The sequence below is a fragment of the Rhizobium sp. 268 genome (assembly GCF_036571585.1).
GTDB classification, from domain to species: domain Bacteria; phylum Pseudomonadota; class Alphaproteobacteria; order Rhizobiales; family Rhizobiaceae; genus Rhizobium; species Rhizobium redzepovicii.
In genome coordinates this window covers 1-113868 of the sequence record NZ_JAPPSO010000016.1, presented here as the reverse complement: position 1 = coordinate 113868, position 113868 = coordinate 1, and the positions used below count along the sequence as shown (strand labels likewise).

The window sequence follows — 113868 nt, the reverse complement described above, 5'->3', positions numbered from 1 at the left end:
AAAGCGCGTCGCGATCGTTCAGATTCGCCCCCGGCACTTTGGCTCTTGTCTTTATGCATGTCGTTTTACGCGACAGGCTTTAAAAACAATGCGGGGAATGTCGGATTGGCGCACGCCGACCCGTCCTTGGCTATGAACACACCGACCATGGGAGTCGTGAGATGAGAAAGCTTGTGACCGCTGCCTTTGTCAGCCTGGACGGCGTAATGCAGGCGCCCGGCGCGCCTGAGGAGGATCCGACCGGCGGCTTCACCCTTGGCGGCTGGACCGTCAATTATTGGGACGAGGCGATGGGCCAGTTCATGGATGGGATCTTCACCGACCCCTTCGCACTGCTGCTCGGCCGCAAGACCTACGAGATCTTCGCCGCCCACTGGCCTTATGTCGGTGAAGACGATCCCATCGGTAAGGCCTTTAACGCCGCGACCAAATATGTCGCGACCACCTCGGCGGAGCCGCTCAGCTGGGAAAATTCCATTGCGTTGCGCAGCGATGCTGCCGCCGAAATCGCCCGGTTGAAACGGGAGGATGGCCCCGACATTCTCACCCAGGGCAGCAGCAGCCTTCTGCAAACACTGCTGGCGCACGACCTGATCGACGAACTCCGGCTTCTGACCTTCCCGGTGATCCTCGGCCCCGGCAAGCGCCTTTTCGGCCATGGCGCCAGACCGGAAGCACTGAAACTCACCGCCAACTCGGTATCGACCACGGGCGTCATCATGAGCGTCTACGAACGCGCCGGCGAGGTCGAACCCGGCAGCTTCGCCATGTCGGAGCCCTCGCAGGCCGAAATCGCGCGCCGGGAGCGGATGAAGCGGGAGGGCTGAGGAAGAGACTGCAGTCCAGTGTCTTACTTCATGACATAGGCATCGTAGGTCTCGTCGCTCCCGGCATCTGGGCCGAAGCGTTTGACGAGTTCTGTCGCACTCTGGAAAGCAGAGATATCCTCCGGCGTCAGGGACAACCGCCAAACATAGCTTTCACGCAAGGAGACGGGGGCCGTAATCTGGTCGAGCCGCCGCGAAAGAAGAATGACGACAGGCACCTGCTCACTCTGCTGCAATCGACGTGCCGTTTGCAGCATATCGGCAAGGCTGAGCGAAAGCCGCGCGTTGCGGGTATATCGCACGATGGCGCCGAACCGCTCCTCGCGCGGAAGATAGGTGCGATTGGAAAGATAATAGGGCAGCGCTTCCACGAGATAGTCGGGATCTGCCATGATGATCGCATCCTTGAGATCGGGGCGCGATTGAATGAACGCCCCGAAATCCCTGCTCCGGCTAAAGGGTATTTCGGCCACGAAGGCGCGATTGACCTTTTCGATACCGGACACGACCTGCAGCGCCAGTAATATCAGGAAGCACAGACGCCCGAACTTTACGCCGCTGCCGGTTGCCTTCATGCCGGCAACGTCCACTCCTTCACGCTGGAAGTTCGTGCTCAAGGCGGTCATCGCGATCATGAAAACCAGCCAGAGCGCCTGATGTCTGTATCCGCCGGGATAGACAAGCGTAAAAAGCAGCGAAAGCCCCAACAGAACAAGACCCGCTGCGATCATCGCCGGCCGCCTGTTCGCCAGCGACAACAGGCTGGCATAGACGAGCACGGACATCAGCGCTGTGAAAATGCGTGACGCCAGCGGATATGCCACGACCAATTCAAGGATGCAGTTGGGATAGAATTCCATAAAATGCGAACTGGGCGCAGCAAGAGCGCCAAGGGCAAGCAAAACGAAGTTCTTGCCACTGAGATCGTTCTGCCCCGTATCATTGAAGGTCGGATAGACCGTTACGAAACACAGGACAATTCCAACCGCGGCAATGGCGGCAGCTGTTGCAAAGGCCCGGTATTCCGTCAGAGGAGACCGCGGTCGCACCAGAATTAAATCGAAAAACCAATAGGCGAGGAAGCCGCCGACAAGGACGACCGAATGGACGTTGGAATTTGCCAGCAAGGCAAACAGCAGGCCGAGCAAGATCCCGTTGCGGGCTCCTTTCTCCCAGATCAGAACGATTAGGAAAATCACCAGCATGCTGATGCCGTAGTTTCGCGACATCGCGGCGTATTCGAAAATCGAAAAGCTGCCAAACAGCGACAGCAGCATGATGGGAAGCGGCAGTTTCAGCCTGAAAACAAGAAGATAGGCCGCGGCCGCCGCAATCGTCAGCGCGACAACCTTCAGAACGACGGGGGAGCCGACAACGACATAGGCGGCGCGCAGCAGGATATACCAGAGAGCTGGATGACCCTCGCCATGCAACTGGCGAAGCATATCGGCGAAATTGTCCCCCTGAAGGGCCAGCGACAATGCGCGAACCTCGTCACGCCAAACGGTTTCGGACCAGCAAAGAGCAGACGCCAGCGCAAGCCAAACCAAAAAGATCAACGGTTTGCCGAGCTTGGCGAAACGCGGTTCATCAACAACAGAGACAATCGAGGCCAAATGACACGCAAACCCGGTGAATGACAGCGTGACGACCATATCGGCCGTGACATAATTTGGCGTTAAATGTAGGCCGCCATTTGATTATCAGGCGCCAGAGGTTTTGCTCTCCCTCTCGAGAAGATGGATGTCCTCGGCTAGATCCTCCATTCTCTTCAACAAGGCAGCCTGGGCGTCTCTCAGCCCTCGATTGTAGAAGTACGGACCGGTCTCCTCGGCGAAGAAGTCGAGCAGGAATTCAGCCGGCAAGGCGCCAATAGGATCGAGCTCCCGGTCGAAATAAGCGCGAATGCGCGAAACGATCTCAGCCTTTTCGTCCTTGGAAAATTCGATCTTCTTCATGGTTTCCTCTTTGAATGCGACCGGGGCTGCGATGGTTCAGCGAAATCGATCGGTCAATCAATGAAATTCAATTGCCGCTGCAATCCATAGACCATAAGGGAAAGCTTGGATTCCAACAGGATAAGATGATCGCATGAATCGCGCCGACTTTGTTGAAGGTTTGCGGGGCGGCTCCGCCGTTGCGCTGGCGTCGGCGCCCTTCGGCGCTCTGTTCGGGGCGCTCGCGGTCGAAAACGGCCTGTCGCTTTCCGAGGTCGCCTTTATGAGCGCCACCGTCTATGCCGGCGCCAGCCAGATGGTCGGCATCGAGCTCTTCGGTCACAATGTCCATGCCTGGCTGATCGTGCTGTCGATCCTCGCCGTCAATTTCCGCCACGTGCTCTATTCGGCGGCCTTGGCGCGCTATATCGGCCATTTCACGCCGGTGCAGAAATTCCTCACCTTCTTCCTGCTCGTCGATCCGCAATTTGCCGAAGCGGTGAAGCGCAGCGAGGCCGGCAAACCGCTGACCTTCGCCTGGTATTTCGGCTTCGGCATCATCATCTATATCCCCTGGGTACTGATCAGCGTCATTGGCGGCATGCTCGGCGGCTTCATCGGTGATCCCAAGGCCATCGGCCTCGATATCCTGCTGCCGGCCTATTTCCTCGGCATCGTTCTCGGCTTCCGCAAGCGCGACAATTTCCTGCCCGTGGCGCTCGTCAGCGCGGTGGCTTCCGTGCTCGCCTATCGCTATGTCGGCTCGCCCTGGCATGTCAGCCTCGGCGCCGCTGCCGGCATCGTCCTTGCCGCCCTGCTGCCATTGCCGCCGCAGGAGCCCGATCTCGAAGCCGACGCCCTGCAATCCGAAGTGCATGAGGTCTGAGCCATGGAATTCGATCTTCACATGGCGCTCGTCATCCTCGCCGCCGCGGTCGCCACTTTCGCCACACGCATCGGCGGCTACATCCTCATCACCCGGATGAAGAGCATCCCGCCGCGCATGGAGGCGGCGCTGAATGCGGTGCCGGCCGCCGTGCTGACGACGCTGGTCGCACCTGCCTTTTTCATCGGCGGCTGGGACTCGAAGCTGGCGCTGATCGTCGCCCTCTTCGTCGGCCTGCGTTTCACCCATACGTGGATGCTGGTCGCCGCCTGGATCGCAGTGATGATCTGGCGTCATACCGCCGGCGTCTAAGGCCGGCATTCAGACGACATTGCCTTAATATTCCACCGGCAACGTCGCGTTTTCGAGCCACGCCCGGACATCGTGATCATGGATCAGCGGCATCAGCGCCTCGCGCGTGCGGCGGTGATAGTCGTTGAACCAGTGCAGCTCGTCATGGGTCAGAAGCTCAGGAATGACGAGACTGCGGTCGATCGGGCAGAAAGTCAGTGTCTCGAAGCCGAGCATGGCCGCGTCGCCGCCGTCGATCTCCTCGGCCGCGCGCACATAGATCAGGTTTTCGATGCGGATGCCGAAGCTGCCGGGCCGGTAATAGCCCGGCTCGTTGGACAGGATCATGCCGGGCAGCAGTTCCTGCGTCGAAAGCCTGGAGATGCGCTGCGGCCCCTCATGCACCGAGAGATAGGAGCCGACACCATGGCCCGTGCCGTGCGCGAAATCGGCCCCTGCCCGCCACAGCGCGATGCGCGCCAGCGGGTCGAGGTCACAGCCGCGCGTGCCTTTCGGGAAACGCGCGGTGCTGATCTGGATCATCCCCTTCAGCACCAGTGTGAAGAAACGGCGATGTTCTTCTGAAACCGCCCCGATGCCGACGGTACGGGTGATGTCGGTCGTGCCGTTGATATATTGCGCGCCGGAATCGATCAGGAAGAGCTCGCCAGCCTCGATCATCCGGTTGGTCTCGGTCGTCACGCGGTAATGCATGATCGCCGAATGTTCGCCAGCGCCGGAAATCGTGTCGAAGGAAATATCCTTCAACGGGTTCTGCATATTTTGGCCGACCCGGGCCCGCGCCGCTTCGAGGTGCTCGGCGGCAACAATTTCGCTCACTGTGCCGGGTTTTGTCTGCGACAGCCAATAGAGGAATTCCACCATTGCCGCCCCATCCTGCAGATGCGCGGCGGCCGAGCCATTGATCTCGACGTCGTTCTTGACCGCGCGCGGCAGCTTGGCGGGATCGGCGCCCTCCACCCCTTCGCCGCCCGCCTTGCGGATAATCTCGGCCAGCGCATAGGAGGCGATATCGGGGTCGATCAGCACACGGCCGCCATCCCTGGAGACGGCGCCCAGCCTCTCCTCCAGCGCCGAGGGCGGCAGCTGCGTGCAGATCTGCGCGAGATAGGCCTCCAACTCGATGCCGGTCTTGCGTTTGTCGAGGAAGAGCTCGGCCCGCCCGTCGGCATGGACGATGGCACGCGCCAGCGGATGCGGCGTGTGCGGCACGTCGGCGCCGCGGATGTTGAAGGTCCAGGCAACCGAGGAGGGATCGGCGATTAACACTGCCGCCAAGTTCTTCTTCGAAAGGTCGGCGGCGATCGTGGCGATTTTATCCCTGGCAAGCACGCCGGCCTGCGCAACATTCTGAATGCTGACCGCGCCGAGCGGCTCGGCCGGCCGGTCGCTCCAGAGCCTGTCGAGCGGATTGTGCGGCAGGAAGGTGAGCGTGCCGCCGATCTGCGAAAGCGATCGTTCCAGACGGCGCACCTCGGCACCCGCATGCAGCCAGGGATCGATGCCCAGCCGAAGCCCCTTGGCTCCGTTTGCGGCAAGCCAGAGATGCGGCGGCTCGTTGACGAGATCGCCGCTCGAGAAGACCGAACCGTCGACCTGTTCGGCAAGCTGCGTCACATAACGCCCGTCGACGAAGACGATCGCCTGCGTGCGCAGAACCATTGCAATGCCTGCCGAGCCGGTGAAGCCCGTCAGCCAGGCCAGGCGCTCCGAACATGCGGGAACATATTCGCCGTTGAACTCGTCGGCGCGCGGCACAAGAAAGGCGTCGATCTCGAGGGAATCGAAAGCAGCGCGCAGCGCCGATACCCGATCCCTGCCGAATTGGGGCGTGGAGGTGACTTCGAAGGACTGGAACATGCTGGAAACCCGAATGGTTGAGACGAATCCGGTAAAGGGGATGCCGGCCATGTTAGCGAAATTTCAATCGATGGGGAGAAAAAGCGACGAAACGAGTCGAAACCGTAGGGGCGGCCTAGTATTTTGACAGAACTGTGACGCCAAAAGTTAATTTGGCACGCTTTATGCATTAGCCGCATGGCTCCCATGAGCCAAACCCTCTGCCTCCGCCTTTCAGAATAGCTATATAGACGGCATCGAACGGTTCGCGATGAACCTGCAACAAAGGAATTCTTGAAATGGCCGCCTCTCTCTCGCGCTTCGCATACAGCAGCCCGGTGCAGGCTGGCGAACGCCAGACCGTACGTCACGTCATCGGCGCCCGCCGGCCGCAGAACGACGACAGCCTCAAGCTGCTCGGCGCGGGCCAGCGCGCCACGCGCCACAACGGCGCTCCCAGCTACGCGTTCTGAGTCTGAAAGCCCGTCCGTCTCCTCCCTCCCGGACCGGCCTATTGGAATGCAGTAGAGCCCGCTCGAGCGCTCCTCCCCTTTGAGCTCGCGGGCATTGACCGGATAGACCGGTCCAAGGCGGTGCCATCGGCACCGCCTTTTTTGTTGTCGTCGGTAGGGTTTAGCTGGTGGACAGGTTCCTGATATAGGCGCCGGTACGGTGAATGGCTCCTTCCGTCGACCCCACGCTCCGTCATGCGGCCTTGAGCCGAGCATCCATGCGGCAATGAGGTGATGTTCTCGCCAAACTCGCCGCCGGCGCAGTGAAACACCGCGTCGGATGCGCCATCAGACAGGCACTCGCCTCCTCATCGCCCCAAAAACTCAAGGCCGATCGAAATGGATCGTCACCCAGCCGTTCCGCCAGATCGTCCTGACATGCCGAAGCCTCGCGCCGCTATAGGCGGCGATCACCTTCCAGCGCTGCGCGGCGAGAATGCCCGAAAGGATCACCGAGCCGCCGGGTGCGAGATGCGTCGCAAGCTTCGGCGCCATGCGGATCAGCGGCCGGGCGAGAATGTTGGCGATGATCAGATCGAAGGGACCATGCTCGGAAAAGGCCGTCGAATGAAAGCCCGGCGCAGTCCGGGTGACGATGCCCGAGGCGATGCCGTTGCGGCGCACGTTTTCTGCCGCCACCCGCGTCGCGATCGGGTCGATGTCGGTTGCGAGCACCGGTATGTTCTTGAGCTTGCGCACCGCAATCGCCAGCACGCCGCTACCGGTGCCGAGATCGAGCGCGTTGCAGACCGGGCGCGACCGCACCACGGCGTCGATCGCCTCGAGGCAGCCGGCGGTCGTGCCGTGATGGCCGGTTCCGAAGGCCTGGCCGGCATCGATCTCGATGGCGATATCGCCGGGGCGGACCTTGTCGCGGTCATGCGAGCCGTGCACCAGGAAGCGCCCCGCCCTGACAGGCTTCAGCCCCTCCAGCGATTTCACGACCCAGTCGACATCGGGGATGACTTCCCGCTCCAGCCGGGCATCGGGGAAAGAGGCCTTCAATGCGGCCTCGACGCGGGAATGCACTTCGGCCTCGTCTTCGGCCATCATATAGATCGAGGCTTCCCAGATATCTTTCTTCTCGTCGATCTCGGTGGTGCCGATGGCAAAGTCTTCTTCGCCGAAGACCGCACTCAGAAGATCGAGGATCTCTTCGGCCTTGCTCTCGGTCGTCGTCACGTAAAGGCGGATTTCACTCACGATAGGCGGTCTTTCCCGTTTCCGTTGCTCGCCACCGGTCGAGGCAACGCCCCATCACGCTGAAACCATCACCCCTTATTGACGAGATTCTCCAGCTTCTTTACCGCCGTGTCCGGGTTTTCGCCATAGGCGATCGTTCCGGCAAACCGCCCGGCCGAATCGAGTAAGAAGACCGAGGCGGTGTGATCCATCGTGTAATCGCCGTTCGGATCCTTCTCGTCGACCGGCACCTTCTTGGCATAGACGCGGAAACCCTTGATGACTTCGGCAATCTTGTCCGGCGGACCCGAAATGCCGGTGATGCGCCTGGAAACGTTGGAGACGTATTCGTTCATAATCTCGGGCGTGTCGCGCTCTGGATCGACAGTCACGAAATAGGCTTGCAGCTTGTCACCCTTGGGGTCGACCTTCTCCATCCAGCCGTTTAGCTCGAAGAGCGTCGTCGGGCAAACCTCTGGGCAGTGGGTAAAGCCGAAAAACAGCGCCGTCGGCTTGCCGCGCAACGCTTCTTCGGTGATCGGCTGCCCGCTCTGCGAGACCAGGGTAAATGGAACACCGAAGGGCGCCTCCGCCGCCACATCCCCCGATTTCAAAGGATACCATCTGACGAAGCCGAGAACCCCGGCAAGTATCAGGACACCGACCCAGACGGCGATGCGGAATGTCTTCATTGGCGAGATCCTCGATCCAGGCGGATGCGCCGCCCGCCTCTTCCGGCGTGATTATAGTCTCGACCGAAGGGGCGCAACTCAACAATATGTTTTCTGACCCGTGATTAATTGTCTCATCGGCCGCAGCCGTTCCCCGACCGGAAATCGCCCCCCAGAAATCAGCACGATAAAAAAATCGATGTTTGTGAATAGCTTGCCTTCAGAGCGACGGACAATCCCAAAATACATATCGTTAGGAAAGACTTAAGCCGTCACATCTATATTTAACGGCAGTTCTGCATCGCTACTCCGCCGGGGATAACTGGGAAGAATTCTGACCATGAACAACAACAACGCCATCAAGCAGTCGGGCGCTTATCTCGAAATCGTCTCGTTCCACCTGGGCGACCAGGAGTTCTGCATCGACATCATGGCCATCCGCGAAATCCGCGGCTGGGCGCCGGTGACGCCGATGCCGCACACCCCGCCCTACGTGCTCGGCCTCATCAATCTGCGCGGCGCGGTGATCCCCGTCATCGACATGGCCTGCCGCCTCGGCATGAAGATGACTGAGCCCTCCGAGCGCTCGGCGATCATCGTCACCGACATCGCCGGCAAGCTGGTCGGCCTGCTGGTCGAGCAGGTTTCCGACATGATGACTATCAAGAGCGAAGACCTGCAGCCGCCGCCGGAAATCATCCCGGAAGCCCAGCGCGCCTTCTGCCGCGGCATCGTCGCACTGGAAAAGACCATGGTCTGCTTCCTGAACCTCGATACGGTTATCGCCGACGAGCTGACTCAGGCCGCTTGATACTTTTCCATTCTGGCATTGGAAGGCCCGGCTCGTCCGGGCTTTTTTATTAGGTGTCGAGAGTGCGGCAGGCATGATTTCCGTGTGCAAAACCCCTCCCCCAAGGGGGAGGGACTAACCGGGGCTACGCCTCATTCCCCCGAAACGTCGAGAATCTGGAAAGCGGGTGCGCCAAATTAAGCCCCTCCCTCTTGTGGGGCGGGGTCTTCATCACCGAGGACAGTAGTCCCTGAGCTTTACGGCTTCCCATTCTTCCACGTGACAGTCTGCCCATAGAGCGGAATCGTCGAGATCGACATCTTCGCAGAGCCATCCGTCAGTTCCCTGGAATGGGCGAGATAGATCAGCGTGTCGTTGGCCTTGTCGTAGATGCGATTGACGACCAGCGTCTTCCAGATCAGCGACATGCCCTGCCGGAACACTTCGCTGCCATCCTTGGACAGGTCGATATTGCCGATCTCGATCGGCCCCGTCTGCCGGCAGGCGATGGAATTGTTGGAGGGATCTTCGAACCAGTTGCCGTTCTTGAACCGGTCGATCAGGCTGCGGTCGAAATAGGTGACGTGGCAGGTGACGCCCTTGACCTCCGGATCGGAGAGCGCCTCGACGATGATGTCGTTGCCGATCCAGTCGACCCCGACCTTGCCGACGACCTCGGCCGAGGCGGCGCCTGCGGAAAGGGTGGCGAAGGAGAAGGCGGCGAAAAGAAGATTGCGCAGGTTGGACATGGCGGCTCCTTAGAGCGCCGCGCGTCCGACCGGACGCGCTAAGGACGCTCTATCACTTTGAATCTGCGCATAATCCTTTACGAAAATCGATTCCGATTACTGGGGTTATGCGCTGAATAATCCGCCTTCTAGATAAGTGCGTCCACATGCTTTGCAAGAAAGGCCGACTGCGGGAAAGGATCAGCCTTTCCGGCAGGTGCAGGGCTCATAGGCCCGCGCCGTCAGCCGGCCAGGCTTCATGCCGATCAGCGCCGGTATGGCGTGAACGGCATTGGCCTTGACCGCCTTCGCCATCTCGATGGCCGCAGCCGCGCAAACGATGGCGTCCTCGGCCGCATTGTGGTGCACAAAACGCAAGCCGAGATGCTCGGCGATCAGGTTCAGCCGATGCGAAAGGAAGTGCGGCCAGATCCGCTGCGCCATCTTCAGGCTGCAGAGATAGGTCAGCTCCGGATAGGATTGCCGGTAGAGATCGAGGCACGCCCGCCAGACGCTGAAATCGAAGGCGGCATTATGCGCGATCATCGTTGCGCCGCTGATATCCTCGTGGAACTCGTCCATCACCTGGGGAAATTCGGGCGCATCCTCGACGTGCTCCGGCCGGATGCCGTGAATCGCGATGTTCATCCCGGAAAAACGCATGTCGCGCGGCCGGATCAGCCGCTCCTCGACACGCGTGACCCTGCCCTCCTCGATCCAGGCAAGGCCGACGGAACAGGCGCTGCCGCGCTGTTCGTTCGCCGTCTCGAAGTCAATCGCAATGGTCTTCAAATCAGTACCCGAATCATTTCCTCGGGAACAGAAATACCGCCCCGCTCCCGGCCGCGCAAATTCGGCACGACGTACGGTTGACTTTTCACCCGGCATATCCAAACTTGCCGCCATGATCGGCTCCGTGACCGTGGCAGCGCTTATTCATCACACCACGACCCTTGAAGGGTACGCGGGAGCGATGGCGCGTTAGCAGCGATCCGATCACCCCCGAAAACCCTGCCGAGGCGAGCAGGGTTTTCCAAAACCCGGGCTCTCCTCCTGAAACGAACGGAGAGCAGCCAATGTCTGAAAACGAAGAGACTGAGCCTGGCCGCCGGCCGCGCCTGCCGGAAGGCGTCCTCGTGCGCGCCGTCCGCCTCGCCGATGCGGAGGAGATCACCGATCTCATAAATCTGCCAGGCTATCGGGCCGGCACCCTGCGGCCGCCGTACCAAAGGGTCGAAGAGGTCCGCAAATACATGGAAAACCCATCGCCGGGCGCGCTCAACCTCGTTGTTACCTTGGATGGCAAGATCGTCGGCAATTGCGGCCTCCACCGTCTCTCCGGCCGCAGGCAGCACGTCGCCAGCCTCGGCATGGGGATACATGACGATTTCACCGGCCGCGGTTTCGGCCGCATCCTGCTCGGCGCCATGGTCGAGGCCGCCGACGATTGGCTGGATGTCAAACGGCTGGAACTGACCGTCTACACCGACAACGACGCCGCCATCGGCCTCTATAAGACGTTCGGCTTCGAGCGGGAGGGCCTGCTGAAAGCCTTCGGCTTTCGAGCGGGAAAGTATGTCGACGCCTATACGATGGCCCGGCTCAGGCTGTGAGTGGACGAGGCTGGCGGCTTGCCGTCATCAGCCTCTCACCCGCTGATCAGCGCCAGCCACTCGTCCTCGTCCATCGTCTGCACGCCGAGTTCGCGCGCCTTGTCGAGCTTCGAGCCGGCGCCGGGTCCGGCGACGACGATGTCGGTCTTCTTGGAGACCGATCCCGCCACCTTGGCGCCGAGGCTTTCCGCCCTCGCCTTCGCCTCGTCGCGAGTGAACTTTTCCAGCGAGCCGGTAAAAACCACGGTCTTGCCGGCGACTGGACTGCCGGTCGTTACCGGCTGTTCGGCCTGCTGGGGCGTCACTTCCTCGAGCAGCCGGGTAATCACCTCGACATTACGCGGTTCCTTGTAGAATTCGACCATGGCGCGCGCCACCACCTCGCCGATGCCCTCGATGGCGTTGAGATCGTTCCAGGCGTCGCCGGAAAGCGGTGCCGCCTCCTTCATCGCAGTCGCAAAGGCTTCGTAAGTTCCGTAGGAGCGCGCCAGCAGCTTTGCCGTGGTCTCGCCGACATGACGGATTCCGAGCGCATAGATGAAGCGGTGGAGTGCAATGCTGCGCCGTTCGTTGATCGCCGTATAAAGCTTGCCGACGCTGACCTTGCCGAAGCCGTCGATATTCTCCAGCTTGGTCAGCGATTGCTGCTGGCGCTTCTCCAGCGTGAAGATTTCGGGCGCGGTGCGGATCTGCAGCGACGCATCCTCGTGTTCGAAGAAGAAGTCGATCTGCTTCGAACCGAGCCCCTCGATGTCGAAGGCGTTGCGCGAGACGAAGTGCTTCAGATGCTCGGTCGCCTGCGCCCGGCAGATGAAACCGCCGGTGCAGCGACGCACCGAATCCATCTTGCCGGTCTTCTCGTTGACCTCGCGCACCGCATGCGAGCCGCAGACCGGGCAGGTTTTCGGAAATTCGTACGACCGGGCGTCGGCCAGGCGCTTTTCCATCACCACGTCGAGGATCTGCGGAATGACGTCACCAGCGCGCTGGACGATGACGGTATCTCCTTCGCGGATATCGTGATCTTCAGGCCGAATGCGCTCGCCGCTATTGCCGATACCCTTGATATAGTCCTCGTTGTGCAGCGTCGCATTGGTGACGACCACGCCGCCGACGGTGATCGGCTTCAGCCGCGCCACCGGCGTCAGCGCGCCGGTGCGGCCGACCTGGATCTCGATTTTCTCGACCTCGGTGAAGGCCTGTTCGGCCGGAAATTTATGCGCCGTCGCCCAGCGCGGTGAACGCGAACGAAAGCCGAGACGGGCCTGCAGTTCGAGACTGTCGACTTTATAGACGACGCCGTCGATGTCGTAGTCGAGATCCGGGCGCTCGAGGCCGATCTCGTCGTAATGCGCGAGGATGTCGGCGACCGAATTCAGCCGCTTCATCAGCGGGTTCACAGGAAAACCCCAGTCCTTGAAGGTCTGCACCATGCCGAATTGCGTGTCGGCTGGCATTTCCGAAATCTCGCCCCAGGCATAGGCGAAGAATTTCAGCTTGCGGCTCGCCGTCACCTTGGCGTCGAGCTGGCGCAGCGACCCGGCGGCTGTATTGCGCGGATTGACATAGGTCTGCTTGCCCTCTGCTTCCATCTGCCGGTTCAGGGCCAGGAAGTCGCTCTTGGCCATATAGACCTCGCCACGAATCTCCACCACCGCGGGTACCCCCTTTGGCAGCTCGTTGGGGATTTCGGCAATGGTGCGAATATTGGCGGTGACGTTCTCGCCCGTCGTGCCGTCACCACGTGTGGCAGCCGTCACCAGCCTACCGTTCTCGTAACGGATCGACATCGACAGACCGTCGATCTTCGGCTCGGCGGTAAAGGCGATCGACTGGTCCGGCAGACGGCCGAGGAAGCGATAAACGCTGGCGACGAAATCCTGCACGTCCTCCTGCGAAAACGTGTTGTCGAGCGACAGCATCGGCCGCGCATGGACGACGGGCGAGAAGGTGACGGAGGGCGCAGCACCCACCCGCCGCGACGGGCTATCCTCGCGGATCAGCTCGGGAAACCGTACCTCCAGCGCATCGTTGCGGCGCTTCAACGCGTCGTAATCCGCATCCGAAATCTCTGGCCGGTCCCTGCCATGGTAGAGCGCGTCGTGATGCGCGATCTCCTTTGCCAGCCGCTCAAGCTCGGCGGCAGCCTCTTCGATCGTCAACGTGTCGACGGCGGAACCTTCGGTGGACATGGAATATCACTCCAGAGAATCTGGCCAGAAATCTGCATTGTTTTTAGAGCAAAATTGCCGGATGAAAAGAGAGGCAATATCTGTCGCGTTGCGAAGATAGCTCTACCCCAGTCCGCAGCAGTACGCAGCCGGACACCGCTGACGTACAGACGGACCGCTGACCTTTCCACCCTCATTCCTGTGCCTGTCACAGGAATCCAGCCACCGCGCGTCTGCGCGGAGATTGACTCTCTTGCACCGAAGAAGAGTCTTCTGCGCCCAAGGACTTGGGCGCACTGGATTCCTGTGACGGGCACAGGAATGAGGGAGGTTGGGGCCGGCTTTCTCGCCAAAATTCGACACGCGGAGCATCGCACAGACGGATAGCATTTGAATACCCTCCCCGCCCTATTCCCAATCCCTCGCATTGCGCAACCGGATACCGCTGACATGCAGGCTGGTGGTCCAGAGGCCCTTCAGCGGCCGCAGACTGTCGAGCACTCGAAGCTCCACCCGGCGCGGCGCAAACTCCCGATCGAGCCGCGATATGGCAACCCGTTCCGTGGGAATGACGCGTCTGCGCGATACCCACATGCCCGCATCGTCAAGATCTTCGAACTCCTCCGCCGGCATCTCGTAACGATGGATCGTCTCTGCCTCGAGCCTTTCCAGCCAATGACGCTCGACAAAGGCGACGGCGCGCCAATCGCCGAGCCAGCGCCGCCGTTCGGCCTCCGGCGTATCCGACGTTGCCCATGCCAGAATGCGCGGGCAGTCGCGCGGAAAGAGATACATGAAGTCATGATCGCCATCGATCGCCCAGACGAGCGGACCATTCAGCCATTCCCGGCCGAGCGGGCGAATGGAGGGAATGCGGACGGGGCGCGGTTCGAATATGGCAATATCGGGATCGTCGCTGAAATGGAAAAGCCGCATGGCGAGGGATCACCGCTGAACGAGCGATTGGCATAATGTGAATCGAACGCATGTCACAGCGGCCGTCTGGCGATCAGCCGTTGCCGGCCAGCAGCCGCTTCGCCGCCGCCCTCGCCTCTTCGGTCACCGAAGCTCCGGCCAGCATCCGGGCGATCTCTTCGGTGCGGTCCTTCTGCTCCATCGTTGCCACGCGCGTGGCGATCTTTTCCGACCCTTCGGCGACCGGCCCTTTGGAGATCAGAAGATGCGTCGCCGCTCTCGCGGCGACCTGCGGCGCATGCGTGACAGACAGCACCTGCACCCGCTCCGACAGCCGCTTCAGCCGCAGGCCGATCGCATCGGCCACCGCACCGCCGACGCCGGTATCGATTTCGTCGAAGACGAGCGTCGGAGCCGATCCGCGATCGGCAAGCGCCACCTTCAGCGCCAGCAGGAAACGCGACAGCTCGCCACCGGAGGCGACCTTCATGATCGAGCCCGGCCGCGTGCCCGGATTGGTCTGGACATGGAACTCGACGACGTCGATGCCTTCGGCAAGCGCCTCCTGCGCATCCGTGGTGATCTCGACCATGAAACGGGCGCGTTCGAGCTTCAGCGCCGGCAGCTCCGTCATGACGGCCGTAGCCAGTGCGGTGCCGGCATGATGGCGCTTGTCGGAGAGCGAGCGCGCCGCCGTATCGTAATTCTCGTGCGCCAGGCCGACTTCGGCTTCGAGCCTGGCAAGCCTTTCCTCGCCCGCATCGAGGTCGGCAAGATCGGCGATCATGCGGACGGCAAGAGCCGGCAGCTCGGTGACGGGCACCGAGTATTTTCGCGAAGCAGCCCTGAGCGCGAAAAGCCGCTCCTCCACCCGCTCCAGCTCTCTCGGATCGTATTCTGTCTTGCGCAATGCCGCCTCGACTTCCATCTGGGCGTTGGAAAGCTGGTCGAGCGCGGCATCGAGCAGCGTCACGGTGTCTTCAAGCAGGCCCGGCGCCTCATGGCTCTTGCGCTCCAGCCGTCGCACCAGCGAAGCGATATGAGGCACGGGCGAGGCATTGCCGTTCAGGAACTCGGAGGCCTCGGCGATATCGCCGGCGATTCGCTCCGCCTTCATCATCTTCTGCCGGCGGTCGGCGAGTTCGTCCTCCTCGCCATCTTGCGGCGAGAGCTTCTCAAGCTCTTCGACGGAAGATCGGAGATAGTCGGCTTCGCGCGCCGCACCTTCCACCTTCTCGCGGTGCTTCTTTAGCATCCGCTCGCTGTCGCGCCACAGACGATAAAGCCGGGAAACCTCCGAAACCTCATCGGTGAGACCGGCGAAGGCATCGAGCAGAGTGCGGTGGGCATTGGTGTCGACAAGGGCGCGATCGTCGTGCTGGCCGTGGATTTCGACCAGCATCTGGCCGGCCTGACGCATCAGCTGCACGCTGACCGGCTGATCGTTGACATAGGCCTTGGTGCGCCCGTCCGCCGATTGCTGGCGACGGAAGATCAGGTCGCCCTCGTCGTCGATGCCGTTTTCACGCAGCAACTTGCGGGCGCCGTGGTCCATGCCGACATCGAACACCGCCGTCACCTGGCCCCTGTCCTCGCCGTGGCGCACCAGATCGCCATCGCCGCGTCCACCGAGCGCCAGCGACAGGCTATCGAGCAGGATGGATTTGCCTGCTCCGGTCTCGCCCGTCAGTACGGAGAGGCCGGTCTCGAAGGCAAGATCCAGCCGCTCGATCAGGACGATATCGCGGATCGAAAGCTGGATCAGCATTGGCCTCAGGAACCGAGCAGGAGTTTCTTGCCTGCCGCAGCGATCCACGAGCCCTTGTTTTCACGCGGCTCGGCACCGCCGGTCTGCAGCAGCTTGTAGGAATCGGCGTACCACTGGCTGTCGGGATAATTGTGGCCGAGGACGGCAGCCGCCGTCTGCGCCTCGTCGACAATGCCCATGGCGTAATAAGCCTCGACGAGACGCGCCAAGGCCTCTTCGATCTGGTTCGTATTCGGATATTTCTCGACGACGATGCGGAAGCGCGAGATCGCGGCGAGATATTCCTTCCGCTCCATGTAGTAGCGGCCGATCTGCATTTCCTTGCCGGCGAGCTGGTCCCGCGCAAAGCGGATCTTGGCCTGGGCGTCGTCGACATATTCGGAGTTCGGATAATTGTCGATGACGGCCTGCATCGCTTCGATCGTCTTGGCCGAGGCGCGCTGATCCTGGGTCACGTCGACGATCTGCTTGGAATAGGTGAGACCGATGAGATACTGCACATAGGCCGCATCCTGTGATTTCGGATATTGCGACATGTAGCGGTTGCCGGATGTAAGCGCATCGTCCAGGCGGCCCTGGCGGTATTTGACGAAAGTGCTCATGACAAGCGCCTTGCGCGCCCATTCGGAGAACGGGTTCTCGCGGTCGATGGCGTCGAACTTGCGCGCCGCTTCCGCCATGTTGCCGGCCTTCATGTTGGCAAGGCCCTGTGTGTAGAGCACATCCGGCGGATCGGTTTCGAGGCCGAGCTTGGTGATGTCGATATCGGGATCCGACTGGCAGCCGGATATCGAGGCGCCCGCGCTGAGCACCAGAAGCGATGCGAACAAAGCACGCGCTGTCTTCATCATACCGTCAGATCCTGCATAACCCATTCGAAAGAACCCCACTGCCGCCGCTCGCTCCACGGCAGCCACGCCTCGCTGCCGTTTCTAGCCATAAATGTGCATCAAGAGCAACGCAATGATAAGGCATTAACGCATTTTTGTGGCAGCAGCCGGGGAATGCCCGGCTTTTCCTCTTCTTCCCCGACCTGTGGCAGTAAAGCATCTGACCCGGCGGACATAAAAAAACCGCCTCCGGGAAAGAGGCGGCCTGGTCTTGAGAATATGCTGGAGGTCATGCCGACCAGGGAGCGAATCCGGAAGCGCTGACCGCGATCAGTTCGCGGGCGGCGACACGCTGGCGCGGCGTCGACGTCTCCACAACCTCATAGGCGGAGGGATCGGCGAGCAGCGCCTTCAGCGCATTGGCATTCATCTTATGGCCACCGCGGTAGGACCGGTAGCAGCCGATGAACGGCGCGCCGGCAAGCGATAGATCACCGACGGCATCAAGCGTCTTGTGGCGGACGAATTCGTCCTTGGCGTAACGCAGCCCTTCGACGTTGATGACGGTATTGTCGTCCGAGATGACGACGGAATTTTCGAGCGAGGAGCCGAGCGCGTGGCCCGAAGCCCAGAGACGCTCGACATCGCGCATGAAGCCGAAGGTGCGGGCGCGGGAAAGCTCGGCCTTGAAGACGGCCGCGGTCATGTCGCCGGCCCACTTCTGCCGGCCGATCAGCGGGCAGTCGAAATCGATCTCGACCTCGAAGCGCGTGCCGTCATAGGGACGGAATTCGCTCCAGGAGCCGCCATGCTCGATTCGCACCGGCTTGGTAATGCGGATATAGCGGCGCTTGACGCCAAGCGAGACCAGGCCGACCTGCTCGATCGCCTCGACGAAGGGCAGCGAACTGCCGTCCATGATCGGCATTTCGGAGCCCTGCACCTCGATCACCACATTGTCGAGGCCGAGCGCATAGATCGCCGCCATCACATGCTCGATCGTCGCGACCGAATGGGCGGGCGAGAAGCCGAGTACGGTGCAGAGGTCGGTATTGCCGACCTGCGAGGAGACGGCCTTGAGTTCGGTGATATCGCCATTGGCATGCATGCGCTGGAAAATGACGCCGGTATCCGATTCGGCCGGGTTCAGCGTGATCGAGACATTAGCACCCGAATGGACCCCGATGCCCGAAAGCGTCACGGGACGCGATACCGTCGTTTGAAAACCCAGCAAGCCAATTGCCATAAATTCTGCCTTTATTCTTCCGCACCGGCAGTCTGCCCAATCGGCGCGGTCATCGTTCATTCTGTACAACGAGCCTGTCAAAAGGACTCGTGGGGCAGTTTCCTTGCACCATACTTACGTGCCCCGGCGCTCCAATCCAAATCACTGTTTCTTTCGCTTTGTAACGAAGTCACACGATTGAAATCGCTAGCGAATCACGGACTGAAAAACAGCAATGCCCGGGACCTTGATCCCGGGCATGAACGGTGCAGAGTTAGCCGCTCAATTCGACTGGCGACGCAGGAATGCCGGGATTTCCAGCTGGTCGTCTTCCTGCATCATCCGCGCCTGCGGAACCGCCCTGCCCTGATCATCGAGATTGCCGCGACGCGGTGCGTAGAGGCTTGCTTCAGGCGACAGCGGACGGCGCTGCTGCGAAGCGGCCGGCGGTGCGGCGGTCATGTCGGCGGCCACGGCTTCGTCGTCGCGACGGCCGAGCGAATTGGTGATTCGCTTGAGCAGGCCCATCGGACCGCGCTCTTCCGCTGCATGCGCGGAAGCCGGCTGCGTGCGGTGGTCGAGTTCGGCCTGGACGACCGGCGGGAAATCCTCGACCTTCGGCATGCGCATCGGTTCGGGCGCCTGGCGGATGATCGGCTCCTGCCGGACCGGCTGCTGCTGGACGGGCTGGCTCACGATCGGCTGGCTCATGACGGGCGCTGGAGCCTGCTGCTGCACCTGGGGACGCGTGACGGGAGCTTCCGGAGCAGGCGCGAAAATCTTGCTCTGCGGACGGAAGGTTTCCTGCTGTACCACTGGCTGCTGTACCGGGGCGCTGGCACGCGGGGCCGGGAATTCGAGTTCGCGTTCCATCTCGGCTTCGCGGATGGTCTGCGCGATCGGATCCACCACCTTCGGTGCCTGCATCACGGGGGCAGGCTGAACTGCGGCCGCTGCCGGAGCAACAGCCGCGGAGGGACGGATAGCAGGCCTTGCGACCGGCTGAACGTTGCGCTCGGCGGCTTCGCTGATCGCCCGATCGATGCCGGTTGCGACGACCGAGACGCGGATGATGCCCTCAAGCGATTCGTCGAAGGTGGCGCCGAGAATGATGTTGGCGTCGGGATCGACTTCCTCGCGGATGCGGGTCGCGGCTTCGTCGACTTCGAAGAGGGTGAGGTCGCGACCGCCGGTAATGGAGATCAGCAGGCCCTGGGCGCCCTTCATCGAGGTTTCGTCGAGCAGCGGGTTGGCGATCGCGGCCTCGGCGGCCTGCAGCGCGCGGCCGGAGCCGGAAGCTTCGCCGGTACCCATCATCGCGCGGCCCATTTCGCGCATGACCGAGCGGACGTCGGCGAAGTCGAGGTTGATGAGACCTTCCTTCACCATCAGGTCGGTGATGCAGGCAACGCCCGAATAGAGAACCTGGTCGGCCATCGCGAAAGCGTCGGCGAAGGTGGTCTTGTCGTTGGCAATGCGGAAGAGGTTCTGGTTCGGAATGACGATCAGCGTGTCGACAGACTTCTGCAGTTCCTGGATGCCCATCTCCGCCAGGCGCATGCGGCGCCCGCCTTCGAAATGGAACGGCTTGGTGACGACGCCGACCGTCAGGATGCCCTTGTTGCGGGCGGCCTGGGCGACGACGGGCGCTGCGCCCGTGCCGGTGCCGCCGCCCATGCCGGCGGTGACGAAGCACATATGCGTGCCGTTCAGGTGATCGATGATCTCGTCGATGCACTCTTCGGCGGCCGCGCGGCCGACTTCCGGCTGCGAACCGGCGCCGAGGCCTTCAGTGACGTTGGCGCCGAGCTGGATGACCCGCTCCGCCTTCGTCATCGTCAGCGCCTGGGCATCCGTGTTGGCGACGACGAAGTCGACGCCCTGGAGACCGGCGGTGATCATGTTGTTGACGGCGTTGCCGCCACCGCCGCCAACGCCGAATACGGTGATGCGCGGCTTCAGCTCTGTGATGTCAGGCTTTTGCAGCTTGATGGTCATGGTACCTGTTCCTTCTCTCTCTGGCCGCATCGCCACGCCGGCCAATCACTCAATTTCAGAAGCTTTCCTTCAGCCACTGGCCCATCCGGGCTATGCGGCTGTTATTTCCACCAAGCGACATGAGCAGACCGCTCTGTGACGCATGTGTCTCCATGTCCGCGACCTGCGGATAGATCATCAGGCCGACGGCCGTCGAAAAAGCCGGGCCCTTTGCCGCCGTCGGCAGTCCCGAGACGCCCATCGGGCGGCCGATGCGGACGTTGCGGGCAAGAATGCGCCGCGCCACATCGGCAAGGCCGGTCAGCTGGCTCGCGCCGCCGGTCAGGACGACGCGCTTGCCGACGATCGGGCTGAAGCCGGAGCGCTGGATGCGGTCGCGGATCAGTTCCATCGTTTCTTCGATTCGGGCCGAAACGATGCGCGAAACCAGCGCCCGCGGCACCTGCGACGGCTGGTCGCGATCATCCTCGCCGATCGGCGGAATCGAGATCAGCTCGCGCTCGTCGGAGGAATTCGAAAGGGCCGTGGCATGCACGACCTTCAGCCGCTCCGCATCCTCGATACGGGTCGAAAGGCCTCGCGCGAGATCGGTGGTCACGTGATGGCCGCCGAGGCCGACGGCATCCGTATGAACGAGCTTGCCTTCGGCAAAGACCGAGATCGTCGTCGTGCCGCCACCCATGTCGATCGCAGCGCAGCCGAGCTCGACTTCGTCATCGACGAGAGCCGCCAGGCCGGATGCATAGGGCGTCGCGACGATGCCCTCGACCGACAGATGCGCGCGGTTGACGCTGAGCTCGAGGTTCTTCAGCGCCGAGCGCTCTGCGGTGACCACATGCATATCGACGCCAAGCGCATCGCCATACATTGCCAGCGGATCGCGAATACCGCGCTCGCCGTCGAGCGAAAAGCCGGTTGCTAGCGAATGCAGCACCGAACGATCCTGGCGCAGCGACTGCTGGCAGGCGGCCGACAGTACCTTCTTCAGATCGTTGAGTTCGACTTCCTGGCCGCCGAGATCGATCGTGGCCGTGTAAATGTCACTGCCGAGGCGGCCGGCCGTCAAATTGACGATCAGGCTCTCGACAGTCAGCCCGGCCATGCGCTCCGCCGCGTCGACGGCGAGGCGAATGACGCCTTCCAGCGCGTCGAGATCAGCGATGACGCCGGTCTTGATGCCGCGGGAACGCTGGTGCCCGATGCCGATGATCTCGATATTGTGCGTGCGGCCCGGCAGGATCTGGCTTTCCTCGCGCGGCGTCAGCCGGCCGATCATGCAGACGACCTTGGTCGAGCCGATGTCGAGCACCGAAACGACATGCGACCGCTTCGACGAAAGCGGCTTCAGGCGCGGCAATCCGAAATGGGATGAACCGAACAAGCTCATATATTCTGCCCCGCCTTCTTCAATTCCTTGGTGCGCTCTGTCACAGCCGTCTGACGGCGGACTGCCGCCTCCGGCGTCAGCTGGATTGCGGTTCTATCGGACAGCCTGAGATCGACCGCGGCAATGTCCCGCTCCAGGAGCTGATGCTCCTTGTCGAACTTCGAAAGCGTCGCCAGCGCCTGGTCGATACCGTCTTCCGGCAGCTTGACGACGACGCCGTTATCCATGTGCAGATCCCAGCGACGGCCTGATATCCAGACATAGGCCTTCACGCGGGCCTTGACGTCGGGCCACTTCGAGAAGGCGTCGTCGAGCGACGCCGCCGCCGTCTCCGCATCGCGGCCGACGACGAGCGGCAGCGACGAAAACTTGTTGTCGCGCAGCGGCGCAATGACGCTGCCGTTCTTTTCGATCAGCGAAAGCTCCTGCCCGTGCTGCCAGATCGCATAGGCCTGACGCTCCTTGAGCTTCACCTCGATCGTCTTCGGATAGATCTTGCGAACCTCGACACTTTCGACCCACGGAAGATGCGCGATCTTCCGGCGGGCGGCATCGACGTCGAGGGCGACCAGCGAGGTCGTGCCGTCGAGGCCGATCAGTTGCAGGATCTCGATTTCGGACGTCTCCGAATTGCCGGAAACCTTCACGTCCTCGATCGCAAAACCCGCCGCCGTCGTCGTCGCCTGCGCAACGGCTTCGGTGTGGCCGCCGAGCGACATGCCGTAAAGCCCGGTCGCAGCCAGGAAAGCCAGCGCCGAGATCGTGCCGGTATGGGCCGGGATGTAGATGCGGCCGCTGCCGAGGCTGATCAGGAAACGGGTAACGCGGCGCAGCGGACGCGGCAGGACGAATCGCTCTTCGGCTTCCATGACCGGAAGCACGGCATGATGGCTGGGGCGCCCTATCCTCTTTACTGTCAACGCAAACAAGACGCGTCCTCCACCATCCACCGGAGAAACTCACCAAAGGAATAACCGGCATGACCGGCCATTTCGGGCACAAGCGAGGTTGGAGTCATGCCTGGCTGGGTATTGACTTCCAGCCAGATGATTTCGCCGTCTTCGGAGAAACGATCGTCGTAACGAAAGTCGGACCGACTGACGCCGCGACAACCGATTGCCTGATGCGCCCTTAGGGCCAATCTTTGTATTTTTTGGTAAATATTCGGTGAAATTTTTGCCGGGATGACGTGTTTTGAACCGCCGGCTGCGTACTTGGAATCGTAATCATAGAAATTGTGTCCCTGCGGCACCACCTCGGTGACGCCGAGCGCAGTCTCGCCCATGACGCCGCAGGTGAGTTCGCGGCCATAGACATAGCGCTCGACAAGCACATCCTCGCCGTAGCGCCACTCGGTGGAGCTGACGACTTGCGGCGGATGCGCCTGATCTTCCGTGACGATGACGACGCCGAAGCTCGACCCTTCCCGCACCGGCTTCACCACATAGGGCGGCTTCATCGGATGCGTCGAGGGAAAGGCGAAACGGTTGATCACCTGCGATTCGGCGACCGGAATGCCGGCAGCGGCGGCAACAAGCTTCGCCTTGTCCTTGTCCATTGCCAGCGCCGAGGCAAGCACGCCCGAATGCGTATAGGGGATCTCGAGATATTCGAGGATGCCCTGAATGGTGCCGTCCTCGCCGAAGGGGCCATGCAGCGCATTGAAGACCACATCGGGTTTCAACGCGGCAAGCTTTTCGGAAACGTCGCGCGCCACATCGATGCGTGTCACTTCGAAGCCTTCCGATTCGAGGGCTTCTGCGCAAGCCTTTCCCGAGGAAAGGCTGACAGGCCGTTCCGAGGAAAATCCGCCCATCAGGACAGCGACATGCTTGCGACTCATCAACACCCCCAAAAAATAACTTTCATTCTCGAAATCGACGCTTGCGCGAAGCTGTCTGCGCCGTTTCGGGCCTTTGTCCGACCTGCATGCATTAGAGCATCATTATGGTTAATGAAGTGTTTACTTTCGTTAACTTCTTCTTCCCAGGCGCAGCATTTGTCCGTGCCGCGCACTTCATTTTTCGAAGCTTCACGTCTTCGAAGTTTCAGGGTGGACATCTCAGCCGATCTGTCAAAACGGAAAAGCCCGCATGGAAAAACCACGCGGGCTCAACGGGATAGCCTCCTGCCTTGTGGTCAGTCGGCGTCGTCGAGAAACTTCCACACGAGCCCCCCGAGCACCCCGCCCGCAAGCGGTGCAATCCAGAACAGCCAGAGCTGCTGCAATGCCCAGCCGCCGACGAAAAGCGCCTGGCCGGTGGAACGCGCCGGGTTGACCGAGGTATTTGTCACCGGGATAGACACGAGATGGATCAGCGTTAGCGCGAGGCCGATCGCAAGTGGCGCGAAGCCTGCAGGCACGCGGCTGCTGGTCGATCCCAGGATGATGATCAGGAAGAACATGGTCAGCAGCACTTCGATCAGCAGTGCCGAAAGCAGCGAATAACCGCCCGGCGAATGATCGCCATAGCCGTTGGCGGCAAAGCCGCCAAGTTCGAAACCCGCCTTGCCGCTGGCAATGAGATAAAGCAGTGCGGCCGCAGCAACAGCGCCAACAACCTGGACGACGATATAGGGAAGCAGGCGTGCCGCGGGAAACCGCCCGGCGACCGTCAGGCCGAGGGAGACGGCGGGGTTGAAATGACCGCCCGAAATACCGCCCACGGCATAGGCCATGGTGAGCACGGTCAGGCCGAATGCAAAGGCCACCCCGACAAAACCGATGCCCAATTCGGGATAGGCCGCGGCAAGGACGGCGCTGCCGCATCCACCAAAGACAAGCCAGAACGTGCCGAGAAACTCCGCAACAAGACTCTTTCGCATGCGCACCTCCTAAATCTCAACCAGAGAGTTTATAGGGAATCTGCTACAATTCGAGTCCGGTCAAGCTGGTGAGAAATGCTGCGGCAAGCTTCGCGCAAGGATCGAGAAACTGTGCATCCGAGGAAAACAGCCAGCGCGGCTTTTTTATTGATGCCGTCGGCACTTCCGGCTAACCCGAGCACTCAAGGTCAAGCGGGGAACAGATCATGCGATGCCTCATCACCGGCGCGGCCGGCTTTGTCGGCGGGCCTCTCGTCGAAAGACTGCATGGCGAGCGGCTGTGGGAGCTTCAGGTGACGACGCGCTCCGCAGCCGCCGGCTTTCCGGCAGAGGTGCGGCATTTCCCCATCGAAATATCCAGCGAAACAGACTGGACGGCCGCTCTCGACGGTGTTGACGTCGTCGTCCATCTCGCCGCCCGGGTGCACATCATGAATGACCGCGCGGCCGATCCTCTGACGGAATTCCGCCGGATCAACACCGCCGCCACGCTCAATCTCGCCGAGCAGGCCGCACACGCCGGGGTAAAAAGGTTCGTTTTCATCAGCAGCATCAAAGTCAATGGTGAAGAAAACGACCGGCCCTTCCGCCACGACGATACGCCGATGCCGCTTGATCCCTATGGCGTTTCGAAGTTGGAAAGCGAAATCGGCCTGCATGAAATCTCAGCCCGAACAGACATGGAAGTCGTCGTCATTCGCCCGCCCCTCGTCTATGGGCCTGGCGCCAGGGGCAACTTCGCCCTGCTCGTCGGACTTGTCCGGAAGAAGATACCGCTCCCCTTCGCATCGCTGAAGAACCACCGGACACTGGTTGCGCTTCCAAATCTCGTCGACCTGATCGTCACGGCCATGACGCATCGGGATGCGACCGGCCAGACCTTTCTCGCCGGTGATGGAGAAGATCTCTCCACACCCGGGCTCATCGAAGGCATTGCCGCGGGCTTGGGCGTCAAACCGATGCTGCTTCCCTTCCCTCCCGCCTTGCTGCAGTTGGGTGCGAAATTGACGGGAAAAGACGCGGTCTACCAGCGTCTTTGCGGTTCCCTGCAGGTCGACATATCCCACGCCCGCGACGTGCTCGGCTGGTCGCCCATCGTCACGCCGCGCGAAGGTTTGAAGCTCGCCGTGCAGTAAAAAGCTATTCGCTGGTGACACCGTGGAACGGGCGCACTTCGCGGCCGGGCATGAAGACGCCGAGGCGCTTGATTTCCCATTCGAGCTTGATGCCCTCTTTCTCGAAGACCTCGCGGCGCACCTGTTCGCCGAGATATTCGAGATCGTAGCCGGTCGCCTGCCCCATGTTGATCATGAAGTTGCAGTGAAGCGACGACATCTGCGCTCCGCCGATGACGAGACCGCGGCAGCCTGCCTCGTCGATCAGTTTCCAGGCCGAATGGCCGGCAGGGTTCTTGAAGGTCGAGCCGCCGGTCTTTTCGCGCACCGGCTGCACCGTCTCGCGATGATTGCGCACGGCGTCCATCTCGGCGCGGATCTGGGCGCGCTCCTCCGGATAGCCCTCGAACAGCACGGAGGTGAAGATCAGCTCGCTGGATGCGGTCGAATGACGATAGGAATAGCCCATCTCGGCATTGGACAGCACGTGCCTGTTGCCCTTGCGGTCGACCGCGTTGACCTCGATTAGCCGCTCGCGGGTCTCCACGCCATTGGCCCCGGCATTCATGCGCGCTGCGCCGCCGATGCTGCCCGGAATACCGTAGAAGAAATGAAAGCCGCCGATGCCGTTATCCATCGCCATCGCCGCCACATGCTTATCGGGGCAGATGCTGCCGGCCAGAATGCGGTTTTCGCCGGCAAGCTCGACAAAGCCGAAGCCCTTGGCGGACAGGCGCAGCACGACGCCGGGAATGCCGCCGTCGCGCACCAGGATGTTGGAGCCGACGCCGATCACGGTCAGCGGCACCTCTTCCGGCAAGATTTTCAGGAAGGCGACGAGATCGTCGATATCATGCGGCTGGAACATCAGCTCGGCGAGGCCGCCTGCCCTGAACCAAGTGACGCGGTCCATGCGGGCATCCGGCGTGATGCGACCGCGGATATCCTTTACACCGTCTCCGAGAGACGCGAGAAGCTTTTCCCCATTCACCTGTTTCATACGGACTTTCCCGATAGGCCTTCCAGTTGCTTGGGCAGCGCCGCCGCCCAGGATGTGATGCTCCCAGCCCCCAACAGAACCACGAAATCGCCAGGCTTTGCAACCTCCGCAACCATCTGCGGCAGAAGCTCTGCCGAAGTGAGAAAGCGAGCGTCGCGATGGCCGCCGGATTTTATCCGCGAGACCAGCGACACGGAATCGATCCCCGCGATCGGATCTTCGCCTGCCGCATAGACCGGCGCCAGGAAAATGCTGTCGGCATCGTTAAAGCAGGCGGCGAATTCCTCGAACAGGCTTGCCAGGCGGCTGTAGCGGTGCGGCTGATGGACCGCGATGATGCGCCCCTTGCAGGCTTCGCGGGCAGCGCGCAGCACCGCCTTGATCTCGACCGGATGGTGACCGTAATCGTCGAAGATCTGCACCCCGTTCCATTCGCCGGTCAGCGTGAAACGGCGCTTGACGCCGCCGAAGGAGGCAAGCCCCTTGGCGATATCGGCGCTCGATATGCCGAGCCGGTTGGCTACGGCGATAGCCGCCGTGGCGTTGGAAATATTATGCCGCCCGGGCATCGGCATGACCAGCCCCTTGAGCTCGATCACCTGGCCGGTGCGGCGGCGGCGGATTTCGACGTCGAAGATCGAGCGTGTGCCGTCGATGCGCACATTCTTGAAGCGTACGTCGGCCTGCGGGTTCTCGCCATAGGTGATGATCTTGCGATCCTCGATGCGGCCGACCAGCGACTGCACCTCGGGATGGTCGAGGCACATAACGCCGAAGCCGTAAAACGGCACGTTCTCGACGAACTGCCGGAAGGCGGCGCGCACGGCGTCGAAATTGCCGTAATGGTCGAGATGCTCCGGGTCGATATTGGTGATGACGGCGACATCCGCAGGAAGTTTCAGAAACGTGCCGTCGGATTCGTCGGCCTCGACCACCATCCACTCGCCCTCGCCCATGCGGGCATTGGTGCCGTAGGCATTGATGATGCCGCCGTTGATGACGGTCGGATCGAGCCCGCCGGCTTCGAGCAGGGTGGCGACCAGCGAAGTGGTCGTCGTCTTGCCATGCGTGCCGCCGATGGCGATCGCATTGCGGAAGCGCATCAGCTCGGCAAGCATTTCGGCGCGGCGCACCACCGGCAGCAGCTTTTCGCGGGCGGCGATCAATTCCGGATTGCTCTTTTTTATCGCCGTCGAGACGACGACGACTTCGGCATCACCCAGGTTCTCAGCCCGATGGCCGACGAACACCTCGATGCCCTTGTCGCGCAGGCGCTGGACATTGGCGCTATCGGCCTGGTCGGATCCCTGCACCTTGTGGCCGAGATTGTGCAGCACCTCGGCAATGCCGCTCATGCCGATGCCGCCGATGCCGATGAAATGAACGAGACCGATCGCCTTCGGCAGTTTCATGCGCGTGTCCTCTTCAATTCCGCAATTGTCCGTCCGGCGGCAATAGCCTCAACCATGTCGGCAAGCAAGTTCGCGGCATCGGGTTTTCCGGCGAGTTTCGCCGCCGCTGCCATGTGCGAAAGCTTTTCCGGATCGTTCATCACAGCCGTCAGGATCGCCGCGATCTTCTCCGGCGAAAGCTCGGATTGGGCGATCACCTTCGCTCCGCCGGTCGCAGCCAGCGCTGCCGCATTCGCCGCCTGGTCATGATCGAGAGCGTGCGGGTAAGGCACCAGCACCGCCGGCCGACCAATGACGGAGATCTCCGAAACCGTCGAGGCGCCCGAGCGGCAGATGACAAGATGGGCCTTCGCCAGCCTCTCCGCCATGTCGGTGAAGAAAGGCGCGATATCGGCCCCCATCTCCAGCTTGGCGACGCAGCCGCCGACCATCTCCATATCCTCGGGACGCACCTGCTGGGTGATGCGCAGTCGCAGACGCAGCGCGTCGTCAAGCAGGCTAATCGCCGTCGGCAGCGCCTTGGAGAAAAATTGCGCGCCCTGGCTGCCGCCGAAGACGACAAGATTGAAGGCTTCGCCGGGATGCGAGCGCGTATAAGGCACCTCGGCGGCAGCGATGATTGCCGGGCGGACCGGATTGCCTGTCGTTACGGTCTTGTCCGGGAAGGCGCCGCCCCCCTCAGGCAGGAAACCGCCGGCAATCCCCTGTACGCGGGTCGCCAAGGCCTTGTTGGCACGGCCCATCACGGCATTCTGCTCGTGGATCATCGCCGGCACGCCAAGCCTTGTCGCGGCAAGCAGCGGCGGCACTGTCGGATAGCCGCCGAAACCGACGACGATGACGGGCTTCAGCCGCTGGATCAGCTTCTTTGCGGCCCGCATGCCGCTCCAGAGCGTCCACAGCGAACGGGCGACGGCGACCGGGTTCTTCGAGCCGATCGTCGCCGACGGCACGACATGGATCTCTTCGGCCGGGAACTTGCCGGCATACCGCTCGGCCCGGCTGTCGGTGACGAGATGCACCGAGTAGCCGCGCTCCTTCAGCTTGAAGGCCAGCGCCTCCGCCGGGAACACATGGCCGCCGGTTCCCCCGGCGGCAAGCAGCACGATGCCTTTGCTCATGGCCTTTTACTCCGCCGGCATGCCGTGCGGGACGCGGAAAAGGCTCCGGTCCTGCGCACGTTTTTCCGGTCGATGACGCGTCAGCGCCAGAATGAAGCCGGCGGTGACGCAGATCGCCACCATCGACGAGCCGCCGTAGGAAATCAGCGGCAGCGTCATGCCCTTTGCCGGCAGCAACTCGAGGTTGACGCCGATATTGATGATCGACTGGATGCCCATCTGCAGCACCAGGCCGGCAACGGCGAAGCGGTTGAAGTCGTTGCGCTCGCGATAGGCATGCGATAGGCCGCGCAACACCAGCACGGTAAAGAGCGCCACCAGCGCCATGCAGAAGACGATGCCGAACTCCTCGGCCGCGACCGAGAAGATGAAGTCGGTATGTGCATCCGGGATGATGCGCTTGACGATACCCTCACCCGGCCCCTGGCCGAACCAGCTGCCGCGGATGATCGCCTCGCGCGCCGTGTCGATCTGGAACGTGTCGCCCTCGCCGGTCATGAACTTGTCTATTCGCAACGCGACGTGCGGGAAGACGTAATAGGCGCTGAGCAGGCCGCCGGCGCCGCCGATGCCGAGCAGCATGATCCAGATCCATGGCATGCCGGCCATGAAGAACATCCCGCCCCAGACGGCCGTAGTCAGGATGGTCTGTCCGAGGTCAGGCTGCGCGACGAGCAGGGCGGCGACGATGGCAAACAGAATGATGGCGAAGAGATTACCGGGAATCTCCGGCTGGCGCGCATGTTCGGCAAACAGCCAGGCGCAAACCACGACGAAGGCGGGCTTCATGAATTCCGACGGCTGGATCGAAAGGCCGGCGATCCAGATCCAGCGCCTGCCGCCCTTAACCTCCTGTCCGACGAACAGCACCAGCACCATCATGGCGAGCGAGATGATCAGCAGCAGGATCGCCGTTCGCCGCACTTGCCGGGGCGTCAGGAACGACAGTCCGAGCATGACGGAAATCGAAGGGATCATGAAGGCCGCATGGCGCTTGACGAAGTGGAAGGGCTCGAGCCCGATGCGCTCGGCAACCGCGGGAGACGCTGCAAACGACAGCATGAAACCGATGCCCATCAGGAAGATGAACATCGCCAGGAAGAAGCGGTCGATGGTCCAGAACCAATCGGCCAAAGGCCCACGTTCCGCGCGGCTTACCATGTCATTTCTCTCCTGTTGCCGAACTGATCAGCATCGCAATCCCGTCAAGCGCTGCCACGTGTCCGACGAAGGCTTCACCCCTGACTTCGAAATTCTTATACTGATCGAAGCTTGCGCAAGCCGGGGATAACATGACGGCCGAAGCGGCGGCCTCGTCGCGCTCGGCATCGGCTGCCGCATGCACGACCGCGCGCTCCAGCGTGCCTGAAATCTCGTAAGGCACGGCCTCGCCGAGTGTCGCTGCGAATTCCGCCGCCGCTTCGCCGATCAGATATGCCTTGGCGATGCGCGGAAAATAGGGAGCGAGCGTGGTGATGCCGCCTGATTTCGGCAGGCCGCCGGCGATCCAGTAGATGCGATCATAGCTCGAAAGCGCCGGTGCCGCAGCATCGGCATTGGTCGCCTTGGAATCATTGACGAAGACGACGCGGCCACGCTGCCCCACCGGCTGCATGCGATGCTTGAGGCCAGGGAACGAGGCAAGGCCGGCACGGATGTCGTCGGCGGAAATACCGACGGCAAGGCAGGCGGCCACAGCTGCGGCGGCGTTCTGCGCATTATGGCTGCCGCGCAGCGTCTGGATACCGTCGAGATCGGCGAAGGGCAGCATGGCGCCGCCGGCGGCCTGAATGAGCCTGGTGCCCTCGGCATAAATGCCTGATGCCACCACGCTGCGGCGCGAAATGCGCACCACCTTGACACCCGCCCGCTCGACGCGGTCGGCAATCAGCGCCGAATGGCTGTCGTCGACGCCGACGACCGCCACATCGCTGCCGGCGACCAGCCGTTCCTTGACATCGGCGTAATGCTGCATCGTGCCGTGACGGTCGAGATGATCGGGCGTCAGGTTGAGCAGGATGCCGGCTGACGGGTTGAGCATCGGTGCCAGGTCGATCTGGTAGGAGGAGCATTCGACGACGTAATAGCGTCCGGCCTTCGGCGGATCGAGCGTCAGAACCGCCGTACCGATATTGCCGCCGAGCTGCGTATCATAGCCGGCGCTTTTCAGAATATGGGCGATCAGCGCCGTCGTCGTCGACTTGCCGTTGGTGCCTGTGATGGCGATGAACGGGCAATCCGGCGCATGGGCGCGGCGCTCGCGCACGAAGAGTTCGACATCGCCGACGATATCGACGCCGGCGGCGCGCGCAAGATCGACGGTCCAGTGCGGCTTCGGATGGGTGAGCGGCACGCCTGGTGATAGCACGAACAGCGCCTGCTGGCTCCAGTCGATGGTATGCAGATCCTCAGTCCGGATGCCCTCGGCGGAAGCCTTGGCGACGCTGTCGGGATTGTCGTCCCAGGCGGTCACCTCGGCGCCGCCCGAAACCAGCGCCCGGGCGGTGGCAAGGCCCGAGCCGCCGAGCCCGAAGAGCGCGACCTTCCTGTCCTTGAGCGTCGTGACCGGGATCATGGCCGCCTCACCGCAACTTCAGCGTCGAGAGGCCGAGCATGGCAAGGCCGACGGCGATGATCCAGAAGCGGATCACCACCTGGCTTTCGGTCCAGCCCTTCTTCTCGAAGTGATGATGGATCGGCGCCATCAGGAAGACGCGCCGGCCGGTCATCTTGAAGAAGCCCACCTGGATGATGACCGAAAGCGTCTCCATGACGAAGAGGCCGCCGATGATCGCCATGACGATCTCGTGTTTGGTGGCGACGGCAACAGTGCCGATCGTGCCGCCGAGCGCCAGCGACCCGGTATCGCCCATGAAGATGGCGGCCGGCGGCGCGTTGAACCACAGAAAGCCCAGCCCGGCGCCGATGACGGCGCCGAGAACGACGGCAAGCTCGCCGGTGCCGGGCACGAAATTGATCTGCAGGTAGTTCGCAAACACCACATTGCCGGCGAGATAGGCGATGACGCCGAAGGAGGCGGCGGCGATCATGACGGGCACGATAGCTAGCCCGTCAAGGCCGTCGGTCAGATTGACGGCATTGCCGGCGCCGACGATGACGAAGCCGCCGAAGACGACGAACATGATGCCGATATTGATCATGAAGTCCTTGAAGAAAGGAAAGGCGATCGACGAACCGAAGGTCGAGCCGGCAACGCCCGAGGCAAGGGCGGTGCGCATCATGAAATAGACGGCGATGCCGGCGATGACAAATTCGATGCCCAGGCGCGCCTTGCCGGAAAAGCCCATATGGCTCTGCTTCGTCACCTTGAGATAATCGTCATAGAAGCCGATCGCGCCGAAACCGAGCGTCACCAGCAAGGTGGCGACGACATAGACGTTGGAAAGATCGGCCCAGAGCAGCGAGGCGCCGACGATGCCGGCAAGGATCATAAGCCCGCCCATGGTCGGTGTGCCGGCCTTTTTGAAATGGGTCTGCGGCCCGTCGGCGCGGATCGGCTGGCCCTTACCCTGCCGGATGCGCAGCGAATTGATGATGGTCGGCCCGAACAGGAAGACGATCAGGGCTGAGGTGAACAGAGCAGCGCCTGTACGGAAGGTAATATATCTGAACAGGTTCAGAAACTTGAAATATTCCGACAGTTCGACAAGCCAGATCAGCATTCAGGGCCCCTTGTTTACCCGATCAAAGTTCGCGTTGCGTGTCGGAAAATGGCGGGAACTTGTCAAGGAGCGCGGCGACGATCTTGCCGAAACCGATGCTCAGAGACGATTTCACCATCAACACGTCGCCTGGCGCGACCGAGTTCAACACATAATCCGTCAATTCGGCGGTGTTCTCGCGATATTCGACATGGACGCTTTCCGGCAGCGATTCCTTGAGCGCGGCCATCTCTGCGCCGGCGAGCCAGACATGTTCGATACCGGCTGCAAGCAGCGGCACGGCCAGATCGGTATGGACCTTCTGCGCATACTCGCCCATTTCAAGCATGTCGCCCAGCACGGCGATACGGCGTCCGCGGCTGGTCGGCTCGGAGGCCGCCAGCAGTGCGATCGCCGCGCGCATCGAAGCCGGATTGGCATTGTAGCTTTCGTCGATCAGCGTGAAGCTGCCGCTGCCGATCGAAAGCCGGTGGCGCTTGCCCCTGCCCTTTTCCGGCTTCAGCGTCGCAATCGCTGCGATCGCCCTTTCCATGTCGGCACCGACGATCCTGACGACCCCGAGCGCGGCGAGCGCGTTCTCGGCGATATGGCGGCCGGGCGCGCCGATCGCGACCTCCAGCGTCTCGCCGCCGATCGTCAGCCACAGCGTCGAATTCTCATCCGCGCCGTTGAATTCCGCCAACCGGAATTCGGCCTTGGCATGCTGGCCGAAGGAATGGATATGCTCGATACCGAGCGACTGAGCCGTGCGGTCGAGGAAATTGAACTGGTCGTTGTCGCGGTTGAGCACCACATGGCCGCCTGGCTCGACCCCCTCGAAGATCTCCGCTTTGGCGGCAGCGATCTCTTTGATGTTCTTGAAATTGCCGAGATGGGCCGGTGCGATCGTCGTGATGATGGCGACATCGGGACGGATCATCTCGACCAGCGGCCGGATCTCGCCGGGATGGTTCATCCCGACTTCGAAGACACCGTAATCCGTATCGTCAGGCATGCGCGCCAGCGTCAGCGGTACGCCCCAATGATTGTTGAAGGAGGCGACGGAGGCATGCACCTTGCCGGAGGGCGACAGCACATGCCGCAGCATTTCCTTGGTGGTCGTCTTTCCCACGGAGCCCGTCACCGCGATGATCCGGGCCTTGGAGCGCTCGCGCGAGGCAAGGCCGAGCCGGCCGAGTGCCGCAAGCACATCCTCCACGACGATCATTGGCACCGTCAGGCGGCCCATGGCCGGAAGCCTCGCCTCACTGACGACGAGAAGGGAGGCGCCGTTCGCCACCGCCATCGACGCGTAGTCGTGACCGTCGACACGGTCGCCCTTGATCGCGAAGAAGGCTTCGCCCGGGCTGATCGAGCGGCTGTCGATGGAAATGCCGGTGATGCCTTCGGGCAGAGTGCCGAAGGGCCGCCCCGCCATTGCTGCGATCATGTCTTCGGTCGTCCAGAGCCAGCTCAAGATTGCAGTTCCTCCAAGGCCTTGCGCACCTCCGCATGATCGGAGAACGGCAGGGTGACGCTACCGATCGTCTGCCCTTCCTCATGCCCCTTGCCGGCGACGATCAGTGTATCGCCGGATCGCAACATACCAACAGCCTCGCGGATTGCCGTGGCGCGATCGGCAATTTCCGAGGCGCCGGATGCTGCCGCCATGATCTCCGCCCGGATCGCGGCCGGCTCCTCCGAGCGCGGATTGTCGTCGGTGACGATGACGACGTCGGCAAGTCGGCAGGCGATTTCACCCATGATCGGCCGTTTGCCGCGATCGCGGTCGCCGCCGCAGCCCAAGACGACGACGACGCGGCCGGTGGTGAAGGGCCGGACCGAGCCCAGCACGTTTTCCAGCGCATCCGGCTTATGGGCATAGTCGACATAGGCGAGCGCGCCGTCTTTCGTATGGCCGACGAGTTCGAGACGGCCGGACGCGCCGACGAGCTTCTCGAGCGCGGCCATCGCAACTTTCGGCTCGACGCCGGTCGACATGGCAAGACCTGCCGCGACCAGCGCGTTGGCCACCTGGAAATCGCCGGCCAGCGGAATATCCACCTCGAAGATCTCGCCGCCGATATGGATCTCGGCGGTCTGCTTGTGGCGGAAGTGCTCGACACGTTTCAAGGTGAGGTAGACGCCCTTGCGCCCGACGGTGCGCACATCGTGACCGGCAGCGGCAGCGGCCTTGATCGCCTGCGCCGACCATGGATCGTCGGCGAAGATCACCGCCGGCGCGCCCTTCGGCAGCAGCGTATCGAAAAGCCGCATCTTGGCGGCCATATAGGCCTCGACCGTGGGATGATAATCCATGTGGTCGCGGCCGAGATTGGTGAAGGCAGCGGCGGCAAGCTTGACGCCGTCGAGCCGGCTCTGGTCGAGGCCGTGGCTGGAAGCCTCCATCGCCGCATGCGTGACACCTTCGCCGGCAAGTTCGGCCAGTAGTTTGTGCAGCGACACCGGATCGGGCGTCGTCAGCGAACCATATTCGTTGCGCGTCGGCGAGACGACGCCTGTTGTGCCGATCATCGCCGCCGCATGCCCCGCATGCGCCCAGATCTGCCGGGTAAAAGAAGCCACAGAGGTCTTGCCCGCCGTGCCGGTGACGGCGACCATGGTCTCCGGCTGCCTGCCGAAGAAGCGCGAGGCGGCGATCGAAAGGAAACGGCGCGGCTCCTTGACCGCAAGCACCGGGATGGAAGCCTCGACGGCCTGGGAAGCAATCGCGACGGCGGCACCCCGGCCGGCGGCATCGGCGATGAAGCCCGCGCCGTCCGCCTTGCTGCCGGCGACAGCGACAAAAGCATTGCCCGGCGCCACATGGCGGCTATCCGAAGACAGGCCCGAAATATCAAGCAAGCCTGCCGGGCCTTCGAGCTGTGCTTCAATTTCCGGAAACTGATCTCCGGCCAGGTCTCGCAATTTCATCGAATGCACTTTTCTCTCTTGAAGCCGGTCCACCCCTCGCGAATCGGCGTCGATATTCATTCACACTCAATAAGACACCAGCAAGGCCGATCCGCCCTCCCCGAATTTCGGCTCGATGCCGAGAATGGGGGCCGCGCGGCTGATGATCTCGCGGGCGATCGGGCCAGCGGTACCGGCAGAGATCGTTCCGCCGTATTGCTTTTCGCCGGTTTTCGGCTCGTCGCAGAAGGTGATCACCGCATATTTGGGATCGTTGATCGGGAATGCGGCAATGAAGGAGTTGAAGTTCAAGGTCGCGGAATAGCGGCCGTTCACCACTTTATCGGCCGTGCCGGTCTTGCTGCCGACGGCAAAACCTGGCACGCGGGCGACGCGGCCCGATCCCTTGTATCCGTTGAAATCGAGAAGATAGCGGATCTCGTCGCTGGTCGTCTTCTTGATCACCTGCGTGGCGATTTCATCGGCCTGTTCGCGGCTGCGCGGCAGGAATGTCGGCTCGATCAGCTTGCCGCCATTGACGAGAGCGGCCGCCGCCACCCCTGTCTGCAGCGCCGTCGTCGAGACGCCGTGGCCGAAGGAAATCGTGATCGAATTGATCTTCTTCCAGACCCGCGGCTGGCTCGGCATCTTCACCTCAGGCAGCTCGGTCTGCATCTTGGTCAAGAGGCCGAACTTGGTCAGATAGTCCTTCTGCGCGTCGATGCCGACGATGTCGATGACGCGCGCCGTGCCGATATTCGACGAATACTGGAAAATCTCGGGCACGGTCAGCCAGCGGCGCTGCCCATGGAAATCGTGGATCGTGAAGCCGCCGATATAGATCGACTTGCTGGCATCGAACGTGTCGGTCATCTTCACCTTGCCGGTGTCGAGCGCCATCGCCAGCGAAAAGGTCTTGAAGGTCGATCCCATTTCGAAGGTGCCGTTGGTCATCCTGTTGAGCCAACCCTCCTTGGCTCCTTCCTGCGGATCGTTCGGATCGAAATCCGGCGCCGAGGCCATGGCCAGCACTTCCCCGGTATGCACGTCGATGACGGCAGCACCCGCCCCCTTGGACTGGAAGTTGTTGACGGCGTTGACGACCGCGTCCCGAACGATGTTCTGCACGCGCAGGTCGATCGACAGCCGCACCGGCTCGAGCGGCTGGTCGCTGGTCATGCCGACCGAGGCGAGGTCGGCGAGCCCCTGGTCGTCGATATATTTCTCCATCCCGGCGACACCGCGGTTGTCGATGTTGACGTAACCGAGGATATGCGCGGCGGTCGAGCCGCCCGGATAGAAGCGGCGCTTTTCCGGCCGGAAGCCGATACCGGGAATGCCGAGCGCCAGGATCTGGCTCTGCTGCTTCGGCGTCAGCTGCCGGCGCAGCCAGGCGAAATGCGACGTTTTGACCGAGAGCTTCTTATAGGTATCCCGGACGTCGAGCTCCGGCAGAACAGTCGCAAGCTTCTCGACCGCCTCGTCGGCATCGACGATCTTGTTGGGTTCGGCAAACAGCGAGACGGTGCGGATGTCGGTCGCCAGCACTTCGCCGTTGCGGTCGAGAATGTCGGGGCGCGAAGCCATCAGCCGATCGGGCGGCAGGATGCTGGAGACGACCTCCTGATCCTTCATCGCATATTCGACGAGACGGCCGCCGATGACGACATAGACACCCATGAAGCCGAGGATCAGCAGACCGACGCGGCTTTTTGCCTGCCCTGACTTCTTCTTGCGGGATCCCTCGATCGCCAGGCCGGCAGGAGAAGGACCGCCGAAACGATTGTAGACTCCAGCGGAGAAATGCGCCTGGCTCTTCAAGACCATGATGCGAGAAAGAAACGACATTATTCCACCGACCCCGTTTCGATCTCGTCTGCTTCATCCTCCTCCGCGGCGCGCGGCGCGGGTTTTGGAACGGGCTGCGCCTTCGTCGTGACCGTCGCGCCTTTGGCGCCGGCCAGGGCTGCACCTTTCGCGCCGGCCTCGGTCGCGCTCTTGGCGCCAGCCTTGGCCTCGGTCACGTCGGGCACGGGAACCTCGGATTTCAGCATCGGCAATTCCTTAGCATGCACCAGCGCCGTCGATTGCGTCGGCTGCAACTGCAACTCGTCATCATAGGCCTTGACCAGCCGCTCCAGCCGGTTCGGCTGCGATTGCAGCGCCCAGTCAGCCTTGAGAAGGTCGATCGTGTCCTCCTCGAGCTTGATCTCGGCTTCGAGGCGATGAACCTCCTCGAACTTCAATTCAGCGCGATGCTTGATCGTATAGGTGACGGCGGCGGTGGCCGTCATAACGCCGATGAGCACGAGATCGAACGTTTTCAGCATATCAACCTCCAAGCTTTCCGAGACTGGCGAGATTGGGAAACCCGAAGAGCGACATATCCGCAGCTTCAGCGGCGGCCTCCGTCCTCAGGCCGGCGCGCAGCTTGGCGGAGCGGGCGCGCGGATTGATCTCCGCCTCCACCTCGCTTGCCGAAACCATCGGCTTGCCGATCGCCGCGAAAGTTGCCGCCCGCTCATGCGCGACCGGCAGATGCCGCGACCCCGACGCCTTGCCGGCGCGGTCGGAGAAGAATTTCTTGACGATCCGGTCTTCGAGCGAATGAAAGGTGACGACGACGAGCCGGCCGCCCGGCTTCAGCGCTGCTTCCGCCGCAAACAGCGCCTGCGCGAGTTCGCCGAGCTCGTCATTGACGAAGATGCGCAAGGCCTGGAAGACACGCGTTGCCGGATGGATTTTGTCCTTCATCTTGCGGGGCGTGACCAGCTCGATGAGACCGGCAAGATCGCGTGTCGTCTCGAACGGCTTTTCCTCGCGGCGCTTCTCGATCGCATGCGCGATGCGCGGCGCCTGGCTTTCCTCGCCGAGGAAATGGAAGATGCGGATCAGATCGGCGACCTTGGCGCGGTTGACGACATCGGCCGCCGAAACGCCCGCGGCCGACATACGCATGTCGAGCGGCCCGTTCTTCTGGAAGGAGAAACCACGCTCGGCCTCATCGATCTGCATGGAGGAAACGCCGATATCGAGGACGACGCCATCGAGCCCGCCTTGCGGCGCATGATCGGCAAGATGCGAGAATTGCGAATGAACGAGCTTGAGACGGCCGCCATGGGCAGCAACCATTGCCTGGCCGGATGCAATCGCCGTCGGATCGCGGTCGAGCGCGATCACCTCGGCGCCGGCCGCAAGAATGGCGGCGCTGTAGCCGCCCGCACCGAATGTACCGTCGAGGATGAGCTTGCCGGGCGCGGGCGCCAACGCCGAAAGCACCTCATCAAGAAGAACAGGAATGTGACGAACCGGTCCGCCACCGGCATCAGTTGAACCTCCGCCAGGATTCGCCACCATTCCGTTCCCTCGTTCTTTCAGGAACGCTTGCCCGCCAGCTTGCGCTCCCCTCGTGCCTGCGCCTGCGCAGCCACAAAAGCCTGCGGCTGCCAAAGCTGAAAATGATCCGCCCGACCGACGAAGGTCACCTCGTCCGAGATGCCGGTAAAGCCGCGAATGAAATCCGTGACCATCAGCCGCCCCTCGGCGTCGAGCTTCATGAAGACCCCGCCTCCATGAATGAGAAGCGACATCTCGTTGGCATCCGGCGAAAACGGATCCTCCGCAGCAATCTGCCGTTCGAATCTTTCGAGAAGATCCGGACCGCCGACGCTGATCGCCGGAAACACAAAGTCCTGGAAGCAATAGAGCTCCTGAACATTGCGCTGCGCCAGCACGGACCGGAACGCCGAGGGCACGGAAACCCTGCCCTTGGCATCGATCCTGTTGGTCGCATTCGAAAGGAAGCGGCTCATCACACGAAACATCCGTTCCCGCAGGGATCCGGACCAAAAGACGCCCGAAACTCCCGATATCAGGCACAGCTTCGCAAGCCGGATGAGCAAAAACCCCTCCGACGCTTCCGGAGAGGAAGACGTCTTTGCTTTGCGATGAATGGGCAGGTGATTGCCCTGGTGCAGTGCGCATTTGGGATAGCATGGGACCATATGGGCGTCAATGGGATACGCCCATTTTGCAACAGACGCATGATCAAAAATTTATAAGCTGTTAAGTTTAACAAAGAGTTAGGATCGCCCTGTCGCGATGGTCGCGCAGCGGTGCTTTTGCAAAAAGAATTTTCAACAGGCGGACTGCATGAGCTTCCACTTGAAAACTTTCGATTTCAGCGGCTTACCGGGAAGTGATTCCTGAAATCAGGGCTTGATCGCGCCACAAAAGTTAATCGCCAGTTGGCCTGTAAGCCGGGTTCTGTATGGCTCCGGCGTGAACCGGAACGTGGCAGCCATTCCTCTGGGACAGCGTTCGCACGCTGCCTCGCGCAACCCACCCGGATGACTGGCCTGGAAACCGGCCGGAAGGCCTTTCGGCCTGCCGCGTCATCCCTATTCGGTCTTGCTCCCGGTGGGGTTTACCGTGCCATTTCCGTTGCCGGAGATGCGGTGGGCTCTTACCCCACCCTTTCACCCTTACCTGTCATGACAGGCGGTTTGCTTTCTGTGGCACTTTCCCTGAGGTCGCCCTCGCCGGACGTTATCCGGCACCGTGTTTCCGTGGAGCCCGGACTTTCCTCACCCTACCGCCTTTCGGCATTGATAGAGCGCGGCTGCCCAGCCAACTGGCAGGGGTCCCATAAACGAGAGAGATGGCAATTGCCACCGAAATCAAAATTTATTTAGCGAAATTCCGGTGTGAAATCCGTGGAGTAGCCATGTTCGCTGATTCTGCCTGACAAAAGCAGGTCAGCCCCAAGCCGGCCGATTTCGTCCGAACTCTTGGCCGAGGTGCCGGCGCAGCCCGTCAGCACCGCGATTTCAGGCGATGAGGTGTAGCCGATCATCGGGTAGCCGCTCTCCGTCTGCGAGACGACGCAGGCCGCCGTCGAAATCGAGAGCGGCGCCAAGTCGGGCACGAGACCTTCGACGATGCGTTCGTGATAGGCGCGCACGGTCTCGCGCCCCTCGGTTTTGAACCAGGCGCGCATCGCGACCTCGTCACCGAGCGCCAGATCGTCGGGATCGCCGCCGATCTTCAGGTAGAATTTGCCGTCGGGATAACGGATCGGCGGCAGCAGATAGATATGCGTGCCGGGCACATCGAGAATGAGCGACGGCATGGCCGCAAGGCGCACCGCATCGGTCTCGCTCACCTCGAAAAGCGTTACCGTCCGACCATAAACCGTCATGGCAACCGGCTTCGGCAACAGATTCTCTGCAATGGAAAATCCGCCCGCCGCCAGCAATACCTTCTCACCGCAATAGCTCCGGCCGCCGGCAGTCTCGACGACAGCCGATCCGCCCACGCTGCGGATCGAGACGACATGGTCGCGAATGACGGCAGCACCTGCCTTTTCCGCCAGCAGCGACTGTGCCTTGACCAGGCGGCGCGGGCTGATGTGGCCGGCCCCCCTTGCCTCGAAGACGCCGGCAGCGGCACTGGGAAAGGCGAAAAACGGAAAGGCGGCCCTCAGCCCAGCCTCATCGAGAAAGCGGGTCTCGACGCCGAGCGAAACGGCCGCCTGCCGGGTCCTCTCGAGATAATCGCTTCCATCAGGCGCGACGACCACGCAGCCGACCTCGCGATAGAAGTCGATGCCGCTGTCGCGGGAAATCTCGCGGTAACGGCCGATCGCGCGGTTGGCGAGCAGCGCCCAGTTGCGATCGGGATCGATGGTGCGGGTGATGCGCCCCTCGTCGTAATGGCTGGCGAAGACGCCCTGATGCGCCTTGCGATCATCAGGCTCGTCCGGGCCGATCACTCCCACGCCATCCACCTGGCGCGCCAGATGCCGCGCCGCCGCAGATCCCATCAGCCCGCGGCCGACGACGATATATTTGAAATCGACTGCCATGATGCTCCCTTTCAGGCAAAGACCGGCGTCAGCTCGCCGCCGAAATCACTGTCGCGGAGCGCACCTTCGGTCAGAAGCACGGCGCCCAGCCGTCCGAGTTCGTCGGAGGATTTGGCTGCGACGAAATTGCCGCCGGTGAGCACCGCGATGCGTGGCGACTGCGTAAATCCAGCATAAGGATAACCGGTCGGCGTGAAATTCGCCACGCAAGGCCCCGAGGTGACCGGGCAGCCGGCAAGCGCCGGCATCAACGTGAGGGCGATGCTTGCGAGATGCTCGCGTTCAGCTACGCTGCCATCCGAACGGAACCACGCGCCGACATTCTCCAGCTCTCTGAAAGACAGCATCTCGGTGTCGCCACCGAGTTTCAGGTAGGTCTTGCCGTCGGGATAACGCACCGGCGGCAGGATATAGATGTGGTCCTCCTCCCGGTCACCGAGCACGATCGTCGACGGCATGTCGCCGAAGATCGCCATCTCGTTCTCACTGATCTCGTAGAAGGCGACCGTGCGCGCCATGACCCTGGTATCGACGGGACGCGGCAGCAAGGCATTGAAATTGCTGAAACCGCCGGCAGCGACCAGCACGCGCTCGGCACTGTAGGTTCTGCCACCGGCCATCACCTCGACATGGGAACCGGCGTCGCGCACGGATGTCGCGGTTGCTTCGATCAGCGAGACACCGCCCTGTTCGGCAAGCCTCGCCTGCGCCCGCACCAACGCCCGCGGGTTGATGTGCCCGGCGCGCTTGCGCTCGAAATATCCGGTGAAATCAGGATCGACGGCAAGATAGGAAAAACGTTGGCGAAGGTCCGACGGCGCGAGGGTCTCGATATCGCTGCCGAGTGTCCGGCTGACGGTGAGCGCCCGGTTGATATAGTCCTGCTCGTCCTTTGGCGGCGGACCGGCAAAGAGGCAACCGACTTCGGAATAGAAGGAAATGCCGCTCCTTGCCTCGATCTCGCGGTAGCGGTCGAGCGCACGGGCGGCGAAACTTCCCCAGGTCAGATTGCCGTCGAACGTGCGGGTGATGCGCGCTTCGTCGTAATGGCTGGCGAATATCCCGTGATGGGCCTTGCGTTGCTCCGGCTCGCGCGGGCCGATCAGCGCAATGCCGTCGGCCATCGAGGCGAGATGCCGTGCGGCAGCCGCCCCCATCATGCCGCGCCCGATGATGATAAACCTGAAATCGACTGCCATATCTAACCTCGTGTCGAGGTGGCCTAACCTCATCGCGAGGTGGCCTAATCTCATCTCGAGGTAGCCCACCTCGTTTCAGGTGGGGATATCACGGCAAGCATCCTGATTCATATCGCAAATGCCGGAAAAATTCTCGGGCGACGCGTCCGGCGAAGCTCAGTCGAGCATCGCCAGGACCTTGCCGCAATAGGTCTTAGACACCGGGTTCATGCGCGTGGCGGCATGGCCGGCATTGTATTTCAGGATCGTGTTGCAGGTCTGCCCGCCGCCGAGCTGATGGGCGGCCGCCAGGTATTTCATCCCGTATTTGATGTTGGTCTCCGGATCGAACAGGCCCTTCTTCGTGCCGGAATAGCCCATCATCCGCGCCGTCGCCGGCTTGATCTGCATCAGGCCGATTTCGCCGGCGCTGCCGCGTGCCTTCGGATTGAAGTTGCTCTCGACACGCACGACGGCCTGGGCAAGCGCGACCGGCACGTCGTACTCAGCAGCATATTTATTGATCAGCGCGGCATAGGGAACGCTGGCGGAAAAATCGGGCATGGCATAGCCGCTCTGGCGATCGACGGTTTTCAGCGGGATGGTTTCAGCCCTGGCACCCCAGTCATCACCAGCCAAGGCAAAACTATATCCCGCCAGCAGCATGCCAACGCATGCCGCAGCACCAACAATCATATTCTTCATGTAGTCTATTCACTCCGACCCATAGAATTGCAGGACTGCGCGCCTCGCCGTCATCCGGTCATACGCGATCAAGGACTGATCGTGTTCCGCAGCAATTCTTATCGTTTCATTTGGCGCTCGTGGTTACACTTGAAAAAGCCGTGAGCGCTGTTCAGCGGGCGTTCTTAGACCATCGCAATGAGGAGATAATAGGGAAATGATGTGGCGAGGCGGTTTTCTCGCCAGCCGCAGAAATATCGGCCGGAAATCGGCCTCTTCCGCTCAGGAAAAACGCGGCAGCGCCGACAGCAGCCGGTGCAGCGTGTCGATCGTCGAGAAATCGGCGATGCCGTCCACCCGTTCAGGCCGGAAATGGCGCTGGAAAGCTTCCACGTCTCCCGCCGTCTTCTCGGAAAATTGTCCTGTGATTTCAGTGCCATAGCCATATAGAGACAGCATCGACTGCAGCGCTTCGACAGGCTGGCCGGCATCACCCTGCTGGAAGAAGCGCCCGCCGGTGATCGTTGCCGGCTCGACCCAGTGACCGACGCCCGCCCTGTGGAGCTCGCCCCATGGGAATTTCTCACCCGGATCGACCTTGCGGATCGGGGCGACATCGGAGTGCCCAAGGACCCGCTCCGGCGCGATTGACCAACGTTCGACACAGTCACGACACAATTCGATCACCGCGGCGATCTGCTCTTTCGGGTAATCGGGAAGTCCGCCGGGGTGGCCGGCATTGGCGATCTCGATGCCGATCGACAGCGAATTGATATCCGTCTCGCCGTGCCAGCTGCTCTTTCCCGCGTGCCAGGCCCGCCGCACCTCCGGCACTAGCTGCACCACCTCGCCGTTCTCATGCACGAAATAATGGCTGGAGACCTGGCTCTCGGCGCGACAGAGCCAGTCGAGCGCGCCATCCGCCGTCGGCATGCCGGTATAGTGCAGCAGGATCATGTCCGGACGGCGCCCGTCCGCGCGCTCGCCGTGGTTCGGCGAAGGCTGCACGCGGGCGCTCCCGCAGTCGGCCTCGAAAGAGGTCATGCGGCGCGGCGTTCCTTCTCGATCGCCGCATAGGCCGCATTCAGCGCCGCCATGCGCTCATTGGCGATGACATGGAACTCCTTCGGCACGCCGCGCGAGATCAGCCGGTCGGGATGATGTTCGCTGACGAGACCGTGATAGCGGCGGCGGATGGTCGGGAAATCGTCCGAGGGCAACACACCGAGCACCTTGTAGGGATCGCCGCCTGTGGAGACGTGGCGGGCGGCGATCTGCTCGAAGCGCATCTCGCTCATCTGAAAGATCTCGCCGATATGGCTGAGGAAATTCAGTTCCTTCTCATGGATCAGCCCATCGGCCTTGGCGATATGGAAGAGACCGTCGAGCACGTCTTCCAGCACGGTGCAATTGGCCGCGCAGGTAACGCAAAGCGTCGAGAGCCGTTCGGCATAGGCTTCGTAGCCGGCCACGTCCTGGCGTGCGAGGTTGTAAAGCCTGGCGACGTTCTTTGCCTGGTCCTGCGGGAATTCGAAGATTTCGCGGAAGGCTTCGACCTCCTTCTCGCTGACGATGCCGTCGGCCTTGGCCATCTTGGCCGACAGCGCGATGATCGCCACGGAGAAAGCCACCTTGCGCCGGGTCTCGGGATCACCTTCAAAAACCGTTCGGATAGCCTCGACCACCGCCGACAGCGCATTGCCCGCGGTATTGCCAATGGCATTCAACAGTTTTTCCCAGAAGGACATCGAAATCTCTCGCACGCTTGTCAACTTATATGCAGATAGCTTGACCAAAGAATCGTAGCCTTTGCAAGGCGACTATTGGTCGTAGGGCCGAACACAGTTTTCACGATTTGGTAATTGTCGCACCGCAGCAAAGGTTCCTCCTGCGCTCGGCACCTCCGCTTCGCGGCGCGCCGCGCCGGCAATTTCCACAAGAGTTCTCCGCAGTCAGAACCGGCTTGAAACGATTATATCAACTCTTCCGGCCGCAACGCGGCAGAAAGGCGCTTTTTCGTAAATTCTTTACTTTACAGGCTCCCTTCCCTGCCGCATCCATGCGCTCATGCATGTCGCCCGGAGGTGTGCAGCGGATCCGGGATAACGACATCCATGAAAACAATGCGCTAAGGCGCGTCGCTTGAATCGAATTCGAGGCGACGCCTGTAGCTGAAGCCGCCGCACCGAAACGCCATAGGAGGGATCATGGCCAAGCAGAAAGTTGCAATGCTGACCGCCGGAGGCCTGGCGCCCTGTCTTTCCTCCGCCGTCGGCGGACTGATCGAACGCTACAGCGACATCGCCCCCGACCTCGATCTCGTCGCCTACAAGTCCGGCTACCAGGGCGTATTGCTCGGCGACAGCATCGAGATCACCCGCGAGATGCGCGAAAAGGCGCCGCTGCTACATCGTTATGGCGGCTCGCCGATCGGCAACAGCCGCGTCAAGCTCACCAATGCCGCCGACTGTGTCAAGCGCGGTCTGGTCAAGGAAGGGGACAACCCGCTGCGGGTTGCCGCCGAACGCCTCGCCAATGACGGCATCACCATCCTCCACACGATCGGCGGCGACGACACCAACACCACCGCCGCCGACCTTGCCGCCTATCTCGCCGCCAACGGTTACAACCTCACCGTCGTCGGCCTGCCGAAGACCGTCGACAACGACGTCGTGCCGATCCGCCAGTCGCTCGGCGCCTGGACGGCCGCCGAAGTCGGCGCACATTTCTTCGACAATGTCGGCAACGAACAGACGGCCGCCCCCCGCACCCTCGTCATCCACGAGGTCATGGGCCGCCATTGCGGCTGGCTGACCGCCGCGACCGCCCGCGCCTATCTCCAGCGCACCAGCCGCAACCAATATGTCGACGGCCTGATGATGGACGCGCATCTGAAGAGTATCGACGCCGTCTACCTGCCTGAAATGGCCTTCGACCTCGACGCTGAGGCCGCCCGCCTGAAGGAGAGCATGGACCGCAACGGCCACGCCACGGTCTTCGTCTCCGAAGGCGCCTGCCTCGACGCCATCGTCGCGGAGCGCGAAGCCGCCGGCGAGACGGTCAAGCGCGACGCCTTCGGCCATGTGAAAATCGATACGATCAATGTCGGCGCTTGGTTCCAGAAGCAGTTCGCCAGCCTTTTGAACGCCGAACGTTCGCTCGTGCAGAAATCGGGCTACTTCGCCCGCTCGGCGCCGGCCAACAGCGACGACCTCCGGCTGATCCAGAGCATGGTCGATCTTGCAGTCGAGAGTGCGCTCAACAGAGTCTCCGGCGTCACCGGCCACGATGAAGCGCAAAACGGTAAATTGCGCACTATAGAATTCCCGCGCATCAAGGGCGGCAAGGCTTTTGACCTGTCGACGGCATGGTTTGCCGAAGTCATGGACAATATAGGCCAGAAATACAAAGAAGCGTGATTGACGGATGGTTAATATGATGTCTTTGCTTGTTCCTGAGGAATAGGAGGAGACACCATGTCACTTGAAGCTTGGCTCGCTTTTGCGGCCGCATCCGCCATCATGCTGGCCATACCGGGACCGACGATACTGCTCGTCGTTTCCTATGCGCTCGGTCATGGACGCAGGACGGCGTTTGCGACGGTGAGCGGTGTGGCGCTTGGTGACTTCACCGCGATGACGGCGTCTCTCTTCGGTCTCGGCGCCGTCCTCGCCACCTCCGCCACCCTCTTCACCGTCCTGAAGTGGATCGGCGGCGCCTACCTGATCTGGCTGGGAATCAAGCTCTGGCGGGCCCCGGTCATCGGCGAACCGGTTGCCGACAACGACAATCTGCCGGAAGAGAAATCGCTCAAGATCTTCCTCCACGCCTATGTCGTCACCGCCCTCAATCCGAAGAGCATTATCTTCTTCGTCGCCTTCGTGCCGCAGTTCCTCAATCCGGCCCTGCCCTTCGTCGGCCAGATGGCGATCATGGAAGCAACCTTCCTCGTGCTGGCGATCCTCAACGCTTCCGCTTATGCGTTTCTCGCCCATACCGCGCGCGGACTGATTCGCAAGGCGAGCGTCCAGCGCGCCGTAAACCGCACAGGCGGCACTCTGCTGATCGCTGCAGGCGCCGTAACCGCCGGGTATCGCCGTATTGCAGCTTAGAAATAATCCGTGGTTGCCGGAATGCCACGAATAGGTTAATGGGGTCGTCGGATTTAAGCTTTTTAGTAACTTTTATAACGCTGCCGGGGCGGCGCGATTTCACGAAAGTGACGGAATGGTAGCGATCGGATTGTCCGGGCTGAAACGCAGTCTTGTCGTTTCTACGGTGCTCTGCTGTGGCGTGATGACCGGCTGCGCGAGTGTCGAATACACCTCCCAGGCCGAACTGACAGCTGCGCAGACCGTGGTGCCGATGCCGAAGCCCGGTGAAGACGCCACGCTTGCCGCAATCCCGACGGCCGAAGGCACGGCCGCTCAGGCGGTCGCCGGTGCCACCCTTTCCCCGGCATCCCCTGCCCTGACCGCAACGGCGATGCCGACCGTGACCGCCTCCCAGCGTGCCGATCTCACCATGGAGCCGGCAGCCTACGCGCAGATCCCGCTGACACCCGAGATGACGGCGATCCAGTCCGTGGTACCGACGCCGCGTCCGGGAGCGCCGGCACAGCCGGCAACGCAGCTTGCTTTTGCCGCGACACCGCAGAACGGCGCGCTTGCGGCACTTGCCGCAGTCGACACGACGCCGCGCGCCAGCATGGACTACGGTTTCGATGAATCCGGGCCGATCGATCCGCCGACGGCGCCGCCGATGTTCAGCGACGACGACAAGGACGATGCGCCGACCGTCGAAAAGAGCTTCGTCACCAAGCTCATTCAGAAATATTCGAAACTCTACGAAATTCCCGAGACGCTGCTCCACCGCATAGTCCATCGCGAGAGCCGCTACAATCCGAAGGCCTACAACAAGCGCGGCTATTTCGGCCTCATGCAGATCAAGTACAACACTGCCAAATCAATGGGTTATGACGGCGCCCCGGGCGGTCTCTTCGATGCCGAGACCAACATCAAATATGCCGCGAAATATCTGCGCGGCGCCTGGCTCGTCTCCGACAGCAAGGAAGACGATGCCGTGCGTCTCTATGCGCGCGGTTATTATTACGATGCCAAGCGCAAGGGCATGAACGACGTCGCGCAGGGCAATTACTGACAACTACCCCAGAAAGACGGCTCGGCCTATGGCCGCGGCTGGACCTGCCGCTCTGATCCGGCCTGCAGTTGCGGCATGCCCAATTGCGGCGACGCCGCCAGGACTGCCTTGAGAAGCGTTTGCGGCTGATAACCGAGCCAGCCCGGAGTCAGGCCAAGCCGGACGACGACCAGATTGGCGGACGGCACGATCGCCATGCTTTGCCCGTCATGCCCCGTCAGCCAGAACGTGTCCTCCGGCAGCCCGAATACAGCACTCGAGCCGCCGGGCGCGAGCCACGCCTGGCCTTGCGTATACCGGCCGTTCGATGCTGCCGTCGGCGTGCGCATGGCGCCGACGAACCCCTCCGGCAACAGCCGCCGGCCATTCCAGACGCCATCCTGCAGCAGGAACTGTCCGAAACGCGCCCAGTCATGCGCAGTCGCATAGAGATAGGAGCTTCCGGCAAAGGTGCCGCGCGCGTCGAGCTCGAAGACGGCGCTGGTCATGCCGAGCGGGGAGAAGAGCGCATCATGCGGATAGGAAAAGGCTGCCTGCGCATTGCCGACCCTGTCCATCCAGATGCGTGACAAGAGCGCCGCCGTGCCGCTCGAATAGCGGAACCGCTGCCCGGGTGCTGCCTCCATCGGCGCATTGGCCGGCAGCGAGACCATGTCTGGATCGAGATAGAGCATGCGCGTCACATCGGCAACGCTGCCGTAATCCTCATTGAAGGCAAGCCCGCTCTCCATGCCGAGCAGGTCGGAAACCTTGATCCTCGCACGCTGATCGTCCTTCCACTGTGCCATCAAGTGATCGTCGTCGAACGAGACCTTGCCGTCGAGCATCAGCCGGCCGAGGATGGCCGCGTTCACCGTCTTCGTCATCGACCAGCCGATCAGTGGCGTCTTCGACGAAAATCCGGGACCATAGGCTTCGGCGACGATACGGCCGCCGCGCACCACCACGATCGCCCGCATGGCCGGACCGGCAAATCGGGCATCGGCCAGCACCGCGGCGATCTTCGCGTCCGGCTGATTGCCAGTGCCCTCGCCTTGCGGCCACACCGCGTCATTCGCCTGCATCTTGGCCGGCGGATCGAACGGCACCGCGTTAATCGCCGCCTCGAAATTGCCGTCCGGCACGCTGGTGCATCCGAGAGCGCCGCGATAGAGCGCATAACTCGATGCGAACAGCCCCATGAAGCGCGCCGTCACCCGGCCGCTGTCACGCTCGACACCGACGCGAACCAGCCTCAGCAGCGGATTTCCCGGCGCCTGGACGTCGTCATGCAACACATCGTCGGCATCCCGGCTGGCGACGAAGACATTGGAGCAGACGATCTTGGCGGCGTAGCCGTCCCCGACGCGCAAGAGCTCCGGCGGCCAGGCGAAGAGCCAGCCGGTTCCGGCAGCGATGATGAGAGCCACAAGGAGAGCAAGCGCCTTCAGGACACGCAGCACAAATCGCATGGCATTCCTCCATGCCGGGAGAGAAGCAGGAATCGCGCCTGTCGGAAAGGGGCCGGTGCGAAGTAGGCGCACCATTCCGATCACTCTTCATTGATGCCGGAGCCTTCCGAGAACGGTGCCCCACAGCCCACGTCATCAAACTGTAGCAGTGGCGCGCTACACGCCCTGAACGCTAAAAAGGTGACAGACTCATGTCAGAATTTGCACCGGATGCCGGCTTCCGCAAGAACCGGAAACTCAAGGACGCCCTTCTCCGCCACAAGGCTTTTTCGAAGGAAGGTTTTTCCGAGCGTCTCTTCGGCCTCCTCTTCTCCGGCCTCGTTTATCCGCAGATCTGGGAGGATCCGGATCTCGACATGCAGGCGATGGAGCTGAAGCCCAACCATCGCATCGTCACCATCGGCTCCGGCGGCTGCAACATGCTCGCCTATCTCTCCAAAGCGCCGGCATCGATCGACGTCGTCGACCTCAACCCGCACCATATCGCGCTGAACCGCCTGAAGCTCGCCGCCTTCAAGCATCTGCCGGATCATGCCGATCTCGTCCGTTTCCTGGCCATGCCGAACGAGAAGTCGAACAGCCGCGCCTACGACCGGCATCTTGCCGTCAAGCTTGACGAGGCGACCCGCAGCTATTGGAACGGCCGCAAGTTCGGCCGCCGCCGCGTCACCGTCTTCGACCGCAACATCTACGAAACCGGTCTGCTCGGCCGCTTCATCGGCGCGGCCCATCTTCTTGCCCGCCTGCATGGCGTCAAGCTGCGCGAGATGACCAAGACCCGCTCGATCCGCGAGCAGCGCCAGTTCTTCGAAGAGCAGATCGCGCCGCTGTTCGAAAAGCCGGTGGTGCGCTGGATCACCGGCCGCAAGAGCTCGCTCTTCGGCCTTGGCATCCCGCCGCAGCAATATGACGAGCTCGCAAGCCTGGCCGCCGACCATTCGATCGCACCGGTGCTGAAGCACCGCCTGGAAAAGCTCGCCTGTCATTTCCCGATGCGCGACAATTATTTCGCCTGGCAGGCCTTCGGCCGCCGCTACGGCACTGAAGAGGAAGGCCCGCTGCCGACCTATCTGAAGCCGGAGCACTATGAAGTGATCCGCGCCAATGTCGACCGCGTCAACGTCCACCATGCAAGCTTCACCGAGCTTCTGGCCCGCGAGCCGGCCGCCTCGCGCGACCGCTACATCCTGCTCGACGCGCAGGATTGGATGACGGACGAGCAGTTGAACGACGTCTGGCGGGAAATCACCCGCACGGCGCGTGAAGGCGCCCGCGTGATCTTCCGCACCGCCGCCGAAAAGAGCATCATCGAAGGCCGCCTGTCTCCTTCGATCCGCGACCAGTGGGACTACTTCGAGGAGAAGTCGCGCGAGCTGACGGCCCTTGATCGTTCGGCGATCTACGGCGGCTTCCACATTTACGGGAAGAAGGCGTGAGCAAGGTCGGCACCGAGACGGCAGGAAAGAGCGGCGAACATGCCAGCCTGATGGATGGCATGTACCGCTACCAGCGCCATATCTACGATCTGACGCGCAAATATTACCTTCTCGGCCGCGACAGCACGATCCGCAATCTCGATGTACCCGAGGGCGGCACCCTACTCGAAGTCGGTTGCGGCACCGGCCGCAACATGGCCTTCGCCCACAGGCATTTCCCGACAGCCAAGCTGTTCGGCCTCGACATTTCCCAGGAAATGCTGATTTCGGCGCGCAAGACCTTCGCCACCAAGGCGACGATCCCGGAATTCCGCGTTGCCGATGCCACGGCCTTCACCCCGCGCGAATTCGGCGTCAGCGGCTTCGACCGCATCCTGATCTCCTATGCCCTGTCGATGATCCCGGACTGGGAGCGCGCCGTCGATGCGTCGATTGCCGCACTCAACCCCGGCGGTCAGTTGCACATCGTCGATTTCGGCCAGCAGGAAGGCCTGCCCGGCTGGTTCCGCCGCATGCTGCAGTCATGGCTCGCAAAATTCCACGTCACCCCGCGCTCCGATCTGCGGGAGCTCCTGGAAGCGCAAGCCCATGAAAACAACGCGAGATTGTTGTTCGACACCGTCGGCGGCGGTTACGCCTGGCGGGCGGCCATTATCAGCAACCGCTCATAATTCGCTTGAAACTAACCGATTTTTTACGTTGATATGGTGAAAAGAGGGTTATCCTCTGCCGACTCGTCTTTTTCGAAGGTCAGGCTGTGGGGCAAAGAGATCATTCGGTTCACGACGGGATGCCCATGCGCCGGCTTTTGTTTTGCGTTCTGCCTCTGGCCATTCTCCTGGCAGGCTGCTCCTCTTCTGGCCACGACTATCTCGAAACAGCATCGATCAAGCCGAAGACGCGATTCAAGGACACCGATCCGCAGGATTTCGGCCCGAAACATCCGCAGCAGAACCAGGTCCACGGCATCGATATCTCCAAATGGCAGGGCGATATCGACTGGGCGACGGTCAAAAATTCCGGTGTCGCCTTCGCTTTCATCAAGGCGACGGAAGGCAAGGACAGGGTCGATCCGCGCTTCGACGAATACTGGCGCGAGGCGCGCGCCGCCGGCATCCCGCACGCGCCCTACCATTTCTATTATTTCTGCTCCTCGGCCGATCAGCAGGCCGACTGGTTCATCCGCAACGTGCCGAAGGAGGCGATGCGCCTGCCGCCGGTGCTCGACGTCGAATGGAACGCCGAATCGAAGACCTGCCGCTACCGTCCCGACCCGGAAACGGTGCGCGCCGAAATGCAGCGTTTCATGGACCGGCTGGAGGCCTATTACGGCAAACGCCCGATCATCTACACCTCGGTCGATTTCCACCGCGACAATCTCGCCGGTTACTTCCAGGATTATCATTTCTGGGTGCGTTCGGTGGCAAAACACCCCGAAGTGACCTATTCCGACCGCCGCTGGGCCTTCTGGCAATATACCTCGACCGGCGTCATTCCGGGCATCAGCGGTCCCACGGATATCAATGTCTTTGCCGGCAGTGCAAAGAACTGGAACAATTGGGTCGCTGCCGTTTCCAAGGATAGAAATTCTTAGTAACGTCTTTCAATGTTTCTTGCTTCCGTCACATTCCTCTGGGAAAGCGACGGACATCCATTTGATATAAGGACCGCATCCATGCACCGCTCGCTCGCAAGCCGCTCTGCACTCGCCCTCCTGTTTGCCCTCGCCCTTGCGGGCGGCGCAGCCGCCCAGCAGGCACCTGCGGCGGATCCAGCCGCTCCGGCAGCACCCTGCGGCGGCGATCTGTCCGCCTTCCTTGAAGGCGTCAAGAAGGATGCAGTTGCCGCCGGCGCAAGCGCGGCAGCCGCCGACTCCGCTCTTGCCGACGCCGAGATCGACCCCAAGGTTCTGAGCCGGGATCGGGCCCAGGGCGTCTTCAAGCAGACCTTCCTTGAATTCTCCCAGCGCACCGTCAGCCAGGCTCGCCTCGACATCGGCCGCCAGAAGATGAAGCAATATGCCGACGTCTTTGCCCGCGCCGAACAGGAATTCGGCGTTCCCGCTGGCGTCATCACCGCTTTCTGGGCGATGGAAACCGATTTCGGCGCCGTCCAGGGTGATTTCAACACCCGCAACGCCCTGGTGACGCTGTCGCATGACTGCCGCCGCCCGGAACTCTTCCGCCCACAGCTGATCGCCCTCATCGAGATGGTCCAGCACGGCGATCTCGACCCCGCCACCAATACCGGCGCCTGGGCCGGCGAGATCGGCCAGGTGCAGATGCTGCCGCGCGACATCATCGCCTACGGCATGGACGGCGACGGCGACGGTCATGTCCGCCTGAAGCAGAGCGGCCCGGACGCCATCCTGACGGCGGCTAAGTTCATCCAGCATCTCGGCTTCGAGCGCGGCCAGCCCTGGCTGCAGGAAGTCACCCTGCCCGATAACCTGCCCTGGGAGAAATCCGGCCTCGGCGGCACGATGACGGCAGGCGAATGGTTCGCGCTCGGCGTCAAGCCGCGCGACGGCAACACCGCCTTCGGCAACCTCGAAGGCGATCTGGTGCTGCCGCAGGGCCGCATGGGACCGGCCTTCATCGCCTACCCGAATTTCAAGATCTATCTCGAATGGAACAAGTCGTTCATCTACACGACCTCGGCCGCGTATTTCGGGACCCGGCTTTCCGGCGCCCCGACCTATCTCAAGGGCGTGCCGGAACAGGGCCTCGCCAACGACCAGATGAAGACGCTGCAGACCAAATTGCAGTCGCTCGGGCATGATGTCGGCGAGATCGACGGCATCCTCGGCTCCGGCACGCGTGTCGCGATCCAGAAAGAGCAGCAGCGCCTCGGCATGCCGGCCGACGGCTGGGCAACGCCTGCCCTCCTCAACGCTCTCTGATCGCCGCCTGCACCTCACCGCCACCCGCGTCGCAAGAAACGGGTGGCGCGGTCCGCCGTCTGCGCTAAGCATGAGCCCTGACAGCCGGTGCCGGTTTTTGGCAACCGAGCGGCTTACGGTGGAGGAACCGGTATGGACAGCAGAATGAATGCCTGGACCTGGGGCCTGCTGCTCCTGCTCGGCCTGATCTGGGGAGGCTCCTTCTTCTTTGCCCGCATTGCCGTTCAGCATGTGCCGCCGCTGACCCTTGTCTTCCTTCGGCTGCTGCTCGCCGCGCTGGCGCTTCACGTCTATATCGCCGGCCGCTTCGACGTCTATTCGATCCTCAAGGCGCGCTGGCGCGAATTCCTGATCCTTGGGCTCATCAACAATGCTCTGCCGCATGCGTTGATCTTTTTCGGCCAGACCCGCATCGGCGCCGGTCTTGCCGCGATCCTGAACGCGACGACGCCGATCTGGACCGTGCTGATTGCCAACTACTTCACCTCGGACGAGAAGCTGTCCTCGGCAAAGATCGCCGGCTGCCTCGTCGGCCTCGCCGGAACGATCGTGCTGATCGGCCCCGGCCTGGCGGCCGGCGGCGAAGCGCCGCTCTGGGCTCTGCTGCTTCCCGTGCTCGCCGCCGTCTCCTATGGCTTTGCCGCCACCTACGGCAAGCGGTTCAAGGATGTTCCCGCACCGGTCACCGCGGCCGGCCAGTTGACGGCATCCTCGCTGATAACTCTGCCGCTGTCGCTGCTGGCCGATCGTCCCTGGACGCTCCCGATGCCGCCGGTCGATATTCTCGTCGCGGTGCTGGCGCTGGCGCTGGTATCGACCGCCTTCGCCTATATCCTCTATTTCCGGATCATGGCGGCGGCAGGTGCCACCAACGCCTCGCTCGTCACCTTGCTGGTGCCGCCGAGCGCCATCCTTCTCGGTGTGCTTTTCCTCGGCGAAAGGCTCACACCCGGCGAATTCGCCGGCATGGCGCTGATCGGTTTCGGCCTCGTCATTCTCGACGGCCGCGCCTATCGCCGGATGGTGAAGACCACCTGAGCCAGGTTGCGAATTCCGCGTGTTTTCAACCGCTTGCCTCTTCGCCATGTTTTCGGCGCATAGGTAAACCGGCAATCGCCGGATTTAACGGCACGTTAAAATCTGTGAACAAAAATTTATCGAATATAATCGATTAGTTTCAACGGCTTGCCGCTAGCCACGTCGACTTGTCCACCGCGCCCTTCGGCAGCGCAGCATAGAATCCGCTTCCCAACCGACATATTTCCGACATATTATCGGCCGGTTAACGCGAGGAGACAGACATGGGACTCACGCAATCCTTGAATGTTCTGTTGGTCAGTGCAGCGTTTGCTTTCGTCTTGTCCATGCTCTTCATCTGAGCTGGCCGATGAAAGTGGAATGACTGGTAGTACCTGAACTCCCCTGATCAATCCGCCAATGAAAAAGCGCATGTCCCGCCCGACATGCGCTTTTTCACCTTTTCAAACCCTTTAGATCAGGCCGCAGCGCCCGCGCTTTTTGCCGGCCGGCGGCAAAAGCCGAGATTTTCGAGCACAGCGGAAACCAGCGGCGCGCGGTTCATCGTATAAAGATGGAAGTCATGGATGCCGCGCCGGACGAGATCCTCGATCTGTTCGGCGGCGACATCGGCGGCGACCTTTGCCCGCTCCTCGGGCTTGTCGTCGAAGCCGGCGAAGCGTTCATCGAGGAAGGCCGGGATGATCGTGCCGCAGGCGCCGGCGAAACGCTTCAGCTGCGTCAGGTTCTGGATCGGCATGATACCGGGCACAACGGGGATCGAGACCCCGGCAGCGCGCACCTTCTCCAGGTAGCGCTCGAAATTGTCGTTGTCGAAGAAGAACTGTGTCAGCGCCCGGTCTGCGCCGTTATCGGCCTTGCGCTTCAGCATGTCGATATCGGCGGCCGTGTCACGGCTTTCCGGGTGTTTTTCCGGATAGGCGGAGACCGAAATCTCGAAATCGCCGACCGACTTAAGGCCAGCCACCAGCTCGGCCGCATTGGCATAGCCGCCGGGATGCGGCTGGTAGGGGGCGCCGGCGCCGCCGGGCGCATCGCCGCGCAGCGCCACGAAATGCGTGACGCCGACCTTGCGGAACGTCTCGATCATCTGGTGCGTCTCTTCCTTCGTCGCGCCGACGCAGGTCAGGTGCGAAGCGGTGGCGAGCGGCGTCTGCGACAGGAAACGCGTGACGGCGGTCAGTGTCGGCGCCTTGGTGGTCCCGCCGGCGCCATAGGTAACCGAGACGAAATCCGGGTCCCAGTCCTGCAGCTTGCTGACCGTATCCCAGAGCTGACCTTCCATCTCCTCCGATTTCGGCGGGAAGAATTCGAAGGAGATCCCAATATTGCGGCCGCGTGCCTCGTTATTCAAAGCCATGTCATACTCTCCCGGCAAATGTAGGTTCGGCGCCTTCGCTTAGTTGCGAAGCCATCAGGCGCCTCGGATCGCGCGCGAGCCAGACGGTGACCGTCAACCCCTGCCCGCTTTGCTGACCCGGATGAAGGTCCACGACCTGCTCGACGTCGAGCCCGGCCCTGTGCAGCCAGTCGGATATCGCCTGGTGCGAAAAGCCGAGACGGACATGCGCATGCTCGTCGCGGAGATATTCGAGCGTGTGCGGCGCAAGGTCGATGACCACGAGCCGGCCGCCCGGCCGGAGCATGCGCGCCGCTTCCGCGATCGCAATCTCCGGCTGGTCGAAGAAATGCAGCACCTGGTGGATCGTCACCAGGTCGAAATCCTGGCCCTCGAACGGCAGGTTCAGGATATCGGCGTGGCGCACGGTCGCCTTGGTGATGCGGGACTTGTCGAGATTGGCGCGCGCCACGCTCAGCATGTCGCGGCTGGCATCGACGCCGATCGCCCGCCGGTAGAGCCCCGACAGCAGTTCGAGGATGCGGCCGGTGCCGGTGCCGAGATCGAGCAGCGAATCGATCGGCTGACTGCCGAGCAGCCGGATGACGGCGGCGTCGACCTCTTCATCGGCGGCATGCAGGCGGCGAAGCTCGTCCCACTCAGCGGCGTTGCGGCTGAAATAGGCCTGCGCCCGCTCGGCGCGCTGGCGCTTGACCTGCGACAGCCTTTCGCCGTCGCGAAGCACGGTCGGATCGTTCTCGGAGACATGCTTCAGTAATGCCCGCACCAGCATCGCCGCCTTGCCCTCCTGCTTGAGGCGGAAATAGGCCCAAGCGCCTTCCTGGTAGCGTTCGATCAGTTCGGCCTCGCCAAGCAGCTTCAGGTGGCGGGAGATGCGGGGCTGGGATTGGCCGAGAATTTCGGTAAGATCGGTTACCGTCAGGTCGCCACCGTCGAGAAGCGCCAGAAGACGCAGGCGCGTGGGCTCGCCGGCCGCCTTCATGACGTCCACCAGCGCATCCAGTCCAAGCTTCAAGGGTTCGCTCATCTTCAGTCCAATCAAGATATAAAGATATCTTTATGTGATTTGGACGATGGTGACAAGCGGCATTTCGCGCTTGAGCGAAATTGCCTGCTCAAATTGCGACAGGCCAGACGTGAAAAAGCCCCGGTAGAAACCGGGGCTTCGTGACTGCAAAAACGGCTGCAATCAGCGCGTCAGGCGCTTATGGGCCTGGCTGCCCGGATTGAGGGCATCGGGACCAAGACGACGCACCTTGTCCTGCTCATAATCCTCGAAATTGCCTTCGAACCATTCGACATGGCCTTCGCCTTCGAAAGCCAGGATGTGCGTCGCCAGGCGGTCGAGGAACATGCGATCGTGGCTGATGATGATGGCGCATCCGGCAAACGCCTCAAGCGCGCTTTCGAGCGCACCCAGGGTTTCCGTATCGAGGTCGTTGGTCGGTTCGTCGAGCAGCAGCACGTTGCCGCCGGCCTTGAGCATTTTGGCAAGGTGAACGCGGTTTCGCTGGCCGCCCGAGAGATTGCCGACCTTTTGCTGCTGATCGCCGCCCTTGAAGTTGAAGGCGCCGCAATAGGCTCTGGAGTTCATATCGAACTTGCCGAGCTTGATGACTTCGGCGCCGCCAGAGATTTCCTCCCAGACGGTCTTGCTGCCGTCGAGTGCGTCGCGGCTCTGGTCGACATAACCAAGATGGACGGTCTCACCGATGCGGATCGATCCCGCATCCGGCCTTTCCTGGCCGGTGATCATACGGAACAGCGTCGTCTTGCCGGCGCCGTTCGGGCCGATAATGCCGACGATGCCGCCCGGCGGCAGCTTGATCGACAGGTCGTTGATCAGCGTGCGGCCCTCGAAGCCCTTGGTGATGCCTTCCATCTCGATGACCACCTGTCCCAAGCGCTCGCTGACCGGGATGATGATCTGCGCATCGCCGGGACGCTGCTTTTCGGCCGCCTCCACCAGCTGTTCATAGGACTTGATACGCGCCTTGGACTTGGCCTGACGAGCCTTCGGGCTGGAGGCGATCCATTCCTGTTCGCGGCTGATCGCCTTCTGGCGGCCCGCCTCTTCCCGGTTTTCCTGCTGCATGCGCTTGGCCTTGGCGAGCAGGTAGGCCGAGTAATTGCCTTCGTAGGGAATGCCGCGGCCGCGGTCGAGTTCGAGGATCCAGCCAGTGACGTTGTCCAGGAAGTAGCGATCGTGGGTGATCATCATCACGGCGCCCGGATAGTCGCGCAGATGCTTTTCGAGCCAGGCGATCGTCTCGGCGTCCAGGTGGTTGGTCGGTTCGTCGAGTAGCAGCAGGTCCGGCTGCGACAGCAGCAGCCGGCAGAGCGCGATACGGCGCCGCTCGCCGCCGGACAGGCTGGTGACATCGGCGTCGCGCGGCGGGCAGCGCAAGGCTTCCATCGCCATCTCGACCTGGCTTTCCAGATCCCAGAGGTTCTGGCTGTCGATGATGTCTTGAAGCTTGGCTCCCTCTTCCGCCGTCTCGTCGGAATAGTTCATCATCAGTTCATTGTAGCGTTCGAGCACGGCCGTCTTCGAGGCAACGCCTTCCATGACGTTTTCGAACACCGTCTTGTTGGGATCGATATGCGGCTCCTGCTCGAGGTAGCCGACCGTCGCTCCTTCGGCCAGCCAGGCTTCGCCGGTATATTCCTTGTCCTGGCCGGCGATGATGCGCAGCACAGTGGATTTACCGGCGCCGTTTGGCCCGAGAATACCGATCTTGGCATCCGGGTAGAAGGAAAGGTGGATGTTCTCCAAGATCTTCTTGTTGCCATAGGCCTTGTTGAGGCCGGACATATGATAGATGAACTGACGTGCCATGCTGCGCTGCTCCGGGCGGGAAACTTCGATTGTGCCGCTATGTAGGCGAAACAGCGCCTTCGGGCAACGCCGAAACCCGGTTTACGCAGGATTTCCGGTCAGAAGCCCGCTGCGTCGACGACGCCCTCGTCGCAGCCGAACGTCGTTTTTCCCGCGCCCTGGATCAGATCGCCAAGCCCGGTGCTCTTCGCCGACGCCGCCCCGGCGGCTTCCGAAAGCCCGATGGTTAACCCGCTGATCATCTTGACATTGCCGGCCCGACGGCAGCTCATCTTGACGCGTTCGCCGGCACCCGGCCCGAAGCTCTTGTCGAAAGCCGCCTTGATCGCCTCAGCCTTGACCGGCTTGCCGATATTGGCGGCGAAGAGATCGCGCACGGCCGAGGTGTTGAGCGCGCCGACGAGGTGCACGCCGACGCCGAAATAATCCTCGGCGCTCATTTTCGTGCAGGTGCCGTGCTTTACCCATTCATGCCGTTCCAGGCCGGATTGTGTGCCGGGCATCGCCTTTGCCAGCGCCGCCTGCGTCTCGGCCGACAGCGTAACCGCCGGCAGCGTGTCCCACTTGCCGTCCTTGTCGGCCGCTTTCTGCTCGGCGCTCACGCCGCAATAATCCTGCCGCATCGGCCAGAGCCCGTGCAGCGAAAAATTCGTCGCATCGGCGCGCTCGCCGGTCTGGCTTGCGCATTCGGCCTTCTTCTGATTCGTCTGGCAAAAGGCCGGCTGCCAGCTCGCCGAAAGAATAAAACGGGTGCGCCCACTAGCCTCCTGCGCCACGGCGGCGCCAGCAAGAACCATCGATACGGCGAACGTCAAGGTACGCAACTGCATGCTGCTCATTTCAACCCCCAAAAAAGAACAATACAGGAACAAATAAGCACGAAGATCGAAGACCCGCAACCCTGAATCGCAGCAGGAACGCAATTTGTTATCGGATAAACCCGGAACCGATGTTGCTTTTGGGCGGTGATCTGGTCTGTTGCCGCAAGGAGGATCCCGATGTTTTCTGAAACACAAAGGCTCGCTTCGACGGGGGCGTCGCTCGCCTATCACCATGCCGAGGCCGTCGGCCCGGCACGCGGCATCCTGTTGATATCGCACGGTCTCGCCGAACATTCGAAACGCTATCGCGCCTTTGCCGAGGCGATGGCGGCGCGCGGCTATCATGTTTATGCCCATGATCATCGCGGCCACGGCGAGACAACGGCGCCCGACGCGCCGGTCGGCCGCTTCGCCCGGCGAGGCGGCGTCGACAGGGTGATCGGCGACGTCCTTGCCATGCGCGCTCACGCGGCCATGCGCCATCCCGGCCTGCCGGTAATCCTCTTCGGCCATTCGATGGGGGGCCTGATCGCCCTTAATGCCGCCGTCACGGCGCCGGCCGATTTTAACGCCGTCGCCGTCTGGAATTCGAATTTCGCCGTCGGCCTTGCCGGCCGCGCCGCCCAGGCGATCCTGCTTGCCGAACGCATGCTGAAGGGCTCCGACGTGCCGAGCGGCCTGTTGCCGAAGCTCACCTTCGCCGCCTGGGGACAATCGATTGCGGGCCGCCGCACCGAGTTCGACTGGCTGTCGCGCCTTCCCGGTGAAGTCGACGAATATGTCGCCGATCCGCTCTGCGGCTTCGACGCCTCGGTCTCGCTCTGGCTCGATCTCTTCGAAATGACGTTTCGCGCCCCGCAGAAGCTCCATCTGGATCGGCTGCCGCGCGACCTGCCGATCCATCTGGTAGGCGGCGGAGAAGACCCGGCGACCGAGCGCGGAAAAGCCGTGCTCTGGCTGTCAAACCATTTGAAAGCCTGCGGCTTCTCTCGTATCAGCACTGAGATATATCAGGACATGCGGCACGAAACGCTGAACGAGATCGGCGCGGATGCTGCAACCGCCGCCTTTGCGGATTGGTGCGACGAGGCCGTCGCAAAATCCTGAGCCAGAGAGATTCCGTCATGAGCAGCACCTCCGCCCGCCCAGTTTCCTCAGCCTCCGAGGTGACGACAGGGCTCGCGCTGATGTTTCTTTCGGTGATGTTTTCGCCGCTGATCGATATTTTCGCCAAGCTTGCCGTCGTCACCATCCCCTCCGCCGAGGTTACCGCCGGCCGCTTCGTCGTGCAGGCGCTCTGCATGCTGCCGATCGTCATATGGCGGCGCAGCTTTGCCGATTTCTCCTGGCGCCAGAGCCTGTTCCATGCCATCCGCGGCTTGATCATCACCGTCTCGATGATCTCTTTCGTCACCACGCTGAAATACATGGCGGTTGCCGACGCGATTGCGATCTTCTTCGTCGAGCCGATCATGGTGACCATCCTCGGCGGCATCTTCCTGAAGGAGACGATCGGCTGGCGGCGCTATACCGCCTGTGGCGCCGGCTTCTTCGGGGCGATGCTGATCATCCAGCCGAGTTTCCAGGAAGTCGGCTATATCGCCCTCCTGCCCGTCCTCAGTGCGCTTTGCATCGCGATCTTCGTGCTGATGACCCGCGTCCTCTCGCACCGGGAAGATCCCTGGGCGATGCAGTTCCAGATGGGCATCTGGGGCCTCATCTTCTGCGCCGTCCTGCTTTTTATCGGCGATGGAAGCGGCTCTGATCTCTTCGATCCCGTCGTGCCCGAAGGCAGCGCCTGGTTCTACGTCGCCGGTGTCGGCGCCATGGCCGCAATTGCGGGCATCTTCGGCGTCTATGCCTATCGCGCCGCACCCGCCTCGACGCTGGCGCCGCTGCAATATTTTGAAATCGTCTCAGCGACGATCTTCGCCTGGCTGGTTTTCGGCGACTTCCCGGACGCGGTCAAATGGCTCGGCATCGCCATCATCATGGCATCGGGCTTGTACATCCTCTGGCGCGAGCGCCGCTTTGCTTCAAGGCCTGTATCCGATACATCTGAGGCGACGCTGGCGCCGTAAAGACCGACGAGGGAATATGACGCAGACCACGAAAAAGCCGCCGCTTGCAGGCATCCGGGTGATCGAGCTTGCCCGCGTGCTGGCCGGCCCCTGGGCCGGCCAGATGCTTGCCGATCTCGGCGCCGACGTCATCAAGGTAGAAAACCCCGACGGCGGCGACGATACCCGCCAATGGGGGCCGCCCTTCGTCGAAGGCGCGGACGGCGAAAATCTCTCGGCCGCCTACTACCACGCCACCAATCGCGGCAAACGCTCCGTCACCGCCGATCTGAAGAGCGCCGAAGGTCAGGATTTCGTCCGCCGCCTGGTTGCGTCAGCCGATGTGGTGATCGAGAACTTCAAGCTCGGCGGTCTCGTCAAATACGGGCTCGATTACGACAGCCTGCGCAAGGTCAACCCGAAGCTCGTTTATTGCTCGATCACCGGCTTCGGTCAGACCGGCCCCTATGCCAGCCTCGCCGGCTATGATTACATCGTCCAGGGCATGTCCGGCTTCATGTCGATCACCGGCGAGCCGGACGGCCAGCCGATGAAGGCCGGCGTTGCCATCGCCGATATCTTCACCGGCATCTATGCCGTCTCGGCGATCGAGGCCGCCCTGATCCACGCGCTCAAGTCGGGCGAAGGCCAGCTCGTCGACATGGCCCTGCTCGACGTGCAATCGGCCGTTCTCGCCAATCAGAACATGAACTACTTGGTTTCCGGGGCCGCCCCCACCCGCCTCGGCAATGCCCATCCGAATATCTCGCCCTATGAGGTCGTGCCAGCGGCGGACGGTTTTCTCATTCTTGCCATCGGCAATGACGGCCAGTTCCGCCGCCTCTGCGCCATCCTCGGCCTGGATGCGATCGCCGGCGACGGGCGTTACGCCACCAACAAGGCCCGCGTCGCCAATCGCGGCGAAGTCCGCCGTCTCGTCTCCACCGAGACGCTAAAATGGCGCAAGGCGGATTTGTTGAAGGCCTGCGAGGAGAATGGAGTTCCCGCCGGCCCGATCAACACGATCGAGGAAATGTTTGCCGATCCGCAGGTAGAAGCCCGCGGCCTGCGCATCGATCTTGCCGATCGCGCCGGTACAGTCATCCCCGGAGTCAGGACGCCGGTAGTGCTGTCGGAAACGCCGCTGCACTATAGCAGGCCGAGCCCGCGTCTCGGCGAACACACCGAAGAGATTCTGGCGGAACTCGCCGAGCGCGAGAGGAAGGCATCGTCATGAAGAAGGCATTGTCATGAAGAAGACTGGCGGGGAACTAATCGTCGAGGCGCTGAAGGCGAACGGCGTCAAGCGTCTGTCCTGCGTGCCCGGCGAGAGCTTCCTTGCCGTTCTCGATGCGCTACGCGACAGCGACATCGATGTGATCGTCTGCCGCCAGGAAGGCGGCGCGGCGATGATGGCCGATTGCTGGGGCCGGCTGACCGGCGAACCCGGCATCTGCATGGTCACCCGCGGCCCCGGCGCCACCAACGCGTCTGCCGGTCTGCATATATCAAAGCAGGATTCGATCCCGATGATCCTCTTCATCGGCCAGGTGCAGCGTGAAGCACGCGAGCGTGAGGCTTTCCAGGAGGTCGAATTCCGCCGCGCCTTCACCGAATTCGCCAAATGGGTGGGCGAGATCGACGATGCCGCCCGCATTCCCGAGTTCGTCACCCGCGCCTTTGCGATCGCAACCTCCGGCCGCCCCGGCCCCGTAGTGCTGACGCTGCCGGAGGATATGCTGCGCGACGAAGTCGAAGCGCCCCGCGCCAAGCGTTATGTCAGCGTCGAGGCCCATCCCGGCCGCCGCCAGATCGACGATCTCTATCTGAGACTGCTCAAAGCCGAGCGGCCGATGGTGATCCTCGGCGGCACGCGCTGGGATGCCGATGCCGTCGCCGATTTTGCAATCTTCGCCGAACGGTTCCAATTGCCGGTCGGCTGTTCCTTCCGCCGGCAGATGCTGTTCGATCATCTCCACCCCTCCTATGCCGGCGATGTCGGCATAGGCATCAATCCGGCGCTGGCAAAGGAGATCAAGGAGAGCGACCTGCTGATCCTGCTCGGCGCCCGCATGTCGGAAATGCCGTCTTCGTCCTATACGCTGATCGATCTCCCCTACCCCCAGCAATCGCTGATTCACGTCTATCCCGATGCGTCCGAACTGGGCCGCATCTACCGCCCGGATCTCCCCATCTGCGCCGCACCTGCCGATTTCGTCGCGGCCCTTGCCGATCTGGAAGCGCCGGCCGAGCCGCATTGGGCGGAGCGCACGCAGCGCATGCACCAGGCCTATCTCACCTGGTCGAAACCGCCGGCGACAGGTCCGGGCGCCGTCCATATGGGGCCGATCATGGAGTGGCTGGAAGCCAATACCGGGCCGGAGACGATCTTCACCAACGGCGCCGGCAACTACGCCACGTGGCTGCACCGCTTCCATCGTTTCCGCCGCTTCAACACCCAGGCCGCGCCCACCTCAGGCTCGATGGGTTACGGCCTGCCCGCCGCCGTCGCCGCCAAGCGGCTCTTTCCAGAGCGCGAGGTCATCTGCTTTGCCGGCGACGGCTGTTTCCTGATGCACGGTCAGGAGTTCGCCACTGCCATCCGCTACGGCCTGCCGATCATATCGGTCGTGGTCAACAACGGCATCTACGGCACGATCCGCATGCATCAGGAGCGCGAATATCCCGGCCGCGTCAGCAGCACCGACCTGACCAACCCCGACTTCGCAGCCCTTGCCCGCGCCTATGGCGGCCATGGCGAAACGGTGGAAAGCACCGAGCAATTCGCCGCGGCCTTCGAGCGGGCGCGCGAAAGCGGCAAGCCGGCAATCATCGAAGTTAAACTCGATCCCGAGGCGATCACGCCGACACGCACGCTCTCGGAAATTGCGCAAACAAAAAGCCGGTAAGTCCGTGAGCTCACGCACCTACCGGCTTTGATGCAGTGCTGCGGCGACGATCAGTCGATCGCGGCCGTGACGATGAACTCAACCTTGTATTTCGGCGCTGCGAGCTTGGCTTCGCTGGTGGCGCGGGCCGGCGGATTGGCCGGATCGATCCAGGCTTCCCAGGCGGCGTTCATCTCGGCGAAATAGGCAATGTCGGAGAGATAGACGATCGTCTGCAGGATCTTCGACTTGTTGCTGCCGGATGCAGTCAGCAGGCGGTCGACTTCGGCAAGCGAGGACTTGCACTGATCGGTGACGCTTTCGCCCTCGCCGACCTGGCCTGCGAGATAAACCGTGTTGCCGTGAATGACGGCGCCGCTCATGCGTGCGCCGACGTCGATACGCTTAATGCTCATCATAGTCTCCTGAGTGAATGGGAAGGTGGCGGCGCCGCTGCGGTGCAGCGCCGGAAAATCGGCAGCCGGAATGGGGGCCTAGCTGCGGATATGGTGGGTCTTCTGGTAGATCGCCGTCGAGCGGGCGCCGGAGCGGCAATAGCCGAGCATCGGCCGCGGGAACTCGTCGAGCGCGTCGACCATGCCCTGGACCGCTTCCTCGGTCACGCCCATCGGCCCGACGGGCACATGGGTGATCTCCAGACCGAGTTCCTTGGCACGTGCCTCGATAACGGAAAACGACGTCTGATCGGGGCTCTCATGGTCGGGGCGGTGGCAGACGATCGATTTGAACCCCAGCGCCTTGATATCGTCAAGGTCCTCGGGCGTGATCTGACCCGAAACCGAATATTCATCGTCGATCTGGCGAATATCCATCGTCCTGTCTCCTCAAAAATGGTGGGCTGAAGGTCTACGACGCAGCTTGGCAAGCGTCAACAACACTTCGCTCACAGGAAGGCAAAGCTCAGCCCATAGCTGCGGCTCTCGCCGGGCGCCAGCATGTTGAACTCGCCGGCTGCCTGAAGCTCGTCACGCAATACCCAGCGATGCGAGACCGGCTCGATGCCGATGATATGGGCCGGCGCCTTCTGGTTTCGCCACACCTGCAGATAAGGCAGCGTGTCGGCGCGGAAACGCACGCGAAGCGTCCTGCCGCCGATCGCGGCGATGGGCCCTAGGCGAACTTCGGCAAAGCCCTGCTCCGTTGCCGGCGCCGACACGCAGAAGATGCCGCCCGGCTCCTCGCCGAATGTCCAGGGGAAACCGCCATTCTCCAGCATCCCGCCCTCGATCCGCGTGCCCTCGTCCAGCCATTTACCGCCGGTGTTCATGTGATACATCAGGAAGGTCGGCACCGTCTGATCGCTGGTGTTGACGACCCGGTCCTCGAGCCGGACCTCACCGGTCGCCCCATCGATCCGCCACAGCCGCTCGATGCGCTGCGGCAGTCCTTCGACCGTGGTGATGTCGATATCGGCCCGGCATTCGGCATTGCCGTTCTTCAATTTCGTCCACAGCACCTTGGCCGCATGGCCGGAGGCCGATCCGTGCAGCGGATAGACCTTGCCCTCGGCGCTACCGGCGATCGGCTGGCGGTGGCGGATATGGTCCGGCCCGCAGGTGAACAGGAAGCCTTCGAGCGAGTGATCGATTCGGGGATCGCCGTCGTCGGGAATGGCGCGCTTCGGCGCGATGTCGACGCCTTCGACGATGCATCCGCCGATATCCAGCACCGATGCTTCATCGAGCATCAGGCGCGGCCCGCTTGCAGCGGCAAATTCGATCATCGCAGTCTCCTCAGGGGCTTATCGGCCGAGTAGCGTTAGATTTTGCGCCGTCTTTCGTCAATCGAACCCTTTTCCTCTCTTGCGCTTTTGCCGCAACCATGGATTTTGCGGAACTGACGCGGAGACGCAAACGTTTATGAGTAAAAGGAAATCTTAGTGATTTTCATATTTTGTTCAGCACGGTTTCATAAATTCCACACTAGCGTCAAAATTCGCAGGTGTGTGTCGGCCCAGTCACTGTTCGAGGTGTGAGACGTGAATCGTTTTTTAAAGTCGGCATTTTCGCTTGCGGCCGTGCTGGCAGCCATTGCCGTTGCAGCACCGGAGGCCGGCGCGCAGCAGTTCCGTGACCGCCGCCAGAGCGATGTCGTACTCGTCACCCCGAGAGGCGAAATCCTCGACTATGTCCCGCGCGGCTATATCTACGCCCGCGACCGCAGCGGCAACCGCGTGCTGATCGACGACTACGGCAATGTCGTCGCCACCGAGATGCGCGCCCGCGGCTACTATCCGCCGCGGCCCGGCCCGCGCGACGTCTATGCCGACCAGAACGGCAACGATCCCTATTACGCCGACGATGGCGACGCACGTTACTCCGAGCGCGGTGCGGTCACCGGCGGCATCCCGCGCGATGCGGCGATCGAACGCCAGCCGCTCGGCGAACAGCCCTATCCCCAGGACAACAGCATCGGCAATCCGCAGTCCGGCGACGATTATGCCTCGATCGATCCCGACCAGCAGATTCCGCCCGCCGACGCGCCCAAGGCCGCGCCGGACGAACCCGTCATCACGCTGAAGAATAAGTCGAAGCCGGAGATCGTCGCGCTGCAGGTCTTCCTCGACCGCGCCGGCATCTCGCCCGGTGTCATCGACGGCCATATGGGCTCGAACGTCACCAAATCGGTCTATGCCTATGACCAGATGACCGGCTCCAAACTCGACCCGAACGACACCGACGCCATTCTGGAAGAGTTGCGCATGAACGGCGGCCTGCCGGTCGTCAGCTACACGATCACGCCGGCCGATGCCGCCGGCCCCTATGTCGCAGAGATCCCGGAAGACTATTCGCATAAGGCGCTGCTGCCGTCGCTTGCCTATACATCGACCACCGAAATGCTGGCCGAGCGCTTCCACATGGACGAGGCCTTCCTCAAGGAGATGAACCCCGGCGCTGATTTCAGCGTCGCCGGCACCGTCATCAAGGTCGTCAATCCGGGTGAGCCGAAGAGCGGCGAAGTTGCCCGTATCATCGCCGACAAAGGCCGCAAGCAGGTCTTTGCCTATGATAGCGCCGGCAATCTCATTGCCGCCTATCCAGCATCGATCGGCTCCACCGACACACCCTCCCCGTCGGGCATCGTGACGGTCGAGCGCGTCGCCTTCAATCCCGGTTACACCTATAATCCGAAGATCAATTTCCAGCAGGGCGCCAACGACAAGATCCTCAACATTCCGCCCGGCCCGAACGGCCCGGTCGGTACCGTCTGGATGGCGCTCTCCAAGCCGACCTACGGCATCCACGGCACGCCCGAGCCTTCCAAGATCGGCCGCACCCAGAGCCACGGCTGCATTCGCCTGACCAATTGGGACGCAACCGAGCTTGCCAAGATGGTCAAGCCGGGAGTGACGGTCGAATTCGTCGATTGAAGCCAGCGTGATAACGACACGGAAAAGGCCGCTGGATCGCTCCGGCGGCCTTTTCGGTTTATACGGGGGATGTTCAGGCCGCCGTTGCCATACGGAGCGACACCGTCAGCCGGGCGGGCAGCTTGCTCATGATCTCCTCGGCAAAACAGGTGGCGTTTTCACGCGCCTTGTCGAGATTGCTGACGCGGGCGGGATCGAGCGTGTGCAACGTGCCGCCACAGTCGAAGATGTCTCGGAAGGCGGAGCGTTCGATGATCGCCGTGTCCAGCACCGGCACATGCCGCTCGCTGAGCAGCGATTTGACGAGTTGCAGCGCCCGGGTCGTGACCATCGAGTTGACGCGGGTCAGCACCACTGAATGACCGATCTTGATACCCGCCTTTTCGTCCAGATACTGCAGCAGTTCGAGCACCTGCGCGCCGCCGCGCGCATCCATCGCACAGCCCTGGATCGGGATCAGCACATGGTCGGAAAGACCGACGGCGGTGGCAAGCAGCGGATTGCGCGCACCCGGCAGGTCGACGATGAAATAGTCGGTATTGTGCTTGTTCTCACTGATATGCAGCGGCAGCGAGGCGGTGGTGACGAAATCGATCACCGAAATATTGGGCACATGACCAGATATCTCGTGCCAGCGCGAAATCCAGTGCTGCGGATCGGCGTCGAGAATGGTGACGCGAAAACCCTTGCGGGCAAGCTCGGTGGCGAGCAGGAGAACAGCGGTCGTCTTGCCGGCGCCGCCCTTAGTATTTGCGAATGTGATGACAGGCATGTTCAGTCCTCGGAAGGAAATGGTGCGAGCCGGAATCGCTCTTTTACGCACCATCGGAGCATCGTGCGGTTAATCCATCCTTTCTAATCATGGTTAACAAATTCCAAACACGCGCGCCGAAATTGCAGCCGGTATTTTTCACATCCCTAAAATTGGGGATGTCGCTAGAATGAAAAAAGCCCGGAAAGCAAGGCTTTCCGGGCCGGTCTGCAGGTCCGATCTTATGATCTCAGAAGCAATCGCTGAAAAGCGCCTTGGTATTCTCGAGCGTCATGGCAACCGGGTTGCCGCCCGCGCTCGGATCTTCGATCGCCATGGCCGACAATTCGTCGATGCGGTCGGCAGCGATTCCCATCGCCGTCAGCGTCTCCGGCACGCCGAGGTCGGACCGGAGCTTCAATACATAGTCGTAGAAGCCGTCGAAACCGCCCGAAATACCGAGATAGGCGGCGGCGCGGCTGATCTTTTCCTCGATCGCCGTGCGGTTGAAGCGCAGCACCGCCGGCATGACAACTGCGTTGGTCATGCCGTGATGGGTGTTGTAGACGGCGCCGATCGGGTGCGACAGCGCGTGAATAGCGCCGAGCCCCTTCTGGAAGGCGACAGCACCCATGGCGGCAGCGGACATCATGTTGGCGCGTGCTTCAAGATCGGTGCCTTCCCGATAGGCGCGCGGCAGGAATTCCTTGACGAGCCGCATGCCTTCGAGCGCGATGCCGGCCGACATCGGGTGATAGAAAGGCGAGGAATAGGCCTCCAGGCAATGGGCAAAGGCATCCATGCCGGTGCCGGCCGTGATGATCTTCGGCATGCCGACGGTCAGTTCCGGATCGGAGATGACGACACCAGGCAAGAACTTCGGATGGAAGATGATCTTCTTCACATGCGTTTGCGAATTGGTGATGACGCTGGCGCGGCCGACTTCCGAGCCGGTACCCGCTGTCGTCGGCACGGCGACGATCGGGGCAATGCCTTCGAGGCTTGCCCGCGTCCACCAGTCGCCGATATCCTCGAAATCCCAGACAGGCCGGGTCTGACCTGCCATGAAGGCGACGCACTTGCCGAGATCGAGGCCCGAGCCGCCGCCGAAGGCGACGACGCCGTCATGGCCGCCATCCTTGAAAGCCTTGACGCCGGCCTCGAGGTTCTTCTCGTTCGGGTTCGGATCGACGTCGGCAAAGATCGCCCGGCCAAGGCCTGCGTCTTCGAGAATGTCGAGCGCGTTCTTGGTGATCGCCATCGAGGCGAGGCCGCGGTCGGTGACCAGCAGCGGCTTTTTGATGCCGAGGCTCTTGCAGGCGTCTGCCAGTTCCTTGATCCGGCCCCGGCCGAGCTTGACCGATGTCGGATAGCTCCAGTTTGCGGTGATGTTGCTGCTCATACTGTGACTTTCTTCAGGTGGAAGGATTTCGGGCGCGTCAGATTCTGGAAGCCGATGATCGACAGCGAGCCGCCGCGGCCCGTCTCCTTGACACCGGTCCAGCAGAGCGCCGGGTCGAGATAATCGGCGCGGTTCATGAAAACGGTGCCGGTTTCGATCTCGCGGCCGAGCCGCCCTGCCCGTTCGGCATCCTTGGTCCAGAGCGAGGCCGTTAGCCCGTACTGGCTATCGTTCATCAAGGCGAGCGCCTCTTCGTCGCTCTTCACCTTCATGATGCCGACCGCCGGACCGAAGGTCTCCTCGCGCATGAAGGCCATGGAATGGTCGACATCGACGAGAACCTGCGGTGCGAGATAAGCGCCGCCGTCGTCCTGAGGGAAAAGCTTGGGATCGACAAGCGCCTTGGCGCCCTTGGAGACCGCATCGGCAATCTGCTCGCGCACCACCTTGGCGAAGCGCTTGTTCGCCATTGGTCCGAGCGAAGTCTCGGGATCGAGCGGATTGCCGAGCTTGTAATTCGACACCCAGGCGACCGACTTTTCGACGAAGGCGTCGTAGAGGGATTCGTGCACATAGATGCGCTCGATGCCGCAGCAGCACTGGCCGGAATTGTAGGTCGCGCCGTCCATCAGCGTATCGACGGCCGCCTCAAGATCGGCGTCTTCCATGACGTAACCCGGATCCTTGCCGCCGAGTTCGAGGCCGAGGCCGGTGAAGGTGCCGGCGGCGGCCCGCTCCATCGAGCGCCCGCCTTCGACCGATCCGGTAAAGTTGACGAAATTGAAGCTGCCGGCAGCAATCAGCGCCGAGGTCGTCTGATGATCGAGGAAGACATTCTGGAACACGTCCTCGGGAATGCCCGCCTCCACGAAGGCCTGCACCAGCCGCTCGCCGACGAGCAGCGTCTGCGAGGCATGTTTCAGAACGACGGTATTGCCCGCCATCAGCGCCGGCGCAATCGTGTTGATTGCGGTCATATAGGGATAGTTCCAGGGTGCCACGACGAAGACGACGCCATGCGCTTCGCGCTCGATGCGGCGTTCAAAACGATCGCTCTCCTCGATGACAACAGGCGCCAGCGCATCGGCAGCGATCGAGGCGACATAGTTGGAGCGCTCGTTGAAACCCTTGTATTCGCCGCCATACTTGACCGGCCGGCCCATCTGCCAGGCAAGCTCCGGCACGACGACGTCGGACATCTCGTTCAGCCGCGCAGCACCCTTCAGCACCAGTTGCACGCGCTCTTCGAGCGGCCGTTTCGCCCAGGCCTTCTGCGCCTTGCGGGCCCGCGCCACAACATCCTTGGCGGCATCGAGAGAAAGTGCGGCGCGTTCGGCATAGACCGACCCGTCAACCGGTGAAATGCATTGGATCATCGTCATGATCGATTTCCGTCCTCGTATTGATCAAAATTTCGGCGAGGGCATGAGCCCCTCATCCGCCTGCCGGCACCTTCGCCCCGTAAGCGGGGCGAAGGGGGATAGCCGCAGCGTCTCCGTCCCATCTACCTCTCGTATGGCAAGTCCCCTCTCCCCGTAAAACGGGGAGAGGGTTAGGGTGAGGGGCAAACAACCCGCAATCCCTACTAGGCTCTTTCGAAACCGCGCGCCACTTCCCAATCGGTGATGCGGCGGTCGTATTCTTCCTGCTCCCATTCGGCAGCACGGGTATAGTGGTCGATCACATCATCGCCGAAGGCTTTGCGCAGCATTGCCGATTCCGTCATTGCGGTCGTGGCGGCGCGGAGCGTGCGCGGGATTTCTCGAATATCCTTGCCGCCATAGGCGTCGCCGACGAAAGGAGCCTCGAGCTCGAGCCTGTTCTCGATCCCGTCGATACCGGCCGCAAGCAGCGCGGCAAAGGCGAGATAGGGATTGAGATCGGAGCCGCCGACGCGGCACTCGATGCGGATACCCTTGGTCTCTTCGCCGCAGAGGCGATAGCCGGCGGTGCGGTTGTCCTTGCTCCAGATCGCCTTGGTCGGTGCGAAAGTGCCGGCCATGAAGCGCTTGTAGGAATTGATGTAGGGCGCCAGGAAATAGGTGATCTCGCTCGCATGCGCGAGAAGCCCTGCAACATAATTATGCATCAGCGGCGACATGCCGTATTTGCCGGTATGGTCGAAGAACAGCGGCTTTTCCTCAAGGCTCCAGAGCGACTGATGGATATGCGAGGAACTGCCGGCGGCATTGTAATTCCACTTGGCCAGGAAGGTGATCGCCTTGCCTTTCGACCAGGCGATCTCCTTGCAGCCATTCTTGATGATCGCGTGCCGGTCGGCCATGGCGAGCGCATCGGCATAACGCACGTTGATCTCCTCCTGGCCGGCCGAGGCCTCGCCCTTGGAGTTCTCGACCGGAATGCCGGCGCCCTGCAGCCCGGTGCGGATCGCTCGCATCACCTCTTCCTCCTTGGTAGTCTGGAAGATGTGGTAGTCCTCGTTATAGGCGCTGGCGAGCTTGAGGTTGCGGTAGCCAGCCGTATGCGCCGACTCGTAGCTCTGGTCGAACAGGAAGAATTCGAGCTCGGAGGCCATGTAAGCCTTCATGCCCATATCTTCGAGGCGCTTCACCTGCTTCTTCAGGATTGCACGCGGCGAATGGGCGACCTCTTCATGGGTGTGATGGTCGAGCATGTCGCAGAGCACCAGCGCCGTGCCCTCGAGCCAGGGAATGCGGCGCAGCGTCGCCAGATCCGGCTTCATCGTATAGTCGCCGTAACCCTTTTCCCAGCTGGTCGCCTTATAGCCGGAAACCGTCTCCATCTCCATGTCGGTGGCGATCAGATAGTTGCAGCTATGGGTTTCCTTCCAGGCGCTCTCGACGAAATATTCCGCCTGAAAGCGCTTGCCCATCAGACGGCCTTGCATGTCCACCTGGCACGCAAGAACCGTATCGATGCGCCCTTCGGCAACATCCTTCTTGAGATCGTCGAATGTGTAGCTGCTCATGGTTGATCCGCCTGACATTGGAATTGAGATGATCGGGGCAACGAAATCGCATGCGCTCGGCCGATGTGGGCCTGATGCCTTTTCGTTGAACCGGCGATGGGGCCGCAGGAGCGGCCCCGCCATTTGAGAGGGAAGCCTCGATGCTTATTTTTCGCCGCTTTCGCCAACCGCCGCTTCGGCAGCTGCGATTTCGGCCTGGCGCTTTGCCACCTCAGCGCCGATCGGCGGTCCCTTGAAGCGCCGGCTTTCAAAACCGAACCAGACGATTGCGGTCATCAGAAGGAAGCCAACGGTAACGTAAAGGGCAGCACCGTTCGGCGGTTGGATTCCGAGAATGAAGATCAGAACCATCGCGATGATCGACAGCACTGCAAAGAGCTTGAAGAGGCCTTCGCCGAGGTTCCACGGTCCCATCTTGTCCCATTTCGATGTGCCCCAGGCGAAGAGACCGAGCGTGATCGGGATCGCGAAGGAGAAGAAGAGGAAGATGACCGTGCACGAAACGACGATGGTGTACACCGGCGTGTCGCCAATTTTCATGATATCGAGTGAGGTGAACCAGACGAACAGCACCGAAAGGATCGAGCCGGTCCAGATCGCAGCCACCGGCGTGCGGTACTGCGGGCTGACTTTCGACAGCGCCTTCGATGCCGGTAGGCCGCCGTCACGCGAGAAGGCGAAGATCATGCGGGAAACCGAAGTGACGGTAGCAAGGCCGCACAGCCACTGACTGACGAGGATCGCCAAGTAGAGGATGTCCTTCACGGTCGCGTTGACCTGCGTGTCCATCGCCCAGAAGAACACGTTCCAGCCCTGTTTTGCTGCATCGTCCATATTCGGCAGCATGAGCACGAAAGAGCACAGCATGATGTAGCCGAAGAGTGCCGACCACAGAACTGAGGCGACCATGCCACGCGGCACCGAGTGGGCGGCTTTGACCGTCTCTTCCGACGTATGCGCCGAAGCGTCGTAGCCGGTGATGGTGTAGATCGGCAGCAGCAGACCGAGCAGGAAAACCCAGCTGCCCGACGTCGTCGGCCAGACACTGCCGCCCGCTTCGCCGGAATAATTGGCGAAGGTGAAGAGCCGGCCGAATTCATATGACGGGGCCGATAACAGGCACACTACGGCAAGCGCGATGGCGGTCGCGAAGATCAGATAACCCGAGAAGTCTGTCAGCTTTGCGGTCAACCCTATCCCCATATGGTTCACGAGCGCCTGTGCGCCGGTGATGATGACGAGGAAGACGATCCGCACCGTGATAGTGTCCGTCAAGCCAAGATAGCCCGTGCCGAACGTACCCATGAAGAAATAATAGGTGCCGACATTGATGGCGCCGAGCACCGTGACGAGACCGAGCAGGTTGAACCAGGCGGTCAGCCAGCCAGTGAAGCGGTTGCCGAGGATCGAACCCCAGTGATAAAGCCCGCCGGCCGTCGGATAGGCGGAGCTGATCTGCGCCATGGCAACGGCGAAGACGAGCGAGATGAAGCAGCCGAGCGGCCAGCCGATGCCGATGGCGGCTCCGCCGGCACCGGAGGTCGCTTGCGCCAGCGAATTGATGCCGCCGGAGAGGATGCAGATGATGGAAAATGAGACGGCGAAGTTCGAGAACGAGCTCATGCGTCGTTCGAGTTCTTGGGCATAACCCATGGAATGCAGGATGTGCACATCCTGCTTCTTGTCCAGTTCGGAATAATCCGACATGACTTCCCCCTGTTCACGATCGGCCGCGGGATTGCGGGCCGGTTCAGTGCCAAATTGCCCGCTGCATTTGCGCCGTGCGGACGTTCGCAGTTAGACTGCTCCCTCGGGTCTTCTTTTTATCAGGCGTCCAGGCTTTGCTGGAGCAGCCCTTTTAGATAGTCGGCCATGACCCCTTGGCCGACATCGTCTGCGACGAGGTCGTTGCGGACCTCGATCATCACATTGCGCAAGCCGTTCGACAGCCCGTGCAGGATCAGCGTGTGAGTCACGCCATCCTCAGGCCCGTAAGGCTGGTTGCGTTCCGTCCTGTAAAGCGGCGCCTCGGCCGCAGCCTCCAGCATGCGGTCGGCGAGCCGGCTGTCCTCATCGTGCAATATGCCGAGTTCGACGGCGCGTTCGCGGCCGTGATAGACCGGCGTGAAGCTATGGATCGTCACGATGATGCTGTCTTGCCCCCTCGCCCGGCGATCGCGGATCAGCCCGCGGATGGCGTCGTGGAAAGGCACGTAGAGCGCGTCGGTGCGCGCAAGCCGTTCTTCGGCGGTCAAATCCGTGTTGCCGGGAACGGCATAGATCTCGCTTACTTCAGGCATGGCGCCGGGTGAACTCGGCGGCCGGTTGCAGTCGTAGATCAGCCGAGAGAACCGCTGGTAGACGAGCGTCGCATCGAGCCCTTCCGATATGCCGCGGGCGACTGAAAGAGCCCCCGGGTCCCAGGCAATGTGGCTTAAGAGCGCTTCGCTGGGCAGGCCGAGATCACCGAAATGAGCGGGAAGCACATTCGAAGCGTGCTCGCAGACGAGCAGCACCGGGCTTCGGCCGCCGACGCGCTCGATCCCGACGCAATCACCGTCCGCTTCGCTGAGGATTTTTGGCCCGCCCAGCACCAATGGCGCCACTCCTATCCCTTAATAAAAGCTTTCCAAGAAAAGAATTCTTCAGGTTTCGGTCACTGTCAAGCGTCGACTGAAAATTTCTTTTCATGACAGTAGTTGACATGGATTATGACAGCGTTGTTAACTTTGAGCGGGAAAGTGGCGCCAGACCACCCCGGGGAGCATCGTTAAGTGACAGTTGCATCGAAGACGGTTTCGGACGTCATACACTCGCATTTCGGGGTGCTGACGCGCGCCGAGAAGCAACTGGCCGAAAGCCTTCTCGACAATTATCCGGTATCCGGTCTCGGCAGCATCACCACGATCGCCGAGAATGCCGGCGTTTCGACGCCGACGGTCGTGCGCATGGTGCAGAAGCTCGGCTTCAAGGGCTATCCGGACTTTCAGGCACATCTGCATCTGGAGGTCGAAGCGACGATCTCCAACCCGATCGCCAAGCATGATCGTTGGGCCCAGAACGCGCCTGGCACGCATATCCTCAACCGTTTCGCCGATGCCATCATGAGCAATCTGCGCCAGACGTTGACCGATCTCGACACCGCGACCTTCGACAGCGTCGCCTCACTGCTGTCGGACCGCAAGCGCGGCCTCTATTTCGTCGGCGGCCGCATCACCGGCGCGCTTGCCGAATATTTCTTCACCCATATGCAGGTGATTCGGCCGGCGACGACGCTGCTATCATCGAACTCCAGCAGCTGGCCGCAATATGCTCTCAACATGAATGCCGGCGACATTCTGATCATCTTCGACATCCGCCGCTACGAGCAGGAGATGGTGAGCCTTGCGACTGCCGCTCGCAAACGCGGCGCAGAAATCGTCGTCTTCACCGACCAGTGGAGCTCGCCCGCCGCCAAGCTCGCCCGGCATGCCTTCCGCGTTCGGATCGAGGCGCCGTCGGCTTGGGACTCCTCCGTCGTCACCCTCTTCATCGTTGAAGCGCTCATCGAGGCCGTTCAGAACTCCACCTGGGACGAGACGAAGGAGCGCATGAAGACGCTTGAGGGCTTGTTCGAGCAGACCAAGCTTTTCCGCAAACCGGGTTAGGAGGGACAAGAAAAACAAAGGGGAGAACAAGGACGGACCTTCGCGGAAACAGGTCGTGTCGTCGCAAATAAAACACGTGTCGCAAACGCCTGCTATTCATAGCAAAATTAACGTCATCCACCCGTCACACAAGCTTCATGTAAGCTGATTAACAGCATCGCCAGACACTGAAAACCCGAAGGAGAACAACAGTGATCTCTAACATTTCTCGACTTCTGTCGCTCTCTACTGCGATGATCGTGGCTTCGACCGCGATTGCCGCCGCCGAGCCGAGCGCTGAACTTATCGCCGCCGCCAAGAAGGAAGGCACCCTGACCACGATCGCTCTTCCGCACGACTGGTGCGGCTACGGCGACGTCATTGCCGGCTTCAAGGCCAAGTATGGCCTCGAAGTCAACGAACTGAACCCGGACGCAGGTTCGGGCGACGAAGTCGAAGCCATCAAGGCCAACAAGGGCAACACCGGTCCGCAGGCTCCTGACGTCATCGACGTCGGCCTCTCCTTCGGTCCGTCCGCCAAGAAGGACGGTCTGATCCAGCCTTACAAGGTTTCCACCTGGGATTCGATCCCGGACACGGCCAAGGATGCCGAAGGCTTCTGGTACGGCGACTATTACGGCGTTCTCTCGTTCCTCGTGAACAAGGACCTCGTCAAGGAATCGCCGGCCGACTGGACCGACCTGAAGAAGAGCGACTACGCAAACACGGTCGCGCTTGCAGGTGATCCGCGCAGCGCCAACCAGGCTGTCCAGGGCGTCTATGCTGCTGGTCTTTCCGCATCCGGCGGTGACGCGGCCAAGGCAGGCGAAGAAGGCCTGAAGTTCTTCGCCGAACTCAACAAGGCTGGCAACTTCGTGCCCGTCGTCGGCAAGGCGGCTCCCTTCGCTCAGGGCTCGACGCCGATCATCGTCGCCTGGGACTACAACGCCCTGTCCTGGGGCCAGAGCCTCAAGGGCAATCCTCCGTTCGAGGTTGTCGTTCCGAAGACGGGCGTCGTTGCCGGTGTCTACGTCCAGGCGATTTCGGCCTTCGCTCCGCACCCGAACGCTGCCAAGCTCTGGATGGAATACCTCTATTCCGACGAAGGTCAGCTTGGCTGGCTGAAGGGATATTGCCACCCGATCCGCTTCAACGATCTTGCCAAGAACAACAAGATCCCGAAGGACCTGCTCGACAAGCTGCCGCCTGCAGCAGCCTATGAAAAGGCTGTTTTCCCGACGCTCGAAGAGCAGGCGGCCGGCAAGGAAACCATCACCAAGAACTGGGATTCCGTGGTCGGCGCCAGCGTCAAGTAACCTCTGATCCTGCCTCCCCGCCCAACGGCGGGGAGGTTCTCTCACTCCGACGCCCCAGGATGAGCTTTTCCATGAGCACCGTCTCTACGCCTATGGTCAGCAGCGCCCCCTTGATCAACAGAGATCGCGTGATCGACTGGCTGGGCATTGCACCCTTCATTATCTTCTCGCTGCTGTTTCTGATCATCCCCACGCTTTATCTCGTGGCGGGCGCGTTCCTGACACCCGAGGGTAGTTTTACGCTGAAGAATATCGGCGATCTTTTTACGCCATCGATCATGAGCGCTTATTGGATCAGTATCCGCGTCTCGGTCGCCTCGGCTCTGGGCGGCGCGTTGATCGGCTTTTTCCTCGCCTGGGCCGTCGTGCTCGGCGGCCTGCCGAACTCGGTGCGCTCGACGCTTCTGACCTTCTCCGGCGTCGCCTCCAATTTCGCCGGCGTGCCGCTCGCCTTCGCCTTTCTGGCAACGCTCGGCCGCACCGGCCTCGTGACGGTCTTCCTGCGGGAATGGTTCGACTTCAACCTTTACAGCACCGGCTTCAACCTGCTGTCCTTCTTCGGCCTCACCATCACCTATATGTATTTCCAGATCCCGCTGATGGTGCTGATCCTGACGCCTGCGCTCGACGGCATGAAGAAGGAATGGCGTGAAGCCTCGCAGATCCTCGGCGCCACCAACCGTCAGTACTGGACGATGGTCGCGATGCCGATCCTCTGGCCGAGCCTGCTCGGCACGACACTGCTGCTCTTTGCCAACGCCTTCGGCGCCATAGCCACCGCCTTCGCGCTGACCGGCAGTTCGCTGAACATCGTGCCGATCCTGCTCTACGCGCAGATCCGCGGCGACGTTCTGCACAATGCCAACCTCGGTTACGCAATCGCGCTCGGCATGATCGTGATCACCGGCGTATCCAACGTCCTGTACCTCATGCTGCGCATGCGCGCCGAACGGTGGCAGAAATGAAAGCGCAACGTCTCGGAGCCTGGATCGCCATCATCCTGGGCGCGTCCTATTTCATCATTCCGCTAATCGGCACCATTGAATTTTCGCTGCGAATGCGCCGCGGTGAATACAGTCTCGATGCCTATCAGTCGGTCTTCTCGGACGCCCAGTTCCGCGAGACCTTCGGCTACTCCATGATGATGGCGCTTCTGACCATTGTCTTCGGCATGCTGCTCGTCGTGCCGACGGCCTACTGGGTGCGGCTGCGGCTGCCGCAGATGCGCCCGGTCGTCGAATTCATCACGCTGCTCCCGCTCGTCATTCCGGCAATCGTCATCGTCTTCGGTTATCTCAGGATGTACAACTCGTCGTCCTATCTACCGCTGACGGGTTCGACGACCGGCACCAACATACTGCTGGTCTTCTCCTACATCACGCTGTCCCTGCCCTACATGTACCGCGCCGTCGACACCGCCATGCGCGCCATCGACGTCCGCACCCTGACGGAAGCAGCCGAAAGCCTCGGCGCGCGCTGGACGACCATCATGTTCAGGTGCATTTTTCCCAACGTCATGAGCGGCGTGCTGTCGGGTGCCTTCATCACGCTGGCGATCGTCATGGGCGAATTCACCTTCGCTGCCCTGCTCAACCGCCCGGCCTTCGGCCCCTACCTGCAGCTCGTCGGTGCAAACAAGGCCTATGAGCCTTCGGCGCTCGCCGTCATCGCCTTCTCGATCACCTGGCTCAGCATGGGCCTGCTCAACCTCGTTTCCCGCTTCGGCAAAGCCCGCCCGGCAAAGGCTTAAGGTAATCGGCTCATGTCTTTTCTCACGCTGACCAACATTCAGAAATCCTTCGGCCCGGTCCAGGTCGTCAAGAACTTCAACATGAACATCGAGAAGGGCGAATTCGTCTCCTTCCTCGGACCGTCAGGCTGCGGCAAGACGACCGTTCTGCGCATGATCGCCGGCTTCGAAACGCCGACCGGCGGCACGCTGACCATCAACGGCAAGGACCAGAGCGCGCTGAAGCCGAACCAGCGCAATATCGGCATGGTCTTCCAGGCCTATGCGCTGTTCCCGAACATGACGGTGCACGACAATGTCGCCTTCGGCCTGAAGGTCGCCGGCGCCCCCAAGCCTGAAATTGACGCCCGCGTCAAGGAAATGCTCGGCCTGATCAAGCTCGACCACCTCGCCGACCGTTTCCCCTACCAATTATCGGGCGGCCAGCAGCAGCGAGTCGCTCTTGCCCGTGCGCTTGCCGTCAAGCCGCAGGTGTTGCTGCTCGACGAGCCGCTCTCCGCACTCGACGCCAAGATCCGCGTGTCGCTGCGCGAGGAAATCCGCCAGATCCAGCAGCAGCTCGGCATCACCACGGTTTTCGTTACCCACGACCAGGAAGAGGCGCTGTCGATCTCCGACCGCATCGTCGTCATGAACGCCGGCAAGGCCGACCAGATCGGTTCGCCCTTCGAGATCTATAATACGCCGGCAACGCGCTTTGTCGCCTCCTTCGTTGGGACGCTGAACCTCATCGAGGCCAAGGTCGTCGATCCCGACGCCAACCGCATCCAGATCGGCGATCAGGCCATCACGCTGAAGCAGTCGGTCGCAGCCCACAAGGCCGGCGAAACCATCTCGCTGGCGCTGCGCCCGGAAGCGGGCTCGCTCTCCGACACCGTCAGAAGCGATACCGCGCTCACCGGCCAGGTCGTCTCGGCCCACTTCCTGGGGTCGGTCATCCGCACCCGCATGAATGTCGGCGGCAACGTCATTTCCTTTGACATGTTCAACAGCCCCGGCGTCACCCCGCCGCAGGCCGGCGAAACGGTGACGCTGCGCTTCATGGCGGCTGATCTGCTGGTCATCCGCGACTGAGTTTGACAATACCGCTCACGCAAAAGGCGCCGCAAAACGGCGCCTTTTTCAGGTCGGTTGGCCGAACTGTCAGCAAGCGTGATGCAGCCATCACCACAAAGCACTTGAACTCTCCCAACTCGGTGCCAGAAGTTGCCCAAACCAAATGAGCCGGGACAGCTCTTCGCCCGGCGTTTCAAGCGACGGGATATTTTCAATGATTACCTGCCACCTGCGTTATGTGATCGATCCGTACAAGCTCGCCGAATTCGAGGAATATGCCCGGCTCTGGATTCCGATCGTCAACAGGATGGGCGGCACCCATCACGGTTATTTCCTGCCATCCGAAGGCGCCAACAACATTGCCGTTGCATTGTTTTCCTTCCCGAGCCTTGCCGCCTACGAGGACTATCGAACCCGCATGGCAAGCGATCCGGAATGTCAGGCCGCTTTCGAACTCGACAAGCGCAACCGCAGTATCGTCAGCTATGAACGTAGCTTCATGCGGCCGGTGCTCAACTGATCGAACCGGCGGACGGCGGCTGCATATTAAAACCCCGCAGGTGAATTGACCCCCGAAAGTTGGACATCAACCTTCGGGGGTCAGTCAGTTCAAGGCCGCAGGGCTTGCGCTTGTCATACGCTCAGCGGATTGCCTGGTCGTCCACATCGAAGCGGTGCACACGCGCCTGATCCGGCGTCGCATAGACGGTCTCGTCGGGCTCGTACTGATGTTCGCCGAACAGACGCGCCGTCAGCAGGCCGCACTGATCGGATTCCAGATAGATGATTGTATCGGCGCCGAGATGCTCGACGTGCACGACCTTCGCTGCCCAACTCCCCTGCTCGCGCGATAATGTCATATGTTCGGGACGCACGCCGATCGTCTTGGCACTGTGATCCCCGACCTTTTCGGCCGCGATGAAATTCATCTGCGGCGAGCCGATGAATCCGGCAACGAAGACGTTCGCCGGACGATTGTAGAGTTCCATCGGCGAGCCGATCTGCTCGATCGCGCCGGCATTCAGCACGACGATCTTGTCGGCAAGCGTCATCGCCTCGACCTGGTCATGGGTTACGTAGATCATCGTCGCCTTCAGGCTGCGGTGCAGCCGAGCGATTTCAAGGCGGGTCTGAACGCGCAGCGCTGCGTCGAGGTTCGACAGCGGCTCGTCGAACAGGAAGAGTTCCGGTTCGCGCACAATGGCGCGGCCGATCGCGACGCGCTGGCGCTGACCGCCCGAGAGTTCGGCCGGCCGCCGCGCCAGATAGGGGGCGAGCGACAGCATGCCCGATGCCTTGCCCACTCGGCTATCGATCTCGTCCTTGGGCGTGCCCGCCTGCTTGAGGCCGAGGCCCATGTTGTCCTTGACCGTCAAGTGCGGATAGAGCGCATAGGACTGGAACACCATGGCAATGCCGCGCTTGGCCGGCGGCGTCAGCGTCTCGTCGCGTCCGTTGATGACGACGGCGCCCGAGGTGACGTCCTCAAGGCCGGCAATGCTGCGCAACAGCGTCGATTTTCCGCAGCCTGAGGGGCCGACGAAGATGACGAATTCGCCGTCCTCAACCTCGAGGTCGATGCCCTTCAGCACCTCATGCGTGCCATAGGTCTTGCGGATGGATTTGAGTTGAAGTGATCCCACTGATTTTTCCTTACAATCTGACCGGCTGGCCGGTGCGCACGCTCTCGTCGGCGGCAAGGCAGATGCGCAGCGACGCCACCGCATCGGCCATATGGCGATCGAGGTTCAGATCCTCGCGGATCGCCCTCAGCATGAAGGCCTGTTCCAAGTCGCAGAGCGCCTGATGACCGGGCTCGCCCGTCATCCTCATGTCCTGGTCGGGCCGGATGAACTTGCCGTCCGGCCCGGTTTCGGCCGTATGCAGACGGATCACGGAAGTCTTGGTGTGCGTGTCGATATCGTCGGACTTGGCGTTCGGATCCATGACGATCGACACCGCACCCTTCGGCGACATCACATCCTTCACGAAGAAGGCGGTCTCCGAGATCATCGGTCCCCAGCCGGCCTCGTACCAGCCAACCGAACCATCCTCGAAGAGCACCTGCAACTGACCGTAATTATACATGTCGGCGGCGATCTCGTCGGACAGCCGCAGCCCCATGCCGCGCACCTCGACTGCCCTTGCGTCGGTGATCTGACACATGACGTCGACATAATGCACGCCGCAATCGACGATCGGCGACGTGGTTTGCATCAGAGACTTGTGCGTCGCCCAGGTCGGGCCGCTGGACTGCTGGTTGAGGTTCATGCGGAAGACGTAAGGCGGGCCGAGCTTGCGCGCTTCCTCGATCAGCTTCGTCCATGAGGGGTGATGGCGAAGGATATAGCCGATCACCAGCTTGCGCCCGGCCTTCTTCGCGGCAGCGACGACCCTCTCAGCGTCGGCGACGGTGGTCGCCAGCGGCTTCTCGACGAAGACGTCGCAGCCGGCCTCGAAAGCGGCGACGGCATAATCGGCATGGCTGTCGGAATAGGTGTTGATCGAGCAGAGGTCCGGCTTCAGCTCGGCGAGCGCCGTCGCGAAATCGGGATGGATCGTATAGGCCTGCAGCTCGGGCTCCAGCTTCGGCGTCGAGCGGTTGACGAGACCGACGATCTCGAAGCCTGGATTGTTGTGATAGGCGAGCGCATGGCTGCGGCCCATGTTGCCGAGGCCGGCAACGAGGACGCGGATGGGTTTCTCGTGGCTCACTTGACGGCTCCTGACGTAATGCCGCGGATCAGCTGCCGCGAGAAGATGACGTAGAGAACGAGGATCGGCAGGATCGCCAGCGACAGCGCCGCCAGCACCGCGTTCCAGTTGGTGACGAACTGGCCGATGAAGATCTGCGAGCCGAGCGTTACCGTTTTCGTGGCCTCGGAGGGCGCCAGGATCAGCGGGAACCAGAGATCGTTCCAGATCGGGATCATCGTGAAGACGGCGACGGTCGCCATGGCCGGCCGAACCAGCGGCAGCACCAGGCGGAAGAAGATCGCATATTCGGAAAGCCCGTCGATGCGCCCGGCATTCTTGAGATCATCCGAGACCGTGCGCATGAATTCCGACAGGATGAAGATCGCCAGCGGTATGCCCTGCGCGGTGTAGACGAGGACCAGCGCCGTCAACGTATTGACGAGGCCTGCCGCCACCATGCCCTGCAGGATTGCCACCGTGCCGAGGCGGATCGGGATCATGATGCCGATCGCCATATAGAGCCCGAGCAGCGTGTTGCCGCGGAAGCGATATTCCGAAAGCGCGAAGGCCGCCATGGCGCCGAAGAGCAGTACCAGCAGGATCGAGACGATCGTCACGACGAAGCTGTTCTGGAAATAGGTGGCGAAATCGCCCTGACCGAGCACCGTCTGATAACCGACCAGACTGAATGTCGACGGCGTCGGCACCATCAGCGGCTCGCGGAAGATCGAGGCGCGATCCTTGAACGAGTTGACCACCGTCAGGAAAACCGGAAACAGCGCGACCAGTGTATAGGCGCCAAGCGCCAGATGCACGAGGCCGGTGCGGATCGGAGATGTGCGTGCCTTGGACATGCGCGCTCCTCAGAACTGGTAGCGACGCATGCGCCGCTGGATGACGAAGAGATAGAGCGAGACGCCGGCGAGGATGATGAGGAACATCACCGTGGCGATCGTCGCGCCCATCGAGCGGTCGCCGAGCTGAAGCTGGAAACCGAAGAAGGTGCGGTAGAGCAGCGTACCGAGAATATCGGTCGACATATCAGGTCCGGCGAGCGCCCCTTGCACCGTGTAGATCAGGTCGAAGGCATTGAAATTGCCGACGAAGGTCAGGATCGAGATGATGCCGATTGCCGGCAGGATCAGCGGCAGCTTGATCTTCCAGAATTGCGCCCAGCCAGTGATGCCGTCGCATTCGGCCGCCTCGATCACCTCTTCGGGGATGCTGAGCAACGCGGCATAAATCAGCATCATCGGAATGCCGATATACTGCCAGTTGGAGATCAGCGACACTGCGATCAGCGCCGAGCCGGGCTTGCCGAGCCAGGGCGCAAACAGGAATTTCAAGCCGATGAGATCGAGCATCCAGGGCGCCACGCCCCAGATCGGCGACAGGATCAGCTTCCAGATGAAACCGACGATGACGAAAGAGAGCAGCGTCGGCAGGAAGATCGCCGTGCGGTAAAAGGCGACACCGCGCAGCTTCGGCACCGAAAGCAGGGCGGCAAGCGCCACGCCGATCGGGTTCTGCACGCACATGTGGATAGCGAAGAAGATCAGGTTGTTGACCAGCGCGTTCCAGAAGTCATGCGCCCAGCGCGGATCGCCGAACAACACCCTGAAATTCGCAAGTCCGACGAAGGCCGGCTGACCGTCGACGATATTGTAGAGCGAAAGCCTGAGCGTTTCGATGAGCGGCAGCACCATGACGGCGGAATAGACGATCACCGCGGGCAGCATGAAGACGAAGATGTGCCAGCGCACCGGGCGCTTGATCGGGACGATATCGATCGCGTTGTCGGTTTGGCTCATGGCGTTTGCCTGTTCTCGTCGACTGGCCGCAATCCTGCGGGCGCAGATGGAAGATGTTGCGCCTCACCCGAACTCTCTGCCGACGGGGGAGAGAGGCAATACCCTGCTGGGATGCGAAATCGGGCTGAGAGGTCGCTGCGAGTCTGCTTCTCCCCGCGCGCGGGGAGAAGGTGGCCGGCAGGCCGGATGAGGGGCCGCAAACGCGGCCCCCCGCCACGTCACTTGGCCGGCTTGTACCAGCTGTCGAGGCCCTTCTGGAGCTTTTCGGCAGCGACCTTCGGCGTATCGGTGCCGTTGATCACGTTGGCGGACTCGACCCAGGTCTCGTTTTCAAGGTTCGGCGTGCCGCGTGACAGGATCTGGTAGGTCGAGCGCACGGTCGACTTGTACGGACCGCGCCAGGACACGAATTCCTGAGCGAGTGGATCGGACATCTTGACCGGGTTGGAGTTCAGGCTGAAGAAGCCCGGCAGCGCGTTGGCGTAGATATCGGCGAACTCGGGCGATGCGACCCAGCTGAGGAATTTCTTGGCTTCCTCGGCATGCGTGCTCTTCGCGTTTAGGGCAACGCCGATATCGGGATGGTCGGAGATGTAGCCGGTGTCACCGGCCTTCGGAACCGGCGGCGGGAACGCGCCCATCTTGAACTGGGCCTGCGTGTTGAACAGCGCGATTTCCCAGGAACCGGCCGGATAGATCGCGGCGCGGCCAAGCGTGAAGAGGTTCTGGCTGTCCGAGTAGGTCTGGGCTTCGAAGCCGTCCCCGAGATAGGGCTTCCACTTGGCAAGCTCTTCGTAGGGCTTGACCCAGTCGGCGTCCGTCAGCTTCTGCTTGCCGGCGATAAGCGCTTCGCGGCCCTCTTCACCCTTCCAGTAGTTCGGGCCGATGTTCTGGTAGCCCATAGTCGCGGCTTCCCAGAGGTCCTTCGTGCCCATGGCGAGCGGGATGTAGGTACCGTCGGCCTTGATCTTGTCGAGGGCTGCATAGAACTCGTCCTGCGTCTTCGGCACGGAGATGCCGAGCTTGTCGAAGGCATCTTTGTTGTAGATGAAGCCGTGGATGACCGAAGCCATCGGCACGCAGAAGGTCGACTTGCCGTCGTCGGTGGTCCAGGCCGCCTTGGCGACGGCTGAGAAGTTCTCCATGCCCGGCAGGCTGGTAATGTCGACGAGCTGCTTCTTGTTGAAGAGTTCCAGCGAAGCGTCGAACGGGCGGCAGGTGATGATGTCCCCTGCGGAGCCGGCATCGAGCTTGGCGTTCAGCGAGGCATTGTATTCGGTCGGCGCGGTCGGCGAGAAGACGATCTTGATGCCCGGGTTCTTCGCTTCGAAGGCCGGAATGATCTTCTCCTGCCAGATCTGCAGGTCGTCGTTACGCCAGCTTTCGACTGTCAGCGTGACGTCGGCGGCATGGACGAGACCTGCCGAAGTCAGCAGGCTGGAGGCAAGCAGAAAGCTTTTCAGAGCAGTGTTTTTCATTTCCCTCTCCTGTGTTTTGAGCGCCGCAAGGCGCTGTTTTCGATCTGAAACAAGCAATTGGTGTGCTTGAGGAAACACCCAACGCCTCTTGGAGGGCCGCCAGCACCTGCCGGCCCCGAAAGCTCGACGGACGCAAAGGCGGATCGCTTGCGGCCGGACTGCGCGCTGCCCCGTGACCTGCATCGGGCGCGGCAAAATTGATCGGGAAAAGCCGATGGATACCGAACTTCGCCACCAGTCTGACAAGCGGTGGGTCGTTCTCTCGATCATCCTCGAAGCGGTTCCGGCTTGGCTTTGCCGCCGGTTTTCGCGGGCTTCGATGTGCTGTTCCCTTTTGCCGAATTAAGTCCAAAAAAATACCAATTGTCCAGCCGAATTTAACTTTTCTGCCCCAAAAAATTCATTAAAAAATTTTATCGAATAAAATCAACATGATAAAAAGACGAATTTTCTCTATCATTCCCACTTGGTAAATGGTATTTTTTTGGTATTGTAATAAAAAACATAGGGAACGGCGTATTCGGAGGCCCGATGACGGAGCTTGCAATCGGCATAGACGGCGGTGGAACGAGCTGCCGAGCCGCGGTCGCGGACAGACACGGCAATGTCATCGGCCGCGGCAAAGCAGGCCCGGCCAATATCCTGTCCGATTTGGAAAATTCTCTTCTCAACATTGTCGAATCCGCCCGGCAGGCGCTGATAGATGCAGGACTTGCGGCTGAAACCATCGCCTCTGTTGCATCAGTCGTCGGCGTCGCCGGCGCCAATGTCACGGATTACGGGCAGCGAATAAAAAAGGCCCTGCCCTTTGCCGAAGGCCGCGTCGTCACCGATGCGCTGATTGCCCTACAGGGCGCGCTCGGCGATGGCGACGGCATCGTCGGGGCCTTCGGCACCGGCTCGGTCTATAATGCCCGCAGGAACGGCCGGCTGAACGGCATCGGCGGTTGGGGCTTCATCGTCGGCGACCAGGCAAGCGGCGCCCGCCTCGGCCGCGACCTGATGGAGCGATCGCTGCTCGCCCATGACGGCGTGCGCCCGTCGTCTCCCATGACCGAAGCGATCATGGCCGAATACGGCAGCGATCCTGAGCGCATCGTCGAGTTCGCGCATTCGGCAAGACCGATGGATTTTGCCCGCTATGCACCTGTGGTCTTCGAACATGCGGCTAAGGGCGATGCCGTCGCGGTCGGCATCATCACGGACGCGGCAACGGCAATCGGCGAAAGCCTCGAAGCGCTGCTCTGGCCTGAATGCCCGTCGATCTGCCTGCTCGGCGGCCTTGCAGGAGCCTATGAGCCGTGGCTTTCCGAACGCTACAAGGCACGGCTTGCCAGGCCGAAGGGCGATGCCCTGCAGGGTGCGGTCGAACTTGCCGTCAAGCTCCTGCACGACGAACAGAGAGGTGCGGCATGACCGACGACCTGGCCACCCTCCTGTCCCTGGAGCGTCTGCAGGCGGCCGGCACCGGCCCGCTCTACGTCAAGCTGCGCCGTACGCTGGAAGAGGCCGTGCGCACCGGTACGCTCGGTCACGGCGATGCGCTGCCGCCGGAACGCGACATCGCGGAATTCGCCGCCGTCAGCCGCGTCACCGTGCGCAAGGCGATCGACGAACTCGTCGCCGACGGTCTGCTGGTGCGCCGCCATGGTTCCGGCACCTTCGTCGCCAAACCCGTCTCAAGGGTCGAGCAGCGCCTGTCGCAGCTTACCTCCTTCACCGAGGACATGGCGCGCCGCGGCATGTCCTCCCGTTCCGAATGGCTGCACAAGGGCATCCACACCCCCTCGCCCGACGAGATGATGATTCTCGGCCTCGGCACCGACGTGAAGGTTTCGCGCCTCTCCCGCCTGCGCATCGCCGACGACCAGCCGCTGGCAATCGAAAATGCCAGCGTCTCCGGCGAGTTTCTCCCCGATCCCGCCGCCGTCACCAATTCGCTCTATGCCGAACTCGAACGACTCCAGGTCCGCCCGGTGCGGGCCGTGCAGCGCATCTCGGCGACCAACATGAAGGAAGCCGACGCCCAGATTCTCGGTGTCTCCGTCGGTGCCGCCGGCCTGTCGATCGAGCGCATCTCCTATCTCGGCTCCGGCCGCGCCGTGGAATTCACCCGCTCGCTCTATCGCGGCGACGCCTATGATTTCGTCGCCGAGCTGACGATCGGGGTTACCTGAGCCTACCAGAAGCGAGTAATCCAGCGCTCATTTCCGGCGAGTTGATCGAAGATCGCATCGGCGGAAGTGATCGGTATCCCATTCAGCATGGCAGTGGCGGCGACAGCCGTTTATCGCCAGTCAGCGCCCATGCCCAGGCATGGGTATCGAGTAGAAGGGAATTCACTCGCCCCCTTCCCAGGCCGCAAGGTCGCCCTCATCCATGGGCGCGAAAAAGTCAGGCCCATTTCCAGCAACCAGCCCCTTGAGCAGGCCGATCTTGAAGGAAGATTGCACAATCGGCATGATCTTCACGACAGGCTTGCGTCCCCTAGCGATCACCACTTCTTCACCGGAAAGCGCGGCGTCGATCAATTTCGATAGATTGGCCTTCGCGGCATGGATAGTAACTTGCATCGCGGCCCCATTCGCTGCTTGGCAGAGAATGCCATTACAACATCAATTCGGCTATCGAATTCGAAAAGCTAGAACGCGGATCATTATTGAACCATATCAAAATCATAGAGCCGGAAAGTGAATCACTTCCCGGCTTTCATTCATTGAATCAGTTCCTGAGCGCGCCGCCTCAAGCGGCTGCGAAGACTCAGCAAATCAGGCGGCGTCTTCGATCTCCTCGCTGGTCTTGCGCGGCACGTAGTTTAGCACCGGCCCGAGCCAGCGTTCGACTTCGGAAACCTCCATGCCCTTGCGCTTGGCATAGTCTTCCACCTGATCGCGCTCCACCTTGGCGACGCCGAAGTAATAGGAGTCGGGGTGGCCGATATAGAGACCCGAGACCGATGAGCCCGGCCACATCGCATAACTCTCCGTCAGCTTAACACCGGCAGCCTTTTCCGCGTCGAGCAGCCTGAAGAGCGTTGCCTTTTCGGTGTGGTCGGGCTGGGCGGGATAACCCGGCGCAGGCCGGATGCCGGCATAGGCTTCGGTGATCAGATCCTCATTGCTGAGCGTCTCGTCTTTTGCATAGCCCCAATATTCGCGCCGCACCTGCTCGTGCATGCGCTCGGCAAAGGCCTCGGCGAAGCGGTCGGCCAGCGCCTTGACGAGGATCGAGGAATAGTCGTCGTTCGCACGCTCGAAGCGCTCGGCGATGGCGATTTCCTCGATGCCCGCCGTCACCACGAAGCCGCCGACATAGTCCTGCACGCCGCTTGTGACAGGCGCCACGAAATCGGAGAGCGCCACGTTCGCCCGCCCATCGCGCTTCGAAAGCTGCTGGCGCAAGGTGTAGAAGGTGGCAAGCTCCTTGCTGCGGCTTTCATCGGTGAACAGCCGAATGTCGTCGCCGACGGCGCCGGCCGGCCAGAAGCCGATGACGGCGCGCGGGCGGAACCACTTTTCGTCGATGATCTTCTTGAGCATCGACTGCGCATCAGCCCAGAGCGCACGCGCCGCTTCGCCCTGCTTCTCGTCCTCGAGAATGGCGGGGTAACGGCCGCGCAGTTCCCAGGTCTGGAAGAACGGCGTCCAGTCGATATATCTGGCAAGCTCGGCCAGATCGTAATCCTCGAATACCCGCGTGCCAAAGAATTGCGGCTTCGTCGGCTGGTAGCCGGACCAGTCGACCTTATGCGCATTGTCGCGGGCCCGCGGCAATGGAAGGCGCACTTTCTCTGCCTCGCTGCGCGCATGGGCGGCCGCCACCTTGGCGTATTCGGCCCTTGTATCGTCGACATAACCCTGGCGCGTTTCCGGCGACAGCAGCGCCGAGACGACGCCGACGGCGCGGCTCGCATCGGTGACGTAGATCGCCTGCCCCTTGTTGTAGCCGGGATGGATCTTCACCGCCGTATGCACGCGGCTGGTCGTCGCCCCGCCGATCAGCAGTGGGATGTCGAACCCCTGCCGCTCCATCTCAGCCGCAACATGCACCATCTCGTCGAGCGACGGCGTGATCAGGCCGGAAAGGCCGATGACATCGACTTTTTCAGCGATTGCCGTGTCGAGAATCTTCGTCGCCGGCACCATGACGCCGAGGTCGACGATCTCGTAATTGTTGCAGGCCAGCACGACGCCGACGATGTTCTTGCCGATATCGTGCACGTCGCCCTTGACCGTCGCCATCAGGATTTTGCCGGCCGAGCGACGTTCTTCGCCGCCGTTCAGGCGCTTTTCCTCTTCCATGTAGGGCAGCAGCACGGCGACCGCCTGCTTCATGACCCGCGCCGACTTGACCACCTGCGGCAGGAACATCTTGCCCGAGCCAAACAGATCGCCGACGACGTTCATGCCGGCCATCAGCGGCCCTTCGATGACGTGCAGCGGCCGGGCCGCCTGCTGGCGCGCCTCCTCGGTATCGGCTTCGATATATTCGGTGATGCCGTTGACCAGCGCATGTTCGAGACGCTTCTCAACGCTCCATTCGCGCCAGGAAAGATCCTGGACCCGGCCTTCCCTGGCGCCGGCGCCGCGGAAACGCTCGGCGACTTCGAGCAGCCGCTCGGTGCCGTCGGGGCGGCGGTTCAGCACCACGTCTTCGCAGGCCTCGCGCAGCTCCGGATCGATATTGTCGTAGACGGCGAGCTGGCCGGCATTGACGATGCCCATGTCCATACCCGCCTGGATGGCGTGGTAGAGAAACACGGCGTGCATCGCCTCGCGCACCGGCTCGTTGCCGCGGAACGAGAAGGACAGGTTGGAGACGCCGCCCGAAATATGCACCAGCGGCATGCGCTCGCGGATCGTCCGCGTCGCCTCGATGAAATCGACGCCGTAATTATTGTGCTCTTCGATGCCGGTCGCGACCGCGAAAATGTTCGGGTCGAAGATGATATCCTCGGGTGGGAAGCCGATCTTCTCTGTCAGAAGCTTGTAAGCGCGGGTGCAGATTTCCACCTTGCGCTCATAGCTGTCCGCCTGCCCCGTCTCGTCGAAGGCCATGACGACGACGGCGGCACCGTAATTGTGCAACAGCCGCGCCTGGGCGAGAAAATTCTCCTCGCCTTCCTTCAGCGAGATCGAGTTGACGATCGGCTTGCCCTGGACGCGCTTCAGGCCGGATTCGATGATCGAGAATTTCGAACTGTCGATCATCACGGGCACACGGGCGATATCGGGCTCGGCGGCGATCAGGTTGAGGAACTCGACCATCGCCTTTTCGGAATCGATCAGGCCCTCATCCATGTTGATGTCGATCACCTGCGCGCCGTTCTCGACCTGGTCGCGTGCGACGTCGAGCGCTGCCGTGTAGTCGGCATTGGTGATCAGCCTGCGGAACTTCGCCGAGCCGGTGACGTTGGTGCGCTCGCCGACATTGACGAAGGGGATGTCCTTGGTCAGCTCGAAGGGTTCGAGGCCCGACAGCGACATGAAAGGGCGATGCTCGGGAAGCGGCCGCGGCTTGTACTTGGCGACGGTCTCGGCGATCGCCCGGATATGCTCGGGCGTCGAACCGCAGCAGCCGCCGACGATGTTGACCAGGCCTTCGCGGGCAAAGCTGTCGATCTGCGCCGCCATCAGCTCCGGCGTTTCGTCGTACTGGCCGAATTCGTTCGGGAGGCCGGCATTCGGATAGGCGCAGATGAAAGTATCGGCGACACCCGAAAGCTCCTGCAGATGCGGGCGCATCGCATTGGCGCCGAGGGCGCAGTTCAGCCCGATCGTGAAGGGATTGGCGTGGCGCACCGAATTCCAGAAGGCCGACGGCGTCTGGCCGGAGAGCGTGCGGCCGGAAAGGTCGGTGATCGTGCCGGAGATCATGACGGGCAGGCGCACGCCCTTGGCCTCGAAGCGCTCCTCGCAGGCGAAGATCGCCGCCTTGGCGTTCAGCGTGTCGAAGATCGTCTCGATCAGGATGATGTCGGCGCCGCCGTCGATCAGGCCGTCGATCTGCTCGCCATAGGCGGAGCGCAGATCGTCGAAGGTAACGGCGCGGAAACCGGGATTGTTGACGTCGGGCGAAATCGAGGCGGTGCGGTTGGTCGGGCCGATGGCGCCGGCGACGAAACGGCGGCGGCCGTCCTCGCGCTCGGCACGCTGTGCCGCGCGGCGGACGATCTCCGCACCCTCCTTGTTGAGGTCGTAGACCGCCCCTTCCATCTCGTAATCGGCCTGGGCGATGCGGGTCGAGGAGAAGGTGTTGGTCTCGAGAATATCGGCGCCGGCCTTGGCGTATTTATAATGGATCTCTTCGATCGCATCCGGCTGGGTCAGGATCAGAAGGTCGTTATTGCCCTTCTGGTGGCAGGCGCAGCCGATAAAGCGGGTGCCGCGGAACTGGTCTTCGTCATAGCCCAGCCCCTGGATCTGCGTGCCCATGGCGCCGTCGAGGACGAGGATGCGCTCGCTCGCGGCTTTGCGCAGCGCTGCGAAAATTTCGTTGCCGTCACGTTTGCCCGTTTCCGGACCAAAGAGAGTATCGAACACGGGAGGGCTCCTTGACGTCGTAAGACCAGACAGTTCAAATCACATAAAGATATCTTTATGTCAATATATGCCTATCGATTTCGTGCTTTGCAAGTCTCAGCGGATGACAGGCTTGAACGGCCTCTATATAGGCAATTGACACGCATTGCCCACCAAATCGGAGGAGTATCATGGCACCCGCAACCGGCAACGCCGCGCTTGGCAACTGGACGAGCCGCGCCTATCACCGCGACTGGCTGCTTGCCCAGGCAAACGGCCTCTTCGATTTCTTCCAGCACAATTCGGTCAACCCAAAGGGCGGCTTCTACGATCTCGACGATAACGGCAAGCCGCTCGATGCCGAGGGCCAAGTGCGCAGCATCCATATCGCCGCGCGCGCCGTGCATTGTTTTGCCATCGGCGCCCTGCTCGGCCGTCCGGGTGCTGCCGACGTCGTCGACCACGGCATGGACTATCTCTGGAACCATCACCGCGACCTGAGGAATGGCGGCTATTTCTGGTCGCTCGACAACAGTGGTCCGGTCGATTCCAACAAGCAGGGTTATGGCCATGCTTTCGTGCTGCTCGCCGCCTCATCGGCCAAGACGATCGGCCATCCGCTGGCCGACGGCATGCTTGCCGATATTACCGAGGTCCTGAACACCAAGTTCTGGGAGCCGCGCCACGGCGCCATCGCCGAGGAATTCACCGCCGACTGGCAGCCGCTCGACAGCGGCGCCTACCGCGGCCAGAACTCCAACATGCACCTGACCGAAGCGCTGATGGCCGCCTTCGAAGCATCAGGCGACCGGGATTACCTGACCAAGGCCGAAAGCATCGCCGACCTCGTCATCCGGCGCGCGGCCGGTTCGGTCGACTGGCGCGTCGCCGAGCACTTCGACGCCGAATGGAAGCTCGACAAGCAATACTATCATCCGAACGAAATGTTCCGCCCGGCCGGCACGACGCCCGGCCATTGGCTGGAATGGACCCGCCTCATCCTGCAGCTTTGGGCCCTCGGCGGCAAACGCATCGAGTGGATGCCGGATGCGGCCAAAGCCCTCTTCGAGCAATCAATGGCGCTCGGCTGGGACAGCGACAAGGGCGGCTTCTTCTATACGCTCGACTGGAACGACAAGCCCGCCAAGCGCAATAAGCTCTGGTGGCCGGCCTGCGAGGGTGCGGCCGCCGCCCATTTCCTCAACGAGCACCTGCCGAGCGACTATCACGAGGAATGCTACCGCAAAATCTGGAATGTGATCGAACGCGCCTTCATCGACCATCGGAACGGCGGCTGGCATGAGGAGCTGACGGAGGATCTCGTTCCCGCCCATTCGCTCTTCCCCGGCAAGGGCGATATCTACCACGCCCTGCAGGCCTGCCTCATCCCGCTCTTCCCGGCAACCGGCAGCCTGACGAAGAGCATTACTGAGGCCGGCGGCAGGCTCTGAGGTTCACTAACCGGCGCCCGCCTATCCAGCAAATGGCCGGCTCAGAGCAGCGGGTCGAGCCGCAGCGTGTCCAGATCCTTTGCCAGCATCAGCGCCAGGGCCTCGACCGCGAGATTGTGGTCGTCGCGCTGGGGCAGGCCGGAGACGGTGACCGCGCCGATGCAGCCGGTGCCCTTGACGTTGATCGGGAAACTGCCGCCATGCGGCGCATAATCGGCGCCGGAAAGCCCGTTATCCTCGACCGTCTTGCCGTCCTTGCCGAGCTTCAGGCCGGAGGCATAGCTGCTGCGGAAATAGCGCAGCACCATGTTGCGCTTGCGTCTGACCCAGTTGACGTTGTCGGGCGTCACGCCAGGCAGTGCGGCATAGAAGACCGGCATCGAATGCAGGGTCACATCGATCGCGATGCCGAGGCCGCGCTCGGTGGCAAGTTCCTGCAGGAGCTTGCCGAGCTGCCATGCCGTCGTCAGATCGAAAGCGTCGAAGCTCAGCGCCTTCTCCTGTTCCGCGATCCGGCTGAGATCCTGTTCGACTGTCATGGCTAAGCACTCCTCTGCCGTGATGATCCGCTGCGACCATTCTTGCGGGGAGCAAAAAAGTAAAGCAAAAACTTGGAGCTACCCCGGGCTCAGAGTTTCGGCGTCAGCATCTCGAAGCGGTCGCGGATGGTGGCGCAGGTATCGCCGCCGAGCCGCGCAATGGCATCGACGGCGGCCGGATCGACATGCAGCCGTTCCGGATCCACGACGCCGTCCTGATAATGCGCATAGACGATCTCGCCCATGACGATCTGCCGCGAGCGCCCGAGCTCCAGCGTCACATGCCGCCGGCATTCGAAGGCTGCCGGCGCCTCGGCGATCCAGGGCGAGGCCACCTTCGCGCCCGGCATCGCCGTCAACCCAGCCTCCTTCAACTCGTCGACGCCGCGGGGATAGCGAGCGCCGCAGACATGCATCGCCTCGGCGATGGCGAAAGAGACGATGTTGACCGTGAAGACCTCGGTCATGCGAATATTGTGGCCGGTGTCCTTGAACGACATGTCGGCATTGTTTTCGACCCCGATCGCGAGGATCGGCGGATCGGCCGAAAGGCAGTTGAAGAAGCTGAAAGGGGCTGCGTTGATCCGCCCGTGTTCGTCGACCGTCGTCACCAGCGCAATCGGCCGTGGAATGATCGTGCCGATCATCAGCTTGTAACGCTCGCGCTCACTGAGCTCTTTGAAGTCGAAGGAGATGGCCATGGCTCAGCCGAGCTTCCCGGCCGGCGCAAAGACGCCCATCGCTCCGGTGAAGGGTTTCGGCAGCGGCGAGGCGTAGGAGCCGCGCTTGCTGGTGGAAAGGCCGAGCGAAACCAGCGCCTCTGCCTGCTTGACGGCGGCCGAGACACCATCGATGACGGGCACGCCGTAGATATCCTGCAATTCCCTCGCCAGATCCGTCATGCCGGCGCAGCCCAGCACGATCGCCTCGGCGCCGTCTTCGGCAAGCGCCCGTTCGATCTCGGCCCTGAGCTTGCCGATTGCGCCCGAGGCCGGATCTTCAAGCTCGAGCACCGGGATATCGGAGGCGCGCACCTTGGCGCGCTCGCCCATGCCGTAGCGGCGCACCAGATTGTCGATCAGCACCCGTGACCGCTCCAGCGTCGTCACCACGGTGAAGCGTTGCGCTAGGAAACCCGCTGTCGCGACGGCGGATTCGCAGAGCCCGAGGATCGGCGCATCGGCGAAACTCCGCGCCGCGTCGAGCCCAGTATCGTCAAAGCAGGCGATGACGGCCGCGTCGTAACCCGCCGCCCATCGTTCCTTCAGTTCGGAAAGCAGGCCGGGGATCGCCAGCGCCCCGTCATAATGGCCCTCGATGGAGACGGGCCCCATCTGCGAAGTGGCGGCGATGATTTCCGTGCCTGAAGCAGCCACCGCCCGCGCAGCGGTGGCCGCCTTCTCGGTCATGGAGGCCGTGGTGTTCGGATTGACGATGAGGATGCGCATGTCAGTTGATCTTTGCCTGCCGCCGGCTGAGCATCGTCATGATGCCGAGGGCGATGAGAATGATGGTGAAGGAAAACAGCGTCGTCACCGTGCCGAGCGCATAGAGCACCGGCGTCGTGACATTGGTGGTCATGCCGTAGATTTCGAGCGGCAGCGTATTGTAAGTGCCTGACGTCATCAACGTGCGGGCGAATTCGTCATAAGATAGCGTAAAGCCGAACAGGCCGACGCCGATCAGGCTCGGCGCGATCATCGGCAGCACGACATGGCGGAAGGTCTGCCATGCGGACGCGCCGAGGTCGCGCGCCGCCTCTTCATAGGCCGGCGAGAAGCGGTTGAAGACGGCAAACATGATCAGCACGCCGAAGGGCAGCGTCCAGGTGAGATGCGCGCCGAAGGCCGAGGAATACCAGGCGGGCTTCAGCCCGCCCTCCTGGAAGACGACGCCAATGCCGAGCGAAACGATGATCGACGGCACGACAAGGCTGGCGACAGTGGCATAGAACAGCACGGTCGAACCGCGGAAACGGCGGCGGAAGGCGAGGCCGGCGAGCAGCGACACGGTGACGGTCACGGCCATGACCATCAGCCCGAGGCTGAAGGAGCGCCGGAACGAGGCGCCGAAATCGCCGACCGCCTGTTTTTCGAACAGGTTGAAGAACCAATGGGTGGAAACGCCGTTCATCGGGAAGGTCAGCCCGCCGTCCGGCCCCTGGAAGGACAGGATCAGCACCGCCGAGAGCGGACCGTAGAGGAACAGCACGAAGACGGCGAAGAAGATCGCCAGCAGATAGAATTCGAGGCCGCGTTTTTCGTGGTTCATCTCAAAGCTCCTTGCGGATGTCGACGACGCGCAGGATGGCTGCGACCATCAGCAAAACCACGGCCAGCAGCACCACGGCATTGGCGGCCGCCGCCGGATATTGCAGCAGCGACATCTGGTTCTTCATCATCAGCGCCACCGAGGCGCTCTGGCCGCCGGACATCACCTGCACCGTCGAGAAATCGGCCATGACGAGGGTGACGACGAAGATCGTGCCGATCGCCATGCCGGGTTTTGCCAGCGGAATGACGACATTCCACAGCACCTGCCAGCCGGAGGCGCCGGCATCACGCGCCGCCTCGAACAGCGACCGGTCGATGCGCATCAGCGTGTTGAAGATCGGCGTGACCATGAACAGCGTATAGAGATGCACCATGGCGAGCACGACGGCGAAATCGGAATAGAGCAGCCATTCGATCGGCTGCGGGATGATGCCCATCTTAATAAGCGACGAATTGACAAGGCCATTGCGCCCGAGCACCGGGATCCACGAGATCATGCGGATGATGTTCGAGGTCATGAACGGCACGGTGCAGACGAGAAACAGGATCATCTGCGTCGAGGTCTTGCGGATGTGGAAGGCGAGGAAATAGGCGACCCAGAAACCGATGAGAAGCGTCAGCGCCCAGACGATCGCCGTGAATTTCAGTGTGTTGAGATAGGTCTTCCAGGTTACCCATGAACCGAGCGTGTCGGTGTAGTTCATGGTGAGGAAGTCGGGATAGAGGCCGGCGAAATCGTAGTCCCAGAAGCTGACGACGGTGATCATGGCGATCGGCAGCAGGAAGAAGAAGCCGAGGATGGCGATCAGCGGCGTCGCCTGGAGATAGGAGATGGCTGAGGGGGAGAGGCGCAACGTGCGGCGTATAGGCTGCTTGCTGTCTTCCGTTGCCGCTGCGATGGTCGCCATGATCGGTTCTCCGTTCTCACTAGATCAGGTGGGACGGGAGCGCGTGCAGCCCCCTCATCCGCCTGCCGGCACCTTCTCCCCGCTGGGGAGAAGAGGAATCGCGGCAGCGTCTCGGCAGCCGCGAGCCTTGATCTTTTGTTGCCTGCCGAGCGGCAAGCTCCCCCTTCTCCCCAGCGGGGAGAAGATGCCCGAAGGGCAGATGAGGGGCGGAGCGCAGCGACGTCTAGAGCATCAGCAAAAGACAATGCTTCTCCGCCCCCTCGCCGATCAAGCAGCGATGAACTCGTTCCAGCGGCGGACCATGTAGCGGTCTTCGTCCATCACCGAGTTCCAGCAGGCGACGGCCCCCATGCGTGCTTCGAAGGCGCCGCCGTCGCGCACCGCACCGGCCTTCTCCATGACCTTGCCTTCGGGCGACAGGATATCGCCCTGCGCCGGCTTGCCTTCGATCCAATAGCCCCATTCGTCAGCCGACATGAAGTTCTTGGCGGTGTCCATGCAGGCGGAGTAGTAGCCCTGGCGGTTGAGATAACCGCCGACCCAGCCTGATGTGTACCAGTTGATATATTCATAGGCCGCGTCGAGCTCGGCGCCCTTCAGATGCGAGGCAAGGCCGAGTCCGCCGCCCCAGGCGCGGTATCCTTCCTTGAGCGGCTGATACTTGCAGGCGATGCCTTTGGAGCGGACGGCGGCCACAGCCGGAGACCACATCGACTGGATAACGACCTCGCCCGAGGCCATCAGGTTGACCGACTCGTCGAAGCTCTTCCAGAAGGCGCGGAACTGGCCGTCGCCCTTGGCCTTGATCAGGAATTCGATCGTCTTGTCGATCTCTTCCTTGGTCATGTTGCCCTTGTCGGCATATTTGATGTTGCCCATGGCTTCCATGATCATCGCCGCATCCATGATGCCGATCGACGGGATGTTGAGGATCGAGGTCTTGCCCTTGAACTTCGGATCCATGATGTCGGCCCAGCTGGTGATGTCGCGGCCGACGAGATCCGGGCGGATGCCGAGCGTATCGGCGTTGTAGATTGTCGGAACCATCGTCATCCACTGCGTCGGCTCCTTGGCGAACTTCTTGGAGCCCTGCGCCTCGACGAAGCCGACCGTGTGCGGCGCCGTGCCCTGGGCGATGACGCTGTCTGCCTTCAATTTGCCGTTGATGAACAGCGGCACGATCTTGTCGTAATATTTGAGCTTCTTGACGTCCATCGGCTGCAGCACGCCCGTCGGAAACACCTTCTTGGCGATCCAGTATTCGATATCGGCAATGTCGTAGCTGTCGGGCTGGGTAACGGCCCGCTGGGCGGCGGCGTCGGAATCGGTCGCCGTCATCTCCAGAGTGATGCCGAGATCGGCTTTGCACTTCTCGGCGATGGCATTGATGTTCGAAACGCCGGTGCCGAACTGGCGAAGCGTGATGTTCGTCTTCGCCCAGATGGTGGGAAAGCCGGTGAGAGCGCCGGAGCCGGCAATGGCGCCGACGGCGGCGGCACCCGTCTTCAGCAGGGTGCGGCGGGAAAGACCCTTCGCGGCCTTGGTCGATGTCGTTTCAGTCGTCATGTCAGTTCCCCTTTTTTGATGTGGAAGGTCTTGGTTTTTGATTGGTCATGCGGAAGCGCGGCCGAGCAGCACGGCATCATCGAGTTCCCAGCTGAGCGCGACCGTCTCGCCGACGGCGACCGGGCGGGCGAAATAGTCGCTGTCGTCTGATATGACCGTGAAGTCGTCGCTGCCGGCGCCGAGCACGGTGATCTTCACGGAGGAGCCGCGATATTCGACGTTGGAGACGACGCCGTTGAAGCCGAGCGTCCATTCGCTCGCCACCTGCAAGCGCACGCGGTCGGTGCGAATGCCGATATCGACCGGTTCGCCGACCTCCCTGCCCGCCCCGCGCACGGAAAAGCTCTGCCCCTCCGGCACGGTCATGACGAGCACGCCGTCCTCGCTCGATGTCACCCGGCCGCTGAGCACGTTGTGATCGCCCATGAAGCGGGCGACGAAGGCGGTTGCCGGCTTCTCGAAGACCTCGCGCGGGGCAGCCGCCTGCTCGATCCGGCCATCATTCATGATGACCATGATGTCGGCGAGCGCCATCGCCTCTTCCTGGCTGTGGGTGACGTGCACGAAGGTGATGCCGAGCGACTTCTGCAGCTTCTTCAGTTCGGCGCGCATGCGGATCTTCAGGAACGGATCGAGCGCCGACAGCGGCTCGTCGAGCAGCAGCGCCTCAGGGTCGGTGATCAGTGCGCGCGCCAGCGCCACGCGCTGCTGCTGGCCGCCGGAAAGCTGGGCCGGACGCCTGTTAGCATAGGGCTCCATCTGCATCAGCTTCAGCATGTCGAGCGCCTTGGCCCGCCGCTCCGCCTTGTCGACGCCCTTCATCTTCAGGCTGAAGGCGACATTGTCGATGAGATCCAGATGCGGAAACAGCGCATAGGACTGGAACATCATCGCCGTGCCGCGCCGGGCCGGCGGAAAATCGGTGACGACTGTATTGCCGAGCCGGATATCGCCCGACGAGATGCTCTCATGGCCGGCGATCATGCGCAGCGTCGAAGTCTTGCCGCAGCCGGACGGGCCGAGGAAGCAGCAATAGGAGCCGGCCGGAATCTTCAGGCTGATCGCCTGTACCGCGGTCGTTGCCCCATAGACCTTCGAAACGGATACTATATCGATCTCTGCCGCTTTCGACATCATGCCTTCCCCTGTTTGGAAAAGACGATGCACTTGCCGTGCCAATTTGCCGACGACTTCTCAACCCATTGTGAATCATGGGTTTTCTCTGCCGTAGATCGGAGGGAGATAAAGTATGAGCAAAACGATGCCTGCACAGGATTTAGGCTATCGTCCTCAATTTATGCAGATGATCGTATACAATTTGCTGGCGCTTCGAGCACAAATTCCGTTTAACTTTTGCCGGGAAGCCAGATATGGTTTGCCGATCATCAGGAAATCGATTTTCATGAAATCCGCTGCCAAGGCCATGCAGGCCGAAGACTCCGCCGAAACCAGCGCACAACTGATCCGTGATTCCATTCGCGAAGCAATCGTCGAGCGCAGGCTTTCGCCCGGCACCAAGCTCTCCGAAAAAGATGTCGGCAACCTCTTCAGCGTCAGCCGCACGCTTGCCCGCGCGGCACTGCAGGCGCTCTCCTATGAAGGTCTCGTCAGCGTCGAGAAGAACCGCGGCGCCTTTGTCGCCTATCCCTCGCCCGACGAGGCCCGGCAGATCTTTGCCGCCCGCCGCCTGGTCGAGCCCGGCATATTGCGAGAGGCAGCCGCGCGGATCACGCCTGGTGACATCAGCCAGCTGAAACAGCTTCTGCTGGAGGAAGGCCGCCTGATGAGCGAGCGCGGCCAGACGGCGCGACGCGCCGAGATCAAGGCGTCAGGCGATTTTCACTTGAGGCTGGCCGAGATCTCCGGCAATGCGATCATGCAACGCTTCATGGAAGAACTGGTCGCCCGCTCGTCGCTGGTGATTGCCCTTTACGGCCAGTCGACCGCCTCGAGCTGCGGCCATTCAGAACATGGCGAGATCATCACGGCGATCGAAAATAACGAGCTCGACCGCGCTTGCCAGCTGATGCTGCATCACATCACCCATATCGAGACCGATCTCGACCTGCGCGAACGCAAGAGCCTCGGCCTCAAGGAAGCCTTCGAGCTTTAATGCAGGTCCCCCGGAAGGGTGCAGCGGTTCCGGAATAACGACATGCATCGAAACAAAGAGCTAGAGCGCGTCGCATGAATCAAGTTTGATGCGACGCGCTTTAGGAATGCCTTTCGGGCTGTCGGCATGGGACGACGCCGGGCGTGCGGCTTCGCCACGCCGTCGCGAGTCCCGCGCAGTCCGAAGCCCTACCAAGGCGTCTGCTTCGGCAGCATCTCGAAGGCCGCGAAGATATCCTCCGCCGTCCTCGGCTCATCCGAGCGCAGCTTGACGGTCCCGTCGCGCCCGATCAGGATCAGCCCGAACTCGCCGGATTGCGGGCCCTGCAGCCGCTCTCTGACATCGTCGGCATCGAGATCGGAGTCATCGTCGAACAGCGAGAAAGCGCCGCCGCCGGCGATGATGAAAACTTCGACGTCTTCCTCGATGAGACGCATATGCGCGTTCCGCAGCCATTCGTCCTGGATGACGGCGCGGTCGTCCTGGGCATCGGCAAAGATGATCAGCACCCGCTTCCTGTCGCGAAACTGCTCGAGCGACTGCGGAAGTTCCGGTTCACGCCGCGGCGTGCCGATGATTTCATGAACGATGGATTTCAGCATGGTGCTTATTCCTCACCCGCACTGGCGGCGGGCATGCCAGTAAACGGCTGGCAATGGGCGAGGTTCCGCCTGGAAGCGGAAAAGGATCGCAGCCATGGCCGCGATCCTCATCCTGTCAGTCGCGGTTCTGATCTTCGGCCGCGTGGGCCGAAACGGCGACGAGATCGACCGTGCCGTTGGCAAGCAGGCGCTTGCGCACCAGCACGCGCATGACACGCGCCGCCGTCGAAAAGGTCATCTGGTCGAGCGGGCCTTCGCCCTCCCACGGCTTGGTCAGCCGCTCGGTGACGGCGCCGACGATGTTCATCGGCACGATGTCGGTGCATTCGCGCATGGCTTCGAATACGAAGCCGATAGGGATGACCCGTCCTTCGTAGGTGACGATCGGTTCGGTCAATTCGCTGTCCCATTCCTCGAAGGCGTAAAGTGCTTCGCGAAACAGCTGCTGGAGGGTAAACGGCGCGTGGCCGTCATGAAGTGGCGGCAGGGCATTCATCATGTCTGTCTCCTCTTGATGGGTTGAGGCCAAAGTCCTCCGGTCTCGGTCGCGCCAACGCGGGGAATGGCAGGTTTTGCTGCCCCTGCGAACCGAATAACACTATTGATTCTATAGAGTAACGCGCTGGGGTAAAGCCCAATTCTGCGCCCTTGCGGAAGCGAATTCCATAACGCGCTGATTTTCTTGCGTGTTTTAGTGGAAATTTTCTCAGCCACGCCCCTTCCTGAAAATCCATGCCAGCGGCTGCAAATCGCCCCGCAATGGTACGACGGGGCGAAAAAACCCTGCAAATTCACGGAACTTTTGCCGCTTTAATTTGTTTTGTTCTCACACTTCGAAAAACAGTCTGGGGTAATCACCAATGACGCAAATCCATGAACCGGAGCGCCGAAGCAGAATCCTGCGCGGCCGCCCATATAGCCTTGATGAATTCGCTTCCAAATATGGTCTTGGCGGCGAGCAGGCCGAAAGACTTTTCACCCGTTTTGGGCCCTCTTCGATCGAGCTCGACCTGCTGATGGCTGCCAAGCGGCGCCTGCCGGTTCGTAACGACGGGCCGGTTCCGCAGGACAGAATTGCCGAATAACACCTTTCACGAATGGAATAGATAGATGAGCGACAAGCGCCACGAATGGATTAGCAAAAGAGCTTACGCGATCTGGGAAGAACAGGGCCGTCCCGAAGGGCGCGGTGACGAACACTGGCGCCAGGCAGTGGCCGAGCGCAATGCCCTGGAACGCACGCAAGCCTCCGTCGACGGCCGCGAGGTGCTGGTGAAATTTCGCCCGAAACAGCCGCGGCCCGAACTGCCGCTCCAGGATTGGCTCAACCCTTCGACCAAGGTTGGCTGATCTCTATCTTATGTTGGCTGCTGAGGCCCCTGCGGGGAACCTCAGGATGAAGGCGGAGAGAGGTTGCGGCTTACCTCATCGGAGATTGCGGCGCCTTACGCCGATAGCCTAGCAGCAGGGCACAACAATGCGGGCGGAGAGAGGGCGCGGCTTGCCCGCCCAAGAACGCAGAGCCCTGCCGCCGACGGTCTAGCCTCAGGGCACAACAACTAGCCCTCATGGTGAGGAGGCACGCAGGGCCGTCTCGAACCACGAGGGATGGCCACTCCAGCGCCGCACGATTGCTGCTCACTCGCTCCCCATGCTCGCCTCTCGCCATGGAAGTCACAATCTACATCCTCCGTTGCAGCGATGGCTCTTATTATACCGGGCTGACCAAGCAGGAGATCGAGGCGCGTGTCTGGGAGCACAATGCCGGCACCTATGACGGCTACACCGCCAAGCGCCTTCCCGTCGAACTCGTGTTCACCGAAACCTACGACCGCATCATCGACGCCATCGCCCGCGAGCGCCAGATCAAGGGTTGGTCGCGCCAGCAACGGCAACGTACAAGGATGAGGTTGGAGAGAGGTTGGCGCTTGGGGTTTGCGGCTCGCGCGCGCCAACAATGGCACAGTCTAGCCGTTTCCCGAGACACCAGCGCCGCCATTGGAAACCATTCTTCAAGCATAATGGCACAAATCCAGGGAGTACGAGCTTTCCCTCTGCCCGCCCGCGACAATGCCGCTCGACACTTTCTTCGCAAAATCGGAAACGGATGAGAATGAAAACGTGGTCGCTCGCAGGACGCGGATTTCATCTCGTCGTGGCCGATCCCGGCGCCCGGTCGGTGCTGTAAGATCGGGAAGAGCCTGAAAGCCCTGCCGGGGCGGGCCGTGTCAGAAAACGTTGTTTTCCACGCTAAGCGCCCTGTGGACCTCGGTCCAGAACAGCGCCAGCGGGGTGTCGCCGTTGCGTTCGGCAACGAGCGCGCGGATCAGCGCTTCGGAGCCTGCCATGTCCTGCCAGCTGGATTTCAGGCCTTTGGCGGCCTGTTGGCATTCGGCAATCTCGAAGGGTCGCTTGCTGTCCATATGAGGTCTCCTCGTGGAAAGGCGCTAGCAGGCGGAGCCGGGATTGTCATTCCCCGCATATGTGGGGATGCCTTGTATTTATGACGGTCCTCACGGTAGGATTGAGGGAATTGGGGCAGTGGAAATGATCGAGAATAGCTATAGCGATAAGTTCGAGTCCGCCTTCGAACAGATCAAGGCGGCGGCCAATGTGGATGCTGCCATCCGCATTCTCCAGGCGCAATATGGCCTCGATTTCGTCACCTACCATCTCGCCCAGACGATCGCCAGCAAGATCGACTCGCCCTTCGTGCGCACCACCTATCCGGATGCCTGGGTCTCCCGTTACCTGTTGAACAGCTATGTGAAGGTGGATCCGATCGTCAAACAGGGCTTCGAGCGCCAGCTGCCTTTCGACTGGAGCGAGGTCGAGCCGACGCCGGAGGCCTATGCCATGCTGGTCGACGCCCAGAAGCACGGCATCGGCGGCAACGGCTATTCCATTCCCGTCGCCGACAAGGCGCAGCGCCGCGCGCTGCTGTCGGTGAACGCCCGAATCCCGGTCGAGGAATGGACGGAGCTTGTCCGGCGCTGCCGCAACGAATGGATCGAGATCGCCCACCTGATCCATCGCAAGGCCGTCTACGAGCTGCACGGCGAGAACGACCCTGTGCCGGCACTGTCGCCACGCGAGATCGAGTGCCTGCACTGGACAGCACTCGGCAAGGATTACAAGGACATCTCTGTCATCCTCGGCATTTCCGAGCACACCACACGCGATTATCTGAAGACCGCCCGCTTCAAGCTCGGCTGCGCCACCATCTCGGCCGCCGCCTCGCGGGCCGTGCAATTGCGCATCATCAATCCATAGTCTTTGCTCGGCGCATGTCGTGACGTCAGCCCTCATGCTTTTGGGCTAATCCCCTCATCTGAGGGGGCCCATCTGAGGGAATTTCCGAACCGGCCGGCCTGAACCATTCTGCTCTCCACGAACTTGTAAACGCTGGAGGGCAAAAATGTTCGTTATCATTCAGGCACATGAGTATCAGAAATACGCTGCCGTACTCGACCAGATGTTTCGCCTGCGCAAGAAGGTGTTCGCCGATACGCTCGGCTGGGACGTTCCTGTCGTCGGCCCTTACGAACGCGACAGCTACGATGCGCTGGCTCCTGCCTATCTCGTCTGGTGCAACGACAACCGCACGCGTCTTTACGGCGGCATGCGCCTGATGCCGACGACCGGCCCGACCCTTCTCTACGATGTCTTCCGCGAGACGTTTCCCGATGCCGCCGATCTCATCGCGCCGGGCATCTGGGAGGGCACGCGCATGTGCATCGACGAAGAGGCGCTCGCCAGGGATTTCCCTCAGATCGACGCCGGCCGCGCCTTTTCGATGATGCTGCTTGCGCTTTGCGAATGCGCGCTCGATCACGGCATCCATACGATGATTTCCAACTACGAGCCCTATCTCAAGCGCGTCTACAAGCGCGCTGGCGCAGAAGTGGAAGAACTCGGCCGCGCAGACGGCTACGGCAAGTACCCCGTCTGCTGCGGCGCCTTCGAAGTGTCGGACCGCGTGCTGCGCAAGATGCGCACCGCCCTCGGCCTGACCCTACCCCTTTATGTCAGACATGTCCCGGCCCGCTCGGTCGTGACGCAATTCCTGGAGATGGCAGCATGAACCGCCTCGCTGAAACCGCAATACAGAAAGATATCGGCGCCCTGGAGCGCCACGTGCTCGCCTCCCGCGACATCGCCACGCAGATCGGGGATCCCTTCCTCTCCTATCTCCTCTCGATGGCGCTGTTCACGATCTACGAGAAGAAGGCTCACCACGAGAACGAGGCGCTGAAGAGCAGCTTCAGCTGAGGGCGCGACCCCCTCCGCACGCCTGAAGACGAGCATGTCTCCCGGCGCCTCGCGCGCAGCCGCAAAACCTGTCCCCGTTTTGCGGCTGTGCGCCCCTTCATGTCATCAGCGAATTGCCGTCACGTCATCAGGGAATCGATCGTCGAGATCAACGCGTCGTGCATATAGGGCTTCGGCAGGAAGGCGGTGTTGGCGGGCAGCGCCATGGGGTCGAGCCGCACCATGCCCGAGGTGATGATGATGCCGATATTCGGCCGCATCGCCCTCACCCGCTTGGCAAGCTGGATGCCATCCATGGTACCCGCCATATTGACATCGGTGAACAGGATATCGACATCCTGCCTGCCCTTCAGCACCACCATCGCCTCGTCGGCATTCGCCGCCTCCAGCGCCACATGGCCGACCTCTTCCAGCACATCGAGAACATTGAACCGGATCAGCGGCTCATCCTCGACGATAAGCACCACGGCACTGTTCAACGCCACCATCTGCGATCGCCCTCCTTCATCGAATCCAATCTCTGTAATTGTCGCCGGCGCGAGAAGGTTCCAGTACCGGCGCCGATGAAATATGCATCGTCCACAGATGCTTGCGCTCTGCGCTTGTGGCTCCCTGCAATTTGCGTTAGAGCGAACCGATGCTGCGGGAACCATTGCCCCGGCATCCTGGCGCCGGCCTCCGGCGCCAAGGCGCCACCACCGGCGTCAAGGGCCTGTAGCTCAATGGTTAGAGCCGGCGGCTCATAACCGCTTGGTTGGGGGTTCGAGTCCCTCCGGGCCCACCATCTTTTCCTGGGGTTTCGCAGTGCCCGGCCGTTTCGCCGGCGTTTCTGGGCGGCGGATCGAAATCTTTACAGCTACCGCCCGCCGTCTTTATTTATAGAGGATTACGGCGTCGAATCAACGGGTTAGAGCATCGCTATTTGGGCGTAGGGGCGGTGTATCGGACTTGAGCCGCCGCCCAGCGAGCTTTTAAGTGGCGAGTTGCCGGTTCGAGCCGCTCCGGAATCCAGGCGATCACAGGGTCTCCAGAAAATCCACGGCGACGACGGGGAAAATTGGGCGACGGTCTGGGCGACAATATCGCCCTTTCGCAATCGCCGCTGCCAGCCGGCAGATGAAATTATTCGCGGAAAAAGCTGTGGGGTAGACATATTCCCCAACGGCGGTCGCGCTCATTGCCGAAGATGATACACCCGGTCGACGAAAAACGCCACATCGCCATGGTAGCGTTATGGCGACACCCCGTGTCTGTATATCCTCGTTTCCAGTGAACGCGGAACAATTCGCGACGTCGTCTATCCCTACTCCACGCTCGACAAGTTGGTTTCAAGGAAGGCGGAGCCTAAGGAAACTGGAGAGCGGTTTTCCCTTGCTAAACCACTCGGGACTTAAATCCGACGGCGGCGATCCTTGCTTACAACCATCTTCGAAGCAGAATATCCCATTAGGAACAATTGCAAGGGCCTACGAGTTAATGGTTCAGTCGGGCGTAAGCGTAATCGGAGCGCGGCGCTCTCCCCATCCCTCGGGTATCCGAGGTTGCTTCCAGCCTTCGAGCTGTGACGCGGGGTTCGAATCCCTGCCCCGACAACCAAATTTGATATAATCGAACAAAGCCCGGCGATTTCGCATCGGGCTTTGTTCCCTGAAAGGGGCGACGATCTTCAGTCAGTTGTGTAAACGGCGGCATTGTCCTGGCGCTCGCAAGCCCTTGTACGAGGCGTGTCGCAGCTTTCCATCACGGGTCTTGGCGCGGTAGTCAGCTTCGCCGTCGATGCATTTGCCATTAGCTGGCCTTCTTGATCTCCGCCACGTCGTCGTGGAGGACATACATGCCGGCTTCGTGCGCCGCGTCGACGAAGGCCGCCCCCCGGAACAAGGATTTCTTAAACGGGTTTTCCTAGCAGGGACTCGGTGAGTTCGAGGTGAGCTGACCGGGTTTCCGGTAGAGGCACGCTCATGGTCGAGGACAGAAATATCATCCGAAAGCGCAAATGGCTTGCCACGGTGCGGGGTATTGTCACGCACAGCGCCGGCGGCCCTGAAGTAGAGCATGCTCCATGTGATATGCTGCTTGGCAACGCCATTCTTCGTGTCGCCAGCTTGGATCAGTCTGTTTGCAGCACCGCGGCTGCGACAGTCACACTGGACGGGATTGAGCTTGATTGCGAAGATTGCAGGCGGCTCGCCCTGAAATACGGAGACAGTCTCGGAGTTCGCGAGTAACGACCTCTCGCAGTGTTCGTCTCGATTGGTGCTGGGCTTTCCAGTCCACCTCTTGCACAAGTGCGACGACTCAACTGTGCTCGAAGATTAGACAAGCTGCCTCGCACGCCTTACAGTTGAATCATGCAGCGAATCGGCACTCAACTCATCCTCAGCGCGCATGATCTGATCGGGCATCTGAGCTGTCACCATTTGACGGCGCTCGATCTCCAGGTTGCGGAAGGAGCTTTGGCCAAGCCAGTCCTTTGGGACCCGCTGCTCCAGTTCCTGAGGGAGCGTGGGCTGAAGCATGAAAAGGGATTCATCGATAATCTGAAAACCCAAGGCCTCGATGCTACCGTCATAGACGGCATTGACGTGAACGATGACAGCGTCGGCGCGACCATGGACGCGATGCGTTCAGGGCAGCAGATCGTGGTGCAGGCGGCGCTTCGCGACGGCCGATGGATCGGGAGGGCGGACGTTCTGCGAAGGGTGGAACGAAGCAGTGACTTGGGTCCATGGTCGTACGAGATCATCGATACGAAGCTCTCCCGAGAGACCAAAGGCGGTACGGTGCTGCAGCTAAGCCTCTACGCCGAACTTCTCCATACTATGCAGGGTATTGCGCCGGAGTTTGTGCATGTCGTTGTGCCCTGGTCCAACTTCGAGCCGCAAACCTTCCGCGTCTCTGATTTTGCCGCTTTTTTCAGGAAAGTGCGGAGGGCCACCGAAGAGGCTACGGCTGCCGGACGGGGCGATCATTACCCGGAGCCGACGGAACATTGCGACATTTGCAGATGGGCAGAGCAGTGCGATGCCCGGAGACGCGACGACGACCATCTGTGCCTTGTCGCCAATATATCGAAAACCCAGATTGCGGAATTGCGGGCGCACTCTGTTACGACGACAAAGGCGTTCGCGGACCTCCCCTCGCCGATGCCGTGGAAGCCTGAACGCGGTTCTCCGGCGAGCTTCGAAAAAGCGAGAGCCCAGGCCCACATCCAGGTGTGCGCCCGGGAGGCTGGCGAGCGGCAATTCGAAATGCTCGAAGTGATACCGGCCACCGGGCTCTGCCGGCTGCCCGAACCATCGCCCGGCGACATTTTCTTCGATATCGAAGGCGATCCCTTCATCGGCGAGCACGGGCTCGAGTACCTATTCGGCTATCATTATCGTGACGAGGCGGGCAATTTGGTTCGCATTGCCGATTGGGCGTTTGACCGAAACTCCGAGAAGGTTGTTTTCGAGCGGTTCATGGGCTTCGTCACGGAACGCCGCACACAATTCCCGAACCTCCGCATCTATCACTATGCTCCATATGAGCCGGCCACATTGAAGCGGCTCATGGGGCGCTATGCCACGCGCGAAAGCGAGGTAGACAATCTCCTGCGCGGCAACGTGCTCGTCGATCTCTACAGCGTCGTTCGCAGTGCCATTCGGGCAAGCGTCGAGAGCTACTCGATCAAGAAGTTGGAGCCGTTTTACGGATTCGAGCGCTCGACACCGTTGAGAGATGCGAACGTCGCGCTCTCCGCACTTCAGGTGGCTTTGGAACTCGACGACGGCCGCTCGATATCTGACGACACAAAAACGGTGGTTGCCGCCTACAACGACGACGACTGCCGATCAACAGAAGCATTGCGGGGCTGGCTCGAACGGCTCCGCACCGATGCCATCGCTTCAGGCACCGTCATCGACCGCCCCTCCCCCGAGAGTGAAGAACCAAGCGAAAGCGTCTCAGAGCGCGACGCGCGCGTCGCCGAACTCATCGAGCGGCTGACACGGGATGTGCCGGTCGACGCCGCGGAAAGAACACCCGCCGAGCACGGGAGGTGGATTCTCGCCCACAGCCTCGGCTGGCACCGCCGGGAGGCGAAGGCAGGCTGGTGGGAGTACTTCCGGCTTTGCGACCTGACCGCGGAGGAACTGCTGGACGAAAAGGCGGCATTGGGCGGGCTGCGGTTCGTAGGCACGGTCGAGCGGACAAAGGGCGGTATCCCGACCGACCGCTATGAATTCAATATGCAGGATACGGAAATCCGTGAGGAGGACGAGCTTCGCGCCGCCGGCGGAGAGACCTTTGGCAAAGTGGTGGCGACTTCGCAGGATGCTCGAACGCTTGATGTCAGGAAGAGCAAGAAGTCCGCTGATCTCCATCCTGACGGGGTCTTTGCTCACACGCTCATCCGCACCCCCGAGCAAGAAAACTCGCTCTTGCGGCTCGGCGAGTATGTTGCCGACCATGGCATAGAGGGAAACGGACCTAATCAAGCTGCCCGCGATCTGCTTCTGCGCCAACCGCCTCGGGTCGCAGAGCCGCTACATAGGGATGGGGAAGACACCCTGACCTGCGCGGTCCGCATCGCGCCACAGCTTCAGGGTGGCGTGCTTCCAATCCAGGGGCCACCGGGGACCGGGAAGTCATTCACGGCCGCGCATATGATCTTCACTCTGCTGAAACAGGGTAAGCGGGTCGGAATCACGGCCAACAGCCACAAGGTCATCCGCCACCTGATCGACAAAACGATCGAGGTCGCCAAGGAAGAAGGCACCAAGGTGCAAGCGGGCCAGAAACTCTCTTCAAAGGTGGAGGACACTGACGACGTCCGGTTCTACGTGGACAATGGGACGGCGGTAATGGCGATCGCGTCTGGCGATGTGCAGTTGATGGGCGGTACTTCCTTCTTCTGGGCCCGCGAGGACACTGTAGCCAGCGTTGACGTGCTGTTCGTGGACGAAGCCGCGCAGATGGCGCTAGCGAACGTGCTGGCGGTCTCGCAAGCAGGATCGACACTCGTCCTCCTTGGCGATCCTCAACAATTGGAGCAACCAACGCAAGGCTCCCATCCTGATGGCACCGGAGTATCCGCACTTGACCATCTTCTGCGGGGACAGAAGACCATCGCACCTGAGCAGGGTCTATTCCTCGAGAAGACTTGGCGGCTCCACCCCGACATCACGGCCTTCAACTCCGAACTGTTCTACGAAGGCAAACTCGACTCCGAGAAGGCCTGCAGCGTCCAGGGGACAGCTTCGGCAGGCCCGTTTAAGGGCACTGGCTTGCGCTATGTCCCAGTTCGCCATTCCGGCAATCAGTCGCGTTCCATCGAAGAAGCAGACGCCGTTGCTCGGATCGTCGAAGCAATGCTGGGTTCACAAATGTATTGGACCGACCGCAAGGGCGTAACCAGTCCTTTGGCGCTCGGAGACATCATCATCATCGCACCCTACAACGCTCACGTGTTCGAGATTCAGAAACGCATTCCCGGCGCGCACGTCGGGACGGTCGACAAGTTTCAGGGTCAAGAAGCCCCGATCGCGATTTACTCGACGGCCACGTCCAGCTACGCAGACGCACCTCGGGGAATGGAGTTTCTCTACAGTTCGAACCGATTGAACGTGGCCATCAGCCGGGCGAAATGCATGGCCATCCTGGTCGCATCGCCAGAGCTTTTCGAGGCGGAGTGCAAGACGCCTCGCCAAATGCAGCTCGCCAATGCCTTCTGCAGGTACCTCGAGATGGCTGAGGTCGTGGAGATTTAGAGATTGGCCCTTTGGAGAATGACTCCAACTCACGCCTTTCTGGGTGTCGTACGCCCAAGGCGATCGCGCTAGCCAAAATGTCTCTCAGTTTCGCATAAGAGCCGCTTTTGTCTGTCATTTTCGCATAAGAATGCGCATGATAACCGAAATGTCTACCATTTTCGCCTAAGAAGCATTTTTGCCTGTCACCTTCGCATACGGTGGCGACAGAGAATATCTTGCAGCCCGTCAATGGCCGCGTGGAGGCAATTTTGTCAATCAGCACCGAACATTGACCCCTTTTGCTTATCCAATTTTGCCCCCCCTGTGCTGTAGATCA

At 61.6% G+C, this 113868-nt stretch carries 103 protein-coding genes, 1 tRNA gene, 1 other RNA gene and 1 pseudogene; 39 read left to right on the top strand and 67 right to left on the bottom strand.

All coding sequences use genetic code 11. The features are described from left to right. Positions 1 to 161: 161 nt before the first annotated feature. Positions 162 to 827: a dihydrofolate reductase family protein gene (locus OS035_RS27285; RefSeq protein ID WP_097628264.1), complete on the top strand. Its 666-nt coding sequence runs from the start codon at positions 162 to 164 to the stop codon at positions 825 to 827. Between the two features lie 23 nt (positions 828 to 850). Here the strand turns inward: OS035_RS27285 and OS035_RS27280 are convergent, their stop codons facing one another. Beyond that, positions 851 to 2443, bottom strand: coding sequence for a hypothetical protein (locus tag OS035_RS27280; RefSeq protein ID WP_097628317.1), 1593 nt, complete (start codon positions 2441 to 2443; stop codon positions 851 to 853). 87 nt (positions 2444 to 2530) lie between these two features. Then, positions 2531 to 2785: a DUF2164 domain-containing protein gene (locus OS035_RS27275; RefSeq protein ID WP_097628263.1), complete on the bottom strand. Its 255-nt coding sequence runs from the start codon at positions 2783 to 2785 to the stop codon at positions 2531 to 2533. A 133-nt stretch (positions 2786 to 2918) separates the two neighbouring features. Between OS035_RS27275 and OS035_RS27270 the strand changes: the two genes are divergently transcribed. After that, complete coding sequence (locus OS035_RS27270) at positions 2919 to 3650, top strand: AzlC family ABC transporter permease (RefSeq protein WP_097628262.1); 732 nt, start codon at positions 2919 to 2921, stop codon at positions 3648 to 3650. A 3-nt stretch (positions 3651 to 3653) separates the two neighbouring features. Beyond that, on the top strand, positions 3654 to 3962 hold the full coding sequence (locus OS035_RS27265) for an AzlD family protein (protein WP_097628261.1): 309 nt from the start codon (positions 3654 to 3656) through the stop codon (positions 3960 to 3962). A gap of 24 nt (positions 3963 to 3986) precedes the next feature. Here the strand turns inward: OS035_RS27265 and OS035_RS27260 are convergent, their stop codons facing one another. Further along, positions 3987 to 5822, bottom strand: a complete 1836-nt coding sequence (locus tag OS035_RS27260; protein WP_331814264.1) for an aminopeptidase P family protein — start codon at positions 5820 to 5822, stop codon at positions 3987 to 3989. A gap of 278 nt (positions 5823 to 6100) precedes the next feature. On the opposite strand from OS035_RS27260, the gene OS035_RS27255 reads away from it, so the two are divergent. Continuing rightward, positions 6101 to 6274: a hypothetical protein gene (locus OS035_RS27255; protein ID WP_165503931.1), complete on the top strand. Its 174-nt coding sequence runs from the start codon at positions 6101 to 6103 to the stop codon at positions 6272 to 6274. A 363-nt stretch (positions 6275 to 6637) separates the two neighbouring features. Here the strand turns inward: OS035_RS27255 and OS035_RS27250 are convergent, their stop codons facing one another. Together OS035_RS27250 and OS035_RS27245 are read right to left on the bottom strand one after the other, a co-directional pair. Next, a complete protein-coding gene (locus OS035_RS27250; RefSeq protein ID WP_097628260.1) occupies positions 6638 to 7516 on the bottom strand; it encodes a 50S ribosomal protein L11 methyltransferase in 879 nt (292 codons plus the stop codon). A gap of 68 nt (positions 7517 to 7584) precedes the next feature. Beyond that, on the bottom strand, positions 7585 to 8187 hold the full coding sequence (locus tag OS035_RS27245) for an SCO family protein (protein WP_097628259.1): 603 nt from the start codon (positions 8185 to 8187) through the stop codon (positions 7585 to 7587). 319 nt (positions 8188 to 8506) lie between these two features. Between OS035_RS27245 and OS035_RS27240 the strand changes: the two genes are divergently transcribed. After that, complete coding sequence (locus tag OS035_RS27240; RefSeq protein WP_003541378.1) at positions 8507 to 8977, top strand: chemotaxis protein CheW; 471 nt, start codon at positions 8507 to 8509, stop codon at positions 8975 to 8977. Positions 8978 to 9213: 236 nt separating this feature from the next. Here OS035_RS27240 and OS035_RS27235 read toward each other — a convergent pair whose 3' ends face one another. Both OS035_RS27235 and OS035_RS27230 read right to left on the bottom strand, forming a co-directional pair. After that, positions 9214 to 9705: a CreA family protein gene (locus OS035_RS27235; protein ID WP_097628258.1), complete on the bottom strand. Its 492-nt coding sequence runs from the start codon at positions 9703 to 9705 to the stop codon at positions 9214 to 9216. 180 nt (positions 9706 to 9885) lie between these two features. Continuing rightward, complete coding sequence (locus OS035_RS27230; protein WP_331814262.1) at positions 9886 to 10476, bottom strand: 3'-5' exonuclease; 591 nt, start codon at positions 10474 to 10476, stop codon at positions 9886 to 9888. A 284-nt stretch (positions 10477 to 10760) separates the two neighbouring features. On the opposite strand from OS035_RS27230, the gene OS035_RS27225 reads away from it, so the two are divergent. After that, on the top strand, positions 10761 to 11297 hold the full coding sequence (locus OS035_RS27225; RefSeq protein ID WP_097628256.1) for a GNAT family N-acetyltransferase: 537 nt from the start codon (positions 10761 to 10763) through the stop codon (positions 11295 to 11297). A gap of 35 nt (positions 11298 to 11332) precedes the next feature. Here the strand turns inward: OS035_RS27225 and ligA are convergent, their stop codons facing one another. The 10 genes from ligA to aqpZ form a co-directional block, all read right to left on the bottom strand. Beyond that, positions 11333 to 13489, bottom strand: a complete 2157-nt coding sequence (ligA, locus tag OS035_RS27220; RefSeq protein ID WP_097628255.1) for an NAD-dependent DNA ligase LigA — start codon at positions 13487 to 13489, stop codon at positions 11333 to 11335. Between the two features lie 387 nt (positions 13490 to 13876). Beyond that, positions 13877 to 14404 (bottom strand): DUF6886 family protein, encoded by a 528-nt coding sequence (locus tag OS035_RS27215; RefSeq protein WP_097628254.1) that lies wholly within the window; start codon positions 14402 to 14404, stop codon positions 13877 to 13879. A gap of 73 nt (positions 14405 to 14477) precedes the next feature. Further along, positions 14478 to 16151, bottom strand: a complete 1674-nt coding sequence (recN, locus tag OS035_RS27210) for a DNA repair protein RecN (protein ID WP_097628253.1) — start codon at positions 16149 to 16151, stop codon at positions 14478 to 14480. 5 nt (positions 16152 to 16156) lie between these two features. Beyond that, a complete protein-coding gene (locus tag OS035_RS27205) occupies positions 16157 to 17026 on the bottom strand; it encodes an outer membrane protein assembly factor BamD (RefSeq protein ID WP_172643284.1) in 870 nt (289 codons plus the stop codon). A 244-nt stretch (positions 17027 to 17270) separates the two neighbouring features. Continuing rightward, on the bottom strand, positions 17271 to 18227 hold the full coding sequence (gene lpxC / locus OS035_RS27200; protein ID WP_097628252.1) for a UDP-3-O-acyl-N-acetylglucosamine deacetylase: 957 nt from the start codon (positions 18225 to 18227) through the stop codon (positions 17271 to 17273). Positions 18228 to 18488: 261 nt separating this feature from the next. Beyond that, positions 18489 to 20204 (bottom strand): cell division protein FtsZ, encoded by a 1716-nt coding sequence (gene ftsZ / locus OS035_RS27195; protein WP_097628251.1) that lies wholly within the window; start codon positions 20202 to 20204, stop codon positions 18489 to 18491. A gap of 55 nt (positions 20205 to 20259) precedes the next feature. After that, positions 20260 to 21591 carry a cell division protein FtsA gene (ftsA, locus tag OS035_RS27190; protein WP_003565034.1) on the bottom strand — a complete coding sequence of 444 codons (1332 nt, stop codon included), beginning with the start codon at positions 21589 to 21591 and terminating at the stop codon, positions 20260 to 20262. Beyond that, entirely contained in the window at positions 21588 to 22520 is a 933-nt protein-coding gene (locus tag OS035_RS27185; RefSeq protein ID WP_097628250.1) for a cell division protein FtsQ/DivIB, read from the bottom strand. The genes ftsA and OS035_RS27185 overlap by 4 nt, the downstream gene beginning before the upstream one ends. Further along, positions 22508 to 23434, bottom strand: coding sequence for a D-alanine--D-alanine ligase (locus tag OS035_RS27180; protein WP_097628249.1), 927 nt, complete (start codon positions 23432 to 23434; stop codon positions 22508 to 22510). The genes OS035_RS27185 and OS035_RS27180 overlap by 13 nt, the downstream gene beginning before the upstream one ends. A 296-nt stretch (positions 23435 to 23730) precedes the next feature. Beyond that, on the bottom strand, positions 23731 to 24417 hold the full coding sequence (aqpZ, locus tag OS035_RS27175; RefSeq protein WP_097628248.1) for an aquaporin Z: 687 nt from the start codon (positions 24415 to 24417) through the stop codon (positions 23731 to 23733). Between the two features lie 206 nt (positions 24418 to 24623). On the opposite strand from aqpZ, the gene OS035_RS27170 reads away from it, so the two are divergent. Beyond that, on the top strand, positions 24624 to 25553 hold the full coding sequence (locus OS035_RS27170; RefSeq protein WP_097628247.1) for a UDP-glucose 4-epimerase family protein: 930 nt from the start codon (positions 24624 to 24626) through the stop codon (positions 25551 to 25553). Positions 25554 to 25557: 4 nt separating this feature from the next. On the opposite strand, the gene murB is transcribed toward OS035_RS27170, so the two are convergent. The 18 genes from murB to OS035_RS27080 all read right to left on the bottom strand — a co-directional run bounded on the left by murB (position 25558) and on the right by OS035_RS27080 (position 45116). Next, positions 25558 to 26532, bottom strand: coding sequence for a UDP-N-acetylmuramate dehydrogenase (murB, locus tag OS035_RS27165; protein WP_331814261.1), 975 nt, complete (start codon positions 26530 to 26532; stop codon positions 25558 to 25560). Next, positions 26529 to 27944 (bottom strand): UDP-N-acetylmuramate--L-alanine ligase, encoded by a 1416-nt coding sequence (murC, locus tag OS035_RS27160; protein WP_003593362.1) that lies wholly within the window; start codon positions 27942 to 27944, stop codon positions 26529 to 26531. The genes murB and murC overlap by 4 nt, the downstream gene beginning before the upstream one ends. Then, positions 27941 to 29065: an undecaprenyldiphospho-muramoylpentapeptide beta-N-acetylglucosaminyltransferase gene (gene murG / locus OS035_RS27155; RefSeq protein WP_331814260.1), complete on the bottom strand. Its 1125-nt coding sequence runs from the start codon at positions 29063 to 29065 to the stop codon at positions 27941 to 27943. Before murG ends, murC begins: the two co-directional genes overlap by 4 nt. Before the next feature lie 6 nt (positions 29066 to 29071). Further along, positions 29072 to 30226 carry a putative lipid II flippase FtsW gene (gene ftsW / locus OS035_RS27150; RefSeq protein ID WP_003565051.1) on the bottom strand — a complete coding sequence of 385 codons (1155 nt, stop codon included), beginning with the start codon at positions 30224 to 30226 and terminating at the stop codon, positions 29072 to 29074. A 1-nt stretch (position 30227) separates the two neighbouring features. Further along, on the bottom strand, positions 30228 to 31640 hold the full coding sequence (murD, locus tag OS035_RS27145; RefSeq protein WP_183777637.1) for a UDP-N-acetylmuramoyl-L-alanine--D-glutamate ligase: 1413 nt from the start codon (positions 31638 to 31640) through the stop codon (positions 30228 to 30230). A 7-nt stretch (positions 31641 to 31647) separates the two neighbouring features. After that, entirely contained in the window at positions 31648 to 32748 is a 1101-nt protein-coding gene (gene mraY / locus OS035_RS27140) for a phospho-N-acetylmuramoyl-pentapeptide-transferase (protein ID WP_003593357.1), read from the bottom strand. A gap of 22 nt (positions 32749 to 32770) precedes the next feature. Then, positions 32771 to 34204, bottom strand: a complete 1434-nt coding sequence (locus OS035_RS27135; protein WP_097628243.1) for a UDP-N-acetylmuramoylalanyl-D-glutamyl-2,6-diaminopimelate--D-alanyl-D-alanine ligase — start codon at positions 34202 to 34204, stop codon at positions 32771 to 32773. Further along, entirely contained in the window at positions 34201 to 35721 is a 1521-nt protein-coding gene (locus OS035_RS27130; protein WP_331814259.1) for a UDP-N-acetylmuramoyl-L-alanyl-D-glutamate--2,6-diaminopimelate ligase, read from the bottom strand. The genes OS035_RS27135 and OS035_RS27130 overlap by 4 nt, the downstream gene beginning before the upstream one ends. 6 nt (positions 35722 to 35727) lie before the next feature. Further along, positions 35728 to 37488, bottom strand: a complete 1761-nt coding sequence (locus OS035_RS27125) for a peptidoglycan D,D-transpeptidase FtsI family protein (RefSeq protein ID WP_003593354.1) — start codon at positions 37486 to 37488, stop codon at positions 35728 to 35730. After that, complete coding sequence (gene ftsL / locus OS035_RS27120) at positions 37488 to 37970, bottom strand: cell division protein FtsL (RefSeq protein WP_097628241.1); 483 nt, start codon at positions 37968 to 37970, stop codon at positions 37488 to 37490. Before ftsL ends, OS035_RS27125 begins: the two co-directional genes overlap by 1 nt. 1 nt (position 37971) lies before the next feature. Further along, a complete protein-coding gene (gene rsmH, locus OS035_RS27115) occupies positions 37972 to 38997 on the bottom strand; it encodes a 16S rRNA (cytosine(1402)-N(4))-methyltransferase RsmH (protein ID WP_097628240.1) in 1026 nt (341 codons plus the stop codon). A gap of 17 nt (positions 38998 to 39014) precedes the next feature. Next, on the bottom strand, positions 39015 to 39452 hold the full coding sequence (gene mraZ / locus OS035_RS27110) for a division/cell wall cluster transcriptional repressor MraZ (protein WP_024320776.1): 438 nt from the start codon (positions 39450 to 39452) through the stop codon (positions 39015 to 39017). 427 nt (positions 39453 to 39879) lie between these two features. Further along, an RNA gene (rnpB, locus tag OS035_RS27105) (RNase P RNA component class A) lies at positions 39880 to 40277 on the bottom strand. A 53-nt stretch (positions 40278 to 40330) separates the two neighbouring features. Beyond that, entirely contained in the window at positions 40331 to 41506 is a 1176-nt protein-coding gene (locus tag OS035_RS27100) for an NAD(P)/FAD-dependent oxidoreductase (RefSeq protein ID WP_097628239.1), read from the bottom strand. Between the two features lie 11 nt (positions 41507 to 41517). Then, entirely contained in the window at positions 41518 to 42705 is a 1188-nt protein-coding gene (locus OS035_RS27095) for an NAD(P)/FAD-dependent oxidoreductase (RefSeq protein ID WP_097628238.1), read from the bottom strand. Between the two features lie 156 nt (positions 42706 to 42861). After that, positions 42862 to 43389, bottom strand: a complete 528-nt coding sequence (locus OS035_RS27090; RefSeq protein ID WP_097628237.1) for a lytic transglycosylase domain-containing protein — start codon at positions 43387 to 43389, stop codon at positions 42862 to 42864. Positions 43390 to 43650: 261 nt separating this feature from the next. Next, complete coding sequence (locus OS035_RS27085; RefSeq protein ID WP_097628236.1) at positions 43651 to 44412, bottom strand: N-acetylmuramoyl-L-alanine amidase; 762 nt, start codon at positions 44410 to 44412, stop codon at positions 43651 to 43653. Next, the gene (locus tag OS035_RS27080; RefSeq protein WP_097628235.1) at positions 44409 to 45116 is read right to left on the bottom strand and encodes a J domain-containing protein; all 708 of its coding nucleotides are present in this window, start codon (positions 45114 to 45116) and stop codon (positions 44409 to 44411) included. The genes OS035_RS27085 and OS035_RS27080 overlap by 4 nt, the downstream gene beginning before the upstream one ends. 459 nt (positions 45117 to 45575) lie before the next feature. On the opposite strand from OS035_RS27080, the gene OS035_RS27075 reads away from it, so the two are divergent. The 3 genes from OS035_RS27075 (at position 45576) to OS035_RS27065 (ending at position 48528) form a co-directional block, all read left to right on the top strand. Further along, positions 45576 to 46787 (top strand): pyrophosphate--fructose-6-phosphate 1-phosphotransferase, encoded by a 1212-nt coding sequence (locus OS035_RS27075; protein WP_131711341.1) that lies wholly within the window; start codon positions 45576 to 45578, stop codon positions 46785 to 46787. A gap of 57 nt (positions 46788 to 46844) precedes the next feature. Then, entirely contained in the window at positions 46845 to 47480 is a 636-nt protein-coding gene (locus OS035_RS27070) for a LysE family translocator (RefSeq protein ID WP_183853379.1), read from the top strand. A gap of 115 nt (positions 47481 to 47595) precedes the next feature. Continuing rightward, positions 47596 to 48528, top strand: a complete 933-nt coding sequence (locus OS035_RS27065; RefSeq protein WP_097628234.1) for a lytic transglycosylase domain-containing protein — start codon at positions 47596 to 47598, stop codon at positions 48526 to 48528. A 26-nt stretch (positions 48529 to 48554) separates the two neighbouring features. On the opposite strand, the gene OS035_RS27060 is transcribed toward OS035_RS27065, so the two are convergent. Further along, positions 48555 to 49979: a serine hydrolase domain-containing protein gene (locus OS035_RS27060; RefSeq protein ID WP_097628233.1), complete on the bottom strand. Its 1425-nt coding sequence runs from the start codon at positions 49977 to 49979 to the stop codon at positions 48555 to 48557. Between the two features lie 191 nt (positions 49980 to 50170). On the opposite strand from OS035_RS27060, the gene OS035_RS27055 reads away from it, so the two are divergent. From OS035_RS27055 to OS035_RS27035, 5 genes are all read left to right on the top strand, one after another. Then, a complete protein-coding gene (locus OS035_RS27055) occupies positions 50171 to 51415 on the top strand; it encodes a DUF3419 family protein (protein ID WP_097628232.1) in 1245 nt (414 codons plus the stop codon). Further along, positions 51412 to 52086 (top strand): class I SAM-dependent methyltransferase, encoded by a 675-nt coding sequence (locus tag OS035_RS27050; RefSeq protein ID WP_097628231.1) that lies wholly within the window; start codon positions 51412 to 51414, stop codon positions 52084 to 52086. The genes OS035_RS27055 and OS035_RS27050 overlap by 4 nt, the downstream gene beginning before the upstream one ends. Positions 52087 to 52211: 125 nt before the next feature. Further along, on the top strand, positions 52212 to 53009 hold the full coding sequence (locus OS035_RS27045) for a GH25 family lysozyme (protein ID WP_310805165.1): 798 nt from the start codon (positions 52212 to 52214) through the stop codon (positions 53007 to 53009). 81 nt (positions 53010 to 53090) lie between these two features. Then, the gene (locus OS035_RS27040; RefSeq protein WP_183853374.1) at positions 53091 to 54317 is read left to right on the top strand and encodes a lytic murein transglycosylase; all 1227 of its coding nucleotides are present in this window, start codon (positions 53091 to 53093) and stop codon (positions 54315 to 54317) included. Positions 54318 to 54449: 132 nt separating this feature from the next. Next, positions 54450 to 55355: a DMT family transporter gene (locus OS035_RS27035; RefSeq protein ID WP_097628228.1), complete on the top strand. Its 906-nt coding sequence runs from the start codon at positions 54450 to 54452 to the stop codon at positions 55353 to 55355. Between the two features lie 457 nt (positions 55356 to 55812). Here the strand turns inward: OS035_RS27035 and metF are convergent, their stop codons facing one another. The 4 genes from metF to OS035_RS27015 form a co-directional block, all read right to left on the bottom strand. Beyond that, the gene (metF, locus tag OS035_RS27030) at positions 55813 to 56715 is read right to left on the bottom strand and encodes a methylenetetrahydrofolate reductase [NAD(P)H] (protein ID WP_310805166.1); all 903 of its coding nucleotides are present in this window, start codon (positions 56713 to 56715) and stop codon (positions 55813 to 55815) included. 1 nt (position 56716) lies between these two features. Further along, positions 56717 to 57742, bottom strand: coding sequence for an ArsR/SmtB family transcription factor (locus OS035_RS27025; RefSeq protein WP_183853370.1), 1026 nt, complete (start codon positions 57740 to 57742; stop codon positions 56717 to 56719). Between the two features lie 162 nt (positions 57743 to 57904). After that, positions 57905 to 59554 carry an energy-dependent translational throttle protein EttA gene (gene ettA / locus OS035_RS27020; RefSeq protein ID WP_097628225.1) on the bottom strand — a complete coding sequence of 550 codons (1650 nt, stop codon included), beginning with the start codon at positions 59552 to 59554 and terminating at the stop codon, positions 57905 to 57907. 98 nt (positions 59555 to 59652) lie between these two features. After that, positions 59653 to 60393: a ribonuclease T2 family protein gene (locus OS035_RS27015; protein WP_183853447.1), complete on the bottom strand. Its 741-nt coding sequence runs from the start codon at positions 60391 to 60393 to the stop codon at positions 59653 to 59655. 159 nt (positions 60394 to 60552) lie between these two features. Here OS035_RS27015 and OS035_RS27010 point away from each other — a divergent pair, with 159 nt between their 5' ends. From OS035_RS27010 to OS035_RS26995, 4 genes are read left to right on the top strand one after another with little or no spacing between them, the layout of a single operon-like run. Continuing rightward, positions 60553 to 61482, top strand: a complete 930-nt coding sequence (locus tag OS035_RS27010) for an alpha/beta hydrolase (protein ID WP_310807045.1) — start codon at positions 60553 to 60555, stop codon at positions 61480 to 61482. Between the two features lie 17 nt (positions 61483 to 61499). Next, on the top strand, positions 61500 to 62456 hold the full coding sequence (locus tag OS035_RS27005; protein WP_097628222.1) for a DMT family transporter: 957 nt from the start codon (positions 61500 to 61502) through the stop codon (positions 62454 to 62456). A 16-nt stretch (positions 62457 to 62472) separates the two neighbouring features. Next, the gene (locus OS035_RS27000; RefSeq protein ID WP_183777634.1) at positions 62473 to 63672 is read left to right on the top strand and encodes a CaiB/BaiF CoA transferase family protein; all 1200 of its coding nucleotides are present in this window, start codon (positions 62473 to 62475) and stop codon (positions 63670 to 63672) included. A gap of 13 nt (positions 63673 to 63685) precedes the next feature. After that, the gene (locus OS035_RS26995) at positions 63686 to 65344 is read left to right on the top strand and encodes a thiamine pyrophosphate-binding protein (RefSeq protein WP_310805168.1); all 1659 of its coding nucleotides are present in this window, start codon (positions 63686 to 63688) and stop codon (positions 65342 to 65344) included. 50 nt (positions 65345 to 65394) lie between these two features. On the opposite strand, the gene OS035_RS26990 is transcribed toward OS035_RS26995, so the two are convergent. The 3 genes from OS035_RS26990 to OS035_RS26980 all read right to left on the bottom strand — a co-directional run bounded on the left by OS035_RS26990 (position 65395) and on the right by OS035_RS26980 (position 67067). After that, positions 65395 to 65739, bottom strand: coding sequence for a RidA family protein (locus OS035_RS26990; protein WP_097628219.1), 345 nt, complete (start codon positions 65737 to 65739; stop codon positions 65395 to 65397). A 78-nt stretch (positions 65740 to 65817) separates the two neighbouring features. Further along, positions 65818 to 66156: a TIGR01244 family sulfur transferase gene (locus tag OS035_RS26985; protein WP_097628218.1), complete on the bottom strand. Its 339-nt coding sequence runs from the start codon at positions 66154 to 66156 to the stop codon at positions 65818 to 65820. Positions 66157 to 66227: 71 nt separating this feature from the next. Continuing rightward, the gene (locus OS035_RS26980; protein WP_331814258.1) at positions 66228 to 67067 is read right to left on the bottom strand and encodes an aldose 1-epimerase family protein; all 840 of its coding nucleotides are present in this window, start codon (positions 67065 to 67067) and stop codon (positions 66228 to 66230) included. 255 nt (positions 67068 to 67322) lie between these two features. Here OS035_RS26980 and OS035_RS26975 point away from each other — a divergent pair, with 255 nt between their 5' ends. After that, positions 67323 to 68714, top strand: coding sequence for a L,D-transpeptidase (locus OS035_RS26975; protein WP_331814257.1), 1392 nt, complete (start codon positions 67323 to 67325; stop codon positions 68712 to 68714). Positions 68715 to 68787: 73 nt separating this feature from the next. Here the strand turns inward: OS035_RS26975 and OS035_RS26970 are convergent, their stop codons facing one another. The 6 genes from OS035_RS26970 to OS035_RS26945 form a co-directional block, all read right to left on the bottom strand. Continuing rightward, positions 68788 to 69486: a ParA family protein gene (locus OS035_RS26970; RefSeq protein WP_097628215.1), complete on the bottom strand. Its 699-nt coding sequence runs from the start codon at positions 69484 to 69486 to the stop codon at positions 68788 to 68790. A gap of 229 nt (positions 69487 to 69715) precedes the next feature. Further along, positions 69716 to 70867 carry an iron-containing alcohol dehydrogenase gene (locus tag OS035_RS26965; RefSeq protein ID WP_310805170.1) on the bottom strand — a complete coding sequence of 384 codons (1152 nt, stop codon included), beginning with the start codon at positions 70865 to 70867 and terminating at the stop codon, positions 69716 to 69718. Then, entirely contained in the window at positions 70864 to 72249 is a 1386-nt protein-coding gene (locus OS035_RS26960; RefSeq protein WP_097628213.1) for an aldehyde dehydrogenase family protein, read from the bottom strand. Before OS035_RS26960 ends, OS035_RS26965 begins: the two co-directional genes overlap by 4 nt. Before the next feature lie 203 nt (positions 72250 to 72452). Beyond that, positions 72453 to 73817 (bottom strand): glutamine synthetase family protein, encoded by a 1365-nt coding sequence (locus tag OS035_RS26955; RefSeq protein WP_097628212.1) that lies wholly within the window; start codon positions 73815 to 73817, stop codon positions 72453 to 72455. A gap of 144 nt (positions 73818 to 73961) precedes the next feature. Beyond that, a complete protein-coding gene (locus OS035_RS26950; protein WP_097628211.1) occupies positions 73962 to 75524 on the bottom strand; it encodes an amino acid permease in 1563 nt (520 codons plus the stop codon). Between the two features lie 119 nt (positions 75525 to 75643). Next, positions 75644 to 76414, bottom strand: a complete 771-nt coding sequence (locus tag OS035_RS26945; protein ID WP_310807241.1) for an N-formylglutamate amidohydrolase — start codon at positions 76412 to 76414, stop codon at positions 75644 to 75646. 177 nt (positions 76415 to 76591) lie between these two features. Here OS035_RS26945 and OS035_RS26940 point away from each other — a divergent pair, with 177 nt between their 5' ends. From OS035_RS26940 to OS035_RS26915, 6 genes are all read left to right on the top strand, one after another. Beyond that, complete coding sequence (locus tag OS035_RS26940) at positions 76592 to 77464, top strand: MurR/RpiR family transcriptional regulator (RefSeq protein WP_003593299.1); 873 nt, start codon at positions 76592 to 76594, stop codon at positions 77462 to 77464. 191 nt (positions 77465 to 77655) lie between these two features. Then, entirely contained in the window at positions 77656 to 78759 is a 1104-nt protein-coding gene (locus OS035_RS26935; protein ID WP_012558401.1) for an ABC transporter substrate-binding protein, read from the top strand. 71 nt (positions 78760 to 78830) lie between these two features. After that, positions 78831 to 79724: an ABC transporter permease gene (locus tag OS035_RS26930; RefSeq protein ID WP_097628315.1), complete on the top strand. Its 894-nt coding sequence runs from the start codon at positions 78831 to 78833 to the stop codon at positions 79722 to 79724. Further along, entirely contained in the window at positions 79721 to 80509 is a 789-nt protein-coding gene (locus OS035_RS26925) for an ABC transporter permease (protein WP_003593296.1), read from the top strand. The genes OS035_RS26930 and OS035_RS26925 overlap by 4 nt, the downstream gene beginning before the upstream one ends. Before the next feature lie 12 nt (positions 80510 to 80521). Beyond that, positions 80522 to 81583 carry an ABC transporter ATP-binding protein gene (locus OS035_RS26920; protein ID WP_097628208.1) on the top strand — a complete coding sequence of 354 codons (1062 nt, stop codon included), beginning with the start codon at positions 80522 to 80524 and terminating at the stop codon, positions 81581 to 81583. 196 nt (positions 81584 to 81779) lie between these two features. After that, entirely contained in the window at positions 81780 to 82085 is a 306-nt protein-coding gene (locus tag OS035_RS26915) for an NIPSNAP family protein (protein WP_097628207.1), read from the top strand. Positions 82086 to 82206: 121 nt separating this feature from the next. Here OS035_RS26915 and OS035_RS26910 read toward each other — a convergent pair whose 3' ends face one another. The 5 genes from OS035_RS26910 to OS035_RS26890 all read right to left on the bottom strand — a co-directional run bounded on the left by OS035_RS26910 (position 82207) and on the right by OS035_RS26890 (position 87551). Then, the gene (locus OS035_RS26910) at positions 82207 to 83208 is read right to left on the bottom strand and encodes an ABC transporter ATP-binding protein (protein WP_097628206.1); all 1002 of its coding nucleotides are present in this window, start codon (positions 83206 to 83208) and stop codon (positions 82207 to 82209) included. Between the two features lie 10 nt (positions 83209 to 83218). Continuing rightward, the gene (locus OS035_RS26905) at positions 83219 to 84280 is read right to left on the bottom strand and encodes a Gfo/Idh/MocA family protein (RefSeq protein WP_097628205.1); all 1062 of its coding nucleotides are present in this window, start codon (positions 84278 to 84280) and stop codon (positions 83219 to 83221) included. Then, positions 84277 to 85116 (bottom strand): carbohydrate ABC transporter permease, encoded by an 840-nt coding sequence (locus OS035_RS26900; RefSeq protein WP_097628204.1) that lies wholly within the window; start codon positions 85114 to 85116, stop codon positions 84277 to 84279. Before OS035_RS26900 ends, OS035_RS26905 begins: the two co-directional genes overlap by 4 nt. A gap of 9 nt (positions 85117 to 85125) precedes the next feature. Then, positions 85126 to 86073 carry a carbohydrate ABC transporter permease gene (locus tag OS035_RS26895; RefSeq protein WP_097628203.1) on the bottom strand — a complete coding sequence of 316 codons (948 nt, stop codon included), beginning with the start codon at positions 86071 to 86073 and terminating at the stop codon, positions 85126 to 85128. Between the two features lie 218 nt (positions 86074 to 86291). Then, positions 86292 to 87551 (bottom strand): ABC transporter substrate-binding protein, encoded by a 1260-nt coding sequence (locus OS035_RS26890; RefSeq protein ID WP_097628202.1) that lies wholly within the window; start codon positions 87549 to 87551, stop codon positions 86292 to 86294. A 531-nt stretch (positions 87552 to 88082) separates the two neighbouring features. Here OS035_RS26890 and OS035_RS26885 point away from each other — a divergent pair. Then, entirely contained in the window at positions 88083 to 88967 is an 885-nt protein-coding gene (locus tag OS035_RS26885) for an N-acetylglucosamine kinase (RefSeq protein WP_097628201.1), read from the top strand. Continuing rightward, positions 88964 to 89728 carry a GntR family transcriptional regulator gene (locus OS035_RS26880; RefSeq protein ID WP_097628200.1) on the top strand — a complete coding sequence of 255 codons (765 nt, stop codon included), beginning with the start codon at positions 88964 to 88966 and terminating at the stop codon, positions 89726 to 89728. Before OS035_RS26885 ends, OS035_RS26880 begins: the two co-directional genes overlap by 4 nt. Positions 89729 to 89890: 162 nt before the next feature. Here OS035_RS26880 and OS035_RS26875 read toward each other — a convergent pair whose 3' ends face one another. Together OS035_RS26875 and metH are read right to left on the bottom strand one after the other, a co-directional pair. Further along, positions 89891 to 90124, bottom strand: coding sequence for a type II toxin-antitoxin system Phd/YefM family antitoxin (locus OS035_RS26875; protein WP_097628199.1), 234 nt, complete (start codon positions 90122 to 90124; stop codon positions 89891 to 89893). A gap of 195 nt (positions 90125 to 90319) precedes the next feature. Beyond that, the gene (metH, locus tag OS035_RS26870; protein WP_331814256.1) at positions 90320 to 94093 is read right to left on the bottom strand and encodes a methionine synthase; all 3774 of its coding nucleotides are present in this window, start codon (positions 94091 to 94093) and stop codon (positions 90320 to 90322) included. A gap of 170 nt (positions 94094 to 94263) precedes the next feature. Here metH and OS035_RS26865 point away from each other — a divergent pair, with 170 nt between their 5' ends. Then, positions 94264 to 95523, top strand: a complete 1260-nt coding sequence (locus tag OS035_RS26865) for an AGE family epimerase/isomerase (RefSeq protein ID WP_331814255.1) — start codon at positions 94264 to 94266, stop codon at positions 95521 to 95523. Positions 95524 to 95564: 41 nt separating this feature from the next. Here the strand turns inward: OS035_RS26865 and OS035_RS26860 are convergent, their stop codons facing one another. The 7 genes from OS035_RS26860 to OS035_RS26830 all read right to left on the bottom strand — a co-directional run bounded on the left by OS035_RS26860 (position 95565) and on the right by OS035_RS26830 (position 101943). Then, on the bottom strand, positions 95565 to 96062 hold the full coding sequence (locus tag OS035_RS26860) for a heme-degrading domain-containing protein (RefSeq protein WP_097628196.1): 498 nt from the start codon (positions 96060 to 96062) through the stop codon (positions 95565 to 95567). An 89-nt stretch (positions 96063 to 96151) separates the two neighbouring features. Beyond that, on the bottom strand, positions 96152 to 96763 hold the full coding sequence (locus OS035_RS26855) for a flavin reductase family protein (RefSeq protein ID WP_003593270.1): 612 nt from the start codon (positions 96761 to 96763) through the stop codon (positions 96152 to 96154). 3 nt (positions 96764 to 96766) lie between these two features. Continuing rightward, positions 96767 to 97510, bottom strand: a complete 744-nt coding sequence (locus tag OS035_RS26850; RefSeq protein WP_183777623.1) for an aspartate/glutamate racemase family protein — start codon at positions 97508 to 97510, stop codon at positions 96767 to 96769. Between the two features lies 1 nt (position 97511). After that, positions 97512 to 98333 (bottom strand): ABC transporter permease, encoded by an 822-nt coding sequence (locus OS035_RS26845; RefSeq protein ID WP_097628194.1) that lies wholly within the window; start codon positions 98331 to 98333, stop codon positions 97512 to 97514. A 1-nt stretch (position 98334) separates the two neighbouring features. Continuing rightward, positions 98335 to 99243 carry an ABC transporter permease gene (locus OS035_RS26840; protein WP_183777621.1) on the bottom strand — a complete coding sequence of 303 codons (909 nt, stop codon included), beginning with the start codon at positions 99241 to 99243 and terminating at the stop codon, positions 98335 to 98337. 267 nt (positions 99244 to 99510) lie between these two features. Continuing rightward, positions 99511 to 100809 carry an ABC transporter substrate-binding protein gene (locus OS035_RS26835; RefSeq protein WP_097628192.1) on the bottom strand — a complete coding sequence of 433 codons (1299 nt, stop codon included), beginning with the start codon at positions 100807 to 100809 and terminating at the stop codon, positions 99511 to 99513. 45 nt (positions 100810 to 100854) lie between these two features. Further along, a complete protein-coding gene (locus OS035_RS26830) occupies positions 100855 to 101943 on the bottom strand; it encodes an ABC transporter ATP-binding protein (RefSeq protein WP_097628191.1) in 1089 nt (362 codons plus the stop codon). A gap of 268 nt (positions 101944 to 102211) precedes the next feature. Here OS035_RS26830 and OS035_RS26825 point away from each other — a divergent pair, with 268 nt between their 5' ends. Next, positions 102212 to 102922, top strand: a complete 711-nt coding sequence (locus tag OS035_RS26825) for a GntR family transcriptional regulator (protein ID WP_131711337.1) — start codon at positions 102212 to 102214, stop codon at positions 102920 to 102922. A 188-nt stretch (positions 102923 to 103110) separates the two neighbouring features. On the opposite strand, the gene OS035_RS26820 is transcribed toward OS035_RS26825, so the two are convergent. Together OS035_RS26820 and OS035_RS26815 are read right to left on the bottom strand one after the other, a co-directional pair. Beyond that, positions 103111 to 103524, bottom strand: a complete 414-nt coding sequence (locus OS035_RS26820; RefSeq protein WP_331814254.1) for a DUF4174 domain-containing protein — start codon at positions 103522 to 103524, stop codon at positions 103111 to 103113. 115 nt (positions 103525 to 103639) lie between these two features. After that, positions 103640 to 104023: a hypothetical protein gene (locus tag OS035_RS26815; protein ID WP_003593258.1), complete on the bottom strand. Its 384-nt coding sequence runs from the start codon at positions 104021 to 104023 to the stop codon at positions 103640 to 103642. A gap of 361 nt (positions 104024 to 104384) precedes the next feature. Between OS035_RS26815 and OS035_RS26810 the strand changes: the two genes are divergently transcribed. The 3 genes and pseudogenes from OS035_RS26810 to OS035_RS26800 form a co-directional block, all read left to right on the top strand. After that, the gene (locus OS035_RS26810) at positions 104385 to 104609 is read left to right on the top strand and encodes a hypothetical protein (RefSeq protein ID WP_183777617.1); all 225 of its coding nucleotides are present in this window, start codon (positions 104385 to 104387) and stop codon (positions 104607 to 104609) included. A 25-nt stretch (positions 104610 to 104634) separates the two neighbouring features. Next, a complete protein-coding gene (locus tag OS035_RS26805; RefSeq protein WP_097628188.1) occupies positions 104635 to 104874 on the top strand; it encodes a DUF2934 domain-containing protein in 240 nt (79 codons plus the stop codon). A gap of 317 nt (positions 104875 to 105191) precedes the next feature. Then, positions 105192 to 105419: pseudogene (locus OS035_RS26800) on the top strand (GIY-YIG nuclease family protein); the annotation flags it as partial. A 333-nt stretch (positions 105420 to 105752) separates the two neighbouring features. Here OS035_RS26800 and OS035_RS26795 read toward each other — a convergent pair. Next, positions 105753 to 105947: a hypothetical protein gene (locus tag OS035_RS26795; RefSeq protein ID WP_097628187.1), complete on the bottom strand. Its 195-nt coding sequence runs from the start codon at positions 105945 to 105947 to the stop codon at positions 105753 to 105755. Positions 105948 to 106071: 124 nt separating this feature from the next. Between OS035_RS26795 and OS035_RS26790 the strand changes: the two genes are divergently transcribed. The 3 genes from OS035_RS26790 (at position 106072) to OS035_RS26780 (ending at position 107796) form a co-directional block, all read left to right on the top strand. After that, positions 106072 to 106797, top strand: coding sequence for a LuxR family transcriptional regulator (locus OS035_RS26790; protein WP_097628186.1), 726 nt, complete (start codon positions 106072 to 106074; stop codon positions 106795 to 106797). 145 nt (positions 106798 to 106942) lie between these two features. Further along, complete coding sequence (locus OS035_RS26785) at positions 106943 to 107608, top strand: acyl-homoserine-lactone synthase (protein ID WP_331814253.1); 666 nt, start codon at positions 106943 to 106945, stop codon at positions 107606 to 107608. Further along, entirely contained in the window at positions 107605 to 107796 is a 192-nt protein-coding gene (locus OS035_RS26780; protein WP_003593249.1) for a hypothetical protein, read from the top strand. The genes OS035_RS26785 and OS035_RS26780 overlap by 4 nt, the downstream gene beginning before the upstream one ends. A 119-nt stretch (positions 107797 to 107915) precedes the next feature. Here OS035_RS26780 and OS035_RS26775 read toward each other — a convergent pair whose 3' ends face one another. Then, positions 107916 to 108284, bottom strand: coding sequence for a response regulator (locus OS035_RS26775; RefSeq protein WP_012558426.1), 369 nt, complete (start codon positions 108282 to 108284; stop codon positions 107916 to 107918). Positions 108285 to 108504: 220 nt separating this feature from the next. On the opposite strand from OS035_RS26775, the gene OS035_RS26770 reads away from it, so the two are divergent. From OS035_RS26770 to OS035_RS26760, 3 genes are all read left to right on the top strand, one after another. Beyond that, a tRNA-Ile gene (locus tag OS035_RS26770) sits at positions 108505 to 108580 on the top strand. A 1177-nt stretch (positions 108581 to 109757) separates the two neighbouring features. Next, positions 109758 to 110024, top strand: coding sequence for a hypothetical protein (locus OS035_RS26765; protein WP_331814252.1), 267 nt, complete (start codon positions 109758 to 109760; stop codon positions 110022 to 110024). Between the two features lie 123 nt (positions 110025 to 110147). Beyond that, a complete protein-coding gene (locus tag OS035_RS26760; RefSeq protein WP_331814251.1) occupies positions 110148 to 113549 on the top strand; it encodes a TM0106 family RecB-like putative nuclease in 3402 nt (1133 codons plus the stop codon). Positions 113550 to 113868 lie beyond the last annotated feature (319 nt).

Excerpts from the sequence above, each read along its gene's own strand:
- OS035_RS26955 (WP_097628212.1), bottom strand. The coding sequence starts at position 73,817 with ATGAGCAGCTACACATTCGACGATCTCAAGAAGGATGTTGCCGAAGGG.
- OS035_RS26990 (WP_097628219.1), bottom strand. The coding sequence starts at position 65,739 with ATGAGCATTAAGCGTATCGACGTCGGCGCACGCATGAGCGGCGCCGTC.
- OS035_RS26825 (WP_131711337.1), top strand. The coding sequence starts at position 102,212 with ATGAAATCCGCTGCCAAGGCCATGCAGGCCGAAGACTCCGCCGAAACC.
- ligA (WP_097628255.1), bottom strand. The coding sequence starts at position 13,489 with ATGTCCACCGAAGGTTCCGCCGTCGACACGTTGACGATCGAAGAGGCT.
- OS035_RS27270 (WP_097628262.1), top strand. The coding sequence starts at position 2,919 with ATGAATCGCGCCGACTTTGTTGAAGGTTTGCGGGGCGGCTCCGCCGTT.
- mraY (WP_003593357.1), bottom strand. The coding sequence starts at position 32,748 with ATGCTGATCTGGCTTGTCGAACTGTCGGAATATTTCAAGTTTCTGAAC.
- OS035_RS26830 (WP_097628191.1), bottom strand. The coding sequence starts at position 101,943 with ATGTCGAAAGCGGCAGAGATCGATATAGTATCCGTTTCGAAGGTCTAT.
- OS035_RS26960 (WP_097628213.1), bottom strand. The coding sequence starts at position 72,249 with ATGACGATGATCCAATGCATTTCACCGGTTGACGGGTCGGTCTATGCC.
- OS035_RS26760 (WP_331814251.1), top strand. The coding sequence starts at position 110,148 with ATGCAGCGAATCGGCACTCAACTCATCCTCAGCGCGCATGATCTGATC.
- ettA (WP_097628225.1), bottom strand. The coding sequence starts at position 59,554 with ATGGCACGTCAGTTCATCTATCATATGTCCGGCCTCAACAAGGCCTAT.
- OS035_RS27075 (WP_131711341.1), top strand. The coding sequence starts at position 45,576 with ATGGCCAAGCAGAAAGTTGCAATGCTGACCGCCGGAGGCCTGGCGCCC.
- OS035_RS26885 (WP_097628201.1), top strand. The coding sequence starts at position 88,083 with ATGACGGAGCTTGCAATCGGCATAGACGGCGGTGGAACGAGCTGCCGA.
- OS035_RS27095 (WP_097628238.1), bottom strand. The coding sequence starts at position 42,705 with ATGGCAGTCGATTTCAGGTTTATCATCATCGGGCGCGGCATGATGGGG.
- OS035_RS27255 (WP_165503931.1), top strand. The coding sequence starts at position 6,101 with ATGGCCGCCTCTCTCTCGCGCTTCGCATACAGCAGCCCGGTGCAGGCT.
- OS035_RS27080 (WP_097628235.1), bottom strand. The coding sequence starts at position 45,116 with ATGTCCTTCTGGGAAAAACTGTTGAATGCCATTGGCAATACCGCGGGC.
- OS035_RS26810 (WP_183777617.1), top strand. The coding sequence starts at position 104,385 with ATGACGCAAATCCATGAACCGGAGCGCCGAAGCAGAATCCTGCGCGGC.
- murD (WP_183777637.1), bottom strand. The coding sequence starts at position 31,640 with ATGATCCCGGTCACGACGCTCAAGGACAGGAAGGTCGCGCTCTTCGGG.
- ftsW (WP_003565051.1), bottom strand. The coding sequence starts at position 30,226 with ATGGTAAGCCGCGCGGAACGTGGGCCTTTGGCCGATTGGTTCTGGACC.
- OS035_RS27240 (WP_003541378.1), top strand. The coding sequence starts at position 8,507 with ATGAACAACAACAACGCCATCAAGCAGTCGGGCGCTTATCTCGAAATC.
- murB (WP_331814261.1), bottom strand. The coding sequence starts at position 26,532 with ATGAAACAGGTGAATGGGGAAAAGCTTCTCGCGTCTCTCGGAGACGGT.
- ftsL (WP_097628241.1), bottom strand. The coding sequence starts at position 37,970 with ATGCTGAAAACGTTCGATCTCGTGCTCATCGGCGTTATGACGGCCACC.
- OS035_RS26820 (WP_331814254.1), bottom strand. The coding sequence starts at position 103,524 with ATGCTGAAATCCATCGTTCATGAAATCATCGGCACGCCGCGGCGTGAA.
- OS035_RS27085 (WP_097628236.1), bottom strand. The coding sequence starts at position 44,412 with ATGACCTCTTTCGAGGCCGACTGCGGGAGCGCCCGCGTGCAGCCTTCG.
- OS035_RS26890 (WP_097628202.1), bottom strand. The coding sequence starts at position 87,551 with ATGAAAAACACTGCTCTGAAAAGCTTTCTGCTTGCCTCCAGCCTGCTG.
- OS035_RS26860 (WP_097628196.1), bottom strand. The coding sequence starts at position 96,062 with ATGACAGTCGAACAGGATCTCAGCCGGATCGCGGAACAGGAGAAGGCG.
- OS035_RS27205 (WP_172643284.1), bottom strand. The coding sequence starts at position 17,026 with ATGGGTTATGCAGGATCTGACGGTATGATGAAGACAGCGCGTGCTTTG.
- OS035_RS26805 (WP_097628188.1), top strand. The coding sequence starts at position 104,635 with ATGAGCGACAAGCGCCACGAATGGATTAGCAAAAGAGCTTACGCGATC.
- OS035_RS26795 (WP_097628187.1), bottom strand. The coding sequence starts at position 105,947 with ATGGACAGCAAGCGACCCTTCGAGATTGCCGAATGCCAACAGGCCGCC.
- OS035_RS27015 (WP_183853447.1), bottom strand. The coding sequence starts at position 60,393 with ATGAGCAGCATGCAGTTGCGTACCTTGACGTTCGCCGTATCGATGGTT.
- OS035_RS27060 (WP_097628233.1), bottom strand. The coding sequence starts at position 49,979 with ATGCGATTTGTGCTGCGTGTCCTGAAGGCGCTTGCTCTCCTTGTGGCT.
- OS035_RS26835 (WP_097628192.1), bottom strand. The coding sequence starts at position 100,809 with ATGACGACTGAAACGACATCGACCAAGGCCGCGAAGGGTCTTTCCCGC.
- OS035_RS26950 (WP_097628211.1), bottom strand. The coding sequence starts at position 75,524 with ATGTCGGATTATTCCGAACTGGACAAGAAGCAGGATGTGCACATCCTG.
- ftsA (WP_003565034.1), bottom strand. The coding sequence starts at position 21,591 with ATGAGCTTGTTCGGTTCATCCCATTTCGGATTGCCGCGCCTGAAGCCG.
- OS035_RS27275 (WP_097628263.1), bottom strand. The coding sequence starts at position 2,785 with ATGAAGAAGATCGAATTTTCCAAGGACGAAAAGGCTGAGATCGTTTCG.
- OS035_RS26995 (WP_310805168.1), top strand. The coding sequence starts at position 63,686 with ATGAAGAAGACTGGCGGGGAACTAATCGTCGAGGCGCTGAAGGCGAAC.
- OS035_RS27180 (WP_097628249.1), bottom strand. The coding sequence starts at position 23,434 with ATGAGTCGCAAGCATGTCGCTGTCCTGATGGGCGGATTTTCCTCGGAA.
- OS035_RS26895 (WP_097628203.1), bottom strand. The coding sequence starts at position 86,073 with ATGAGCCAAACCGACAACGCGATCGATATCGTCCCGATCAAGCGCCCG.
- OS035_RS27090 (WP_097628237.1), bottom strand. The coding sequence starts at position 43,389 with ATGAAGAATATGATTGTTGGTGCTGCGGCATGCGTTGGCATGCTGCTG.
- OS035_RS26780 (WP_003593249.1), top strand. The coding sequence starts at position 107,605 with ATGAACCGCCTCGCTGAAACCGCAATACAGAAAGATATCGGCGCCCTG.
- aqpZ (WP_097628248.1), bottom strand. The coding sequence starts at position 24,417 with ATGCGAAAGAGTCTTGTTGCGGAGTTTCTCGGCACGTTCTGGCTTGTC.
- OS035_RS27235 (WP_097628258.1), bottom strand. The coding sequence starts at position 9,705 with ATGTCCAACCTGCGCAATCTTCTTTTCGCCGCCTTCTCCTTCGCCACC.
- OS035_RS26970 (WP_097628215.1), bottom strand. The coding sequence starts at position 69,486 with ATGCCTGTCATCACATTCGCAAATACTAAGGGCGGCGCCGGCAAGACG.
- OS035_RS27025 (WP_183853370.1), bottom strand. The coding sequence starts at position 57,742 with ATGAGCGAACCCTTGAAGCTTGGACTGGATGCGCTGGTGGACGTCATG.
- OS035_RS26845 (WP_097628194.1), bottom strand. The coding sequence starts at position 98,333 with ATGAACCACGAAAAACGCGGCCTCGAATTCTATCTGCTGGCGATCTTC.
- OS035_RS27100 (WP_097628239.1), bottom strand. The coding sequence starts at position 41,506 with ATGGCAGTCGATTTCAAATATATCGTCGTCGGCCGCGGGCTGATGGGA.
- OS035_RS27215 (WP_097628254.1), bottom strand. The coding sequence starts at position 14,404 with ATGCGGCTTTTCCATTTCAGCGACGATCCCGATATTGCCATATTCGAA.
- murC (WP_003593362.1), bottom strand. The coding sequence starts at position 27,944 with ATGAAACTGCCGAAGGCGATCGGTCTCGTTCATTTCATCGGCATCGGC.
- OS035_RS26765 (WP_331814252.1), top strand. The coding sequence starts at position 109,758 with ATGGTCGAGGACAGAAATATCATCCGAAAGCGCAAATGGCTTGCCACG.
- OS035_RS26865 (WP_331814255.1), top strand. The coding sequence starts at position 94,264 with ATGGCACCCGCAACCGGCAACGCCGCGCTTGGCAACTGGACGAGCCGC.
- OS035_RS26915 (WP_097628207.1), top strand. The coding sequence starts at position 81,780 with ATGATTACCTGCCACCTGCGTTATGTGATCGATCCGTACAAGCTCGCC.
- OS035_RS26855 (WP_003593270.1), bottom strand. The coding sequence starts at position 96,763 with ATGGCCATCTCCTTCGACTTCAAAGAGCTCAGTGAGCGCGAGCGTTAC.
- OS035_RS27170 (WP_097628247.1), top strand. The coding sequence starts at position 24,624 with ATGCGATGCCTCATCACCGGCGCGGCCGGCTTTGTCGGCGGGCCTCTC.
- OS035_RS26985 (WP_097628218.1), bottom strand. The coding sequence starts at position 66,156 with ATGGATATTCGCCAGATCGACGATGAATATTCGGTTTCGGGTCAGATC.
- OS035_RS26875 (WP_097628199.1), bottom strand. The coding sequence starts at position 90,124 with ATGCAAGTTACTATCCATGCCGCGAAGGCCAATCTATCGAAATTGATC.
- OS035_RS27125 (WP_003593354.1), bottom strand. The coding sequence starts at position 37,488 with ATGTCGTTTCTTTCTCGCATCATGGTCTTGAAGAGCCAGGCGCATTTC.
- OS035_RS27130 (WP_331814259.1), bottom strand. The coding sequence starts at position 35,721 with ATGAATATCGACGCCGATTCGCGAGGGGTGGACCGGCTTCAAGAGAGA.
- OS035_RS27245 (WP_097628259.1), bottom strand. The coding sequence starts at position 8,187 with ATGAAGACATTCCGCATCGCCGTCTGGGTCGGTGTCCTGATACTTGCC.
- OS035_RS26920 (WP_097628208.1), top strand. The coding sequence starts at position 80,522 with ATGTCTTTTCTCACGCTGACCAACATTCAGAAATCCTTCGGCCCGGTC.
- murG (WP_331814260.1), bottom strand. The coding sequence starts at position 29,065 with ATGAGCAAAGGCATCGTGCTGCTTGCCGCCGGGGGAACCGGCGGCCAT.
- OS035_RS26850 (WP_183777623.1), bottom strand. The coding sequence starts at position 97,510 with ATGCGCATCCTCATCGTCAATCCGAACACCACGGCCTCCATGACCGAG.
- OS035_RS27040 (WP_183853374.1), top strand. The coding sequence starts at position 53,091 with ATGCACCGCTCGCTCGCAAGCCGCTCTGCACTCGCCCTCCTGTTTGCC.
- OS035_RS27000 (WP_183777634.1), top strand. The coding sequence starts at position 62,473 with ATGACGCAGACCACGAAAAAGCCGCCGCTTGCAGGCATCCGGGTGATC.
- OS035_RS27065 (WP_097628234.1), top strand. The coding sequence starts at position 47,596 with ATGGTAGCGATCGGATTGTCCGGGCTGAAACGCAGTCTTGTCGTTTCT.
- recN (WP_097628253.1), bottom strand. The coding sequence starts at position 16,151 with ATGCTGATCCAGCTTTCGATCCGCGATATCGTCCTGATCGAGCGGCTG.
- OS035_RS27010 (WP_310807045.1), top strand. The coding sequence starts at position 60,553 with ATGTTTTCTGAAACACAAAGGCTCGCTTCGACGGGGGCGTCGCTCGCC.
- OS035_RS26840 (WP_183777621.1), bottom strand. The coding sequence starts at position 99,243 with ATGGCGACCATCGCAGCGGCAACGGAAGACAGCAAGCAGCCTATACGC.
- OS035_RS27285 (WP_097628264.1), top strand. The coding sequence starts at position 162 with ATGAGAAAGCTTGTGACCGCTGCCTTTGTCAGCCTGGACGGCGTAATG.
- OS035_RS27045 (WP_310805165.1), top strand. The coding sequence starts at position 52,212 with ATGCGCCGGCTTTTGTTTTGCGTTCTGCCTCTGGCCATTCTCCTGGCA.
- mraZ (WP_024320776.1), bottom strand. The coding sequence starts at position 39,452 with ATGAGCCGCTTCCTTTCGAATGCGACCAACAGGATCGATGCCAAGGGC.
- OS035_RS26880 (WP_097628200.1), top strand. The coding sequence starts at position 88,964 with ATGACCGACGACCTGGCCACCCTCCTGTCCCTGGAGCGTCTGCAGGCG.
- OS035_RS26815 (WP_003593258.1), bottom strand. The coding sequence starts at position 104,023 with ATGATGAATGCCCTGCCGCCACTTCATGACGGCCACGCGCCGTTTACC.
- OS035_RS27265 (WP_097628261.1), top strand. The coding sequence starts at position 3,654 with ATGGAATTCGATCTTCACATGGCGCTCGTCATCCTCGCCGCCGCGGTC.
- OS035_RS26775 (WP_012558426.1), bottom strand. The coding sequence starts at position 108,284 with ATGGTGGCGTTGAACAGTGCCGTGGTGCTTATCGTCGAGGATGAGCCG.
- OS035_RS26785 (WP_331814253.1), top strand. The coding sequence starts at position 106,943 with ATGTTCGTTATCATTCAGGCACATGAGTATCAGAAATACGCTGCCGTA.
- OS035_RS27035 (WP_097628228.1), top strand. The coding sequence starts at position 54,450 with ATGGACAGCAGAATGAATGCCTGGACCTGGGGCCTGCTGCTCCTGCTC.
- OS035_RS26980 (WP_331814258.1), bottom strand. The coding sequence starts at position 67,067 with ATGATCGAATTTGCCGCTGCAAGCGGGCCGCGCCTGATGCTCGATGAA.
- rsmH (WP_097628240.1), bottom strand. The coding sequence starts at position 38,997 with ATGGTGGCGAATCCTGGCGGAGGTTCAACTGATGCCGGTGGCGGACCG.
- OS035_RS27055 (WP_097628232.1), top strand. The coding sequence starts at position 50,171 with ATGTCAGAATTTGCACCGGATGCCGGCTTCCGCAAGAACCGGAAACTC.
- OS035_RS27260 (WP_331814264.1), bottom strand. The coding sequence starts at position 5,822 with ATGTTCCAGTCCTTCGAAGTCACCTCCACGCCCCAATTCGGCAGGGAT.
- metF (WP_310805166.1), bottom strand. The coding sequence starts at position 56,715 with ATGGCTTTGAATAACGAGGCACGCGGCCGCAATATTGGGATCTCCTTC.
- OS035_RS27005 (WP_097628222.1), top strand. The coding sequence starts at position 61,500 with ATGAGCAGCACCTCCGCCCGCCCAGTTTCCTCAGCCTCCGAGGTGACG.
- OS035_RS26965 (WP_310805170.1), bottom strand. The coding sequence starts at position 70,867 with ATGAGCAGCAACATCACCGCAAACTGGAGCTATCCGACATCGGTCAAG.
- OS035_RS26900 (WP_097628204.1), bottom strand. The coding sequence starts at position 85,116 with ATGTCCAAGGCACGCACATCTCCGATCCGCACCGGCCTCGTGCATCTG.
- lpxC (WP_097628252.1), bottom strand. The coding sequence starts at position 18,227 with ATGGCAATTGGCTTGCTGGGTTTTCAAACGACGGTATCGCGTCCCGTG.
- OS035_RS27225 (WP_097628256.1), top strand. The coding sequence starts at position 10,761 with ATGTCTGAAAACGAAGAGACTGAGCCTGGCCGCCGGCCGCGCCTGCCG.
- OS035_RS26925 (WP_003593296.1), top strand. The coding sequence starts at position 79,721 with ATGAAAGCGCAACGTCTCGGAGCCTGGATCGCCATCATCCTGGGCGCG.
- OS035_RS26930 (WP_097628315.1), top strand. The coding sequence starts at position 78,831 with ATGAGCACCGTCTCTACGCCTATGGTCAGCAGCGCCCCCTTGATCAAC.
- OS035_RS26790 (WP_097628186.1), top strand. The coding sequence starts at position 106,072 with ATGATCGAGAATAGCTATAGCGATAAGTTCGAGTCCGCCTTCGAACAG.
- ftsZ (WP_097628251.1), bottom strand. The coding sequence starts at position 20,204 with ATGACCATCAAGCTGCAAAAGCCTGACATCACAGAGCTGAAGCCGCGC.
- OS035_RS27070 (WP_183853379.1), top strand. The coding sequence starts at position 46,845 with ATGTCACTTGAAGCTTGGCTCGCTTTTGCGGCCGCATCCGCCATCATG.